Origin of the sequence: Moraxella canis (genome assembly GCF_002014965.1) — a bacterium.
In the GTDB taxonomy this organism is placed as follows: domain Bacteria; phylum Pseudomonadota; class Gammaproteobacteria; order Pseudomonadales; family Moraxellaceae; genus Moraxella; species Moraxella canis.
Genome location: NZ_MUXT01000008.1, coordinates 202361 through 317703, shown reverse-complemented (window position 1 = coordinate 317703; position 115343 = coordinate 202361). Strand labels below are relative to the sequence as shown.

The 115343-nt window shown below is 45.2% G+C and carries 101 protein-coding genes and 1 tRNA gene (2 of these 102 running past the window's edge); 68 read left to right on the top strand and 34 right to left on the bottom strand.

Annotated features, from left to right (window positions below):
- Together B0180_RS07560 and B0180_RS07555 are read left to right on the top strand one after the other, a co-directional pair.
- Positions 1-377: the 3' portion of an RluA family pseudouridine synthase gene (locus B0180_RS07560; RefSeq protein WP_078256373.1), read on the top strand. 688 nt of this gene lie to the left of the window's left edge; 377 of the gene's 1065 nt are visible here — the last part of the coding sequence; its start codon lies beyond the left edge, outside the window; its stop codon occupies positions 375-377.
- The gene (locus B0180_RS07555; protein ID WP_233424955.1) at positions 370-1203 is read left to right on the top strand and encodes a purine nucleoside phosphorylase YfiH/LACC1 family protein; all 834 of its coding nucleotides are present in this window, start codon (positions 370-372) and stop codon (positions 1201-1203) included. Before B0180_RS07560 ends, B0180_RS07555 begins: the two co-directional genes overlap by 8 nt.
- A gap of 66 nt (positions 1204-1269) precedes the next feature.
- Here the strand turns inward: B0180_RS07555 and B0180_RS07550 are convergent, their stop codons facing one another.
- The gene (locus B0180_RS07550; protein ID WP_078256372.1) at positions 1270-2037 is read right to left on the bottom strand and encodes a Nif3-like dinuclear metal center hexameric protein; all 768 of its coding nucleotides are present in this window, start codon (positions 2035-2037) and stop codon (positions 1270-1272) included.
- 158 nt (positions 2038-2195) lie between these two features.
- Between B0180_RS07550 and B0180_RS07545 the strand changes: the two genes are divergently transcribed.
- The 5 genes from B0180_RS07545 (at position 2196) to folD (ending at position 9077) form a co-directional block, all read left to right on the top strand.
- Positions 2196-4406, top strand: a complete 2211-nt coding sequence (locus tag B0180_RS07545; RefSeq protein WP_078256371.1) for a heavy metal translocating P-type ATPase — start codon at positions 2196-2198, stop codon at positions 4404-4406.
- A 123-nt stretch (positions 4407-4529) separates the two neighbouring features.
- Entirely contained in the window at positions 4530-5291 is a 762-nt protein-coding gene (locus B0180_RS07540; RefSeq protein WP_049237620.1) for a hypothetical protein, read from the top strand.
- A 116-nt stretch (positions 5292-5407) separates the two neighbouring features.
- A complete protein-coding gene (locus B0180_RS07535) occupies positions 5408-5770 on the top strand; it encodes an ATP-dependent Clp protease adaptor ClpS (RefSeq protein ID WP_233424954.1) in 363 nt (120 codons plus the stop codon).
- A gap of 27 nt (positions 5771-5797) precedes the next feature.
- Positions 5798-8101 carry an AAA family ATPase gene (locus B0180_RS07530; protein ID WP_078256369.1) on the top strand — a complete coding sequence of 768 codons (2304 nt, stop codon included), beginning with the start codon at positions 5798-5800 and terminating at the stop codon, positions 8099-8101.
- A 115-nt stretch (positions 8102-8216) separates the two neighbouring features.
- Positions 8217-9077, top strand: coding sequence for a bifunctional methylenetetrahydrofolate dehydrogenase/methenyltetrahydrofolate cyclohydrolase FolD (folD, locus tag B0180_RS07525; RefSeq protein WP_078256368.1), 861 nt, complete (start codon positions 8217-8219; stop codon positions 9075-9077).
- 96 nt (positions 9078-9173) lie between these two features.
- Here the strand turns inward: folD and B0180_RS07520 are convergent, their stop codons facing one another.
- From B0180_RS07520 to B0180_RS07505, 4 genes are all read right to left on the bottom strand, one after another.
- Positions 9174-9902 carry an amino acid ABC transporter ATP-binding protein gene (locus B0180_RS07520; RefSeq protein ID WP_049237663.1) on the bottom strand — a complete coding sequence of 243 codons (729 nt, stop codon included), beginning with the start codon at positions 9900-9902 and terminating at the stop codon, positions 9174-9176.
- A gap of 114 nt (positions 9903-10016) precedes the next feature.
- Positions 10017-10682 carry an ABC transporter permease subunit gene (locus B0180_RS07515; RefSeq protein ID WP_407666564.1) on the bottom strand — a complete coding sequence of 222 codons (666 nt, stop codon included), beginning with the start codon at positions 10680-10682 and terminating at the stop codon, positions 10017-10019.
- Positions 10675-11424 (bottom strand): amino acid ABC transporter permease, encoded by a 750-nt coding sequence (locus B0180_RS07510; protein WP_049237612.1) that lies wholly within the window; start codon positions 11422-11424, stop codon positions 10675-10677. The genes B0180_RS07515 and B0180_RS07510 overlap by 8 nt, the downstream gene beginning before the upstream one ends.
- An 81-nt stretch (positions 11425-11505) precedes the next feature.
- On the bottom strand, positions 11506-12465 hold the full coding sequence (locus tag B0180_RS07505) for a glutamate/aspartate ABC transporter substrate-binding protein (protein ID WP_049237611.1): 960 nt from the start codon (positions 12463-12465) through the stop codon (positions 11506-11508).
- 450 nt (positions 12466-12915) lie between these two features.
- Here B0180_RS07505 and B0180_RS07500 point away from each other — a divergent pair, with 450 nt between their 5' ends.
- Positions 12916-13320 (top strand): DUF4377 domain-containing protein, encoded by a 405-nt coding sequence (locus B0180_RS07500; RefSeq protein WP_078256367.1) that lies wholly within the window; start codon positions 12916-12918, stop codon positions 13318-13320.
- Between the two features lie 53 nt (positions 13321-13373).
- Here the strand turns inward: B0180_RS07500 and B0180_RS07495 are convergent, their stop codons facing one another.
- Together B0180_RS07495 and B0180_RS07490 are read right to left on the bottom strand one after the other, a co-directional pair.
- On the bottom strand, positions 13374-14792 hold the full coding sequence (locus B0180_RS07495; RefSeq protein ID WP_078256366.1) for an L-serine ammonia-lyase: 1419 nt from the start codon (positions 14790-14792) through the stop codon (positions 13374-13376).
- 38 nt (positions 14793-14830) lie between these two features.
- Entirely contained in the window at positions 14831-15865 is a 1035-nt protein-coding gene (locus B0180_RS07490; protein WP_078256365.1) for a WG repeat-containing protein, read from the bottom strand.
- Between the two features lie 321 nt (positions 15866-16186).
- Here B0180_RS07490 and B0180_RS07485 point away from each other — a divergent pair, with 321 nt between their 5' ends.
- The 3 genes from B0180_RS07485 to bfr (B0180_RS07475) all read left to right on the top strand — a co-directional run bounded on the left by B0180_RS07485 (position 16187) and on the right by bfr (B0180_RS07475) (position 17738).
- A complete protein-coding gene (locus B0180_RS07485; protein WP_049237604.1) occupies positions 16187-16381 on the top strand; it encodes a (2Fe-2S)-binding protein in 195 nt (64 codons plus the stop codon).
- Positions 16382-16754: 373 nt separating this feature from the next.
- The gene (gene bfr, locus B0180_RS07480) at positions 16755-17249 is read left to right on the top strand and encodes a bacterioferritin (protein ID WP_078256364.1); all 495 of its coding nucleotides are present in this window, start codon (positions 16755-16757) and stop codon (positions 17247-17249) included.
- A gap of 12 nt (positions 17250-17261) precedes the next feature.
- Positions 17262-17738 (top strand): bacterioferritin, encoded by a 477-nt coding sequence (gene bfr / locus B0180_RS07475; RefSeq protein WP_078256363.1) that lies wholly within the window; start codon positions 17262-17264, stop codon positions 17736-17738.
- A 93-nt stretch (positions 17739-17831) separates the two neighbouring features.
- Here bfr (B0180_RS07475) and B0180_RS07470 read toward each other — a convergent pair whose 3' ends face one another.
- From B0180_RS07470 to dnaB, 3 genes are read right to left on the bottom strand one after another with little or no spacing between them, the layout of a single operon-like run.
- Positions 17832-18590: a MipA/OmpV family protein gene (locus B0180_RS07470; RefSeq protein ID WP_078256362.1), complete on the bottom strand. Its 759-nt coding sequence runs from the start codon at positions 18588-18590 to the stop codon at positions 17832-17834.
- Positions 18590-19729 (bottom strand): alanine racemase, encoded by a 1140-nt coding sequence (gene alr / locus B0180_RS07465; protein ID WP_078256361.1) that lies wholly within the window; start codon positions 19727-19729, stop codon positions 18590-18592. The genes B0180_RS07470 and alr overlap by 1 nt, the downstream gene beginning before the upstream one ends.
- A gap of 20 nt (positions 19730-19749) precedes the next feature.
- Positions 19750-21087, bottom strand: a complete 1338-nt coding sequence (gene dnaB, locus B0180_RS07460; protein WP_338065589.1) for a replicative DNA helicase — start codon at positions 21085-21087, stop codon at positions 19750-19752.
- A 207-nt stretch (positions 21088-21294) separates the two neighbouring features.
- On the opposite strand from dnaB, the gene pdxA reads away from it, so the two are divergent.
- From pdxA to ruvA, 7 genes are all read left to right on the top strand, one after another.
- Positions 21295-22455, top strand: a complete 1161-nt coding sequence (gene pdxA, locus B0180_RS07455) for a 4-hydroxythreonine-4-phosphate dehydrogenase PdxA (RefSeq protein WP_078256359.1) — start codon at positions 21295-21297, stop codon at positions 22453-22455.
- 90 nt (positions 22456-22545) lie between these two features.
- Positions 22546-23400, top strand: a complete 855-nt coding sequence (gene rsmA / locus B0180_RS07450) for a 16S rRNA (adenine(1518)-N(6)/adenine(1519)-N(6))-dimethyltransferase RsmA (RefSeq protein WP_078256358.1) — start codon at positions 22546-22548, stop codon at positions 23398-23400.
- 18 nt (positions 23401-23418) lie between these two features.
- Entirely contained in the window at positions 23419-24264 is an 846-nt protein-coding gene (locus B0180_RS07445; RefSeq protein ID WP_078256357.1) for a symmetrical bis(5'-nucleosyl)-tetraphosphatase, read from the top strand.
- Positions 24265-24378: 114 nt separating this feature from the next.
- Positions 24379-25581, top strand: coding sequence for a phosphoglycerate kinase (locus tag B0180_RS07440; protein WP_078256356.1), 1203 nt, complete (start codon positions 24379-24381; stop codon positions 25579-25581).
- A gap of 158 nt (positions 25582-25739) precedes the next feature.
- Positions 25740-26030, top strand: coding sequence for an entericidin (locus tag B0180_RS07435; protein ID WP_078256355.1), 291 nt, complete (start codon positions 25740-25742; stop codon positions 26028-26030).
- Positions 26031-26153: 123 nt separating this feature from the next.
- Positions 26154-27191 carry a class II fructose-bisphosphate aldolase gene (gene fba, locus B0180_RS07430; RefSeq protein WP_078256354.1) on the top strand — a complete coding sequence of 346 codons (1038 nt, stop codon included), beginning with the start codon at positions 26154-26156 and terminating at the stop codon, positions 27189-27191.
- Entirely contained in the window at positions 27188-27802 is a 615-nt protein-coding gene (ruvA, locus tag B0180_RS07425) for a Holliday junction branch migration protein RuvA (protein WP_078256353.1), read from the top strand. The genes fba and ruvA overlap by 4 nt, the downstream gene beginning before the upstream one ends.
- Before the next feature lie 47 nt (positions 27803-27849).
- Here the strand turns inward: ruvA and B0180_RS07420 are convergent, their stop codons facing one another.
- Positions 27850-28722 (bottom strand): LysR family transcriptional regulator, encoded by an 873-nt coding sequence (locus B0180_RS07420; RefSeq protein ID WP_064611891.1) that lies wholly within the window; start codon positions 28720-28722, stop codon positions 27850-27852.
- A gap of 125 nt (positions 28723-28847) precedes the next feature.
- Positions 28848-29153, bottom strand: coding sequence for a hypothetical protein (locus B0180_RS07415; RefSeq protein WP_078256352.1), 306 nt, complete (start codon positions 29151-29153; stop codon positions 28848-28850).
- Between the two features lie 296 nt (positions 29154-29449).
- Between B0180_RS07415 and leuC the strand changes: the two genes are divergently transcribed.
- From leuC to B0180_RS07390, 5 genes are all read left to right on the top strand, one after another.
- A complete protein-coding gene (gene leuC / locus B0180_RS07410) occupies positions 29450-30868 on the top strand; it encodes a 3-isopropylmalate dehydratase large subunit (RefSeq protein WP_078256351.1) in 1419 nt (472 codons plus the stop codon).
- Between the two features lie 158 nt (positions 30869-31026).
- Positions 31027-31677 (top strand): 3-isopropylmalate dehydratase small subunit, encoded by a 651-nt coding sequence (leuD, locus tag B0180_RS07405; protein WP_078256350.1) that lies wholly within the window; start codon positions 31027-31029, stop codon positions 31675-31677.
- The gene (locus B0180_RS10085; protein WP_064622137.1) at positions 31677-32081 is read left to right on the top strand and encodes a hypothetical protein; all 405 of its coding nucleotides are present in this window, start codon (positions 31677-31679) and stop codon (positions 32079-32081) included. Before leuD ends, B0180_RS10085 begins: the two co-directional genes overlap by 1 nt.
- Positions 32078-33148: a 3-isopropylmalate dehydrogenase gene (gene leuB, locus B0180_RS07395; RefSeq protein ID WP_078256349.1), complete on the top strand. Its 1071-nt coding sequence runs from the start codon at positions 32078-32080 to the stop codon at positions 33146-33148. The genes B0180_RS10085 and leuB overlap by 4 nt, the downstream gene beginning before the upstream one ends.
- Before the next feature lie 14 nt (positions 33149-33162).
- Entirely contained in the window at positions 33163-33990 is an 828-nt protein-coding gene (locus B0180_RS07390; protein WP_167366934.1) for an RsiV family protein, read from the top strand.
- A 27-nt stretch (positions 33991-34017) separates the two neighbouring features.
- Here the strand turns inward: B0180_RS07390 and B0180_RS07385 are convergent, their stop codons facing one another.
- The 3 genes from B0180_RS07385 to B0180_RS07375 are packed head-to-tail and all read right to left on the bottom strand — an operon-like array spanning position 34018 to position 35922.
- Positions 34018-34788, bottom strand: a complete 771-nt coding sequence (locus tag B0180_RS07385) for an ABC transporter permease (protein WP_078256347.1) — start codon at positions 34786-34788, stop codon at positions 34018-34020.
- Positions 34785-35474 carry an ABC transporter ATP-binding protein gene (locus tag B0180_RS07380; RefSeq protein ID WP_078256346.1) on the bottom strand — a complete coding sequence of 230 codons (690 nt, stop codon included), beginning with the start codon at positions 35472-35474 and terminating at the stop codon, positions 34785-34787. The genes B0180_RS07385 and B0180_RS07380 overlap by 4 nt, the downstream gene beginning before the upstream one ends.
- A gap of 1 nt (position 35475) precedes the next feature.
- On the bottom strand, positions 35476-35922 hold the full coding sequence (locus tag B0180_RS07375) for a thioesterase family protein (protein WP_078256345.1): 447 nt from the start codon (positions 35920-35922) through the stop codon (positions 35476-35478).
- A gap of 199 nt (positions 35923-36121) precedes the next feature.
- Between B0180_RS07375 and xthA the strand changes: the two genes are divergently transcribed.
- Positions 36122-36937 (top strand): exodeoxyribonuclease III, encoded by an 816-nt coding sequence (xthA, locus tag B0180_RS07370; RefSeq protein WP_078256344.1) that lies wholly within the window; start codon positions 36122-36124, stop codon positions 36935-36937.
- Positions 36938-37011: 74 nt separating this feature from the next.
- On the top strand, positions 37012-38229 hold the full coding sequence (gene argJ, locus B0180_RS07365) for a bifunctional glutamate N-acetyltransferase/amino-acid acetyltransferase ArgJ (RefSeq protein WP_078256343.1): 1218 nt from the start codon (positions 37012-37014) through the stop codon (positions 38227-38229).
- A gap of 95 nt (positions 38230-38324) precedes the next feature.
- Here argJ and B0180_RS07360 read toward each other — a convergent pair whose 3' ends face one another.
- Positions 38325-38900: an isochorismatase family protein gene (locus B0180_RS07360; protein WP_078256342.1), complete on the bottom strand. Its 576-nt coding sequence runs from the start codon at positions 38898-38900 to the stop codon at positions 38325-38327.
- 238 nt (positions 38901-39138) lie between these two features.
- On the opposite strand from B0180_RS07360, the gene lysS reads away from it, so the two are divergent.
- The 5 genes from lysS (at position 39139) to B0180_RS07335 (ending at position 48637) form a co-directional block, all read left to right on the top strand.
- Positions 39139-40662 carry a lysine--tRNA ligase gene (lysS, locus tag B0180_RS07355; protein WP_078256341.1) on the top strand — a complete coding sequence of 508 codons (1524 nt, stop codon included), beginning with the start codon at positions 39139-39141 and terminating at the stop codon, positions 40660-40662.
- Between the two features lie 12 nt (positions 40663-40674).
- A complete protein-coding gene (gene dnaX, locus B0180_RS07350; RefSeq protein WP_078256340.1) occupies positions 40675-42933 on the top strand; it encodes a DNA polymerase III subunit gamma/tau in 2259 nt (752 codons plus the stop codon).
- A gap of 429 nt (positions 42934-43362) precedes the next feature.
- Positions 43363-44232, top strand: coding sequence for a LysR family transcriptional regulator (locus B0180_RS07345; RefSeq protein WP_078256339.1), 870 nt, complete (start codon positions 43363-43365; stop codon positions 44230-44232).
- A gap of 190 nt (positions 44233-44422) precedes the next feature.
- Positions 44423-46834 carry a hypothetical protein gene (locus B0180_RS07340; protein ID WP_078256338.1) on the top strand — a complete coding sequence of 804 codons (2412 nt, stop codon included), beginning with the start codon at positions 44423-44425 and terminating at the stop codon, positions 46832-46834.
- An 18-nt stretch (positions 46835-46852) separates the two neighbouring features.
- Positions 46853-48637, top strand: coding sequence for a hypothetical protein (locus tag B0180_RS07335; protein ID WP_078256337.1), 1785 nt, complete (start codon positions 46853-46855; stop codon positions 48635-48637).
- Positions 48638-48684: 47 nt separating this feature from the next.
- Here the strand turns inward: B0180_RS07335 and B0180_RS07330 are convergent, their stop codons facing one another.
- Positions 48685-49590 carry a LysR family transcriptional regulator gene (locus B0180_RS07330; RefSeq protein WP_065424901.1) on the bottom strand — a complete coding sequence of 302 codons (906 nt, stop codon included), beginning with the start codon at positions 49588-49590 and terminating at the stop codon, positions 48685-48687.
- A 110-nt stretch (positions 49591-49700) separates the two neighbouring features.
- Between B0180_RS07330 and hppD the strand changes: the two genes are divergently transcribed.
- Both hppD and B0180_RS07320 read left to right on the top strand, forming a co-directional pair.
- Positions 49701-50780: a 4-hydroxyphenylpyruvate dioxygenase gene (hppD, locus tag B0180_RS07325; protein WP_078256336.1), complete on the top strand. Its 1080-nt coding sequence runs from the start codon at positions 49701-49703 to the stop codon at positions 50778-50780.
- Between the two features lie 363 nt (positions 50781-51143).
- Positions 51144-52265, top strand: coding sequence for a D-alanyl-D-alanine carboxypeptidase family protein (locus B0180_RS07320; protein ID WP_078256335.1), 1122 nt, complete (start codon positions 51144-51146; stop codon positions 52263-52265).
- 169 nt (positions 52266-52434) lie between these two features.
- On the opposite strand, the gene secF is transcribed toward B0180_RS07320, so the two are convergent.
- The 3 genes from secF to yajC all read right to left on the bottom strand — a co-directional run bounded on the left by secF (position 52435) and on the right by yajC (position 55907).
- Entirely contained in the window at positions 52435-53571 is a 1137-nt protein-coding gene (secF, locus tag B0180_RS07315) for a protein translocase subunit SecF (protein ID WP_078256334.1), read from the bottom strand.
- Between the two features lie 9 nt (positions 53572-53580).
- The gene (gene secD / locus B0180_RS07310) at positions 53581-55458 is read right to left on the bottom strand and encodes a protein translocase subunit SecD (protein ID WP_078256333.1); all 1878 of its coding nucleotides are present in this window, start codon (positions 55456-55458) and stop codon (positions 53581-53583) included.
- A gap of 113 nt (positions 55459-55571) precedes the next feature.
- The gene (gene yajC / locus B0180_RS07305) at positions 55572-55907 is read right to left on the bottom strand and encodes a preprotein translocase subunit YajC (protein WP_049237569.1); all 336 of its coding nucleotides are present in this window, start codon (positions 55905-55907) and stop codon (positions 55572-55574) included.
- A 488-nt stretch (positions 55908-56395) separates the two neighbouring features.
- On the opposite strand from yajC, the gene B0180_RS07300 reads away from it, so the two are divergent.
- The 3 genes from B0180_RS07300 to B0180_RS07290 all read left to right on the top strand — a co-directional run bounded on the left by B0180_RS07300 (position 56396) and on the right by B0180_RS07290 (position 60682).
- Positions 56396-57388: a CNNM domain-containing protein gene (locus B0180_RS07300; RefSeq protein ID WP_327037567.1), complete on the top strand. Its 993-nt coding sequence runs from the start codon at positions 56396-56398 to the stop codon at positions 57386-57388.
- A gap of 151 nt (positions 57389-57539) precedes the next feature.
- Complete coding sequence (locus B0180_RS07295; RefSeq protein ID WP_078256331.1) at positions 57540-58097, top strand: DUF4440 domain-containing protein; 558 nt, start codon at positions 57540-57542, stop codon at positions 58095-58097.
- A gap of 197 nt (positions 58098-58294) precedes the next feature.
- Positions 58295-60682: a LysM peptidoglycan-binding domain-containing protein gene (locus B0180_RS07290; RefSeq protein ID WP_078256330.1), complete on the top strand. Its 2388-nt coding sequence runs from the start codon at positions 58295-58297 to the stop codon at positions 60680-60682.
- A gap of 153 nt (positions 60683-60835) precedes the next feature.
- On the opposite strand, the gene B0180_RS07285 is transcribed toward B0180_RS07290, so the two are convergent.
- Entirely contained in the window at positions 60836-62668 is a 1833-nt protein-coding gene (locus tag B0180_RS07285) for a phosphoenolpyruvate carboxykinase (GTP) (protein ID WP_078256329.1), read from the bottom strand.
- A 318-nt stretch (positions 62669-62986) separates the two neighbouring features.
- Between B0180_RS07285 and radA the strand changes: the two genes are divergently transcribed.
- Positions 62987-64408 (top strand): DNA repair protein RadA, encoded by a 1422-nt coding sequence (radA, locus tag B0180_RS07280; protein WP_078256328.1) that lies wholly within the window; start codon positions 62987-62989, stop codon positions 64406-64408.
- Positions 64409-64450: 42 nt separating this feature from the next.
- On the opposite strand, the gene B0180_RS07275 is transcribed toward radA, so the two are convergent.
- The 3 genes from B0180_RS07275 to cysT form a co-directional block, all read right to left on the bottom strand.
- Positions 64451-65170: a sulfate/molybdate ABC transporter ATP-binding protein gene (locus B0180_RS07275; RefSeq protein ID WP_053088771.1), complete on the bottom strand. Its 720-nt coding sequence runs from the start codon at positions 65168-65170 to the stop codon at positions 64451-64453.
- Positions 65171-65242: 72 nt separating this feature from the next.
- Positions 65243-66082, bottom strand: coding sequence for a sulfate ABC transporter permease subunit CysW (cysW, locus tag B0180_RS07270; protein WP_078256327.1), 840 nt, complete (start codon positions 66080-66082; stop codon positions 65243-65245).
- 49 nt (positions 66083-66131) lie between these two features.
- The gene (cysT, locus tag B0180_RS07265; protein ID WP_078256326.1) at positions 66132-67010 is read right to left on the bottom strand and encodes a sulfate ABC transporter permease subunit CysT; all 879 of its coding nucleotides are present in this window, start codon (positions 67008-67010) and stop codon (positions 66132-66134) included.
- Positions 67011-67280: 270 nt separating this feature from the next.
- Between cysT and B0180_RS07260 the strand changes: the two genes are divergently transcribed.
- The 3 genes from B0180_RS07260 to hemW are packed head-to-tail and all read left to right on the top strand — an operon-like array spanning position 67281 to position 70086.
- The gene (locus tag B0180_RS07260) at positions 67281-67691 is read left to right on the top strand and encodes a hypothetical protein (protein WP_233424952.1); all 411 of its coding nucleotides are present in this window, start codon (positions 67281-67283) and stop codon (positions 67689-67691) included.
- Positions 67692-67721: 30 nt separating this feature from the next.
- Positions 67722-68906 (top strand): DEAD/DEAH box helicase, encoded by a 1185-nt coding sequence (locus B0180_RS07255; protein ID WP_078256324.1) that lies wholly within the window; start codon positions 67722-67724, stop codon positions 68904-68906.
- Between the two features lie 4 nt (positions 68907-68910).
- On the top strand, positions 68911-70086 hold the full coding sequence (gene hemW / locus B0180_RS07250; RefSeq protein WP_078256469.1) for a radical SAM family heme chaperone HemW: 1176 nt from the start codon (positions 68911-68913) through the stop codon (positions 70084-70086).
- A gap of 59 nt (positions 70087-70145) precedes the next feature.
- Here hemW and B0180_RS07245 read toward each other — a convergent pair whose 3' ends face one another.
- Positions 70146-70286, bottom strand: a complete 141-nt coding sequence (locus tag B0180_RS07245; RefSeq protein WP_078256323.1) for an entericidin A/B family lipoprotein — start codon at positions 70284-70286, stop codon at positions 70146-70148.
- Positions 70287-70517: 231 nt separating this feature from the next.
- On the opposite strand from B0180_RS07245, the gene B0180_RS07240 reads away from it, so the two are divergent.
- The 3 genes from B0180_RS07240 to B0180_RS07230 all read left to right on the top strand — a co-directional run bounded on the left by B0180_RS07240 (position 70518) and on the right by B0180_RS07230 (position 72003).
- Entirely contained in the window at positions 70518-71063 is a 546-nt protein-coding gene (locus B0180_RS07240; protein ID WP_078256322.1) for a tRNA (cytidine(34)-2'-O)-methyltransferase, read from the top strand.
- Positions 71064-71108: 45 nt separating this feature from the next.
- Entirely contained in the window at positions 71109-71450 is a 342-nt protein-coding gene (locus B0180_RS07235) for a 5-carboxymethyl-2-hydroxymuconate Delta-isomerase (RefSeq protein ID WP_078256321.1), read from the top strand.
- Positions 71451-71565: 115 nt separating this feature from the next.
- Positions 71566-72003 (top strand): HIT domain-containing protein, encoded by a 438-nt coding sequence (locus B0180_RS07230; protein WP_078256320.1) that lies wholly within the window; start codon positions 71566-71568, stop codon positions 72001-72003.
- A 219-nt stretch (positions 72004-72222) separates the two neighbouring features.
- Here the strand turns inward: B0180_RS07230 and B0180_RS07225 are convergent, their stop codons facing one another.
- Both B0180_RS07225 and B0180_RS07220 read right to left on the bottom strand, forming a co-directional pair.
- Entirely contained in the window at positions 72223-73056 is an 834-nt protein-coding gene (locus B0180_RS07225) for a hypothetical protein (protein WP_078256319.1), read from the bottom strand.
- Between the two features lie 172 nt (positions 73057-73228).
- Positions 73229-73441 (bottom strand): DUF2905 domain-containing protein, encoded by a 213-nt coding sequence (locus B0180_RS07220; RefSeq protein WP_078256318.1) that lies wholly within the window; start codon positions 73439-73441, stop codon positions 73229-73231.
- 84 nt (positions 73442-73525) lie between these two features.
- Here B0180_RS07220 and B0180_RS07215 point away from each other — a divergent pair, with 84 nt between their 5' ends.
- From B0180_RS07215 to lptB, 11 genes are all read left to right on the top strand, one after another.
- On the top strand, positions 73526-74728 hold the full coding sequence (locus tag B0180_RS07215; protein ID WP_078256317.1) for a carboxynorspermidine decarboxylase: 1203 nt from the start codon (positions 73526-73528) through the stop codon (positions 74726-74728).
- 191 nt (positions 74729-74919) lie between these two features.
- Entirely contained in the window at positions 74920-76170 is a 1251-nt protein-coding gene (locus tag B0180_RS07210; RefSeq protein ID WP_078256316.1) for a saccharopine dehydrogenase family protein, read from the top strand.
- Between the two features lie 120 nt (positions 76171-76290).
- A complete protein-coding gene (locus tag B0180_RS07205) occupies positions 76291-76887 on the top strand; it encodes a 6-pyruvoyl trahydropterin synthase family protein (protein ID WP_078256315.1) in 597 nt (198 codons plus the stop codon).
- Positions 76884-77330, top strand: a complete 447-nt coding sequence (gene tsaE, locus B0180_RS07200; RefSeq protein ID WP_078256314.1) for a tRNA (adenosine(37)-N6)-threonylcarbamoyltransferase complex ATPase subunit type 1 TsaE — start codon at positions 76884-76886, stop codon at positions 77328-77330. The genes B0180_RS07205 and tsaE overlap by 4 nt, the downstream gene beginning before the upstream one ends.
- Complete coding sequence (gene miaA / locus B0180_RS07195; protein ID WP_078256313.1) at positions 77330-78439, top strand: tRNA (adenosine(37)-N6)-dimethylallyltransferase MiaA; 1110 nt, start codon at positions 77330-77332, stop codon at positions 78437-78439. The genes tsaE and miaA overlap by 1 nt, the downstream gene beginning before the upstream one ends.
- Positions 78440-78494: 55 nt before the next feature.
- A complete protein-coding gene (gene hfq, locus B0180_RS07190) occupies positions 78495-79136 on the top strand; it encodes an RNA chaperone Hfq (protein ID WP_078256312.1) in 642 nt (213 codons plus the stop codon).
- Between the two features lie 184 nt (positions 79137-79320).
- Positions 79321-80298: a KpsF/GutQ family sugar-phosphate isomerase gene (locus B0180_RS07185; protein ID WP_143821295.1), complete on the top strand. Its 978-nt coding sequence runs from the start codon at positions 79321-79323 to the stop codon at positions 80296-80298.
- 53 nt (positions 80299-80351) lie between these two features.
- On the top strand, positions 80352-80873 hold the full coding sequence (locus B0180_RS07180) for a KdsC family phosphatase (protein ID WP_078256311.1): 522 nt from the start codon (positions 80352-80354) through the stop codon (positions 80871-80873).
- Positions 80874-80882: 9 nt separating this feature from the next.
- Positions 80883-81458, top strand: coding sequence for an LPS export ABC transporter periplasmic protein LptC (lptC, locus tag B0180_RS07175; RefSeq protein ID WP_078256310.1), 576 nt, complete (start codon positions 80883-80885; stop codon positions 81456-81458).
- 31 nt (positions 81459-81489) lie between these two features.
- Complete coding sequence (lptA, locus tag B0180_RS07170) at positions 81490-82017, top strand: lipopolysaccharide transport periplasmic protein LptA (RefSeq protein ID WP_078256309.1); 528 nt, start codon at positions 81490-81492, stop codon at positions 82015-82017.
- 9 nt (positions 82018-82026) lie between these two features.
- Positions 82027-82752: an LPS export ABC transporter ATP-binding protein gene (lptB, locus tag B0180_RS07165; RefSeq protein ID WP_078256308.1), complete on the top strand. Its 726-nt coding sequence runs from the start codon at positions 82027-82029 to the stop codon at positions 82750-82752.
- A gap of 76 nt (positions 82753-82828) precedes the next feature.
- On the opposite strand, the gene putA is transcribed toward lptB, so the two are convergent.
- Entirely contained in the window at positions 82829-86413 is a 3585-nt protein-coding gene (gene putA, locus B0180_RS07160) for a bifunctional proline dehydrogenase/L-glutamate gamma-semialdehyde dehydrogenase PutA (RefSeq protein ID WP_078256307.1), read from the bottom strand.
- 342 nt (positions 86414-86755) lie between these two features.
- On the opposite strand from putA, the gene B0180_RS07155 reads away from it, so the two are divergent.
- Positions 86756-87514 (top strand): YoaK family protein, encoded by a 759-nt coding sequence (locus B0180_RS07155; RefSeq protein ID WP_078256306.1) that lies wholly within the window; start codon positions 86756-86758, stop codon positions 87512-87514.
- A gap of 38 nt (positions 87515-87552) precedes the next feature.
- Here B0180_RS07155 and B0180_RS07150 read toward each other — a convergent pair whose 3' ends face one another.
- Entirely contained in the window at positions 87553-88998 is a 1446-nt protein-coding gene (locus B0180_RS07150) for a M16 family metallopeptidase (protein WP_078256305.1), read from the bottom strand.
- A gap of 12 nt (positions 88999-89010) precedes the next feature.
- Positions 89011-90405: a M16 family metallopeptidase gene (locus B0180_RS07145; protein ID WP_078256304.1), complete on the bottom strand. Its 1395-nt coding sequence runs from the start codon at positions 90403-90405 to the stop codon at positions 89011-89013.
- Positions 90406-90798: 393 nt separating this feature from the next.
- On the opposite strand from B0180_RS07145, the gene B0180_RS07140 reads away from it, so the two are divergent.
- The 12 genes from B0180_RS07140 to dusB all read left to right on the top strand — a co-directional run bounded on the left by B0180_RS07140 (position 90799) and on the right by dusB (position 109533).
- Entirely contained in the window at positions 90799-92922 is a 2124-nt protein-coding gene (locus B0180_RS07140) for a PhoX family protein (RefSeq protein WP_078256303.1), read from the top strand.
- Positions 92923-93049: 127 nt separating this feature from the next.
- A complete protein-coding gene (gene ftsY / locus B0180_RS07135; RefSeq protein ID WP_078256302.1) occupies positions 93050-93991 on the top strand; it encodes a signal recognition particle-docking protein FtsY in 942 nt (313 codons plus the stop codon).
- Positions 93988-94539: a methylated-DNA--[protein]-cysteine S-methyltransferase gene (locus B0180_RS07130; protein WP_143821294.1), complete on the top strand. Its 552-nt coding sequence runs from the start codon at positions 93988-93990 to the stop codon at positions 94537-94539. Before ftsY ends, B0180_RS07130 begins: the two co-directional genes overlap by 4 nt.
- A gap of 109 nt (positions 94540-94648) precedes the next feature.
- A complete protein-coding gene (locus B0180_RS07125; protein WP_078256301.1) occupies positions 94649-95674 on the top strand; it encodes a quinone-dependent dihydroorotate dehydrogenase in 1026 nt (341 codons plus the stop codon).
- Between the two features lie 4 nt (positions 95675-95678).
- A complete protein-coding gene (locus B0180_RS07120) occupies positions 95679-96191 on the top strand; it encodes a CvpA family protein (RefSeq protein ID WP_078256300.1) in 513 nt (170 codons plus the stop codon).
- A 65-nt stretch (positions 96192-96256) separates the two neighbouring features.
- Entirely contained in the window at positions 96257-97786 is a 1530-nt protein-coding gene (gene purF / locus B0180_RS07115; RefSeq protein ID WP_078256299.1) for an amidophosphoribosyltransferase, read from the top strand.
- A 292-nt stretch (positions 97787-98078) separates the two neighbouring features.
- Positions 98079-99410 (top strand): lytic murein transglycosylase, encoded by a 1332-nt coding sequence (locus B0180_RS07110; RefSeq protein ID WP_078256298.1) that lies wholly within the window; start codon positions 98079-98081, stop codon positions 99408-99410.
- Between the two features lie 248 nt (positions 99411-99658).
- The gene (uvrB, locus tag B0180_RS07105) at positions 99659-101647 is read left to right on the top strand and encodes an excinuclease ABC subunit UvrB (RefSeq protein ID WP_208609396.1); all 1989 of its coding nucleotides are present in this window, start codon (positions 99659-99661) and stop codon (positions 101645-101647) included.
- A 51-nt stretch (positions 101648-101698) separates the two neighbouring features.
- Positions 101699-102304 carry a uracil-DNA glycosylase family protein gene (locus B0180_RS07100; protein ID WP_078256296.1) on the top strand — a complete coding sequence of 202 codons (606 nt, stop codon included), beginning with the start codon at positions 101699-101701 and terminating at the stop codon, positions 102302-102304.
- Between the two features lie 69 nt (positions 102305-102373).
- Entirely contained in the window at positions 102374-106321 is a 3948-nt protein-coding gene (locus B0180_RS07095; protein ID WP_078256295.1) for a UvrD-helicase domain-containing protein, read from the top strand.
- Between the two features lie 34 nt (positions 106322-106355).
- Positions 106356-108404: an exodeoxyribonuclease V subunit alpha gene (gene recD, locus B0180_RS07090; protein WP_078256294.1), complete on the top strand. Its 2049-nt coding sequence runs from the start codon at positions 106356-106358 to the stop codon at positions 108402-108404.
- A gap of 112 nt (positions 108405-108516) precedes the next feature.
- Positions 108517-109533 carry a tRNA dihydrouridine synthase DusB gene (gene dusB / locus B0180_RS07085; protein ID WP_078256293.1) on the top strand — a complete coding sequence of 339 codons (1017 nt, stop codon included), beginning with the start codon at positions 108517-108519 and terminating at the stop codon, positions 109531-109533.
- Between the two features lie 56 nt (positions 109534-109589).
- On the opposite strand, the gene nfsB is transcribed toward dusB, so the two are convergent.
- The 3 genes from nfsB to ppk2 all read right to left on the bottom strand — a co-directional run bounded on the left by nfsB (position 109590) and on the right by ppk2 (position 113186).
- Complete coding sequence (nfsB, locus tag B0180_RS07080; protein ID WP_078256292.1) at positions 109590-110246, bottom strand: oxygen-insensitive NAD(P)H nitroreductase; 657 nt, start codon at positions 110244-110246, stop codon at positions 109590-109592.
- A complete protein-coding gene (xseA, locus tag B0180_RS07075; RefSeq protein WP_078256467.1) occupies positions 110246-111895 on the bottom strand; it encodes an exodeoxyribonuclease VII large subunit in 1650 nt (549 codons plus the stop codon). Before xseA ends, nfsB begins: the two co-directional genes overlap by 1 nt.
- A 106-nt stretch (positions 111896-112001) precedes the next feature.
- Entirely contained in the window at positions 112002-113186 is a 1185-nt protein-coding gene (gene ppk2, locus B0180_RS07070) for a polyphosphate kinase 2 (RefSeq protein WP_078256291.1), read from the bottom strand.
- Between the two features lie 276 nt (positions 113187-113462).
- Between ppk2 and B0180_RS07065 the strand changes: the two genes are divergently transcribed.
- Together B0180_RS07065 and B0180_RS07060 are read left to right on the top strand one after the other, a co-directional pair.
- A tRNA-Leu gene (locus B0180_RS07065) sits at positions 113463-113549 on the top strand.
- A gap of 278 nt (positions 113550-113827) precedes the next feature.
- Complete coding sequence (locus tag B0180_RS07060; protein ID WP_078256290.1) at positions 113828-114193, top strand: hypothetical protein; 366 nt, start codon at positions 113828-113830, stop codon at positions 114191-114193.
- Positions 114194-114301: 108 nt separating this feature from the next.
- On the opposite strand, the gene B0180_RS07055 is transcribed toward B0180_RS07060, so the two are convergent.
- Positions 114302-115343, bottom strand: the 3' portion of a protein-coding gene (locus B0180_RS07055) for an ABC transporter permease (protein ID WP_078256289.1). Its footprint extends 68 nt past the window's final position; the window shows 1042 of its 1110 coding nt (coding positions 69-1110); its start codon lies beyond the right edge, outside the window — the gene reads right to left on this strand; it ends in the stop codon at positions 114302-114304.

Below are 115343 nucleotides of genomic sequence, written 5' to 3'. Positions count from 1 at the left end.
GGCATAGTACTCATCGCACCAAGATGGCGGTTAAGCAAACGGGCAAGTCTGCTTTAACGTACATTGTCAATGCTAAGTCTTTACATGAGCGTTACAGTCTTTTGGATGTTCACCTAAAAACAGGGCGAACGCATCAAATACGCGTGCATCTGTCTTATGTCGGTCATCCACTAGTGGGCGATCCTGTCTATGGTACATCGCCACGTGGAGGTTTGTCCGACAGGCAAAGACGCGCAATTTTAGATTTTGGTAGGCAGGCGCTTCATGCACACACGCTGGGCTTTATCCATCCTGTCACTGGTGAGTCGGTGAAATTTCATGCACCGCTGCCTGAGGATATGCAAAATCTGATAAAGGTCTTGAATGATGATGCTTAATGAAACTATGACGCCGCCTTTGGATATTCTTTATCAAAATGATGATGTGATGGTCATACAGACTCACGCTGGCGTGTCTGACAAAGCCGATCAGCTGACAGATTTTGGTAATCGATCGGCGCTTTATGGTGAATTTAATGTGGCGCTTCATGTCAATGATGAGCCATTTAAGGTGCTGCTTCGACGTGCAAATCTGCTGAATTGGCTGCATGAGCAGGCAGGTGCTGATCAAATTCATTGGTTAAATCAAGTTCATGGTAATGCAGTGCTTGACGTTGATAAGTATCGATCGCAGTCTTTAAGCTCAGCAGATGCCCTGATCACTGAGCGTCCTAAGACAGCACTGGCGATCATGACGGCGGACTGTGTGCCTGTGGCGCTATTTGACGAAAAGGGCGGGGCGGTAGCCTGCATTCATGCGGGATGGCAGGGGCTGGTGAATGGCGTGATCGCCAAAACGGCTGCTTTGATGCCAACTTCTGCCAAGCTATCTGCTGTGCTCGGTGCGTGCATCTCGCGACCATCGTATGAAGTGGATCAAAGTTTGGCTGAGCGCATCATGGATGAGGTAGTGACAAATAAACTTGTCTTGCTTGATAAGCAGGCGCTGTTTGATAAGCTGATCAACTCCTCTGATCACAGCGGTAAGGTATATATTGATATTGAAGGCTTAGCTCGGTTGCAGCTTGAAAAATTAGGCGTAACGGTGCTAAGTGATATAGTGCCATGTAGTTATCTGTCGCCTAAATATTATTCGTATCGCTTTCAGACTCATACCAAGCGATCTGCCACAGGCAGAATGGCAATGCTCATCGTCAAAAAATAGCAGCCAATCTGACGCTATTTATCAGACCTTAGGGTGATTAATGATTCATGGGCTGTAGAATTTCAATCACGCAGGATTATCAATATCAATAAATGTCACATCAATGCCTAGCTTTTGATTGATGACTTCACCGAGTCGAATCACGCCGCCGCGTTCTGTGGCATGATGCCCTGCGGCAAAATAATCCACACCAAGCTCACGCGCCATGTGCGTCGTGCGCTCAGAAATCTCACCCGAAATAAAGGCATCGCAGCCCATAGATGCCGCTTGGTCAATCATATCTTGCGCACCGCCTGTGCATAGGGCGATATTTTTTAGTAGGCGATCATCATCGCTAGCAAGGATGTGAAGCGGCGTGCGTCCCAAGACTTTGGCGATTTTGTCAGCAAATTCGCACGCCAAAATGGGGCTTGTGGTCGCCACATTGCCGATCGGGTGTTTTTGTTCAGGATACAGCGCGCCTGTGATAGTCAAATCAAGCAAATCAGCCAAGGCGCGATTATTGCCAATATCAGGATGTGCGTCAAGTGGTAGATGGTAAGCAATCAGTGAAATGCCATTTTGCATCAGTTTGCGCACGCGCGCGCCTTTCATACCCACCAAAGGCTGATCTTCACCTTTCCAAAAATATCCATGATGCACCAAGATCGCTTGTGCTTTGGCTTCGATCGCTTGATCGATCAAGGCTTGGCAAGCAGTTACACCAGTGATAATCCGTTCAATTGGTCTGCCTGCATCGACTTGCAAGCCGTTTGGGCAGTAGTCTTGGAACTCGTGAGCATTCAGATAATTGTCACAAAACTGAGCTAAGGCTTGGGCGCTGATGGTCGTCATACTTTTTCCTATGATGAGTTTTGGGTATTGTATTCGCTTTTGATAGATTGTGCAAATGTGCAGGCAATGCATGGTAGAGCGTAGAGCACTTTTGCTATTGTCTCAAGCGCAGTTTGACCTTATTATTAAGCTATCATCAGAGAAAAAGTGAGTGCCTTATGTCGAACAAATCACCAGCGTCTCATCGTGCCCCTGAGCAAGCGCACGAAGTCACAGAGCAATTTGCCATCAGTGGCATGACTTGCCAATCGTGCGCCACGCGTATCGAAAAAGTGCTCAATAAAAAGCCCGCCATCCATCAGGCGACGGTTAATTTTGCGACAGAAGCATTGCGTGTCAGTTATGATGCCAATAAGACTGATCGCGATGAAGTCATGACTTGGGTGGCAAAGGCGGGCTTTGAGGCTGTGCCGATGGCAGATCGCCAAGAGCAGCAACAGATGCCTTGGGATTTGATGATCCTTTGGGGATTGTCATTGCCGTTTTGGGTGGGTATGCTTGGTATGATGTTTGGATCGCATGCGCTTATGATGCCTGTATGGATTCAGTTTGTCTTGGCAAGCATTGTGCAAGTTGTATTCGGTGCGCGCTTTTATACAGGGGCATGGGCGAGCATTAGGGGCGGTCTTGCCAATATGGATGTCTTGGTGGCACTTGGCACAACGGCAATTTGGGCGTATTCAACCTATGTATGGCTTACCGATCCGCACGCCATGCATATGGTGTATTTTGAAGCATCGGTGATGGTGATTGCATTTGTCAGACTTGGAAAATATCTTGAGCACCGCACCAAAACACAAAGCCTAAACAGCTTAGGTCTTTTGACGCAGCTGATCCCCGCAGAAGTCAATCGCCGTATCGATGGTCAATGGGTCAAAACCAGTATTGACCATATTGAAGTTGGTGATGTGCTATTGTCGAATACGGGGGATAAGATCGCCGTAGATGGTGTGGTAAAAAGCGGCTTTGGTGTGTGTAATGAATCTCATCTGACGGGCGAAAGCTTACTCATTGATAAGCATATCGGCGATACGGTGTATGCAGGCAGTGTCTTATCTGACGGCTCAATAGAATATCAAGCCGCCGCAACAGGCGCAAAAACCCAGCTTGGCGATATGATGTCAGCACTCCAAGATGCCCAAGGCACTAAGGCGGATATCGCCAGATTTGCCGATAAAGTTGCGGCTGTCTTTGTGCCTGTGGTGGTGGCATTGGCGATGGTGAGTTTTATGGCGAATTATTTGCTTGGCGCGGATTTTGATACGGCATTGATGCGTGGTGTGGCTGTGCTTGTCATTGCTTGTCCTTGTGCGCTTGGGCTTGCTACGCCTGCTGCGATCATGGCAGGCATGGGCACTGCGGCGCGCCATGGTGTGTGGTTCAAAGATGCCGTCAGCCTTGAGTCTGCTGGCAGCATTGATACCATCATTTTTGATAAGACAGGTACACTGACTTTGGGTCGTCCAAGTGTCCAAAAAATCCAAAGCCTAAGCGATAAGATGAGTGAAGAGCAGGCGCTTGGTCTGACAGCCAGTTTGGAGCAGCACGCCAGTCACCCTTTGGCAAGTGCATTGGTGGAAGCTGCCAAAGCTAAAAACTTGCCTTTATATGAAGTGTCCGATGTCCAAAACACCACCGGTCAAGGGCTGATAGGATATATCGATGGCATCGGATGGCTAAAAGTCGGCACGCCCAAATTCATTGGCCTAGCATCATGGCAGGCAGAGGATCATTGGATGGATGCAAGCTTGGTTGGACTGGCTGTCGATGATGTGCCGGTGGCGATCTTTGGGCTCAGTGATACACTAAAAGCAGAAGCGCACAGCATCATCAGCCGCATTCATCATGATGGGATCGAGACTTATTTAATGAGCGGTGATCGCCAATCGGTGGTAGATGGCGTCGCAGCGCAGCTTGGCATCACTGCCGCCTTTGGGCAAATGTCGCCGCGAGATAAGCTGTCCGCCATTGAGACATTAAAAAGCCAAGGCAAAACAGTGGTGATGGTCGGTGATGGTGTCAATGATGCGCCAGCGATGGCAGCTGCACAAGCCAGTTTTGCGGTCGGCGGCGCGACTGATGTGGCTAAGCATACCGCATCGGCGCGCCTGTTGGGTGAGTCTTTGAGCCATGTTTTTTATGCGTATCGTATTGCGCGTATGACCTTAACCAACATCAAGCAAAATTTCTTTTTTGCACTGATTTATAACTGTATCGGTATTCCATTGGCTGCGATAGGGCTACTCAATCCCATGATGGCAGCCGCTGCGATGGCGCTAAGCTCAATCTCGGTACTTTTAAATGCCATGCGGCTAAAGCGTGTGCAGTTCATGCCCCGCGAAGCTCAGTCGGACAGATCCGTGAGCTAAATTCAGGTGTCTTTTTGGTGGTAGGTTAGAGTGTTATTGGCTTACAAAAAATAATTATTCTTATTTGTACAATGTTTGTTATAATAGCGATATTTTGATCGACCAATTAATGTCAGGTTTTCTATGCCGAATTCAACCCTTTCCACTCATTTTAAAAAGCAGCGCGGTTCGACCAATCAGATTTTGGCGCTGTTTTTGATTGCGCTTGCTTTTTCTGCATTGATTGTCGCTGTGATTGGCTATAAATTTGGCTATCGTCAAGGTGTGCATAGCGTTGAGCGCGCTGTTGCCACAAATAATGAAGCGGTGGCAAATGTCAGCGAGCTTACCGCTGAAAATATGCAGCTAAAGCAAGAGATGACGACCGCCATCCAAGAGCGCGACATCAGTCGATCGACATTGGACAATCTGCGTACCGATTATGAAAATCTAAAAACAACCAATTTGCAGCTTGAGCAAGTCAATGAGCTCTTAAAAAACTCGGTCGCCGAGCAAGGCGGCGTGGCGCTGTCCATCATGGCATCAGAGATCATCTCTTTACCTGAAAATACCTTTGAATATCGCTTTGATGTGTCCATGCTTGATATTTCAGGCAAAGCCGTTAAGATGATTCCCAAATTGACTTTGCTGAACGAAACCAGTATGGTTGAGATACCGCTTGAGCCATCGAGTTATGACATTCGCGGTGTGGCAAATATTCGTGGTCGATTCATTATGCCTGAAGGGTTTGAGCCTAAGCAAATGAAGCTTGAGCTAGCAGCAGGTGATCAAAAAGTTCAGCAGTTGTATAATTGGCAAATTGGCAAAATCGTCACCAATGCGCCACCTTCATTGGCGCAGATGTCAAATGCAAGCCATCGACCAATTGAAAAAAATACTCAATAATCTATGGGTAATTGTGACAAAAATACAGGCGAGGCGGTGGCTTTCGCCTGTTTTATATTGACCAAAACTCATCACACAGTGACTAACATTGAAATTTTTATCAGTAATACGATATTATGAAGCAGTGCGGCAGTGATTTTTTGATACAAGCGGTTCAAGACTTTGAATCATCTTCTGAGCATCAGTCAGAGACCGATGTCATCACCCAAACCAAAACCCAAGTCAAGCAGCCCAAGCTATACGCGGTGATCATGCACAATGATAATTATACGACCATGGATTTTGTGGTTTATGTGCTTGTTGAGATTTTTGAGCACAGTATTGAAAAGGCGTATCAGCTGATGATGCAGATTCATGAGTCAGGGCAAGCAGTGGTTGCCTTGTTGCCTTATGATCTGGCTGAGATGAAGGTGGATGAAGTGACAGCCTTGGCAGAACAAGCGTCCTATCCGTTACTCACCACGATTGAGCCTGCCTAATTTTTAGATTTTATTATAAGGATTATTATGCTAAGTCCTGAATTTTTAACGATTCAAGAGTTTATGCTTAAGTTTGCAAAGCAGCATTCGCATCAATTTATCAGTGTCGAGCATTTGTTGATGGGCTTGTTAAAAGATGCTTTTACTGTCAAAGTGCTGGAAGAATGCGGCGCTGATACCAAATTTATCTTATCAAGTATTAAGCAGTATCTTGAAGATTTCATTCCTAAGCGCGAAGGCGTCGATCCGATGCCAACCAAAAGCCTAAATCGTGTGATGCAGCGTGCGATTTGGCAAGTCCAAGCCAGTCAAACCGAACAGCTGGTCGAGCCCATTGATGCGCTTGTGGCGATTTTTAAAGAAGAGCGCAGTTATGCCAATGAGCTGATCCAGTCTTGTGGTGTGGATATTTTATCGGTGACGCGCGCAATTTCTGCTCATCAGCGCGCCGCGCATGAGGCACATGGCGATGTCGATGAGTCACCTTCCAATAAATCAATCAAGCTCAAACAAAATCCGCTGGATGCCTACACGCTAAATCTCAACGAGCAAGCCAAGCAAGGCAAAACCGATCCTTTGGTGGGGCGAGTAGATGAAATTGAGCGCACCGCCCAAATTCTTTGCCGCCGCCGCAAAAACAACCCGCTTTTGGTTGGTGATCCTGGCGTTGGTAAAACAGCCATTGCCGAGGGTTTGGCTTGGCTGATCGTAAATGGTAAGGCACCAAAACCGCTTGCCAATGCTAAGATTTATAGCCTAGATATGGGCGCACTGATCGCGGGCACCAAGTTTCGTGGCGAGTTCGAGGCACGCATGAAGGCTTTGATTGATGAGCTCAAAGACATGCCAGAGGCGATTTTATTTATTGATGAGATTCATATGATCATCGGGGCGGGTGCGTCCATGGATAGCAGTATGGATGTCTCAAATCTAATCAAGCCTGCGCTTGCCAAGGGGCATATTCGTACAATTGGTTCTACGACATTTGTTGAATATCGCCAAGTCTTTGAAAAAGATCATGCGCTGTCACGACGTTTTCAAAAAATAGACATCAAAGAGCCTTCGGTACCTGATGCAATCGCCATTTTACAAGGATTAAAAGGGTATTATGAAGATTTTCATGGCGTGACTTATACCGAGGATGCCATTGAGACGGCTGTTAAATTATCTGTCAAACACATTCATGAAAGATTTTTGCCTGATAAAGCCATTGATGTGATCGATGAGGCAGGGTCATTTGTCCGCTTGCATCATGATAAAGCTTGTCGTGATGATCAAGCAGACACCCAAAATAGCCCATCACCCATCCAGGTAGATGTCGATATCATAGAGCAAGTGGTCGCCAAAATCGCGCGCATTCCACCCAAGTCTGTCACCAGTGACGATAAAAATATTTTAAAAAATTTAAAAACCAGTCTAAAACAGGTGGTTTTTGGTCAAGACGAAGCGGTCGATGCGCTCGTGGATGCGATTTTGCTTGCGCGCTCAGGGTTGACCCATCCTGACAAGCCCATTGGCTCATTTTTGTTTTCAGGTCCTACTGGTGTCGGTAAGACAGAGATTAGCCGTCAGTTGGCTTATTTGCTTGGTGTGCCTTTGGTGCGCTTTGATATGAGCGAATATATGGAGGCACATACGGCATCACGGCTGATCGGTGCGCCGCCTGGATATGTGGGGTATGATCAAGGCGGTTTATTGACCGAAAAAATTCAGCAAAATCCGCACTGTGTGCTACTTTTGGATGAACTTGAAAAAGCCCACAGTGATGTCTTTAATTTACTGCTTCAAGTGATGGATCATGGCACATTGACAGATAATAATGGACGCTCGGTGTCATTTAAGCAGGTGATTTTGATTATGACAACCAATGTCGGGGCAGATAGCATCAGTCGCCGATCGATGGGATTTACAGAGCAAGATCATCATGGCGATAATCAAGACGCCATACAGCGTACATTTAGCCCTGAGTTTCGTAACCGCTTGGATGCCACAGTGAATTTTGCGCCGCTGCCGCCGGAGGTGATTGGCGATGTGGTTGATAAGTTTATCACCGAATTGCAAGGTCAGCTGCTTGACAAAAATATCGTCTTGTCTGTGGATGACGAGGTGCGCTTGCATTTGGCTGCCAAAGGTTATGATCGCCTGATGGGCGCAAGACCTATGGCAAGAATCGTTCAAGAGATGCTTAAAAAACCGCTGTCACAGCTGATCTTGTTTGGCGATCTAACGCAAGGCAAAGAAGGCGTGAAAGTGACTGCAACCATGAAAGACAGTGTGGTTGATTTTGAGATAATTGATGCCAAATTGACTGGTAAAATTAAGCCAAATTGACTATAATTTACCCTGATTTATTCACTTTAGCAAACAAATCACTTGGCGTGCTTATTGGTTGGTAGCGCACCATAAAGCACGTTAGCACTTGACGATCACTAAAAAAGGCAAGGTTATGGCAACTGTACTAGACGGCAAAGCATTGGCAAAAAGCATCGAAAGCGACCTGTCAGCGCGTGTTGAGACACTAAAACAAAAGACGGGGCGAACGCCGATTTTGGCGACGATTTTGGTGGGGGATGATCCAGCATCAGCGACCTATGTGCGCATGAAGGGTAATGCTTGCCAGCGCGTTGGGATGGATAGTATCCGTGTTGAGATGCCTGAAAGCACGACGACTGATGAGCTGCTTGCTAAGATTGATGAGCTTAATGCCAATCCAGATGTGCATGGCATTTTATTGCAGCATCCTGTGCCAGCCCAGATTGATGAACGCGCGTGTTTTGATCGCATCAGCTTGGATAAAGATGTCGATGGCGTAACTTGCTTAGGCTTTGGTCGTATGTCGATGGGTGAGCCTGCTTACGGTTCATGCACACCACAGGGCATCATGCACCTGCTGGCGCATTACGGAATCGAGCTTGAGGGCAAACACGCGGTTGTCGTTGGTCGCAGCGCCATCTTGGGTAAGCCGATGGCAATGATGCTATTAAATGCCAACTGTACTGTAACCATTTGTCATTCACGCACCAAAAACTTGGCTGAGCATGTGACTTCAGCTGATATCGTCGTGGGCGCTGTCGGTGTGCCTGAATTGATCAAAAAATCATGGATTAAGCAAGGTGCCGTTGTCGTGGATGCAGGGTTCCACCCAACTGATGATGGCGGCTGTGGGGATATTGAATTGGATGGTATCGAAGCCATCGCTTCTGCTTACACGCCAGTGCCAGGCGGCGTCGGTCCAATGACCATCAATACGCTCATCCGTCAAACTGTCGAAGCTGCCGAAAAAGAAGCAGACTTATCATCGAAATAGTTTTAGCACCGAACAAAACCCCGCTTGTAAAGTCATACAAGCGGGGTTTTATTGAACTTAAATGATTATTCGATCAATAACATGACCAACATCAAATCAATGATTTAAAATCTTACCCAAAAATGCTTGAGCTCGGTCTGATTTGGCATTTTGGAAGAATTCTTCTTTACTGCAGTTTTCTACAATGTGACCTTGATCCATAAAAATAATGCGGCTGGCTACTTGACGGGCAAAACCCATTTCATGAGTCACACACATCATGGTCATGCCTTCGTTAGCCAAGTCCACCATGACTTCCAGTACTTCTTGAATCATTTCAGGATCAAGCGCCGATGTCGGTTCGTCAAATAGCATGGCGATGGGATCCATAGACAGCGCCCGTGCAATCGCGACACGCTGCTGCTGACCGCCTGAAAGCTCTGCAGGAAATTTTTTGGCGTGCGCCGCCAGACCCACGCGATCAAGATAAGCCATGGCTTTTTTGGTGGATTCATCGGCTTTACGCCCCAGCACCTTTTGTTGGGCGATGGTCAAATTGTCAATGATTGACAAATGGGGGAATAGCTCAAAATGCTGAAATACCATACCGACTTGGCTGCGCAGTTTGGGTAAATTGGTATTTTTATCTCCAACACTGGTACCGTTGATTAAGATTTCCCCTTTTTGAAAAGGCTCAAGTCCATTCACGGTTTTGATGAGTGTGGATTTGCCAGATCCAGAAGGACCGCACACCACAGTAACGTCACCTTTGTGGACGTGAGCTCTGCAGTCGGTTAATACTTGAAAATCACCATACCATTTACTCACATCATGAATTTGAATCATGATTTCATCAGATTTATGACCGCTGTCAGTCACCAAGCCGCCAAATTCATTAATATAAGATTTTTCATCCAATTGGGTTATGATTGCCATCATTTGTCCTTATTGCCTTGCGCTTTATACGCGCAGATTTTTTTGAAGTCTTGCCACGCCTTTAGACGCAATCAAACTGATAATAAAATACACCGCACCTGCGCTTAAGATATAAAATTCAAGCAGCCCCATCAGCTCGCCGCGCACATAAGCGGCACGGAACAGATCAACCAAACCTACCGCAAATACCAATGTCGTATCTTGAAAAAGAATGATGGACTGCTGAAGTACAAGTGGCAGCATTTTACGAAACGCTTGAGGTAAAATGATCAAGCGCATGGTTTGAGAGTAAGTCATGCCCAAGGCTTTTGCAGCATTGATTTGACCTTTGCCGATGGATTGGATGCCGGCACGCACAATCTCAGCAAAATACGCTGCCTCAAACATGATGAAGGCAATTGTGCAGCTCATAAACTTAGCATCAACTGTCAAATAATTGCCTGTCGCCATCGTGTACATCATGGGCACTGCAAAGTAGAACCACAGCAGCACCAATAAGAGCGGCACTGAGCGAAAATAGTTGACATAAAGTCTGGCAGGAACCGCCAAGATCGCTTTACCAGATAAACGCATCAGGGCAAGCACAGTCCCTAATAAAAGACCACCAAGCACAGCAAAAAACAGCACCTTAAAGGTAATCGACAATCCAGATAAAAGAATAGGTGCAGCAGTTTGGATTTCATTAAGCATGCTGACCTCCATCAATTTGACCTTTAATACGCAGCTTTTTTTCAAGGATGGTCATGCCATAGATTAAAGTTAAATTAAACAATAAATAAATGATCGTAGCATAAGTATAAATCTCAAAGCTGTTTTGAGTGTATTCGCTGATGGTTTTGGTTTGGCTAATAAGCTCGGTCACACCCACCAAAGACGCAATGGAGGCGTTTTTAAAGCAGTTGGTCAGCTCGGAGCTCAGTGGCGGTAAAATGGTGCGAAAGGCTTGGGGCAAAATCACATAACGATAAGATTGAGCGGTGCTAAAACCTAAGGCCGCCGCTGCATTGGCTTGACCTTTTGGCAGTGACTCAATGCCTGTACGCACTTGTTCGATGATACGAGCAGCGGTAAACAGCCCAAGTCCAATCGCTGCTGAAATCGCTGCTGATGTATTAGGCTCAAGCGACTGATACCAAAATGTGCGAAACCCTTCGGTCAGCAGATTTGGCATGACATAAAACCAAAAAAATAGTTGAACTAGCAAAGGGACATTGCGAAAAAAATCCACATAAATCTTGGCCAGCATCTGCGCGCTTTTATTGGGTAGGGTGCGCATGATGCCAAGTACGGTTCCGATCACCATGGCAATTAACCACGCTGCACCACCGATCATCAGCAGCCATTTAAAGCCTGTGACCAGCCAGTGCCAATACAGCTCATTGCCAATCCCAGTGGATTGCCAAAGCACGCCCCAGTTCCATTGATAATTCACAATAAACCCCTTAATAAAACAGATTAAGCAAAGTCAGCATCATCACGATGCTGACCTTTTTTGGTAGGGCATGAAGCCAAATCATTGGGCTTGTGTTGGTTGATCAGTTGGGTTTGCCAAAAGATTTTTTAGGTTGTCAGACATTGTAAATTGCATGTTGACATTTTTTGGTGGAATAGGCTGCATGAACCATTTGTCATAGATGCTGTTAATTTCTCCAGAGGCGTAGACAGCTTTTAAGGCATCATCAACGACTGCTTTAAATTCGCTATCGCCTTTACGCACCATACAGCCATAGATCTCAAAAGATTGTGGCTCGCCCACGATTTGCCATTTGGCAGGATCTTTGGCTTTGGCTTTTTCGCCTGCAAGCAGGACATCATCCATCATAAAGGCTTGGGCGCGACCATTTTCAAGCATTAAGAATGATTCGCCATGATCTTTTGCTGAGATGATATTGATATTTAGCTGCTTTTCATCGTTGAATTGGCGAATATATCGCTCTGAGGTGGTGCCAGCGGTGGTGACCAAAGTTTTGCCAGCAAGGTCATCAAAGCCATTGATGCCTGAATCTGTGGCAGTCAAAAGACGAGTGCCAATTTCAAAGAAACCGACCGAAAAATCAACTTGCTGAGCGCGCTCTTCGTTATTAGTGGTTGAGCCGCATTCTAAATCGACTGTGCCATTTTGCACCAAAGGAATGCGTGTCTGCGAGGTGACTAGGTTATAGCGCACTTTTAGATCAGGCATTTGCAGCTTTTCTTTGACAGCTTCAACAACTTTTAGCTGAAGATCATGCGCATAGCCGACAGGCTGATTTGGATTGTCTGCGATATAAGAAAATGGAATGGATGAATCGCGATGCGCAAGAACAATCGTGCCTGATTGTTTGATTTTTTCTAAGGTGCCTTGAGTGCTGCTGCCTGTGGCAGGTGCAGCGGCAGGATCTGCAGCAGCTTGTTCAGCAGGCTTATTACAAGCGGTAAGACCAACAGCAGCGACCATCGCTAAACCAAAAGATAACGGTTTTAATTGAAACATGTGAATTCCTTTTTAACAAAAAACAACGAAAAGTGCCAGTATCTACCGACGATCCGCAGCAAACATGATCATAACCGTGCTGCATTATTACAATAGTGTAAAAACTGGTGAAATGCAAGCGTTTATTTTGTGATTTTATAGACAAATTATTTCATTACTTATCTCAAGGCATGGATCTGACGATTTTCACATACTCTGCCCATATTTTTACGCAAAGATCTGACAATTTGGCAGTATGAGATGATGGCGTGATAAATTTACAAAAGCTTTACAAATTGTGTCATGATCTTTACTTAAAAGTATCAAAAATTTGTGATAGCATTTGTGTTAGATGATCATAGATCGCATTCATTATTGGAATGATAGATCCGTCATCGGGGCGTGATTATAGTTTGATTATAACTTATAGTCTCCTCCATTTTTAGGTGATTAATTTAAAGGATAACTGATATGAAAAAATTATTTGCAGGCGTGGCTTTGGCTTCTTTAGCACTGGCAGGATGTGCATCAACTCAGCTTGATGATAAGCGCGTGATGATGGTTGAGGGCGAAGTTAAGCAAGTACAAGTTCAAGAGCTGCGTAGCTTCCAAGTAGAGATCGCACCTCGTAAAGCGGTTTGTGAGCTGACCAATAACCTAGGTCAAACAGTCCAAGCAGAATGCCTGCAATATCGTCGTACTTTTGATCGCAACTTTAATGTGTTAAGTGGTGACATCGAAGGCTTCCAATATGAGCCAGGTTTCCGCTATGTACTAGACCTAAAACAAGAGCGTTTGATGAATGAAGCGACTGGTCAAGTGGTTCCAAAATGGACTTTAAATAAGATCATTTCAAAAACACCTGAAATGCTATAATTGATCAGTTGTTTTAAAAAACCAAGCTTATTGCTTGGTTTTTTTTATTTAGACTAGCATTGACTGAATCCTGAGCCGATATTAATGGCATTGATTCGCTCTGCAGTCATCGCATTGGTAGCGTGGATGGCAAGACCGCCTTTGGCAGTTTCTTTGTATTTATCCATCATATCCATGCCAGTTTCTTTCATGGTGGCGATCGCTTTATCAAGTGACACATGATGACTGCCATCACCGCGTAGGGCGAGGCGTGCCGCATTGATGGCTTTGACTGATGCCATGGCATTTCGTTCGATACAAGGCACTTGTACTAGCCCTGCAATAGGATCGCAGGTCAGACCTAAATTATGCTCAAGTCCAATTTCTGCAGCATTCAGGCATTGGGCAACACTGCCGCCTAAGACATGAGCCAATCCTGCCGCTGCCATGGCACAAGCAGAGCCGACCTCGCCTTGGCAGCCAACTTCCGCCCCTGAGATTGAGGCGTTTTGTTTAATGAGTGCGCCGATCGCACCTGCAACTAACAAAAACTCACGCACCCCTTGATAGCTAAATGCTGGGATGAAGCCGCGATAATAATGCAGGACAGCAGGGATGATGCCTGCAGCGCCATTGGTGGGTGCAGTAACGACTTTTCCGCCAGCGGCATTTTCTTCATTGACTGCCAAGGCGTATAAATTTACCCAGTCCATGGCAAGCAAGCCTCCATTGCCTGAATACCCATATTCTTTGGATAATTGTTCATACAGGTCTTTGGCACGGCGTTTGACATTTAAGCCGCCAGGTAAAATCCCATCAATTTTACAGCCTTGAGTGACGCAGGCTTGCATGGTATCCCAGACATCGTTTAAATGGTCTTTAATCTCATCGACATTTCTTAGCGCAGCTTCATTGGCAAGCATCAAATCAGCGATGCTTACATCATGCGCTTGGCATAATGCTGCCAGTTCTTCTGCACTATTAAAATCATACGGGTAGGCTGATTGGGCGTCTTCAGATGGCGCTAAGCTGATTTGCTCCTCGTCTTTGATGAAGCCGCCACCCACAGAATAATAAGTCTGCGCCAAAGACTCACCGTCTTCAAATATGGCAATCAGTCTCATGCCATTAGGATGGGCGGGTAATGGTGTATCATCCCATAAAAGATCTTCATTAGCATCAAAGCTAATCTGATGCACGCCGCCTAGCATCAAGCGACCTTCTTGATAAATCGGTTTAAGATAGTCTTCGGTTTGAGTGGTGTCAATCGTCGGTGGCTCATGCCCTGATAAGCCAAGCAGCACAGCGGTGTCTGTGGCATGACCCTTGCCAGTAGAAGACAAAGAGCCATATAGCTCAATGGTAATTTGCCGAACGCTATCCAGGCGATCACCAAGCAATTCCAAAAAACGATTGGCAGCCACCATAGGACCCACCGTGTGCGAACTTGATGGTCCGATACCGATTTTAAACAATTCAAAAACGCTGATCATAAAGCATGATTCCAACTATAAATTATATATACAATTTATTATAATGGATTAAGCGCAGGTGAGCAATTGGTACTCATTCCTTTTTGATCAATACACATTTTGAACCCATTACCCAAATTGCCAATCCATGCCTTGCCATTTTTGAATTGCAGCGGCTGAGCGGGAAATGGCGGTACCTTGCTATCAGCATGGATGCCATCTTTATGAAATTGAAAGTTGATCACCAGATCCGCTTTTTCGTCGATAAATCCCCAATAATTACCTTGCCTAACTGCCGCCATACCTTCAGAGTAGTCTTTTACTTCATCAAATGCATATAAAATGCGTAAATTGCCGTGCTCATCCACAAATCCCCATTTGCCATTTTGCTCTTTTTTAATTAATGACATCGCTATTTTTGACCCTTGACTTGCATTGCTGGGGCTGATATGGGCTTGGATGGAGACGGAGCTCTCGGGTGGATGAGTGGGTGTATTCAGTGCATGGGCAGTTTGATTGGCTGATATGGCTGGATCTGACGGCGTCGATTCAGATAGGCGGTTGCCTTGTTTATCAATTTGGTAGCGCTGATTGTTTTGGGTGACAGTTGCCACCCCGTTGGCATAATCAGAAATATGACTGACGCTTCGGTCAAACGTGCGAATCAAGCGACCATTGCTGCCTAGAATGACATAGCGCCCATTCGCATAGGTGATTACTCGGTCATCACTAACGCCGCGCGCCCAAGATCCAGTTGGCATACGATCATATTGAAAATTGATCACCGTTTTGCCCTGCTGATTGATGTAGCCAACTTTACCGTTTTTGATCACAGGCAGTAGTCCTGATCTCAGCTGAGCGGGCAGGGCAGCTTGGTAGCCAAACAGCTCAAGCGTTTTTTGCCCACGACTATTAAGCAAAGCCACAGGGCTGCCATTGTCCTTGGTGGCAATAAAAATGCCCTGTTGAGCCGTGCAGCTGACATTTTTATAATCGCTTTTTGGTGGCGTGCAGGCATGGGCACTTTGGCTAGCGCCGATGATCAAAAGGGCGGTGAAGGCACTGATCGTTTTTACAGGTGAGATTTTTATCATAATCTTATATGGTGAATTGATAAGTTAATTTAAATACAATCTATTAATTTAGCACTATTAATAAGGAGTTTTTTCAAAAAGTCAAGATTATTTTAATGGATTAAAGAGTAAATGTGACATAAAATACTTAACTAATAATAAAAAAGTCGTCATCAAAATCTTGGATAAATTTTTCAAATGACCGATTTTGAAAAAATTAATAAAATGAATTGCAAATGGGAACAATTATTGTTATTATAAGCACATAAAAGAGAATCAATCGCTTTTGATAATTAAAATCTCTAAAGTTTATCGCTATCAAAAGCCAAAAGGAGTCATCTGATGTATGTATGTATTTGTCATGATGTAAAAGACACACAGATCAAGACTGCGTTATCGGCAGGGGTATCAGGTATGGAAGGTCTTCAAGAGTCTTTATCTGTCGGTACTTGTTGCGGGTGCTGCGTACCGATGGTTCAGGACTTGATTGATGAGCATGAAGCCAGTGCGATCGCCATTGATGTGATGGCAGGTTAAGCAGTGCGGAATTATGTTTCTGAATTGTTTCTAATTTTTATTCAAATTTGACTAGGATTTATTCATCAACCAAAATCATCAAAAAAAATGAGTTGATTGATAGCTAGTCATTCATATTAATTCTCATTATAAATTGTATTTTTTATTTAAAATCATAGACTTATCATCATATTTCATAATCATCTGTGCCTGTTTGTGCGGATGATTTTTTATTTTATTTGCAAATTCTTATCAGACTGTAAAGCGTTCGCAGTTCAATAGCTCTACAAAGTCAAGATGGACGATTCAAAATTTTATGATAAGATAATTGGCAACTGTTAATTTATTTTTGAGCCGATTTATGAATCTGGCGCATTATATAAGGAGCTTTATCATGAGATCATCTCAAAAAGTCATTGATTATTTAAATTTTTTGTTGGGCGGTGAGCTAGGCGCGCGCGATCAGTATTTTATTCATTCTCAAATGTATGCGGAATGGAATTTTGGCAAATTATATGACCGCATTCATCATGAAATGGAAGATGAAACGGTGCATGCACAATTATTAATTCAGCGTATCTTGATGTTGGGCGGCAAGCCAAATATGCAAGTGAGCGAAATCAATATCGGCTCTGATGTGCCAAGCATGCTAAGAAGCGACCTTGAGTTAGAATACAGTGTTCAAGAGCACCTAAAAGAAGGTATCGCACTGTGTGAGGCAGAGCGCGATTATGTCACGCGTGATATTTTGGTGCGTCAGCTTGAAGACACCGAACAAGATCATGCCCACTGGCTTGAAAAACAGCTGCGTTTGATTGACTTGATGGGTTTACAAAACTACCTGCAAAGCATGACTGAGGACTCAGATCAGCAGGGCAGCACACACTGATAGGGGGTGGTTATGAAAGGTAATAAAGAAGTTATCCGTGCTCTAAATTCGGTCTTGGGTCAGTCGCTCATAGCCATTAACCAGTATTTTTTACATGCGCGCATCACCAAAAATTGGGGCGTCTATGGGCTTAATGAAGTGTTTTATAAGCAGTCGATCCAAGAGATGAAATGGTCTGATGAGCTGATTGAGCGAATTTTGCTTTTGGAAGGTTTGCCAAACCTACAAGAGCTTGGCAAACTGCTGATTGGTGAAGATGTTGCTGAGATTTTGGCGTGTGATCTAAAACTTGAAAAGCGTAAGCATGATGTGCTGGTCGAGGCGATTGGCATTTGCGAAAGTCATCGTGACTATGTATCGCGCGAGATTTTAGTGAAGCTTAAAGACGAAAATGAAGAGTATGAAGATTGGCTCACCACACAGCAAGAGCTGATCGAAGATATGGGCATCCAAAACTATATCCAATTAAAAGCTCAAAATGATGACTAATTCATTTTGATTAATTTAATCATTTTAGTATTAAAAAACCGCCTAAATCAAATTGGGCGGTTTTTTGTCGGCTTTGTATCATTAAAAATAGACTTAAAAATGATAATTCAGACCTAAGCGAGTTTTACTGTCAATTTTATCATCAGCCATTGGGCTATTTTTTTGGGTGCTAGATAGCCATTCGATGCGCTGATTAAAAAATGCGCTGACTTTTGGCGTGACTTGATAATTGACTGTCGCTGTGACAAAGGGCGACCAACCAGAGTCGGCTTGATAGGCGCTGCTGTTTGTTCTTAAGGCTTCGGCATCTGAGATGCCATAATAATATTGGTTGTAGTCTTTACTGTGCCAAGTTGCGCCAAACTCTGGATACACTGTCCAAGCGTCTTTATTAAAGCGGCTTAAGTGTGATAAAGTAACGGTCTGACCATCATGCCGATCAAGCACATCGGTGGTGGCTTTTGCTTTTAGTCCGCCATAGGGTGTGATGTACATATAGCTTGCATGGGCGAGCGCTGACCATTTACGCTTATCAAGCTTGCTAAGCTCTGGGGTATCGGCATCACTGGGGTCAAAGTTTTGACCATCATAAGTTAATCCCACACGCACATGATGCTTGTTATCTTTATGAGGGTAAAAACCAGCTTCGGCGCCTTCGATGTACCAGCGATGATTATCATAAAAAGCTTGTGGCATTACAGATACAGGGTCTTTGGCATGATACGCAGTGGCATTATAAGTGGCATTCACACCAATTCTTAGGCTGGCATCGGGATCAATCGGCAGGCTTTGGGCGTGCGCGACGGCTGTCAGCCCGCAGAGTGCAGCCAAGCTGAAAGTTTGGATTTTCATTAAGACTCCTTATTGGGTGAGTATGCATCCATAATACATCGCTTTGGGCGCGTGGTCAAACGGCACATCAGCTCATAGCCAATCGTCCCTGCGCACAGCGCCACTTCATCGATCGTCGGCGAATCGCCCCATAGCACCACAGGCGCGTCTATGGCAATATCAAGCCCATCAATATCAATCATAAACATATCCATGGCAACCCTGCCAATAATATTGCATAAGTGCCAATTACCTAAAGTGTCGGTCACGCTGACTTTAGCCCCCATCACCACCCTAGGATAGCCATCACCATAGCCAATGCTGACAACTGCGATCTTGTGGGGTTTTTGTGCCGCCCACAGTGCGCTATAACCGATACTATCGCCAGCTGCCAAGGTGTGGATAGCCATCACTTGTGCCGAAAGCGTCATGGCGGGCATCAGATTGAGTGCTTTGGCTGACTGATCGGCGACAGGCTTAGAGCCGTACAGAGCGATGCCAGCGCGTACCCAATCATGGTGATGATCCTTAAAATTAAAAATCCCTGCTGAGTTGCACAGACTGCCAAGGGTATCGGGCGCAAATGCCTGAATGCGTGCCAAGGCTTGATCAAATTTGCTGATTTGTAGGGCATTTAGCGGGTGTGATTTGTCATCTGCACAAGCAAAATGACTCGTCAAAATCAGCCGATAGCCTGCGTCGGTCAGCGATTTGGCAGCTAAGATAATTTGATCATCATTAAATCCCAAACGGCTCATGCCCGTATTGTATTTTAGCCAAATGGTATGACAACATTGATCTTGCTTAGGCTGGTGAGCCAATGCCCATGCCAGCTGATTTTGATGATGAATCAAGCAGCTAAAATCATGCTCAACTGCCACTTTCCATTCATCCAAGCTAAATGCACCTTCAATCAGTACGATGGGCTTTTTAACATTCATACCATCAAGTGCTTTCTTGACAGCCATGGCTTCTGATAAACACGCCACGCCAAAGCCATCAGCATGGATCAAAGCAGGGACGGTTGCCTCTATGCCATGACCGTATGCGTCGGCTTTGACCATGGCGAGTATTTTGGTGTTTGGGCTGAGCTGTTTTTTGATGACTTTCAGATTGTGCATCAAAGCATCAGGATGGATGGTGATAGAAGTGGTGCGCATAGTATTAATTATTCTTAAAATTATTCATCAATATCATAATCTTCAGGCATATCACCTGGAATCAAATCTTCAAATCTGACATATTCGCCAATGAATTTGAGCGGAACTTTACCGCGTTCACCTTGACGGTTCTTGCCGATGATGACTTCTGCCAAATGCTTGATATCGTCTTTATCTTGATGATAATAATGATGACGATATACAAATAAAATCAAGTCGGCATCTTGCTCAATTTGTCCTGACTCACGAATATCTGAAATCAAAGGTCGCTTGTTTGGGCGATCTTCAACCTTACGGTTAAGCTGAGATAGGGCGATTACAGGGCAATTAAGCTCACGCGCCAAAGCCTTTAAGCTTCGAGAGATCTCACCCATCTCATTGACTTTGTTATCGCCCATGCCAGGCACGCGCATCAGCTGCATATAGTCAATCAAAACAAAGCCCAAACCGTCAGGATGGTTTTTGGCAATCCTACGGCAAGTGGCTCTGACTTCAGAGGGGCTAAGATCTGAGCGATCATCGATATACAGATGCTTGTCTTGAAGTAGCGTGACGCCATTCATAAAACGCGCCCATTCATCTTCGCTCATGTTCGCTGACATCAAGCGCTTCATATCAATACTGCCCCACGCTGCCAGCATACGCATGGCAATCGATTCAGCAGGCATCTCCATCGAAAAAATGGCAACCGCTTTATTGGACATCAGTGCCGATTGTGCAAAATTAAGCGCCAAAGCCGTCTTGCCCATCGCTGGGCGCGCCGCCAAAATGATCAAGTTGCCATTTTGAAAGCCAAGTGTCTTATTATTAAGCTCAATAAAGCCTGTATCAAGACCGATCAAGCCATTAGGGCGTAAGCGAATGTCGTTAAGCTGCGTGACCACATTCGCCATCACATCATCAATGCGCTGTGGACCTGTTTTACTGCTGCCTTTGGCAAAGCTCTCACCGATTCGAAAAATATCCGACTCAATCGTATCCAAAATCTCTGTTACGGTCTGCTTTTTTGGATGATATGCCAAATTCAGCATGTGATTGGCGGATGAAATCAGCTGACGATACACCGACATTTCGCGGACTTTTTCGGCATAATTGATAAGATTAAAATAATTTGCTGTGCTTTGATTAATGGTAATCAAATACTCTTCGCCGCCTGCTGATGTCAGCTGCCCAATGCGGCTTAAATAATCATGCACCATGATGCTGTCATAAGGCTCATTGACGCGCGCCAAATGACTGATGGCATCAAAGATTTTCTTGTGCCTTTCACCATAAAAATCATCGGCACTGATGATATTTTCAATGTCCTCAAATGAGTCATTAATACTCATCAAGCTTGCCAAAAGTGAACGCTCCATCTCAATACTATGAGGCGGCTGAAGCGTCAGTAGGCTGTCTTTTTTATCGTTTGCGCTGGTCATGTCAGTGGTTGGCTTATGCAAAAGGTCGCACAAATACGGTGCTTATGTTTGGTAATCGATGTAAATAATGATAAAATCCGACTAGGAATATGCCATGAAAAACATTCAAATTGTACCATAAAAGCCCAGTGAGAATCTTCAAAAATGCCCAACGCCGCCAAAAATATCATAAATAAATCGCTTGACAACTTTGCTTGCCAACCGCTTAATCATGCGCCTGCCAAGCCAATGCTCATCACCACAGGCGAGCCTGCAGGCATTGGTATGGATATTGTGCTAGATGTGATCGATGGTGGCGATTTATCAGCAGGGATTTGGCTGATCACCGCTGATAAGGCGGCATTCATTGCGCGAGCCAAAGCGCTTATCCAGGTAGGCAAGCTGGTTAAAATACCTGAGTTTTGTGTGATTGATGTGCCTGATAAGATAAGTGATATAGCAGAAGACTGGCTTGCAAGTCAGATAAATTCTACACTCAAAGATCAATCCAATATCAATCACTCAGTGATTATTTTAAATATACCTTGTCATGATGAAGTCATCGCAGGTCAGTTAAATGCTGCCAACGCCGCCATGGTGGAGCGGCAGCTGTATTTGGCGCATCTCTTGGCAAAAACGCATCAGATCGGCGCCATCATCACCGCCCCATTACAAAAATCTGTGATGATTCAAGCAGGGATTCGTCTTGATAATGGGGAGATGTTTAGCGGTCATACCGAATATTTTATGCACAAATCAAGCTGTCACAAAGTTGTGATGATGCTCGCCAATCGCATGATGAAAGTAGCACTGGTGACGACACACTTGCCGCTCAAAGCTGTGCCTGATGCCATCACCGCTGATGAAATTAAGGCGACGGTAAGAATTACCCATCAAGGATTGGTTGAACAATTTGGCATCTCATCACCCAAAATCTTAGTATGCGGTCTCAATCCCCATGCTGGCGAAGAAGGGCATTTGGGCGATGAAGAAATTCGTATCATTAATCCTGCTTTAGAAGATCTGATGACCCAAGGGATGAATATTTCTTATGCCATGCCTGCTGACACGCTATTTACGCCGCAGCACTTGGCGGACTGTGATGCTGTGATTGCTATGTATCACGACCAAGGTCTTGCGCCGCTTAAGTCGCACGGGTTTGGGGATACGGTGAATATCACCTTAGGCTTGCCTTATGTGCGCACATCGGTTGATCATGGGACTGCGCTGGATTTGGCAGGCACAGGCAAAGCATCTAGCAGCAGCCTAAAGCAAGCGATTTTTTATGCTTATAAAATGTCAATGTCTGACTTTGATTCAGCCTAAACTCACAAAATTCATCACGAAAATTTTCACAATCACTATCGAAACATGATATGATTGTCACAATTTTAATTCAGCTTCAAATCACTGATTATGCATATCATCCCAAAGTCTCCACAGCAAGCCAAGCACGCACCGCGTAAGCGTTTTGGTCAAAATTTTTTACACGATACCAACGTCATCGCTCAGATTGTGACTGCCATTCGGTTGGATAGACAGGATAATTTATTGGAGATCGGACCGGGTTTGGGCGCACTGACTGAGCCTTTGCTTGCGGAAGTTGATGGCATGACGGTGATTGAACTTGACCGAGATTTGGCATCACAGCTAAAGATAAATATTGGTGCCAATAGCCATCCTGATTTTACGATCATCAATGACAATGCCATGCATGTCGATTATCGTGCATTAGCGGAGCGCATTGGTAAAGGGGCTTTTCGTGTTGTTGGGAATTTGCCTTATAATATTTCTACACCGATCTTGTTTCGCTTGCTTGAATTTAGTGATGTGATCCAAGATATGCACTTTATGCTCCAAAAAGAAGTGGTAGATCGCATCACTGCCGAGCCTAATTCAAAAGAATACGGCAGGTTGTCAGTCATCATGCAGTACTATTGCCAGTCGGACTATCTGCTCACCGTCCCAAAAGGGGCGTTCAATCCGCCACCAAAAGTCACCAGTGCGGTTTTTCGCCTAACGCCTTATAAAACCAAGCCTATCGCCGCGATGGATGAGTCGGTATTTGCTTTGGTGGTGCGTGAAAACTTTAATCATCGGCGTAAGACTTTGAGAGCGATTTTTAAGTCCAATGGTCTTTTGCCGACTTTGGATGAAGCAGAGTTTGAGAAAATTGGTATCAGCTCAAGCGCACGCCCTGAGACGCTGAGCGTGCGTGAGTTTGCTTTACTGTCTGACTTAGTCGTCAAAACCCGTCAGTCATCGTCATAAATCACATCATTGCTGAGTATGAATACAGAACGAAAACACTACCGCCATCAATATGTCATCGGTGACTTACAAGGCTGCTTTGGCGCGTTTAATGAATTACTAAGCGCTTTGAATTTTGATGAAACTCAAGACAAGCTTTGGCTTGCAGGCGACATTGTGGCACGCGGCGAAGATTCACTTGCCACTCTTAGGGAAGTAAAACGCCTATCAGACATTGGTGCACTGACCACCGTGCTTGGCAATCATGACATTACCCTGATCGCCACTTGGCGCGGTGTCTTAGCTCCCAAGCCAAAAGACAAGACGCTGCCGATCTTTGAGGCGCCTGACTGCGATGAGCTGCTCAACTGGCTTCGGCAGCAGCCGCTTTTGGTGTTCCCAGATCATAAGACCGTATTAACCCATGCAGGTATTCCACCAAATTGGTCTATCACTGAGGCGGCAGGCTACGCCAAAGAGCTTGAAAAGCAGCTGTCAGGTAGCCTAAGACAGCTAGATCGATTATTGCCAAATCTTTATAGCAAAAAAAGCGAAGAATGGTCGGATGACTTAAATGGCTACCAAAGAATGCGCGCCATAGCCAACTATTTTACCCGCATGCGCCTTTGCACCAAATCAGGACTCTTAGAGTTTTCTTTCAAAGAATCGCTTGAAGATGACATGCCGATGGATTTTCGCCCTTGGTTTTTGTGGTTTGCGGTGCGCGAAAGACGCATTTTATTTGGGCATTGGGCGGCTTTAAAAGCCGAGGTAGATACCAAATTCGTGCGCGCGCTTGATGGTGGCTGTGTCTGGGGCGGCAAGCTTGTGGCTTATCGGCTCAGTGATGGTGCGGTGATCTCCGTGGGTGCTCACTGTTCGTGATCGTGTGAGATGACAGGGTTGCCAATCACCCGAAATTTCATTTATAATTTAGTGTTGGTTTTAGATTTTATATCTAAATTTTTTAATTTTTTTTAAGTTATGCAGAGGGTATTTATGGCAATCTTAACCATGAAAGAGTTGGATTTGGCAGGCAAGCGCGTGTTAATTCGTGAGGATTTAAATGTCCCTATCAAAGATGGCGTCATCACCAGCGATGTGCGACTGCAAGCTGCTTTACCAACCCTAAAGGATGCCTTAGCAAAAGGCGCTGCGGTGTTGGTGGCGTCACATTTGGGTCGCCCAACTGAAGGCGAATCTGACCAAAAATACTCACTGTCGCCTGTTGCTGAATATTTATCAAAGCATTTGGATGCGCCAGTGCGCTTTGAGGCTGAGTATTTGGATGGCGTAGAAGTGGCAGCAGGAGAATTGGTCTTGCTTGAAAATGTACGCTTTAATGTCGGCGAGAAGAAAAATTCTGATGAATTGTCAAAAGCTTACGCCAATCTTTGTGATGTTTTTGTGATGGATGCTTTTGGCACCGCGCACCGCGCTCAGGCATCAACCGAGGGCGTGATTCGTGCCGCCATTGAGCAAGGCAAGCAAGTTTGCTCGGGCAATTTATTAACTGAAGAATTAAATGCCCTGTCAAGAGCCCTTGACAATCCTGCCGCGCCAGTGCTTGCGATTGTTGGCGGCTCCAAAGTCTCAACCAAGCTTGATGTGCTGACAAGCCTTGCCCAAAAATGTGATAGTATCGTCGTTGGCGGTGGTATCGCCAATACCTTTTTGGCAGCGACAGGCGTAAATGTGGGTGCTTCTTTGTATGAGCCGGATTTGATTGACACCGCCAAAGAAATCATGAAAAAAACCAATATTTTGTTGCCCTCTGAAGTGGTGGTGGCTGACAAAAACGAGATCGATTTTGGTGACTTTTTAGATTCGCTTGAAAAGGCGAAGGCAACTGTCAAGCCTGTTAATGAACTTGGCGATACGGACATGATTTTGGATATCTCAAAAGCAAGCGCTGACGAGATCGCCAAGCACATTCATGAGGCTGCGACCATTTTATGGAATGGACCTGTGGGCGTTTTTGAAGTGGATAAATTTGGCACAGGGACACAGGTGCTATCTATGGCAGTCAAAGATTCATCAGGCTTTAGCATCGCAGGCGGCGGTGATACATTGGCAGCGATTGATAAATATCAAGTGGCGGATGAGGTCAGTTATCTATCTACAGGCGGCGGTGCTTTTTTAGAGTTTGTGGAGGGTAAAACCCTACCTGCGATTGCGGCGCTTGATTTAGCATCTGCTTAAATGTTCATTTATTATATGTAAACTTAAGGCATTGTTACAAGCTCTGTTATTTTTTGTTGCATTATTAAATTCAGGGCTTGTCAAATGGCGGTCAGCTGACTAAACTAGTGATATTTGGATACTTTAATAACTTCAAAACGCACAAGAGAGAATAACACATGAAAAAAATCTTACCTGCCGCCGCTTTCGCTGTTTTGTTGGCTGCTTGTAGCCAACAAACCCAAGATTCAGCCAGTCAAGCTGCATCATCAGCCGCTGAGGACACCAAAGCAAATACCGCCGTTGTCGCCCAAGAAGCAGAAGCGGCGGCACAGGCGACAGGTAGTGCGGTTGAAAATGCTGCAGAGACGGCATCTAATGCCGCTAAAAACCTTGGTGCAGCTGTTACTGAAGCGACTACTAATGATCAATCTGCCGAAGCCAGAGCACCTGAAGATCAGCAGTATTAATTTGTCCTAATTTTACTGAAAGTCGACCTTTGAGGTCGGCTTTTTTATTGCAATTAACTTGGTGCAAAATCTTAGCTTATGGTATAATCCACCTATATTTTTTATTATTTTTAGGAGACTATTATGGCATTGGTTTCTCTACGCCAATTATTAGATCACGCAGGCGAGCATAGTTATGGTTTGCCCGCGTTTAATGTCAATAACCTAGAGCAAATGCGCGCCATCATGATGGCCGCCGATAAAACCGATTCTCCCGTGATCGTACAAGCTTCTGCAGGTGCGCGCAAATACGCTGGTGCACCATTTTTGCGCCATTTGATTTTATCGGCGATTGAAGAGTGGCCTCATATTCCTGTGGTCATGCATCAGGATCATGGCACCAGTCCTGCGGTTTGTCAGCGCTCCATTCAGTTGGGATTTAGCTCAGTGATGATGGATGGATCATTACGAGAAGACGGTAAGACACCAGCTGATTATGACTACAATGTCGCAGTAACACGAGAAGTTGTTAAGATGGCACATGCTTGTGGTGTGTCTGTCGAAGGTGAGATCGGTGTGCTTGGTAGTCTTGAGACTGGCATGGCAGGCGAGGAAGATGGTGTGGGCGCCGAAGGTGTCTTGGATCACAGTCAGCTACTTACTTCTGTAGAAGAAGCGCGCCGATTTGTCGCTGATACGAATGTGGATGCGCTTGCCATCGCGGTTGGTACTTCTCATGGTGCTTACAAATTCACTCGCCCACCAACAGGTGATATTTTGGCGATTGATCGTATTAAAGAAATTCACGAAGCTCTGCCAAATACTCATATTGTCATGCATGGCTCAAGCTCAGTCCCTCAAGAATGGCTAAAAATTATCAACGAAAACGGTGGTAATATTGGTGAAACTTATGGCGTTCCTGTTGAGCAGCTGGTTGAGGCGATCAAGCATGGCGTGCGTAAAATCAATATCGATACCGACTTACGCTTGGCAAGCACAGGCGCAATCCGCAAGTTTTTGAATGATCATCCAGCGGAGTTTGATCCGCGTAAATATCTGGCAGCGTCAATGAAGGCGATGGAAGAGATTTGTGTTGCTCGCTACGAAGCTTTCGGTGCTGCAGGTAACGCAAGCAAGATTCGCCCAATCAGCTTAGAAAAAATGGTTGATTATTATCAATGATCAGTATGATCTCAGGTCAGGTGCAGTACCTTAATGCACCTGTGGCTTGTATTATGACGTCAAGTGGTGTGGGTTACGAGATCGAGTTTCCCATACCTAGCTTTTGTCAGCTGACCATTGGTGTGCAGACTGCTATCTATGTACATCACCATGTCCGCGAAGATGCCATGAGCTTGTTTGGCTTTGTGGATCGTCATGACCGTGATATTTTTAGAAAACTTATCAAAATCAATGGCGTAGGCGCTAAAATGGCGTTGGCAATGTTGTCAACCCTGAGCGCTGCCGAGATCAAACATGCCGTTGAAACAGATTATGATTCAGCTTTGGTGCGTGTGCCCGGTATCGGCAAAAAAACCGCTCAGCGTATTTTGCTTGATTTGAAAGGTAGGCTCAATGAGTTTGGGGAAATGCAGCCAATGACAGCAGAAGGCTTATTTGACAAGTCCGCCGATAACTCCATGCTGATCATCGCTGAAGTTGAAAGTGCTTTGATGAATTTGGGTTATAAAGAAAAGGAAGCGCAAGCAGCCATCAAAAATGCTCAATCCGATGAGATCAACAATACTTCTGATCTACTAAAAGCAGCACTGCGTCAGCTTTCGGGATTTTAAAGATATTAAGCATAAAAAACCAGCCGTCTCATTTGGCTGGTTTTTTATTAGTCATCGATAGATAGCATGGATAATAAAGCTTGCATGCTGGCGGATCGAGTCAAATTGGGATTGGTAACCAAACCTAAATGCCTTTGAAGCTCGATATTTTCTGCCATATCAATTTTGATCAAGTCCTGGTTAATCAGCGTTTCGGGTAATACTGACCAGCCCAAGCCGACCGAGACGAGCATACGAATGGACTCCAGAGGATTGGTGCTCATGGTCGCATATGGGCGTAAATTATGCTTGGCAAATTCAGCCAAAGTGATCTGACTGGTGAAGGTATTGGCAGCTGGCAAAATCGCTGGATAATGCGCCAACTGAAGTAAACTGACCTTGGATTTTTGAGCCAAAGGGCTAAGCGTGCCTGTCACAAAATATAAAGGATCGCTCCATAGGGTATGATAATTTAGGCGTCGATCATAGGTCGGCGGCAGTGTCAAGAAAGCCAAAGAAATTTCACCTTCAAGCACTGCCTTATGAGCTTCTTCAGAATCAACAAACCGAACTTCAAGCTGAACCGCCGGATAGGTCTGAATAAATCTTTTAAGCACCGGCGCAAGGTGGTGAAGTCCAATATGATGACTGGTACCAATCACCAATCGACCAGAAGCGACTTCTTTGGCGTGTTGCAAGCTTGCCTTACAGGCTTCGTAATCGTCAAGCCATCGCCGTACAAAAGGAAGTAAATCATGTGCAGCAGCCGTTGGGATAATGCTGCGACCAACCGTATCAAACAACACCGTCCCAAATTCATCTTCCAGATTTTTAATGCGCTTACTCACGGCAGGCTGCGTGATATAAAGCTTTTCGGCAGCACCAGAGATGCTACCTGTCTGCATGACTGCTACAAAAGTAGCAAGATTTGTGGTATTCATCGCTTAACCCAACATATCAATAAATGTCAGCATATTGCTGTGTTAATATTAGCTTAATATATTCCAAAAAGTTTTGCAATAAAAATTTTAAGGAATGATTATTGTCAAGCTTCAGCGATCAAGGATTATTCATTATAAAAATCATTGGCTTTATATAAAAGCATCAATAAAGAAGCGTAGCAAAAAATGCTGATCAAACATAACACCAAAAATGCCAAGCCAGTTCTATCGACTGAGCCTGTGGCGCTAAATGGATTGTAAATCACGCCGTCGCCCCAAAACAGCCAATTAATTAAAATTTGGCATAAAAAACCAATCAAGCAGAGTCTTACGATGACTTTTTGTGAACGCACGCCATGACGACGAGTGATATATAATCCGACCGATAAAATAAAGAAAAATATCACTGCCGAAACAAAGTAGATGAGCACAGTTTGACTCCTAATAAAGCACACAAGGCTAAGAAAATACCGATCAATCGTTATTACCTAAATTAACAAAAATTTACCAAATGTACAATAACTAAGTGATGAATATTCTTAGACGGTCAAATTAACCATTCTAAAAAGTTTTTAAATTTATAAAAAATATAAATTATTATTATTAATTATCTTTTGCTATAATTCTGATTATCAATTAAACTGAGTGGCATTGGCAGCTACATAGCCACCGCATCACTTAGGTGTATTAACAAAGGCTTTTAGCCAGTGGATTTGGAGAATAAACTATGGCAGGCAAAACCCTATACGACAAGCTTTGGGATGATCACTTGGTCAAGCAGCGTGATGACGGCTCATCACTGATTTATATTGACCGTCAGCTTTTGCATGAAGTGACATCACCACAGGCTTTTGAAGGTTTACAGTTGGCAAATCGTACGCCGTGGCGTCTGTCGGCGAACATCGCTACTCCTGACCATAATGTGCCCACTTCCAAAAAAGAGCGTGAGCAAGGCATTGACGGCATCAAAGATGAAACTTCACGCATTCAGGTGCAAACGCTTGATGACAATTGCAACACCTTTAATATCGTAGAGTTTGGCATCAATGACATTCGTCAAGGCATCGTGCACGTTGTAGGACCAGAGCAGGGCTTGACCTTACCAGGCATGACCGTGGTCTGCGGCGATAGCCATACTGCCACGCATGGGGCGTTGGGCTGCTTGGCTCATGGCATTGGCACATCAGAAGTAGAGCATGTGCTTGCCACACAGTGCTTGGTCGCCAAAAAAATGAAAAACATGCTTGTGCGTGTGGACGGCAAATTGGGCAAGGGCGTAACGCCAAAAGATGTGGTGCTTGCCATTATCGGTAAAATCGGCACAGCAGGTGGTACAGGCTATGCCATAGAATTTGGCGGTCAGGTGTTTCGCGACATGTCCATAGAAGGGCGGATGACCGTGTGTAATATGGCAATCGAAGGCGGTGCGCGTGTCGGCTTGGTGGCGGTGGATGATAAGACCATTGAGTATGTCAAAGACCGACCTTATGCCCCCACAGGCGACAACTGGGAAAAGGCGGTCAGCTACTGGAATACTTTGCATTCTGATGAAGATGCTTATTTTGATACCGTCATTGTGATGAATGGCGAAGACATTGAGCCGCAAGTCTCTTGGGGTACATCGCCTGAAATGGTCATTGCCGTTACCCAAAATGTGCCAACCCTTGAACAAGCAAAAGACGATGTACAGCGTAACGACTGGACACGAGCCTATGAGTATATGGGTCTGACGGCAGGACAGGCATTGGCGGATATCAAGCTTGACCGTGTGTTCATCGGCTCATGCACCAACTCACGCATCGAAGACATCCGAGCTGCTGCTGATGTGGTCAAAGGTCGCAAGGTAGCAAGCAGTGTCAAGCAAGCGATGATTGTGCCAGGTTCAGGACTGGTCAAGCAGCAAGCCGAAAGCGAAGGTTTGGATAAAATCTTCCTTGATGCAGGGTTTGAATGGCGAGAGCCAGGCTGCTCAATGTGTCTTGCCATGAATGCCGATAAACTTGAACCCCAAGAGCACTGTGCCAGCACATCTAACCGCAATTTTGAAGGTCGCCAAGGTAATGGCGGACGCACGCACTTGGTGTCGCCTGCCATGGCAGCGGCAGCAGCGATTGCAGGGCATTTTGTGGATGTGCGGTCGTTTTAGTGTCTAAATAAGTTTAGGATACTTAATCACGGGTTAAAAATTGGTCATTTGGCATGAAATGAGCTTAAGTAAGCCAATATTATGATGATTCATAAGCACATCAGTGCATCCATACCGCTGATTAATGTATCAATATAACCGTCTTTTGGAGAAAAATAATGAAACAATACACCACCGAAATTGGCATTGTTGCCCCACTTGACCGTGCCAATGTCGACACCGATTTGATTATCCCTAAGCAGTTTTTAAAGTCTATCAAACGCACAGGCTTTGGCGATAATTTGTTTGATGAATTGCGTTATCTTGATGAAGGCTGTTTGGGTCAAGACATCTCAAAACGCCCAAAAAATCCCGACTTTGTCCTAAACCAAGAACGCTATCAGGGAGCAACCATTTTACTGGCTCGCAGTAATTTTGGCTGTGGGTCTAGCCGTGAGCATGCCCCTTGGGCATTAAATGAATTTGGATTTCGCACGGTGATTGCCCCAAGTTTTGCCGATATTTTTTATAATAATAGCTTTAAAAATGGCATGCTCCCTGTGATACTCACCGAGAGCGAAGTGGATGAGATTTTCAATGAATGCTTTGAGACTGTCGGCTATGAGCTTACGGTGGATTTACAAAACCAAAAAGTAATGACTCCAAGCGGTAAAGCGTATCATTTTGAAGTGGATGCGTTCCGTAAGCACTGTTTATTAAATGGGCTTGATGATATCGGTTTGACCTTACAAGACAGTGATGATATCAAAGCCTTTGAAGAGAAGGCAAAGAAAGAAAGACCGTGGGTGTTTAGAGAATTACAAAACTGATGAATGAAAGTATTATAAATGGCATTGTATGGTTTGTTGTATTTATGTGCTTTATCATGCCATTTATATGTTGTTTTATTCGTTATATATTTGTGCCAAAAACATCACTTTGGTTAGTAATGTTTATATCCATAATCATATGTTGGTTGCTTGTTCAATTTAATGTATTTATCGTTTCATGGCACCTTGATTATCAATTAAGTCAATTTGATTTAGATGGCAATGACTTTTTTACGCCCGATGAAATGACAGCAGAAGTTGAAGAGCTTTTATTGAGAAAGTCAAATGATACAGGCAGAGCATTAGCCCCAATCACTGGCATGGTGGTTAGTATCATTTATAATGCATTTTTGTTTTTTATCTTCGCTCTTTTTCAACCTTTACAAAAGGAAAATACCATATGACCAAAAAAATCGCAATCCTAAACGGCGACGGTATCGGACCTGAGATTGTCGCCCAAGCCGTCAAAGTGCTAGACAAGCTCATCGAGCAAGGGCTTGATGTGTCTTACGAGTACGGCAAATTGGGCGGTGAAGCCTATGATGCTTATGGTTCGCCATATCCAAGCCAAACCCAAGAGCTGTGTCAAAAGGCGGATGCAGTGCTTTTGGGGGCAGTGGGCAGCCCACAATATGACAACTTGGAGCGAAGCGTGCGTCCTGAGCGTGGCTTACTTGCGATTCGTAAGGATTTGAATTTATTTGCCAATTTGCGTCCTGCCATTTTGTACAAAGAGCTGGCGGGTGCTTCTACCTTAAAGCCTGAAATTGTCGCAGGTTTGGATATTTTAATTGTGCGTGAGCTGACGGGTGATATTTATTTTGGTGAGCCTAGGGGCATTCGCACGCTTGACAGTGGAGAGCGTGAAGGCTTTAACACCATGAAATACAGCGAGAGTGAGATTCGCCGCATCGCCAAAGTGTCGTTTGAAGCGGCTCAAAAGCGTAATAAAAAACTGTGCAGCGTGGATAAAGCCAATGTACTAGAAACTACCGAGCTTTGGAAAGAGATTTTTACAGAAGTGGGCAAAGAGTATCCTGATGTTGAGCTTAGCCACATGTATGTGGATAATGCCGCCATGCAACTGGTCAAAAATCCCAAGCAGTTTGATGTGATTGCCACAGGCAATATCTTTGGCGATATTTTATCCGACCAAGCGTCTATGCTGACAGGCTCTATCGGCATGCTACCGTCAGCAAGTCTCAACGAAACTGGCAAGGGTTTATATGAGCCTAGCCACGGTTCAGCCCCTGATATCGCAGGGCAGGACAAAGCCAATCCACTGGCGACCATTTTATCGCTTGCCATGCTCGTCAGATACAGCCTAAATGATGAACAGCGTGCAGGGCAGATAGAGCAGGCGGTGCAAAAAGTGCTAGAAAAAGGCTATCGCACAGGGGATATTTATGAAGACGGCACGACACTCGTGTCTTGTTCACAGATGGGTGATGAGGTGGTGGCTGCGCTGTGATTATGGATAAGCAAATGGATCATTGGATAAAAATCATACCTGCTTGTCTCATACTGGCAGCTTGTTCTAAGCTGCCAGTCGCAGCCGCGGATCCAGAAGCTAAGAGCATTAAAGACTTTCAAGCGGTAGAGCTAGACTATACTCTGCCTGATGATGTCGCGTCCGTCTGTCAGCCACAAACCAAGACTCAGCCGTCTGATCTGACATCAGAGCACGAATCGGTGATCGGCTGCCCATCGATTGATATTCAATTGGTATCACTAGAGCCCAAATGGGTTCAAGATTCGCTTAATTTTTATATTACTCAAGATCATAATCCTGAACGCATCAAATTTCGACGCCATTTGGATACTTTTGCCCGTCAATCTATGTATGACAACGGTGTTATGCCGTATTATCAGAGTGTAGAACCGCAATTTGTTGGCATGCATGGCACCCTGGCTCAGTTTGCCGTCTTGGATGATATGTATTTGGGCGGTGCACATGGCATGCAGACGACCACTTATTATATCTATGACTTGGCGCTTGGCACTCAGATAAGCCTTTATGATCTTGAGATTCAATCTTATGATAAAGAGGCGGGTCGGCTGTATGAGCTGACTCAAGCGGCGTATGATCGGTATTTGTACGCCCACCGAGCTGACATTGGCGATCCTGAGGAGTATAAAGAAACTTATCCATTAGAGTATACGGATAATTTTTATTTCAACGATCAAGGTTTGGTGCTGTATTACAATCCTTATGTATTAAGCCCGTATGCGATGGGACCTGTTGAGCTAATCATTCCTTTTGTTGATCTTGAGGGTGTGCTAAGAGCAGAATATTTACCACCATTTGATTAATCAATAAAGACCTGTATTAACAGGTCTTTATTTGGGTAAAATCAATCGAAGCTCACGATCAAAAAATCGCCGAATCACAAATACTGCCGATAAAGTACACGATATGGCGCTGCTTGCACATATCAAAAACATCGTCACAATCTGATATCGCACCGCTTGGGTAGGATCGGCGCCTGCCAAGATTTGTCCTGTCATCATGCCAGGTAAGCTCACCAATCCCACAACCATCATCGAATTAATCGTAGGCATCATACCACCGCTGACTGCAGAGATGATGGCATGGTGGCAGGCTTCATAAGGCGTCGCACTGAGCGCTAATAGCGTGCGAATTTGATCCTGATGATCATGCAGATGATCGATCAGCCGTCCCGTGGTCAAAGAAATGGCAGTCAAAGAATTTCCCAAAATCAGCCCCAAGATCGGAATGATGTACTGCGGTGAGTACCAAGGCGTCACTTGTAAAATGATCAGCATGGCGATCAGCGTCACCCCAAATGCCGCCACCCCAAGCGATAATAAAGTATCAATCAGCAAGCCTGGATAGGGTCTTTTGATGCGGTTTTTGGCGGAGATGGCGGCAATCAGCGTCATGATTGATAAGATACCAAGCACCTCATACCAACTTTCTTTGGCGAATATCCATGCCAAGATCAGCCCAATCAAGCTAAGCTGCACCACTGTACGCACCGCTGCAATCGTCAGGGTCTTGGCAAGCCCAAGCTTCAGCCAAAGCGATATGCCAATGGCTATCAACACAAGTAATGCCGAGATACCAACATTTGTTAGGCTGAGTATCACAGTTTCGACCCTTCAGTGATCAGCATACCGTCTTTTATCCACCAACTGATAGCAGACAGCGCTATGGCTTGATGCGGCTGATGACTCACCCAAATAACCGCGCGATCGGGCTGATCAGATACCCAGTCATTGACGCAGTCTATGAGCTTGGCAGCGGTATTTTCGTCAAGAGCGGCGGTCGGCTCATCTAATAGTAAAAGTGCAGGACTAAGCTGCAAAGTACGCAAAAAATGTACAATTTGGCGCTCACCGCCTGACAGCGTATGGATATTTTGATTTAAAAACTCTGCCGTCTTGCCAAATCTGCCGAGCTGAGAGATGTGCCAGTTTTGATCAAACACTTTATCCTGATGCTGCTTGAAAGTCAAAGGCAGCTTCAAATTATCCATCACCGTCTCAGCGATCATGACAGGCGTTTGGGTGATCAGCGCCACTTTTTCACGCCACAACAGCGGATCGCTTGAGCAAGACAGGGTTTGATTGGGTAAATACAGCACAGCATCCCCATCATGTGGCAGCTGACCTGCCAAAGCCGATAAAAATAACGACTTGCCAGACCCTGAAGCGCCCATTAGGATAATTTTTTGTCCAGCGTTGATACTGCCTTTGGCTTGATGAAGTAGGGTGCGAGTCTGATCTGGTGTGCTGATATGGATATTTAGGCGATCAAAAATAAATAAAGCCATATTAAGCGCTCTTGGCCGCGCTCATCAGCGTATGAATAAAATTTTCTGGCAGGCGCTGAGGGCGGATTGTTTTTCTGTCATTGATGACGCAAGCCAAAGTAATCGTCGCCGTGGTGGCAGGCTTGTCTTGATTGGGGCGATAAATGCTTTGGCGCACAACTAAGCTGGCTGGTCTGATGCGCACTTCATCCACCGTTACCGTCAGCTCATCATCAACCAGTAAAGGCGTGTGATACGCCAAATCCGCTTGACTCACCACAAAATGCACAGCTTGTTTTGATCCTGACTTGGCATCATCTAGGCTTAAAAAATAGCCATCATAACCTAGCGTCGTCAGCCAGTCGCGTCGGCAATTTTCAAAAAACACCAAATGATTGGCGTGATAGACGATACCGCCAGCGTCAGTGTGATTGATATACACTTTATAAGTTTTTTGAAAATTTACCATAACTCCGCCAAAATTATCCAAACCACGAGCTCAATAAAGCGTTCATTCTGCCAATCATTGTACACCGTTTGATGAGCGCTTGCCAACATTGGACTTGGGATTTAATAGTGTAAGGATGGATAAAGTTCACAAAATCTCATCAAAAATTGTTACAATACCAAATCATCAAAATGATTTAAAAATTTAAAAAGAGTGAGTGATGACGACATTTGTCAGTTTTAATATTAATGGGCTTCGCGCAAGACCACATCAGCTTGAGGCGGTCAGAGACATTTTGGGTGCTGATATTATTGGCCTGCAAGAAACCAAAGTGCATGATGCGCTTTTTCCAGCGAAAATGGTGCAGGATTTGGGCTATCATGTAGAGTTTTTTGGTCAAAAAGCGCATTATGGCGTGGCATTGGCGTCCAAGATTGCCCCGGTATTTGTCCAAAAAGGCTTTCCTTTTGGGGATGATGACGCGCAGCGCCGATTGATCCACGCGCGCTATGATTTTGATGGGCGAAGTATTGATGTGCTAAACGGATATTTCCCCCAAGGTGAAAATCGTAGCCATGAGATCAAATTTCCCATGAAACGGGAATTTTATGCCGATCTTAATCGCTACATTGATGAGCTCAAGGCTGATGGTCGTGAGCTGATCATCATGGGAGATATGAATATCTCGCCAGAGGACATTGATGTGGGGATCGGTGAAGCCAATGCCAAGCGCTGGCTTGCCAGAGGGGCTTGTTCATTTTTGCCCGAAGAGCGTGTGTGGTATCAGACGCTCATGTCCACAGGCTTGACGGATACTTATCGCTTATTTCGTCCAGAGGCTCATGATGAGTTTAGTTGGTTTGATTATCGCTCGCGCGGATTTGAGGATACGCCTAAGCGCGGGCTGCGCATTGACCATATTTTATGTACAGATGCCCTAAAAAATGACTGCGTGGCAGCAGGTATCAGCTACGATATCCGAGCGATGGATAAGCCATCAGATCATGCACCCATTTGGGCGAAATTTAATCTATAACACACCCATAAATCACAAACATCAAGCTAAGCTCGATTGGCTTGATAAAACTGATCAACTTAAGGAGAAAGATCGTGGCAGTCGGTGATATCAGTATTCCAACACAGATTTTTAATATTGACGGCGTCAAAATAGGTACAGCAAAGGCGCATGTGCGCTATGCTGATCGCCGTGATGTGACGGTCTTTGAGATCGCCAAAGGTGCTTGCGTGTCGGTGGTAACTACCCAAAATCAGTTTTGTGCCGCGCCTGTGCAGGTGCTTCGTCAGCATTTTGAGCAGACTGTGCCTGAGTATCTTTTGATTAATACAGGTAATGCCAATGCTGCTACAGGCGAAGATGGGTATCAGCGCGCGCTATCGACTTGCCAAGCACTTGCCCAAAAAACAGGCGTATCAGCTGAATCGGTTTTACCGTTTTCAACGGGTGTGATTGGTGAGACGCTGCCGAGTGATCGGATTATCGCAGGGCTTGATACTGCTTTGGCGGATTTGGCGCCAGATCACTGGCTGGATGCTGCGCACGCCATCTGTACAACAGACACCATTCCAAAACTGGCAAGCACTTCGATCAGTATTGATGACGTGACTTATCACTTTACAGGCATCTCAAAAGGTGCAGGCATGATTCGCCCAAATATGGCAACCATGCTGGCTTTTGTGGCAACTGATGCTGCCATTGATCAAAAGCTATTGGATGATATGCTGATTAAAATTACCAATGCTTCGTTTAATCGCATCACCATTGATGGCGACACATCGACCAATGACTGCTGCACACTGATCGCCACAGGCAAAGCGGGCGCACTCATTGACACCACCGACCATCCGCACTATCAAGCCATTTTTGAAGCTTTGCAGGCGGTATTCATCCGATTGGCGACTTTGATTGTTCGGGATGGTGAGGGAGCTACCAAGTTTATCACGGTTAAGGTCACTGGCGGCGCCAATACTCAAGAATGTGCTGATGTCGCTTATTCGGTGGCGCATTCGCCGCTGGTGAAGACGGCGTTTTTTGCTTCTGATCCAAACTGGGGGCGTATTTTGGCAGCTGTTGGCAAAGCAGGCTTTGAATTTGATCAAAGCCAAGTCAATGTATCGCTGGATGAAGTGAATATCTGCCAGCGTGGCGGATTGGCACCTGAGTATACCGAAGCAGCTGGTCAGGCGGTGATGCAGCGCCCTGAGATCACCATTCACATTGAACTTGGGCGCGGCGAGGCGAGCGACACAGTTTATACCTGTGATTTGTCGCATGAATATGTCACAATCAATGCCGATTACCGCTCTTAAGGTCGGTACAGGCTGATTTGATTGACTTATAATAAAAATGGCTTATCAGTTAATAAAAATGGCTTATCAGTGTGATAAGCCATTTTTTTGATGAGTTATTTTACCAAGCCCGAAATGGTCTTAAAGGCAGGGTCTTCAGAGGATCTTAATAATTCAAATAAAATCGCCTCAGTGGTCGTCACTGCAGCACCAGCACGGCGCATACGGCGGATGGCTTGTTTTTTATCATAAGGATTTCGGCTGCCTACAGCGTCAGCGACAATGACAGGCTGCATGCCATTGTCCAATAAATCCAGCGCTGTTTGAAGTACGCACACATGTGCCTCAATACCAAACAAAAGCACAATGCGACGGTTTTGCTGCAAAATATGCGCCCAAGACGGTGGATTGTCACATACGCTGAAGCTTTTTTTCTCAAAGCTTTTACGATTAGTGTCATTTAATAAGCCATAAAGCTTGTCAATGGTCTCACCCAATCCATTTTTGTACTGCTCGTTAAGCATGACAGGCACGCCCAAAGCTTGAAATCCTTGAATGAGCACTGCCATTTTCTGAGTGATTGCCTCATGCTCAAAGATGTGCGGTGTCAGTTTTTCTTGCACATCAATCATCAAGGCTTGTACATCATCACGTAGAATACGATACGGTACCGAAAATGTCCTAGTCGCCATCACAAACTCCTTTTTTTTATCTGCGCTAATGAACTTAGCTACGCTTAAGGTTTTGAAGAATTTTAAGTCATCATAACAGGTTTTTTGACGCTTGCCAAATGTTTATCCTTGCGAAGCGGCGCCAAAAATTTGGCAAAATCTTAATGATTGATTTTGAATAATCTGTTACAATACTCGGCATATTTTTATTCAATTTTTTATCAAATTGACACGCCAAAAATTACATATTAGGTATATTATGAGTTCGCAAAATCAACCACAACATAACGAAACTGCCATTTCAGAAAATGATCTAATCGCTCAGCGCCGCGCAAAACTCGACGCCTTACAACAAAAAGCCAAGCAAGCCGGCAAAAGTGCTTATCCGAACACCTTTAAGCCTGAGAACTATTGCGGCGATTTGCAGGCGCAGTTTGATGGTGTGGATAAAGCCACCATTGAAAGTGGTGAAAAGGTGTATGCCAAGGTCGCAGGTCGTGTCATGCTCAATCGTGGCTCGTTCATCGTGATCCAAGACATGACCGATCGCATTCAGCTGTATGTGGATCGCAAAGGCTTGCCAAGTGAGACGCTTGAGCTTATCAAGTCACTGGACTTGGGCGATATCGTGGCGGCAAGCGGCTATATTGGGCGCTCAGGCAAGGGGGATTTGTATGTGCATCTTGAAGCATTTGAGCTATTGACCAAATCGTTACGCCCACTGCCTGATAAATTTCATGGCTTGACTGATACAGAAGTCAAATACCGCAAGCGTTATTTGGATTTGATGGTGAATGAAGAGACGCGAAACACTTTTGCTATCCGCGCCAAAGTGGTGGCAGGCATCCGCGCATTTTTGACCCAAGAGCGTTTTATGGAAGTAGAAACGCCGATGATGCATGTGATTCCTGGCGGTGCGTCTGCGCGTCCTTTTGTGACGCATCATAATGCACTGGATATGCAGCTGTATTTGAGGATTGCGCCTGAATTGTATCTCAAGCGACTGGTGGTTGGTGGCTTTGATCGCGTATTTGAAATTAACCGTAACTTCCGTAATGAAGGGGTTTCGACGCGCCATAATCCTGAATTTACGATGATTGAGTTTTATCAAGCTTATGCCGATTATAAGGATTTGATGGCGCTGACCGAGCGTATGCTTGAGACATTGGCGGTGGATATTTTGGGAACGACTGATGTGCCTTATCAAGGTGAAGTGTTCAGCTTTAAAGGTCCTTTTAAGAAAATCACGATGCTTGATGCCATTTTAGAGCACAATCCTGATTTTAGCGGTGATGATATGAATGACCGTGAATTTTTGGCAAAATTTGTCAAAGATGAATTAAAACAAGAAGTGAAACCAAGTTTTGGCTTGGGTAAATTACAAACAATCGTTTTTGAAGAAACAGTTGAAACCAAGCTGCGTCAGCCGACATTTATCACTGAATATCCTGCCGAAACGTCTCCGCTGGCGCGCCGAAATGACACCAATCCACATGTGACGGATCGCTTTGAGATGTTTATTGGCGGTCGCGAGCTTGCCAATGGCTTTAGTGAGCTTAATGATCCGATTGATCAAGCCGAGCGTTTTCGTGCCCAAGTCGCTGAAAAAGACGCTGGCGATGATGAAGCCATGCATTATGATGCTGATTTTATTGAAGCGCTTGAATATGGCTTACCGCCAACGGCAGGCGAGGGCATTGGTATTGACCGCCTTGTGATGCTATTTGCTGATGCTGCCAGTATTCGTGATGTGATTTTATTTCCACACATGCGCCACAAATAAGCCCTTTGTCCTATGGATAAACAATATCAGGTCTTAGCCCGAAAATATCGACCCAAAAACTTTTCCGAGCTTTTGGGTCAATCACATGTCGCCCAAGCGCTGTCCAATGCCATTGATACAGGTAGGCTGCATCATGCGTATTTATTTACTGGAACTCGCGGCGTCGGCAAGACGACCATCGCGCGTATTCTTGCCAAGTGTTTAAACTGCGAAACAGGCATGACAAGTCAGCCTTGCGGCGTCTGTGATACATGTATTAGCATTGATCAAGGGCGATTTTTGGATCTGATCGAGATTGACGCTGCTTCTCGTACCAAAGTTGAAGATACCAGAGAGCTGCTTGAAAATGTGCCTTATGCGCCTGTGCAAGGTCGTTATAAAGTCTACTTGATTGACGAAGTGCACATGCTGTCTACGCATTCTTTCAATGCGCTGCTTAAGACTTTGGAAGAGCCGCCAGACTATGTGAAATTTGTCTTTGCGACTACCGATCCCCAAAAACTGCCCATTACGATCATCTCGCGCTGTCTGCAATTTGTTTTGCGTCCACTGCCGCAAGCGCTTTTGTCTGAGCACTTAGTCAAAGTATTAAATGCAGAAGAGATCCCTTTTACACAAGATGCCTTATGGCAGCTGGCAAGCGCTGCAAAAGGATCGGTGCGTGACGCGCTATCGCTGACCGACCAAGCGATTGCCTTTGGTGGCGGTCAAATCCAAGCTGATACGGTTTTGTCGATGCTCGGATTGGTGAATAGCACCAATGTTCTTGAGATCATCGAGGCGATCTATCATGATGATCGCATGGCAGTTGGTCGATTTATCACTGCCATGCGTGATAAAATGGTCGATGCTGCTGCCATCTTTGATGAGCTGATTGACAGTATTCATCACATGGCTCTCGTACAGGTATTGCCTGATTCTCCTTTGGACATGAATATTGAACAAGCACATCAAATGAGGCGCTTAGCATCCTTGATCAGTCCAGATGTTCTGCAGCTGTATTACGAAATTTTAATCAAAAGTCGTGATGGTATTCGCTTGGCAAGCACGCCGATGCAGGCTTTGGAGATGGGTATCTTAAGGCTGTTGGCATTTCGACCGCTGACAGAAGGGCAGATGGCTGTTTCAAAGGATGCGCAAACAAGCCAAACGAATGACACCAGCAACCAACATAACACAGCTGATGCTATCGTCGAGAACCTCAAAGATCAAGCGAACGCTAACAGCGAAACTCAGGCGCTATCTACCGATATTCATTCTAACAACGATCGGCAGGCTGCCTTAGCAGACTTACCGTCGCAGGCAGACGCTGAGCCGATAGATCCGTTATATAATGACGATGTAACTACAAAAAGTAGTCAAAGCACAGATGACCTTACCAAGATCAATCAAGTGCAATCTGTCAATACAGATACCAATTTGGAGCTATCTTCGGAGGATTTTCAGTCAAAAAAGCCTTTAAAGGCTCTTGAGTCTGATTCTTCTGAAAATCCAACAGCTGAGGAAGATACGCCGAGCGATCATGACACACTGACCCAAATGGCAGCCGAGCCATCTTTTGCAGTCATGTCAGATGCCAGTGATGCCGATGAGCAGCTTTTGGCAGATTTTACTGAAGATATACAAGCCTTGCCAACAGTTACAGCCGCGAATCTGGCTAAGACAGATACTGATGTAAAAGCTACCTACAAAGAAGATCTGATGGCTGATCAGTCATCTTCCCAAGATATCAATCCACAGCCTATCAGCCAGTTTGATAATACCGATTCGCTTAAGTCTTTGGCACATCCGCCTAGCCAACCGATGACCAAAGCCCAAATGCTGGAGCAGCTAAAGCCTACGCCAGTCGAGCTTGATGGGCGCTGGACAAGTGAAAAATGGGATTATTGGGTGCATTTGGCGCGAGAAGCAGAGCATTTTGCACCTGATGAGCTTGCCTTGATGAGCACGAGCGTAATGACAGGTGATATTGCTGGTGATAGCTGTTTGGTGGTCTGCGAACTCAACTCGCAAGTTCAGTCAAGTTTTGAGAGCTTGCGCGCCAAATTTTTAGCGCATTATCCACAAATTAAACTACTTGCTGACCCTGTGCTGGCTGATCAGGCTATAGAAGCGCCAAAATCGCGCTTATCTCAGCGGCACATCCAAGTGCAGGCACAGGCTCAAAATCAACTGGTAGATAGCCCAGTTTTTCAAACGCTTTGGCAGGACGGCTTTGTGGTGGATGATGGGACTTCGGTGCTAAGTCAATCAAAGCTGCTCATTGACTAAAAATTTGTCTAATCAAGCAGATATGGACATGTATCATCATACAACATGCCCCAAAAACTTAAAAATATTAAGCAAATATTGCCTAAAGATTTTGCAGTTAAAGTCATGCAAAAAACATTACAATGTGATACATTTTTTCTGAACAATCTCTTGCCAATAGATTAAAATTCCTTTATAGTTAGTAACCATAATTTTTGATAGTCTTGTAAAATTATCTTTAATTTAAAGGGTTCGGCATTATGTGTCCAATCCCATACAAATCATAACTTAACAATGACTTTTGATCATAAAATTATACATAAAATGACTGATCAGTCATCATTTTTTATAACATAACATTAGAATTTTATTATAATGATTTGCTTTTTCTTAAAATGCAGATTATATAAATTAATTAATTAAATTAAACTAAATAATTTGAGGTAAAATATGTTAGATAATTTACGAGGTATGGCGGTCTTCGCGAGCGTAGTTCGCCACGGTTCATTTAGTGGCGCAGCCAAAGAACTTGGCATTACAACCAGTGCTGTCAGTCAGCAAATTCGCTCTTTGGAAACTGATTTGGGTGTTTCTTTACTACATCGCTCGACACGTAAGCTCAGTCTAACCGAAGCTGGCGAAAGCTTATATTCATCAGCCACCCAAATGGTGAAAGCAGCCGAACAAGGGCGTGACAGTGTGATTCAGCTTAAAGATGAGCTCTCAGGCAGTCTGCGTATTGCGACCACCCCAGAGCTTGCTAAGGCTTATCTACTGCCTGCCTTATCTGATTGGTTGGTTGAGCATGATAACTTGTCATTGAATATCATCTCGCGCGACAATCTGGATATGATTGAAGATCGCGTTGATGTGGCTTTGTTGTTGAGCGAACAGGCTCAAGGCATCGCACTTAAGACAGTAGAGCAGCTGTTGGTTGCTTCACCAGAATATATCAAAAATCATGGTGATGTAGAAAATGTTAAGGCATTGGCAGCGCACACAATGATTATCTGCGGCGAAAAACCAACCGAAAGCGTCGAGTTTAAAGATGCAAATGGTAAGCAGTCTGTGCGTGTCAGCTCAAGACTGATCACCAATAATCATGCCATCGCTCTAAACTTGGCTGCTGAAGGCTATGGCATTACTAAGACCAATGCCGTCGATGCCAAAGCGCTGCTTGAGTCAGGTAAAGTTGTTAAAATCCTACCAAACCACAGTTTGCCGACACTGACTTTGAGCGCTGTCACCATCTCGAAAGAACAAACAACCGTCAAGGCGCAAAAATGTATTGAAGTACTTGAAGCGCACTTTAAGAATTAATTCAATTAAGTTTTTTAAACCCTGCATGATGCAGGGTTTTTTGTGCTTAAAATACGATAAAAAAGGTCGAGACAAAAATAATACTCACACCATTCATGAATATCTTTGCAAGTGAGTGAATTTGTGTTACCTTATAATCCATTTTTAATCAAAAATTCACATTACTTACTTTTACTCATGGCACATTAGTATGAAAAAACAGCTCTCAAACATTCGTTTGTCCAAGCCCAAGAACCGATCGCTCAAATTTGGTTACCTGGCGGTGGCGGCACTGATGTTACAAGCCTGTCAGGGTGTGGGCATGCAGACAGACAGCCTGCGGGGGCAGTCTTTGCAGACGCTACCTTTTGCGGATAATCTGTCCACGCCATCCGCTCAAGCTAAGCAAAGCCTAATCAAAGCAATGAATCAGCATCTGCTCAGTGAGCGCTATTCGCTATCGACCTATCGATATCGAGTCGTGCCTCACCTAGCCAAGGATAGCATTGACGCTGGTAGCGATAGCCTGTGGATGACAGCACTCAAGACGTATGAATATAAAACCACTGCCGATAGCGCCAGCTACCAAAGCGATGCTTACCGTACGACTGAAGATTATCTAAACGAAGAGGGGTCTTTGCCTTATTTGCGCTACGATGACGAAAAAAAGGGCGCCATACTTGATCACGCCATCACCCGAGAGACAGCAATGGATGCGCAGTATTTGACGGCTGGCTCAGACATCATGGCTGCTTATATGGATCAATATCGCTGCTTAAGCGATGCAGCCGAGACTCTCGATCAAATCGTCTTAACCAATCCCACACTCACTGTCAAAGATCGACAAATTAAAGATCAGCTTAAAGTCATCGATGGCTGTATCACTCAAGCAAATCAAGATTTTGATGCTCAAAAATCCAACGCACAGGGATATCAAATCGATGACATCGCCAATATCCGTCAATGCGCTACCAGTTATCAACGAGATTTAAACCAAGTGCTGTCTGCCAGTCGCAAGCATCCTTCCTTGACGGGCGAGGCTTATGATGGCTATCTGATGGCATATAATCAGTTTTTGGTCTGTGATCAAGATGTGTGGTACGGAATGATTTATATGGATCCGCTAGGTTATATAGATCGAGGTCTGACCGCCAAACAGCTGGATGTTAGGTCGCTCATTCGTGAATGTTCACAGACTCAGCTGACAGCCAATAAAAATCTACGCCGCCAAGGTAAGACACTGGCAAATAGCCCAGAGAGTTTTTTACAGACACATTTTGATGGCTCATATTGCATTGCCATGAGCTTAGATGAACCTATTGATGATGTTCAAAGACCGACCAGTTTGGAAGAAGCTGACGAACTGGATACCCAGGTGTTTTTTAAGCTACTTATGGGTGAGGCGGATTCAGATGAGCCAAAGCCGGTGTTACGACAGTGGTTTGAGGCTTATAAGTCCATGAAGCTGTCAGAACAAACCAAACCAACCAACACCGGCGCAGACAGTGACGCGATGGAGTCGCTGCCTTTACCATTACCCGAAGATATGGGCGGCATATATACCAACATGATGTCATCCATGCTGGATTATATGAAAAAAACGCCAGAGCAGCTTGACGCTAAGAATTTTTATCAGTATGAAAATACCGCCTTTACAATTCTTAGCCACTACGCGCCTGCTCAGCGTAAGATTAATTCGGTGATGGCTTTGGATTATGAATCACCAACTGCCAAGCAATCCATCCAAGCGCCGATATTGATTGACTTTGACCAAGGATCGATAACGGTTGATGCATCAGCTGCACTGCCTGTCAGCGCGCTTGCTTTGCCAAAGTATGCGCCGCTGCCCAAAGACTCCAAAGATGGCATGGTGACATTTTATTTACCCAAACCGCTTGAGGGCGTCATTCCCACAGATGTTATTTATGAAGCGATGGTTAATGGCTATTTGGCAGGATTTGGTGAATTGGATGTCGAACGATTTACGCCAGTGGTGATGACGAGCGATCCTTATGCGCGTAAACTTGGAGCAACCCAAGCAATTAAATTAAGCCTATCTAAACAAGAAGTCGGCAAATATATCGGTGTTATCTTAAAATACATCGCCAAAGATCTAAAAGCTTATGTTGATGCCCATCCTGAGCGTTACCCTGAAGATTCAGATGATCCGATCAATGCCGCCAAAATTAAGCAAATCATTGATGATTGGGCGCTGATTAATCAAGGTCATCACACAGATGATATTGGCAGTGCGTTGGCGCTACTTGAGTCGATCATGCCGATGAGCTCATCGGATCATATATATTATTATTTAAACAGTCGCGGTCAGCTCATTGGTTTACAATACATCCAAAGCATCAATCAGCACATGCAAAACACACGAACGCAGACCATTGCCCAAACACGCTTTAGCAGTCAGCCGATCGCTCATCCTTATGCCTCAAAGCTCATTGATGGCACCAAAGATAGCTCAGATGGGAATGCTTGGGTTCATACCATTCGCCAAGATATCAAATTGGGTGAATTGGCAAGACAAGCTCGCGATGATTACGACACCGTCATTGATGACACTGACGCCGCCTTAATCCTTGATGACAGTGATGCTGCCTTAACAGATAAATAATAAGACTGAGAGTGATTTATGCAAACTAAATTAAACCCAATTGCGGCGCTGGTATGTTTGGCGGCTTTGACAGGGTGCGCAAGTACCGCTGATATCGCACCCAAAGCTGTCAGCTCAGCCACAGCCAAACAAGATTTATCAGAAGCCATCACAGCACAAATGCGCAGCTCTTTTGGCTATGAAACAGATATTTTTGTTTCTAACGCAATTCGCGAGCAGGCATTGGCAGCTCATGCCGATCACAGCGATCAAAATCAAGCTCAGCACTGTGAGACTCAGCATGACACAGCCTATATTTCTTTGACTAAGGCGTTGATGGCTGAGCAAAAGGTCGCGATGGAAGATATCGAAAAAACCCAAGCGTTTGATCAAATTCGCAAGACATATTTAGCGTGCGTCAATGAGCGGTACGAATTACAAGAAGCTGGCATTGAAAGCTTTGATATTGAAGCTTTTTTGAGCAGTACCAAAAATATGACCCCTTCTGAGCAGTTTGATTTATTGTACGATGAGCTGCAGGAAAAGGAGCTGAGCGACAGCGCCACCCGTGCTGCCAATGAAGCTGTTTATAATGCCGAGCGCAATCAAGAAGATACCGCGCTTGAACAAAAAAAAGCCAAATTACTCAATGCTAATTTGATTGAGCCAAGCGCCTTGAGTGTCAAGGGTAATTATCAGCCACTGCTTGGAAAATTTACCGCGCTGCCTGCCATCAGTTATGATGCCAAAAATATCGCGCTGCATCTGAATCAGCCGCTTTATATTGACCTAAAGCAAGGTATTGTTTATCTGTGGGCGGATAATTTTGCCATGCTCAATAGCGAAACCCTTGATAAACAGCTTGGCACCAAGTGGCGTGATAAGTGGCTAGCCATTCGCCTTAATGACGGCAGCCTGCCACCTAATTTTGCCAAAGATCTGATTGGGTATGTGTGGCATGCCAAAAAACAAAGCTTTGATAGCTTGGATGTGAGTGCGTTTGAGATGGTCAATGATGACACTGTTCTTATGATGCCCAATCTGTTGGATAATTTATCATCCAAAGCCGTCGATACCATCAAAGGCACAGGGCGAATCATCCGCCTAAATCCCAATGCCCAAGACCAAGCTTATGCTCGATATTTATTTGCCGATACTTTATATCGTAGCATCGTGGATAATTATAGCGAATTTGCCGAGCCAAGCTTTGGGAATGTGGAGCGCACGATTGAAGATGGGCAAAGTGTCATCGAAGTTGTCAATGTTAATCATGCTCAAGATCACGAAGAGTTGCCCACCGAAGTCAAAATTGACAGTCGATTATTTGTCAGAATGTTATTAAACGCCTTGGCAAAAATTAGCTATGGCTATCAATCCGACGCTCAGTATCGAGATCAAATGACGGAAATTGAACCTTCGCCTTATCAGCCGCTGTCACATTATGGCTTGACAGGCAATAAAATTGGCTGGATCCATCAGCGCCAATACCTGCCCAATCCCTTTGTAAATAAAGAAAATTCAAGCTTGCGCCTAGAGCAGCCTATGCTGATTGATGTGTTTACAACCATCACGCCAGTTCAAAAAGATGAATTTGCGCGTCTGCCTGCCCATCTGCGTACACCAAATGCCCAAAACTCGGTGAATGTGATGGATTATAGCCGCGAGCTTGTGGAGCGCATCAAGTCAGGTGACGATAAATACAGCCAAATGCTCATCGCGCTACTGACGGGTGAGGGTGCGGTAGGTGAGGGCATTTATGATGAGCCACCATCGATCGATGATGACATCAGCCCATCTCAAGAAGGTGACACATCATTTGAGTGAGCATAACGCTTTGGCATACTAGACCTCTTATAAACCTAAGGAGGTCTTTAAATATGCAGCAGCCAGTCTTTGGAGGCTTTGAGCAGAAAATTTTCAAAGCTTTTCATGGCGGGCGTTTGGCTGCGTTGGCGGTGTTTATATAGCATAAATTCATAGCCAATCTGCGGCTCATGAATCGGAATCATGACCAAGCCTTGTTCATCCACCCAAGATTTGGCATAGCCAAGCGCCATGGTGATCCCAAGTCCTTCTTTGACCATACCCAAAGCCGTTGATAAAAAATTGACTTGATAATCGCTGCGAAACAGACGCGTGCGAATATCCAAAGGTAGCTTTTCATTGATATGGTCGGCAAAAGGCGCTTGCACTGTAATCAAATCACCTTCATTAAGATCCTGCCATGTCAGCGCCTTTGAGTCTGCTAGGGGGTGATCTGCACGCACCACCAGTCCAAAGGATGACCGAAACAGTCTGGTCTGCATCAGCTCATTGCTATGCAAAAGATCAGGTCCTAGCCCAATGTCCGCCTCCAGCATCTGCACATGATCCACCACCTCTTCAATTGAGCAGTCAATCAAAGTCACTTGAATATCAGGATACGCCTCTTTGAATAAGCGGATCAGTTTGGGTATCGAAGCGGCGGCTAGCTGCTGCGGCGCTGCGATACGCACTTTACCTTGGTGATAGTCCTGTAAATCATGGACTTCATGACTCATCAGCTGCATATCATTGAGCACTTTATTGGCATGCGGTAGCAGCCGCTCACCGGCTTCTGTCAAGTGGATTTGGCGCGTGGTTCGGTCAAATAGGCGCATATCCAGCTGCTTTTCCATCTCTTTGATCAGCCCGCTTAGGGATGACTGAGTCAAGTGCAGCTCAGCGGCTGCCTTACTAAAGCTGTGATGGCGCGCGATGCTGGCAAAAGCTTTGAGCTGACGAAAAGTGATATTCATAGGATTATCCAATAATTATGATAAAAATTCCATTTGTGCGCAATTTTCGCTTATTTTATGATAAGTCATCACTGAAAGACAAGTAGCATCACCCACAAAAGGAGTATTTTATGGCAGATTTATTTGAAAACCCAATGGGACTGTGTGGTTTTGAATTTGTAGAGTTTGCAAGCCCAACGCCAAATGTGCTTGAGCCATTATTCGAAAAAATGGGATTTAGTTTGGTTGCCAAGCATCGCTCAAAGGATGTGCTGTTGTACCGTCAGGGCGGTATTAATTTTATTGTCAATCGCGAGCCCAATTCTGAGGCGATGTATTTTGCCAATGAGCATGGTCCATCAGCTTGTGGCATGGCATTTCGTGTCCGTAATGCACAGTTTGCGTACCGTCGGGCGATTGAATTGGGCGCAAAGCCCATTGAGATACCGACATCGGTCATGGAGCTTCGTCTGCCTGCCATTCGAGGTATTGGCGGCGCGCCGCTGTATTTGATTGATCGATTTGAGGCAGGTAAATCCATTTATGATATTGATTTTGAATTTCTTGAAGGTGTCAATCCCAATCCTGTTGGTTATGGTTTTGAGGTCATTGACCATTTGACGCACAATGTTTATCGTGGTCGGATGGATTATTGGGCGAAATTTTATGAAAAGCTATTTAATTTTCAAGAAATACGCTATTTTGACATCAAGGGTGAATACACAGGCTTGACCAGTCGCGCGATGACGGCGCCTGATGGCTTAATCCGAATCCCGCTCAATGAAGAAGCCAAACAAGGCGGCGGTCAGATCGAGGAATATCTCATGGCGTTTGGAGGCGAAGGCATACAGCATATCGCGCTTTTGACAGACGATTTGACCAATGCCATCGATCAGCTAAAAGCAGCTGGCATACCATTGATGACTGCGCCTAACGATGCCTATTATGAGATGCTTGATGAGCGACTGCCGGGTCATGGCGAGGATGTGTCCGCACTCCAAAGTCGTGGCATCTTGCTAGATGGGACCACCGAAGGCGGTCATCCCCGATTGTTATTGCAAATTTTTTCAGAAACCGCGTTAGGTCCAGTGTTTTTTGAATTCATTCAGCGTAAAGGCGATTACCGAGAAGGGTTTGGCGAGGGGAATTTTAAGGCGCTGTTTGAGTCGCTTGAGCGCGATCAGATCCGCCGCGGTGCCTTGCAGGTCTAAAATGAGTTTGAGGTGGTATTTGCGGTCTGATCACCTGCTTGTAAGTTTGGGTAGGCTATATCAGATGGCAAATATCCGCTTGGTTGAATTTCACTATTGAGGGCATGTGTTTTAAGGGTTAGGCTGATTGATTGGACGCTTTTTGAGATGGAGTTTGGTCGGGTGAAATTTATCACAGTCTATACTTTGCCACATTAAATTTGGTTAAATTGCGAGCTTGATACCTTACAGATAGCTATATTATTTAACGGTACTGCAAAAATTTCATTATAAATTTGTAACAATTAATGAAAATTATTGCTGTAAGTAAAATCCCACAATTTTTGTGGTAAAATAGAATATATCCGAAAAAGGGGACAGTCCATGAAATCCATCAAGCGAAACAGCCAAAATTTGGCAATTTTACTTGCGATGACTGCTGGGGCGCACAGCGCACACGCATTCTCAATCGATCAAAGCCAGCAGCGTGTGACCGTGCAGCCTGCTCAGATGACCACATCTCAGTCCGTTTATATTGAGCCTGCCGCTCAAGTAAGCACAAGAACACAAGTCAGCGTACAACCTGCGACACAAGCCTATACCGCTACCAGAGTTGATATTCAGCCGCAGCTTGCCGCCACAACCCAAACTCATACCACCACTTATGCAACGACCAGTGCGCCTAGCGCTCAGCCCACCAATTATAGCAGCCAAACCAGCTATGCTGGCAGTTTTTATGATCTGCCTGTCAGCACACGTTCGGCGGCGGTCTTGGTGTATGATTTGCAGGATGGTAAGCCAATCTATGGTAAGAATGCGGATGTTCAGCGCTCGATCGCATCTATCAGTAAAGTAATGACGGCGATGGTTATCTTGGATGCTGAGCTTGATATGCGTGAAGAGATTACTTTGATTGCTTCGGATTTGGTGGGTGCTAAACAAGCAAGTACACGCCTAAAAGCTGGCGACCGCATGACACGCTCTGAATTTACGCTGATGACGCTCATGCGTTCTGAAAATCCAGCCGCTAAGGCATTGGCGCGTACTTATCCAGGCGGTTATGATGCCTTTATCGCTGCCATGAACCAAAAAGCGCGCGATCTAGGCATGTATCAGACAAAATTTAGTGATTCATCTGGCTTAGATCCGCGCAATATGTCATCTGCTAATGATCTATTGATCATGATGAAAGCAGTCAATAGCGACCCTCGATATCACAGTATCCGCAACTTCTCCACAGCGCCGACCTATGATTTTTATATCACAAATTATAACAGCGGTAATCGCACCTACAAAGGCAACAATACCAACCGTCTAGTGAGAGAAGGTGCTTATCCGATCGGTGTTCAAAAAACTGGCTATATCCGCGAAGCTGGTTATAGCGTCGTCATGGAAACCAATGTCAATAATCGCCCTGCAATCGTCGTATTATTAGGCGCATCAAACAGCGCAAACCGCTGGAGTGACGCTGAGACAATCTTAACCGAGCTTGCTTATCGCCGTTAAGCAGTTTGACAGGATATCAAATCGCCCAAGCATGACTTAGGGCGATTTTTATTTAAAGCACTTTTTATTTAAAGCACTGAGTCAATGATAGGGTAAGTTTTCAATTATTAAAAATATCCATAAAAAACCACGCCCAAATTAGAGCGTGGTTATGTGAGCCGTAAGCGGCTTAATCTTTGGTATTTTGAAGTTCAGGATCGGCAAATACCACCACTTCTTCTTCAAACTCAGGTTTGATTTTGACGACAAAATCTTCTCTAGACAAGCCCATCATGAGCGGAATCGAGCTTGCAATATAGACCGATGAATAAGTACCAGCGATCAAACCGATAAATAATGCCACAGAGAACCAGTACAGACCATCACCGCCCAAAAATAGCATCGCGACAACCACGACAAATACTGTACCCACAGTCATGACGGTGCGTCTTAGGGTTTCGGTCAATGATAAGTCAAGCACTTGACGAGGTGTCAGACCGCGCACTCGGCGAAAATTCTCACGAATACGGTCATAGACGACGATGGTATCGTTCACCGAATAACCAATCAATGCCAAAACAGCTGCTAAAACCGTCAGATCAAATGGCCAGCCCATGATGGCAAACACACCAACGACGATGATCACATCATGAAACAAAGCCAGCACAGCACCCAAGGCGAGCTTGAACTGAAAGCGCGTCGCAACATAAAGCAGCATCATTCCCAGTGCCACCGACATGGCGAGCAAGGAGTTTAGGTAAATTTCATTACCCAGCTGGCTCCCGATGATGCTGATGCTATCGATGGTTGATGGGTTATTTGGAAAATTGAGAATCTGATCCAAAGCAGCGCTTAGGTTTTCGGCTGAGCCATCTTGGGGTGGTAAGCGCACCAAAAGCTCTTGGCGCGTTCCTAAGTATTGGACAACTGCATCATTGAAGCCATTATCTGCCAATGCCTGAACGACCTGTGCTTGTTCGACGGGCTGCTCGTATGCGACATTGGCAGACACACCGCCTGTAAAGTCCAGCCCAAAGTTTAAACCCTTAACTATAAGCGCTATCAGTCCTGCAAGTATAAAAAGCACCGAAAATGCCATCATGGGCTTCTCGAGCTTCATAAAAGGAATGATGCGCTGATTGGCGATGAGCTTGACGCCGCCGGCTTTTTCGGCAGCTTCATCGCCTGCTTCGGCAATCAGTGATTGATCGGCTAGGGCATTTTGATTGGTGGCGGCATTGGCGCCTTTTCCGTCACGACGCGGCGCACGACGACGGCGCGGTGGCTGTGCTGCGTTTGGGTCGATAGGGTTATTTTCGTTATTCATTTTTAACTCCTAACCGATGCTAAGTTTGGTTAAGTTTTTGCGATGACCATACCAAATCTGAATCATGGCACGAGTTACTAAAATCGCAGTAAACAAAGAGCTGATAATACCAATCGCAAGCGTAATTGCAAACCCTTTGATCGGTCCGGTACCAATGGCAAATAAGATAAATGCAATCAATAGCGTGGTGATGTTAGCATCAAAAATTGAGCTAAACGCACGATCAAAACCTGCCACGATGGCGGATTTTGCACGAGCCCCATTAGCAAGCTCTTCGCGAATACGCTCAAAGATTAAGACGTTGGCATCAACCGCCATACCGATGGTTAATACAATCCCGGCGATACCAGGCAAGGTCAATGATGAGCCTAATATGGACATGATGGCAACCATCATAATGACGTTAAAGGCTAGGGCGATATTAGCAATCACGCCAAACGCACGATAAAACACAATCATCCATAAGAACACCAAAAGATAGCCGACCTGTGTAGAGAACAAACCTTTGTCGATATTATCTTGACCCAAAGAAGGACCGATGGTTCGCTCTTCGACAAAGTACATCGGTGCAGCCAAGGCGCCTGAGCGCAATAGGAGTGCAAGCTCGCCTGCTTCTGCATCTGAATCCAAACCTGTGATCACAAATGAAGAACCTAAAACTGCCCGAATGGTCGCGCGGTTAATGATGCGTGACTCGGTATAAGGCGTGCGCACCTCGACAAGCTCGCCAGTTGCAGAATCTTCTTCAAAGCTGACCCGTTGTTTATTTTCAATAAATAGCACTGCCATCTGTTTGTCCACAGCGGTGCGAGTGGCGTTTTGCATGAGTCTGCCGCCTGCTTTATCCAGGGTGATATTCACCTGTGGGCGTCCATTCTCATCCAGTCCTGACTGCGCCCCTTGAACCCGCTCACCTGTGATGATGGACTGACGCTCAAGCAGCATAGGCTGACCATCCAAAGAACCAAATGGAAAGGCTTCGGTGCCTGCCGGTGGGATGCCGCCTGCATAATTCATGTCCTGTTCGCTCACCATGCGAAACTCAAGATTGGCAGTACGACCCAAAACACGCTTGGCTTCTGCGGTGTCTTGCACGCCAGGCAGCTCAACGACGATGCGGTTAGCGCCTTGAGATTGTACCAATGCTTCAGCCACGCCAAGCTCATTGATACGATTTCTAAGCGTGGTTAAGTTTTGACCGACAGCATAGTCATTAATTTCTTGAATTTTAGCATCAGTATAAGTCAGCTCAAGCGCCGCCCCTTCAGTATCAGCAAAGGGACGCAGTGCAAAGTCTGCACCAACTTGATTTTGTAGGACAGACTGAGCGCGCCCACGATCGTCTGTATTGATGAAAGTCAGCACCATGCCATTATCGGTCATGCGCAGACTTTGAACTGGGATTTGCTCGCCACGCAGTGTACGGCGTACGTCTTGGCTGGCAGTGGTGAGACGCTGTTCGAGTGCTTTTGCCATATCAACTTCTAACACAAATCTCACGCCGCCGCGCAAGTCCAGACCAAGCTTCATGGGAGCAGCGCCCAAATTGCGCAGCCATTCAGGCGTGGTTTGTGCCAAATTAAGTGCGACCACATACTGTTCGCCTAAGTCTCGGCGCAGCACTTCTTGTGCCTTAAGCTGATCTTCAGCATTTGATAAGCGAAGCAGTGCACTGTTATTTTCAAAGCTGCCATTATGGTGACTTAGTCCTGCTTGTGTCAGCAGACCTTCAGCTTGTGTCAGCACATCTTGAGTTAATTGTGTACCTGCGCTCGCGCCTGTAATTTGCACAGCAGGCTCATCAGGATATAGGTTGGGTAATGCGTAGATGCCAGAGATAAAGAGCACCACAGCAATTAATATATATTTCCAAGCAGGGTAGTGCATAGGGTATTCTTATTAGATAGAGCAAGATGATGAATTCATCTCATCAATTTGCAAAAAAACTGACCCAAGCAATTAATTAATTTATCTAAGTCAATGCTTGGGCTTAGGATGGGTTAGATGTTGTCAATGGTACCGGCAGGTAGCACCATCAGGACGCTTGCACGCTGAATTTTAACATCAGTTGAGTTATTCAGTGTGATTACTGCATAATCGCCTTCAACTTTCTTAACGCGACCGATCAGACCACCAGCGAACACAACTTCATTACCTGCAGCTAGGCTATCCACCATGGCTTTGTGCTGCTTGTTGCGCTTTGATTGTGGGCGAATGATCAAAAAATAGAAAATTGCAAAAAACGCTACAGGAATCAGCAAGTTCATAAATAATGACTGCTGACCTGCAGGTGCGCCTGCGGTTGCGTGCGCGGCAGTGATAAATAAATCTAACATCAAAAACTCCTAAATCTTAAAAGACGGTGGACTATTTCAATCATGATCCACAATCACCGCCCATTTCCAAAATATAAACCTTACTTAAGGAATATATCTATCTAAATCACTCAAGTAAAAGTCAAAATAACGCATATCATAGCATATTTTTGGGGGTCTGACATGGATTTTTGGTGTTGTTACTGATGTGCGATAAAATGCACTAAAAACAATACTTGCACATCGCTTAATTTTCACTTAATATGAGTGCTAATTTTTGCAATTTTACATCGTATATGTCCCGACCGCGACCCCGAAATTTGGCAAATGGATCTGTTTCACGCCTGATTTTTGCTGCATTATTGGCGGCTATTTTTATCCCCTTGACCGCACACGCTGCTTTTGAGCTCGGCGGCACACCTACCAACCTTGCCTTACTGATTTTCTTCATCTCCTTATCGCTGATTGTATCCTTTTTATGTTCAATCTCTGAGGCGGCGCTTTTGACGATGACGCCTTCATATATTGACACCCTGGCGGAGGACGATCCTAAGGGCGCAGCACTGCTTAAAAGTGTCAAAGTTGATAATATTGAAAAGTCAATTTCGGCAATCTTGACGCTAAATACCGTTGCGCATACACTGGGCTCACTTGGGGCAGGCGCTCAAGCGGTGATTGTATTTGGCAATGCTTGGTTTGGGGTGTTTAGCGGCGTGATGACGCTGATTATCTTAATTGGCACAGAAATTATCCCAAAAACGATTGGTACGGCATATTGGCGACGCTTTGCGATGCCTGTGGCGTATTATGTGCGTGCAATTAATGTGGCGTTATTACCGATCATTTGGGTGACAGAAAAGATTTCACGAATGCTGACGCGCGGTAATCAAGAAAGCAGCTTCAATCGTCATGAGTTTTTGGCGCTTGCCAATCAAGGTGAAAGCTCAGGTCAGATGAGCGAGATGGAAACGCGAATTATCAAAAACTCTCTGGCGCTCAGTGTGATCAATGTCGAAGATATCGTCACGCCGCGCTCGGTCGTCAGTGCATTTGATGAAAATATGACTGTCGGCGATGTGTTTGCTCAATATCCTAAGCTACCATTTTCACGCTTTCCGATTTTTGATGAAGATTTAGATAATGCAACAGGGTTTGTCCTAAAGTCTGATTTATTAATCGCCAAGGCAAACCAAGAGATTCATACGCCCATCAAGCAGTTTCGGCGCGATATTAACTTTGTGTTTGCCAAGATGAAATTGTTTGATTTGCTTGATTTGATGCTCAAAGAGCGCGTTCACATTGCTTTGGCAGTGGGGGAGTTTGGTGAAGTCAAGGGCTTAGTGAGCTTGGAAGATGTGCTTGAGACTTTACTTGGGCTTGAGATTGTCGATGAGTTTGATCGTGTCGATGATATGCAAACCCTTGCTCGTCAGCTGATGGACAGACGCATGGCACGACTAGGTGCAAAACTTGAAGAAGATGCGCCTTTTGATGAAAAATAGTCTGTCTCTGCCAAATCACTTCTAAATGAAACAAAATGTAACAATTTGCCATCATGCTTTAAGCTTACTATGCTATTTTAGCTTAAGAGCACTCCGTCATGAGTACGGGGAAGTCATTCATTTATAAGTATATTAATATAAGGGTTGGTTTATGAAACACAGCACCCGTTCTATTTTAAAAAAAGCCGCTGCTGCAAGTATGCTGACAGCTGCGATTCGATCGGTAAGTAAATTTAAAGGCAAATCATTTGGCAAAGGTGCCAGCATTGGCTTATTCATTGGCGCACTTGGTGTTCAAAGCTTGATCACCACCAATGCTTATGCGATCAGTGAGCAAGATGTCAGCCGATATGCATCAAGCATGAGCAGCGCCGCTAACGCCCAAAATATTGCTCAAATTTCAAGATTAATCGCTGATGATGCCATCATTTCGCTATCTCGCGGTGGCAAAACGACCAGTTTAAATAAAGAAGGCTACCTACAGCTTCTTCAAAAAAGCTGGGCTAAATCCAGTGGCTATCGCTATCGCATTGATGTGACAGATGTGGTTGCTACCGGCAATCAAGCTAGGGCGCAGATTGTGACCACCGAGACTTGGACCCAAGACGGCAAACCTGTGACCATTAAGACCGCTTCGCGCGCCACTTTTTCTCAGGTGGGCAATCATGCTGTATTATTAAGATCGGTGTCACAAGTCACGGTTGAATGAGTTAAGATTCTAAACTGATTTGATCGAGCCACCGTTTTGTAAGTCAATTCGGTGGTTTTTATTACCCATTTGCTGTCCAAAAGGTTGCCAAATTTGCCAAAATAAGGCATTATTATCGCTTGAAATAGCTGGTTGGCTTGATTTTGCCAATTTGGCTTTATAGCAATCACTGAGTTAGGTGACCAAAGGACATGAAAATGACAAAACACTCCAAATCCCCCATTTCTAAACAGATCTTAAAGCCGCTCAGTCTTGCCATTTCATCTTGTATTTTGGTTGCTTGTAGTAGCACAAGTACACCCTCTAAGCCGATCAGCCAGACCCCAAAACCAATCCCTCAAGCTAAGCCTAATCAGCAGATTCACATATCATCGGGTAATACTGGCACAGGTGTTTTGGATCTTGAGATGCTTGATGCCTTAGAAGCGCTACTTCAAGCGACCGACATGAGCATGGTGGAGGGCGATGAGCTGGCGATTCAGCGCTACGGTAACTTATGGGATCGAATTCGCCGCGGCTATCGCATGAATGAAGTTACCAATGCAAGAATTGAAGCTCAAAAATCATGGTTTTATACGCGTCAAACTTATTTGGACCGCCTGACCGCGCGTGCTTCGCGCTATCTGCATCATACTGTCGCTGAAGCCGAAAGACGCGGTATTCCCTCTGAATTAGCGCTTTTACCCATCATTGAAAGCTCCTATGACCCAACGGCGACCAGCAATGCTGCCGCTGCTGGTCTTTGGCAGTTTATTCCTAGCACAGGTCGCATCTATGGCTTGAACCAAAGCGCAACCTATGATGGTCGCCGTGATGTGATTGAATCAACGCGCGCCGCTTATGACTTTTTAACAAGTTTGTATAACCAGTTTGGTTCTTGGGAGTTGGCATTAGCCGCTTATAATGCAGGGCCTGGACGAGTTTCGCGCGCCATCAAAGCTAACCAAGATCAAGGGCTACCAACGGATTATTGGTCGCTTAAGCTGCCAACTGAAACAATGAACTATGTGCCAAGATTCTTAGCAGTCGCTCAAATTGTCAAGTCCCCAAATACTTATGGTGTTAATTTACCCGCCATTGCCAATCACAGCCATTTTAGAACGGTGCCAGTTAATTATGGTGTGAGTTTATCGGAAGTTGCCACAGTGACAGGCTTGCCAGTCAGCGAGCTTCGTTTACTAAACCCTGCGCTTTTAAACCTTACCGTTGATGAGATCGGTCCTAATCGTATCGTTATTCCTGACAGTTTGCCGAACCAAATTGATAATCAGCTGGCCTCTTTAAAAGGCTATGGGTTTGGTGGTGATTATATCGCAACAGCACCTGCTCAAAGCATCACCTATGTGGTACCTAAGTCCGGCGCTTCGGCAAACACAAGCTCTCAGCAAGAATTGATCGCATCTAATACGCTGCCAACCACCATTGCACAAGTCACACCAAATAATACCATCGTCCAAGAGCCGGCTTTATCAAAATCTGAAATAGATCTGATCGCGGCAGAAATTCAAAAAACCAGTCCTGAAGTCCCTGCGATCAGTCCCCAAGATGGAAACATCCAGCTAAATGCAGTACAAACCAGCCAGTCGGTTTTGGACGCTCGTGGTGAAACTAAGATGTTGAGTTTTTCGGATAAGCCAAAAACTCAAGCTGTATCGCCGCCTTTACAGCCTGTACAAACAGTAGCGCCTAGCCCTGCGCCTGAACCAGCTCCTCAACCACAGCTTCCGCCTGTGACAGCTTCGGTACCAGTAGCACCACCTCCACCGCCGCCTGTCTCGGTAGCTCCACCGCCAAGTCAGCCGCGTCCTGAGCCTGCACCAAAACCCAAGCCAAAACCCGAAAGCTACACCGTGCGTGCCGGCGATAGTCTCACATCTGTGGCTGCTGCCCATGGCTTAACTGTCGGTCAGCTTGCCAGTTATAATAATTTGGCAAATGATGCACATATCCTGATCGGTCAAAGATTGTGGCTTGTCTCTGGTAAAGTAAAATCTCAGCCAGTATCAGCCCAGCAAACGCCATCTCGCCAAAGCACACCAGCAGCTAATACCAATCCAGCAACCCACAAAGTATCTGCTGGAGAAAGTCTGACCGCCATCGCTCGCAGATATAACATCAGCTTACATGCTCTGGCAAATGAAAATGGCTTGAGCGTGACAGATGGCGTCTTAATTGGTCAAACACTCAAATTGCCTAGCGACGCTCAGTTGGAAAACAGTGCGACATCTCGCTCAGAAAGCACGCGAACCAGCTCTACGCGCGCATCTACCAATACAAACATTGGGGCAACTGAAAACTATACCGTCAAAGCTGGTGAGAGCCTAACCCTATTATCAAATCGTTTTGGTGTACCAATCAGTGACTTGGCAGCGGCGAATGGCTTGGCTTCCAATGCCAATCTGCGCATCGGACAAACGTTAAAAGTACCTAAGCTTACCACGACATATACCGTCAAAGCGGGTGATGGGCTGATAGCTTTGGCGCGGCGCTATGGGATTAGCACCCAAGAGCTTGCGAAGATGAATAATTTGGAGCCGACTGCTGATTTGCGCATCGGGCAAGTTTTGACCGTTCCAAATAAATAATTTGTGATATGCTTTAAACGATTTAACAAAAAAACCAGCTTTATGAAAAAGCTGGTTTTTTTGTTGTGCACCGGTCAACCAATTACTTTTATTAATGAGTTATTAAACAAAAGCGGAAAACATATTTTCCGCTTTTTGTTTGACGACGATCGCTTATGCTTGCTCAATGTCAGCTTTTAGTTTGGCGTTATGCGCTTTGAGTGCTTCTGGCATACGCTCACCCAGCTTATCAAACAACTCAGCATGGCTTTCAAGCTCTTTGATCCAAGCATCTTTGTCTTGACTGGTCACAAGCTCAAATTGTGCCTTGGTAAAATCAGACTGATCCCAATTGATGTCATCATAAGTTGGCACCAAGCCAATTGGAGTGTGCACAGCATTCGCAGTACCTTCACAGCGCTCGATGATCCACTGTAGAACACGCATGTTCTGACCAAAGCCAGGCCATACAAAGTCGCCATTTTCGTCACGGCGGAACCAGTTGACTTTGAACATTTTTGGCAGCTGATTGCCTGCCGCTTCAGCTGTTTTACCGACATTTTCGCCCATTTGTAACCAATGGTTGAAGTAGTCAGCCATGTTATAGCCAGCAAATGGTAACATCGCAAATGGATCGCGGCGCACTACACCTTGCTGACCAGTTGCAGCAGCCGTGGTTTCAGAACCCATGGTTGCCGCTTTATAAACCCCATCTACCCAATCAAATGCTTCTGATACCAAAGGTACAGTATCTGCACGGCGACCACCGAAGATGAAGGCAGAAATTGGCACGCCTTCAGGATTCTCCCACTGTGGATCGATGGATGGGCATTGTTTGGCAGAGACGGTAAATCGTGCATTGGCATGTGCCGCACGCTCTTCACCTGTGTGTGGCTCGCGCTTCCAGTTCGTTAAGTTTTCTGGAGTTTCTTTAGTTTTACCTTCCCACCAAGCTTCACCATCATCGGTAACAGCGACGTTGGTGTAGATGACATCAGACACCAAAGTGCTCATGCAGTTTGAGTTGGTTTTGGTGTTGGTGCCTGGCGCAACACCAAAGAAGCCTGCTTCAGGGTTGATGGCATAAAGCTTACCATCTGCAGAAGGCTTAATCCATGCGATATCATCACCGACGGTTTCGACTTTCCAGCCTTCATAGCCTGCTGGTGGAATGAGCATGGCAAAGTTTGTTTTACCGCACGCTGATGGGAATGCTGCAGCGATGTAGTGCTTTTTGCCTTGTGGGTTGGTGACACCCAAGATCAGCATATGTTCAGCCAACCAACCTTGCTCACGACCCATGGCAGAAGCGATGCGTAGCGCTAGGCATTTTTTGCCAAGCAAAGCATTGCCGCCATAGCCTGATCCATATGACCAGATTTCACGAGTCTCAGGGAAATGCACGATGTATTTGTCATCGTTGCATGGCCATGCCACGTCTTTTTGCCCTTCGGTCAATGGTGCGCCCACAGTGTGGACGCATGGCACATACTCGCCATCGGTACCAAGCACATCATAAACTTCTTTGCCCATACGCGCCATTTTGCGCATGCTGACAACGACATAAGGGCTATCTGTGATTTCGATGCCGATATGGGCAATGTGGCTGCCCAAAGGACCCATGCTAAAAGGTACCACATACATGGTGCGACCTGCCATGCAGCCGTCGAACAACTCGTTTAATTTGGCGCGCATTTGACCTGGCTCGATCCAGTTATTGGTCGCGCCTGCGTCGATTTCTTCTTTTGAGCAGATATAAGTACGATCTTCGACACGCGCAACATCTGTCGGATCTGAGAACGCCAGATATGAATTTGGATGCTTGTCTTCATTTAATTTGATCATGGTGCCGTTTTCGATCATTAGATCGATCAGGCGCTGGTTTTCTTCTTCAGAGCCGTCGCACCATTCGATGGCAGCAGGTTTGGTCAGAGCAGCAATTTCAGCCACCCAATTAATCAAGGCTTGGTGACGAACAAAATCTGGAGCAGTTATCTTTGCAGTCATGTTTGGATCTCATTTAATGAAAATTGGCGATCCACTGTTATTTGTACGGACAGAGCTATAAAGCCTTTAAATTGTAACAAGATAATACAGTGGCGCTGTGAAAAGCAGTATTAAACCACAAAACATGCAGAAAGATAAGTACTATAATTAAATTAAATGTATGTATTTTTAAAAGTTATACTTAAAAACGGGTCAAAGTGGCGTTTTGCAGGTAGGATTGATAGGGTGTTTGGGCTGCGTGAGATGTTAATTAGCAAGCATACTAAAAAAATGCTACAATTTGATTAATCAATTATGATCAACCGACTAGGATAATCTATGGCTAAAGCTAAATCAAGCTATATTTGCCAAAATTGCGGGGCAATTTATGGAAAATGGGCAGGGCAGTGTACGGATTGCGGTGAGTGGAATACGCTCGTTGAGGCGCCCAACACCAGTTTACCGCACCATAATAAGTCAAAAACCAGCACCGCTGCGCCTAGAAAAACTGCCAACTACGCTGGAGCGGTGAGCGGTGTGATGACTTTAGACCATGTTGGCGTTACGCTTGAGACGCGTATGCCAACTGGGATTGGTGAATTTGATCGCGTTCTTGGTGGTGGATTGGTGGCAGGGTCGGTGGTGCTCATTGGCGGCGATCCTGGCATTGGTAAATCGACAATTTTATTACAAACTGCCATTAATATGGCAGCAGGTGATTCACTGTCGGGCTCTGCTTTGTATATCACTGGCGAAGAAAGCCTATCTCAGGTGGCAATGCGCGCCAAAAGGCTTGGTCTGCCAACCGATCGCCTGCGCGTCTTAGCTGAAACCAATGTCGATACCATTTGTGCAGCATTGACTGCAGAGCAGCCAGCCATTGCGGTGATTGATTCGATTCAGACATTATTTACAGAGATGATTCAGTCTGCCCCTGGTGGTGTCGCTCAAATCCGTGAATCAGCAGCCATCTTGACTCGCTATGCCAAGCAAACAGGCACTGCGCTATTTTTGGTGGGGCATGTCACCAAGGAAGGCGCCTTAGCAGGACCTAGGGTACTTGAGCATATGGTCGATACGGTGTTGTATTTTGAAGGTGAATCAGATAGCCGCTTTCGTATGATACGCGCCGTCAAGAACCGTTTTGGTGCGGTGAACGAGCTGGGTATTTTTGGGATGACGGATACAGGCTTAAAAGAAGTCGCCAATCCATCGGCAATTTTTCTGAGTCGCTATGATAAGCCCATTGCAGGGTCGGTCGTCATGGTTAGCCGTGAAGGTACGCGTCCTTTGTTGGTTGAGGTCCAGGCGCTTGTGGATAGCGCTCAAGCTCAGCCGCGCCGCATGGCATTGGGGCTTGATTATCAAAGACTGTCGATGCTTTTGGCGGTAATGCATCGGCATGGCGGCATTCATACCAGTGGTATGGATGTGTATGTCAACGTCGTTGGCGGCGTTAAGGTCATGGAGACTGGATCAGACCTTGCAGTGCTGCTTGCCTGCGCCTCTAGTATTCGTGAAAAAGCGCTTCCCAATCGACTTTGTGTGTTCGGTGAAGTGGGGCTATCTGGGGAGATTCGTCCTGTACCCAATGGTCAAGAGCGTCTCAAAGAGGCGATGAAGCATGGATTTACCCATGCCATCGTACCCAGAGCCAATGCGCCTGCCGCTAATAACTCACAATTTAACCGTATTCATATCATCGCTGTTGATAGACTTGATGAAGCGATTTATCAAGCTTTTGAAATTACCGTTGGCTAAGGCGCTTTTTATCAGTTGGATTTTGGGCTAGCCTCTTAAATGTTATAAGCCCAAAAAATCCACCACAAAGTCACTGCTTGGCTTAGCAAACAGCTCGCTTGGCGTGCCAATTTGCTCTATTTGCCCATGATTCATAATGACAATCTTATCAGATATGGCTTGGGCTTCTTCTTGGTCATGCGTGACCATGATGCTCGTTATGCCAATTTCGCGCTGGATGTCCTTGAGAGAAGCGCGCAGCTCTTTACGCACTTTGGCATCAAGCGCGCCAAAAGGCTCATCAAGCAGCAGCAGCTTAGGATTGGTCGCCAATGCACGCGCCAAAGCAATGCGCTGACGCTGTCCGCCTGACAGTTCATGCGGGTAGCGGGTTTTGGTGTGTGAAAGCTGCACCAAGTCAAGCAGCTCATCGACACGCCGATCAATTTCATCTACCGAAGGGCGCGTATGACGTGGTAGAAGTGTCAAGCCAAACCCAATGTTTTGGGCAACCGTTTGATGTCGAAATAACGCATATTGCTGAAATACAAACCCGATACCGCGATGCTGTACTGGGATGTCGGTCACATCGACACCATCAAAATATATCCGCCCGCTGTCTGCATTTTCAAGGCCTGCGATGATGCGCAGTAAGGTTGTTTTACCGCAGCCCGATGGACCCAATAAAGTGGTTAGCTCACCTGTTGGAATATCGATGCTGATATCGCCCAAGGCAACAAAATCACCGAAAGCTTTATGAATGTTTTGGATTTCAATACTCATGGAAGATACCTTTTTAGCTATATTAATAAATATTTATATGTAAATGCTTGTTTGATAAAACCTGTATGACTGCTATTTTTTACGACTCATAAAGCCTTGAACTGCCAAAGTGACCAAAGCAAGTAGCGCAAGCAAGCTTGACAGCGCAAATGCCAAGGTAAACGCATATTCATTGTACGCAATTTCAATCATCAAAGGCATGGTGTTCGTCTCGCCTCGGATATGTCCAGATACCACCGATACCGCCCCAAATTCACCCATCGCGCGTGCATTGGTTAGGATGATGCCATAAAGTAGCGCCCATTTGATATTTGGCAGAGTCACTTTCCAAAACATCTGCCAGCCATTGGCGCCAAGCGTCAAAGCAGCTTCTTCTTCACTGTCGCCTTGTGCCTGCATGAGTGGAATGAGCTCTCGTGCGATGAATGGAAAGGTGACAAACAAAGTCGCAAGCACAATCCCTGTCGTCGCAAAGATCACCTGAATCCCCATGCTCTCAAGCCAGCCCCCAAGCAGCGTATTAGCGCCAAAGACCAGCACAAACATCAAACCTGCCACCACAGGCGACACCGCAAAGGGCAGATCAAGCAGTGTGGTGATCACAAATTTGCCGCGAAATTTATGGCGTGTGATCAAATACGCCAGCGCCACCCCAATGATTGTATTGATGGGTAAAACGATCGCTGCTGTTATTAAGGTAAGCTTAATGGATGACAGCGCATCAGGTTCAAGTAGTGCAGCTTGATATGCCTGCCATCCTTCTTTAAGCGCTTCATAAAAAACAGACAATAGTGGCACAACCAGCATGACGCCCATAAATACAGCCGCCACACCAATCAAACTGTATTTGACCCAAGGTTTATCACGCGTGGCAGGATTTTTTTGGTATGCATAAGAACTTATATTTGCCATAGTCTTGCCTTAGATTTTTATATGACTCAATAATTTTTATTGTGATAAATCAGTTGGTTTTTGCACCAAGTCTTGCAGACAGTTTCCATTGAGCAAAATTAATGGCAAACAAAACCACCAATGAGATCAAAAGCATAAATAACGCGACGCAAGCTGCGCCTGCTACATCAAACTGCTCAAGTTTTGAGACAATGATTAAGGGTAAAATCTCCGATTGCATGGGGATATTACCAGCAATAAAAATCACCGACCCATACTCGCCAGTAGCACGCGCAAACATCATGCCAGCGCCGATCAGCATCGCTGGGGCGATCTCAGGCAAAATGACGCGGCGAAATGTCGTCAGGCGGCTGGCACCCATCACCGCTGCCGCTTCTTCAAACTCTACCGAAAGCTCAGCAAGCACTGGCTGCACCGCGCGCACAATAAAAGGAAAACTGACCACCACCAAAGCAAGCCAAATGCCAATCGGCGTAAAAGCAATTTTTATTGGCTCATTAAATAGCAGCAGCCCAAGGCGTGTAAACCATTGACCAAACAAGCCATTGGGCGCATAAAGCGTGGCAAGGGCGATGCCGGTCACCGCCGTTGGCAGGGCAAATGGCAGATCAACCAATGCATTTAAAAAGGATTTCCCCCAAAACTCATAACGCACCAATACCCAAGCCACCAGCGTCCCAAAAATCAAATTGGTAATGGTGGCAAGCATCGCCATGGACAAGGACAGCTTAATCGCTGCAAACACTTGCGGCTCGCGAATCGTGCGCATGATGTCGCCAAAATCCATTTGCAATGTCGTCAAAACCATCATCAAAAAGGGTAAAATCACCAACAAACTGAGTGCAAATATGCTGACGCCCATACTTAGCCCAAAAAAAGGCATCACTCGGCGCGCGCGATTTTTTGGGGGTATTGGCTGATTTGGCATGATAACAATCCTAATGGTACAATGGGTAACTGATGATAAACTCAAAAGATGGCTGTACTTTACGGCATTGGTATATAAACTTTAAGCGCAAAAATTGACTTTTTATTTTCCTTTATGGAATTTAGACCGATTGAACCTACGATGTGATGATTTTGCGTCTTTTGAAGGATGATAATATGCCTTTTCAAACTTTGCTAAACATGCGATAATGCCAAGGTTTAGCACGATCAGTTGATCATAAAATACACCAAAACACACCGGAATATGATGATGAAAAATAAGTTGATGCGTAGTTTGGCTATTTTGGCATTGGGCTTACCGGCGGTGGCTTATGCAAATACTGCCGCGCCTGAAGCGTCTTTGACCCAACAAGAGCAAATGGCGGCGGATTTTTGCGATTTTGCAACTTATGGGGTGATGCGTATCGCTGGCGCTCGTCAAGGCGGCGCAACCAAATCTGAGGTGCTCACTAGCCATGGTGAGAGCATGACTGAGCTAAAAAAACTCATCGATCCGCAAACTGCTGCGACACTTGACAAGTATTGGAAAGATGCCATTGATAGAATGTTTCAAGAATCGGTTCTAAAAACCGACGCCGAAAAACAAGCGTTCGTAATGAGTGTGGGCGAGTCATCTTTTTATTCTTGTCTTGAGCAAATCCTTGAAGCCCCCAAAAATTAATCGCAACACCGCAAGCCTGATGGTATTCTTATGACCGAAACGACTTTTAAAAATTTTGATGACTTGCCATTGTCTGAGGCGACTTTAAAGGCGGTGCAAGCACTAAAATTTGATCAATTAACTCCCATTCAAGCACAGATTTTGCCGCACACCTTGGCAAACCAAGATGCCATTGGGCAGGCGCAAACTGGCACAGGCAAGACGGCGACATTTTTGATTACCATCATTGAGTCACTATTAAAGCGTCCATTTGCTGATGATGAAGTCCGCTATCTTGGCGAACCCAGAGCGCTGGTTTTGGCGCCTACCCGAGAGCTTGCGCAGCAGATTTTGGCGGACTGTCGCGAGCTGACTCGATTTAGTCAGCTTTATAATTTGTGCATTACAGGCGGCGCCGATTTTGATAAGCAGCTTGAGCAGCTACACAAAAGACCGCTGGATATTTTGATTGGTACGCCAGGGCGCATCATCGACTGGGTTAATAAAGGCGAGCTTTTTTTGGATCGTGTCGAGGTATTTGTGCTTGATGAAGCTGATCGCATGCTGGATATGGGCTTCATCCCTGATATCAAGCGCATCGTCCGGCACATGCCAAGCAACACCGAGCGCCAAAGCCTTTTGTTTTCGGCAACTTTCAATCAGGATGTGATGAATTTGGCTTATCGCTGGCTGCATCAGCCAGCATTTGTTGAGATCGCACCTGAAAGCAAAACCAATCAGTCGATTGATCAGCAATTTTACTTGGTCACTGAGCGTGAAAAAATGAGCGCGCTTAAGCAGATTTTGGCGGATGATTTGGTGAAAAAAACGATCGTTTTTGCCAATCGTAAAGATCAGGTCAAGCGCCTGTATGATCATCTGCGCCGCCATCACGAGGTGACGATGCTGTCTGGAGATGTGGCTCAGCAAAAACGAGAGCGCTACCTTCAGCGTTTCAAAGACGGTGAGGTCAATGTACTGGTAGCAACGGATGTGGCAGGTCGCGGCATTCATGTGGATGATGTGACACATGTGATTAACTATACTTTGCCTGAGATGCCTGATGATTATGTGCATCGTATAGGTCGTACAGGGCGAGCTGGTTTGAGTGGTGTATCCATCAGTTTTGTGAGTGAAAATGACGCTTTTAACTTGCCTGCGCTTGAGTCGCATGTCGATCAAAAATTCAAGCTCAGCCAATTTGAGTTTTTGGATGAGCAAGAACAAGGATCATGAGCGCATGCATCCTGATTTATTAGATCCTGCTCATATTCCACTGTCGCTATATATTCACATTCCTTGGTGTGTCAAAAAATGCCCTTATTGCGATTTTAACTCGCATGCCTTGCCAAACCAAGCACCATTTGACAGCTATGTCGAAGCGCTGCTCAGCGATGCTTTGTCTCAACAAAGCTTGGTATCAAATCGTCAGATTGATACGGTATTTATCGGTGGAGGCACGCCGTCTTTATTGCCCATCGAATCATTCGCGCGGCTGTTTGATGGACTGCGGCTGATTTATCATTTTTCGCCTGACTGTGAGGTGACACTTGAGGCAAATCCTGGTGCGCTTGAGCATTCGCCTTTTGATGAGTATCTCAAGATCGGCATTAATCGCTTGTCCATTGGCGTTCAAAGCTTTGATCACAGCGCCCTAAAAGTATTGGGACGTATTCACAATCCCGATCAAGCATCAAACGCCATTCGTGCCGCACGCGCAGCTGGGTTTGATCGTGTCAATGCCGATTTGATGTATGGTCTGCCCAATCAAGACCCTTTAAAAGCGGTCAATGATATTCAAGCTGCCATTGATGCCGGCGCAACCCACTTATCTTGGTATCAGCTGACGATAGAGCCAAATACCGCCTTTTATCGTACTCCGCCGCATTTGCCAGACGAAGAAGTGATGGCGCAAATTGAAACTTTAGGGCGTGATGTACTGACGAAGCATGGATTTTCTAATTATGAAGTCAGTGCTTGGTGCGGTCCAAATGATGCCCCTTGTCGGCATAATCTCAACTATTGGCAGTTTGGCGACTATTTGGCGATCGGCGCTGGGGCGCATGGTAAGCTAACTTTCAAAAACCATCCAAATCACCAAGATGGTATTTATCGTTATCAAAAATCGCGCCTGCCCAAAGACTATCTTTCATTTGAAGATGCGCCTAAAATGATTAACTTTGAGCGCATTGCTGATGAAAACTTGCCGTTTGAATTTATGATGAATGCGCTTCGTCTAAAAGATGGGGTGGGTGCTGATTTATTTGAGACGCGCACGGGGCTTTTGATCAGTACGATTGATAACGAACTGCTGCCTTTACAGCATCAGGGGCTGATGGTCTCAGATCCTTTACGCATAGCACCGACGCGTCTTGGGTTTCGATATGTCAATCATTTGGTCAGTCAATTTATCTGATGCATACATAAAAAGATCCACTCAGATGAGCGGATCTTTTTTAAGCTTAATGAGCCAAATTAGATTTGGTTTTCAACTTTTTGTGCGGTGTTTGATACAGCGTCACCAGTTTTTGAGACATCTTTACCAAATCCTTTGACAGTGTTGCAACCAGTCAAAACAACAACGGCAGCGATAGATGCGATCAATACTTTTTTCATGAGACATTCCTTAGTGATTTAATAAATTCATGTGAATTGTGAACTCACAACGCTATATTAGCGAAGTTTTTGATTAATTTCTAGCGATAGATGCGATTTGATAATACTTTTTACATTTTGTAAACTTTTGGCAAGATTTATAAATTTTACCTTTGAATTTCACCAAAATCTGGCGCAATGAGCCGTTTCGGAGTACAATAGGCGGCATCGTCACAGTTGTAAGTAAATTTCATGTCAAAATCTTCAGATGCGCTCATTCATATCGTGCTATACTCCCCAAAAATTCCTAATAATACTGGCAGTATCATCCGTTTATGCGCTAACACTGGCGCTCAGCTGCACTTGGTCAAGCCGCTAGGATTTGAGCTCGATGACACTCGCCTAAAGCGGGCAGGGCTTGATTATCATGAATACGCAACCCTAAGAGTTCATGATCACTGGCAGGATGCCAGATCGGCGCTCGAATCGGTGGGTGTGACGCGTATTGTTGCGATGACGACTAAGTTTAGCCGCCCGTTTTATGAATATCGCTTTGGGCTGGATAATCACCGTCATAAAGTCGCCTTGGTGTTTGGTTCAGAGACTGATGGGCTGCCTGAAGATGTGCGTGCTGACATTGGTGCTGATCATTGGCTGCGACTGCCGATGTTGCCGGATTCGCGCAGTTTGAACTTAGCCAATAGCGTAGGTATTTGCCTATATGAAGTGTGGCGTCAGCTTGGATTTGTGGGCGATGTTGGGCAGAGTGTGGGCTACCACAAACCAACATCAAGATAATTTAAGTGGTTGATTTGGATAAATTTTGGATAAAAAGGGATAGTTATGCCACAAGTAATCATTGAGATATCACCAAACGTAGCTGCTGATGATATGATCATTCTTAGAACGATTAATCGGGCGCTGGATAACAGCGGAGTGTTTCGTCTGCAGGACATTAAAACTCGGCTCTATCGCCCAAAGGCATTTTTGATTGGAGATGGTCGTGATGATGCCGCCTTTATTTATGTCAAAGTAGCGATAATGAAAGGTCGGAGCGATACCATTAAAGAGCAGCTTGCCAAATCCGTATTAAGTGAGCTTAAAAATGTGTTTGGGGCAGATTATCCGACCCTGAGTTATGGTGTGGAAGTGGTAGATTTGGCAGACAATTATCAAAAAGCTTGATGCGATTTAAGCCTTGGCGACTGGCAAACTTTGATCAGTGTAGGATTGCAAATCTTTTTTGCCATCCAAATTTATGCTACAATATCGCTATTTATAACAACAATATGAGCGAGCTATGTTTCAATTACATCCGACACTTGCCAAAGATACCTTTTTGGTCGGTGACTTTCCTTTATCGACTGTGCGTCTGATGAATGATTGCCAATTTCCTTGGCTAATCTTGGTGCCGCGCGTTTCTGGCATCAAAGAAATCTATGAGTTATCAGCAGCTGACCAAGTGCAATTTTTGCGTGAGTCAAGCTGGGTATCTAGCCAAATGGCAAAAATTTTTGGTGCAGATAAAATGAATGTTGCTGCTTTGGGTAATCAAGTACCGCAGCTGCATTTTCATCACATTGTACGTTATCAAAATGATGCCGCGTGGCCAAATCCAGTTTGGGGTCGTCCAGTGATGCCTTACACCCAAGAGGTGCTCAGCCACATGCAGCAAACGCTCATGATGGCATTACGCGGTCATCATCAAATGCCATTTGACTGGAAGATGGATGTTTAGGATTTAAGTCTTTGATTTATATAATTATTTATTTTGCTTAGTGTATCATATACCACTTAAAATACGCCAATAATTATAATAAACGCCATCTGAATTCAACTACGCCCCAAAGGTTATCCAACTTTTGGGGCGTAGCTTATAGTAACTAAGGTTTTATGGACATATCCGTGCAGATAATTTAACTTTAATTTTTAGAATTAAAAATATCTAAATCAAAACTCATGATTTATCAGGATTGTCTTTTTCGGTGATGATATCAGCATCTGGATCACCGAAGCTTAAGATATCACCAAAGTTTGGCTGAACTTTTAACAAAAGCTGTTGGGCTTTTAGATGACCATCATTCACTTGTGCTTTTTTGAGATTTTTCATGATCATATCGCTGTTTTTTAGCCAGCGACCAATTTCAAGATAAATAACATTACCTTTATGTTCGGTAAACGGGATGCCTTTGATCTTAATTTTATTCAAAATAAACGGCAACGGATCTTTACGCAGTAGCGCACGATATAGACCCACGCCAAGTCGTGCAGCTGGGGCTTTGTACCATTGTTTGCTGTGTAGCTCGATCACTTCTGTGTCACTGATTTGCTTAAGCACTATCCGCTGGGCGTGGCGATCCAACTGAAGATGAACCAGCTCAAAGTTACTTGCAACTGTCGTATATAGCCCCATGATATCCACTGTGCAGGTTAGCCTAAGCCAGCCATCATGAATATCCAATTTTAAATTATGCAAAAGCTTAACATTTTTTGTAACAAACTTATATAAAGCATCATTGACTTGCTTTTGAGTCAGTGTTACCAAAAGTTCATCCACCAAATTATCTGCTGCTTTGACATAGCCGTGCTTAATATTGCCAAAAGTCTGCTGCCAGCTTAGCAGTAGGCTTTCATTGAATAAACTGCTTTGTTTGGTATTAAATTGATTGTCAAAAACCACATTATCTGTTTGATCTTGATCAACATGATAAAAGGTATTGCCGTCGCCATTTTTGGCGATGTGGGCAGCAGGTGTCTGAGAATAAGGGTGATTTATTTGAGTATTATCCATATGATTTGATCTTAAAATTGATTATCCTAAAGCAGCCTTAGCTTGGCAAGCAAAGCCCGATAAATATAAATTGATGATTATTTTAGCAAATTTTTGGTGGGATAAGATGGGTGAATCAGTAACTTTTTGTAGCTTTAAAAAGTATGTGATCTCGTCAACGCCGATCGATCATCTAACGCCGAAAAATATGTAAAACAATGCTCAACACCACGCTAATAATGATCATGGTAACAATCGGAAAATAAACGCGCGTCTGCCCACTTGGAGAATGATAGCTGATATCGCCAGGCAATTTACCAAACCATGAAAGTGCGTTTGGGAAAATGTTCAAAATAATACCAAGAAAAACAAAAACGATGCCAATTAAAAGAAATATTTTTGCCATAAAGATCTGAATGCCTGCCTTTTAAAACAAATCTACCAAAAATTTTGTTAAAATATAGCATAAATTTTATCAAGGAAATTCACCATGAGTCAATTTTTTGCTCGATTAACGCCTGAACAAAAAGAGCTTTTGGCAACCATTCAAACGCCATATTATTTGCTTGATGAGCGTGCCATCATTGACAATCTCACCATCAGCCAAAAGGTCTGTGATGAATCAGGCGCCAAAGCCTTGCTTGCGCTCAAATGCTTTGCTACTTGGGGGGTTTTTGAATCGATGCAGCCTTATCTTCACGGTACAACTTCTTCGTCATTGAAGGAAGTGCGTCTGGGCAAAGAGTGTTTTGGCGGCGAAACACACGCTTATAGCGTGGCTTATGCCGATCACGAAATCGAAGAAGTGCTGAGTTATTGCGATAAAATTATTTTTAATTCTTTTAATCAATTAAATAGATTTGGACAACTGGCTCGCGATAAAAATATCCCTGTTGGACTTCGTCTAAACCCCCAAACCAGCAACTCATCATTCATCATCGCGGATCCTGCCAGACCATTTAGTCGCTTAGGTGAACATGATGTTGAAGCCATTGTGGCGGTAGCCGATCAGATCACTGGCGTGATGATCCATAATAATTGTGAAAATAATGATTTTGAGGCATTTAGCCAAAGCTTGGCAGATATAGAAAAGCGCTTTGGTGAATTATTTCATCGCTTAGAATGGATTAGCTTTGGTGGCGGTATTCACTATATTGATCCAAACTATCCTTTAGATAAATTTATCAGTCGTCTAAAATCTTTTAGCGAAACCTACGGCGTGCAAATTTACCTTGAGCCTGGAGAAGCGTCGGTACATCAAGGTGCTGTGCTGGTAACCAGTGTGCTTGATACGCTGCATAATGGTAAGCCTCTGGCGGTAGTTGATGCATCCATTGAGGCGCATATGTTAGATTTGCTGATTTATCGCCAATCTTCGCCGCTGGCTTATGTCAATGACACAGCTTATGATATTGCAGGCACAGATTTTGATGGCACATCGGCAGATGAGACCTCGATACGAATCTATGGCAAATCTTGCTTGGCGGGCGATATTTTTGGTGATTACGCACTGAGCGAGCCTCTAAAAATCGGCGATAAAGTCGCTTTTGGAAATGCTGCTGCCTATACGATGGTTAAGAAAAATTGGTTTAATGGCGTTGATATGCCATCGATCGTGATCATTCGCCAAGATGGTGACATCGTCGTTCAGCGCCAATTTGATTATGAAGATTATAAAGCCAGTCTGTCCTAAGCCAAAGATAGATTTTGAGCATAAATGATTGCCTAGGTGCTTGAAAATAAGGCAAAAAATCGCTATCATTAAAGGCTTTGTCGTCAATGGCAAATGATTCGGGTGTATGAATTTTCCTTGAAGTCTTCCTTTTTAATTCATGCACAAATATTGATAAGCCCATTTCAATCATTGGGCACTAAGGAGGATTTATGTCTCAGGCAAAAAACGTACTCATCATTGGCGCAGGTGGTGTGGCTCAGGTTGTTGCGCACAAATGCGCAATGGCAAATGATATTTTTGGGGAAATTCACATCGCATCGCGCACGATTGATAAATGTCAAGCGATTGCCCAAGATGTCGCCCAAAAGGGCAGTTTCAAGCGCGATGCAATTTTGCATACGCATGCTGTGGATGCGATGGACAGTCAAGCTGTGGCCGAACTGATCCGTCAGACAGATACAGACATCGTAATCAATGTTGGTTCACCGTTTGTTAATATGAGCGTAATGGACGCGTGTATCGAAACTGGTACGCATTATCTAGATACTGCCATTTATGAAGATCCGCGTAAGATTTGTGAAACCCCACCTTGGTATGAAAACTATGAGTGGAAAAAACGCGAAGCCTTCAAAAAAGCCGGCGCAACTGCCATCTTAGGCGTGGGCTTTGATCCTGGTGTTGTCAATGCATACGCACGGTTGGGCGTTGAATATTTTGACAAAGATAGCGTGACTGATATTGATATCATTGATATTAATGCCGGCAGCCATGGCAAATATTTTGCGACCAATTTTGACCCTGAGATTAATTTTCGTGAATTCACTGGCGTGGTGTATTCTTGGCAAAATAGCCAATGGCAGACCAACCAAATGTTTGAAGTCAAGCGCACGGATGATTTACCGGTCGTGGGTGTCCAAAACAGCTATCTGAGTGGGCACGATGAACTTCACTCATTGCACAAAAACTTAAATGTGCCAAATATCCGTTTTTGGATGGGATTTGGCGATCATTACATCAATGTGTTTGGCGTGCTAAAAAATCTTGGACTACTATCAGAGCAGCCTGTTACCACCGCTGAAGGTCTAGAAGTCATACCGCTAAAAGTAGTCAAGGCGGTTTTGCCTGATCCTGCTAGCCTTGCTGAGAACTATACAGGCAAAACTTGCATCGGCAATAAAGTAAAGGGTCAAAAAAGCGGCGAGACCCAAGAGATATTCATTTATAATATCGTCGATCATGAAGAAGCTTATGCCGAAGTTGGCAGTCAAGGCATCTCTTATACCGCAGGTGTGCCCCCTGTCGCGGCGGCGCTTTTGATCGCCAGTGGTGAGTGGGACGCAGGTACTATGGTCAATGTCGAAGAGCTTGACGCCAGGCCATTTATCAATCTGCTTAATACCATGGGTTTGACAACGCGCATTGCCGATAAAGATGGCGATCGCTTGCTAGAATTTAACTAATCTATATTTTAGGCACACAGCGCAGCAACGCAAATGCTTTGCTGCGTTTTTGCTTTTTGTCAAAAATCACCTGTGATATAATCATTCTAAACGAGCAAAATAGTACAATAAAGGCTTATCATGCGAATTCGCAAACTGTTTAAATTTGAAAATGCACACATCGTGCGCAACTGCTCATCTGATCGCTGCAAACGATCCATACATGGTCACAGCTATGAAGTTGAGCTGATTTTGGAGGCGCATCGCCTTGATCATGGTCAAATGGTTTATGATTTTGGACTGTTGAAGCATAATATCAAAGATATCATAGATAGTTTTGATCACGCCATCACTTTTTGGGATAAAGACGATCCAGGCTATATCCAAGCCTGCAAGGACTTCAGCGCACGATGGGTGAGTTTGCCTGTGTCGCCTTCAGCCGAGCAGTTTAGCCGAGTGATTTTCTTTTGGGCAGATGCCATCTTAAGCCAAACCATCATGCAAAACGGTGAGCAAGATATCAGCGTTTATTCTGTGATCGTCCATGAGACAGCCACAGGCTATGCTCAGTGTTTTCGACAAGATGTTTTAAATGAACAGATGGGTAAGCTTAGCTTAGCTGATTTTGAATTCAGTGAGCAAGTCAAATCAGAATGGGGCGACCCTCAGATGTATGATAAGCTGCTAAAAGGTGAATCTTTTGTCAATCCCAAGGTGGATTTGCAGGTTCAAGTATGAACAGCCAAACTTTATCACTACACACTGAAGCAGACACTAAGGTACTTGCCGAAAAATTGGCTCAGATGAACTTGTCGGGCAGTGTGTGGTTATCAGGTGATTTGGGGGCAGGTAAAACCACTTTTGTACGCTATTGGCTACAAGCCATGGGTCACAAAGGCGCTGTCAAAAGCCCCACTTATACACTGGTAGAGCCTTATCAAATCAATATACAAGGGGGGCTAAAGCCTGTTTATCACGCTGATTTATATCGCTTGAATGATCCTGAAGAGCTTGATTTTATTGGTTTTTATGAATATCTTGATGAGCCAAATAGCCTTGTTATCATTGAGTGGGCAAGCCAAGCCAGTCAAGTCCTGCCTAAGCCTGATTATCGCATTGATATCATCCGCCATCTTGATGACACAAGGGTCGTGACCTTGACAGGCTTTGAGGAAGCGTGATGGATCTGCCGCATTATACTGATTTGCCGGATAACAGTGTTGTTTGCCTGATGTCTCCGACCGCCAGTGGCAAGACAGATTTGGCGTTCAAGCTGTACGATACGGGCAGATTTGAGCTGATCTCTGTGGACAGTGCGCTGATTTATCAAGGTATGGATATTGGTACTGCCAAACCAACCAAAGATGAGCTTAGAGCTTATCCGCATCATTTGGTGGATATTTTGACGCCCACTCAGAGCTACAGCGTGGCAAATTTTGTCCAAGATGTGGAGCGCTTGATTGGCGAGATTCATGCGCGCAATAAAATCCCTGTTTTGGTCGGCGGAACGATGATGTATTATATGGCGCTGCTTGATGGGATATCCACAGTACCACAAACCAAGCCAATCATCCGCAATCAAGTCAAAGCTTGGCATGATGAAAAAGGCAATGAAGCTTTGTATGAATACCTAAAGCAGCATGACCCTGTGATTTGCCAAAAGCTCAAAGTTACAGACACACAGCGCATCACCCGTGCGGTTGAGGTGCACATGCAAACCGGTAAGCCCTTAAGTGAATGGCAATCGACGCCCAAAGTAGCGATCAGCGATCACCCAAAATGGCATTGGTATGCTATCATCGTCACGCCAGACAGAGCTTGGCTGCATGAGCGGATCGAACAAAGGCTTGAAAAAATGTGGGCGGATGGATTTTTGCAAGAAGTGATCGGACTCATTGAGCATCATTCAGATCTGACAGCTGACATGCCGGCGCTGCGTGCCGTCGGATATCGCCAAGCGCTTGATTATTTGATCGCAATTGACCATCCCTGCATTACCTCTCATCCCGGGCTTAAGACATATTATGATGCTCAAACATCTAACAAAAACCAAGAAATTGGCTCAATTCATCAAGATTTTAACAAAAAATTTAAAAAAACCATGACAAATGCAGGGGATTTGGCTTGTCAAGATATGAAAAATAAGGCATTATATGCTACAAGACAGTTGGCAAAACGCCAATATACTTGGCTGAAGCAATTGGCACAGACAGATAACCCAACCAAAAATAATTTAACAATAGTATCATTTAATAGCATAAAACAAGTAGAACAGCAATTGTTGCAATAACTTATGAGGAATTTCCCCGTTTGCATTGCTTTAGCTATTTAGATTGGAGAAACTTATGTCAAAAGGACAAACTTTACAAGACCCATTTTTGAATGCTTTGCGTAAAGATCGTATTCCAGTATCAATTTTTTTGGTTAATGGCATAAAGCTACAAGGACAGATCGAATCTTTTGATCAATATGTTGTCTTATTAAAGAATACAGTCAGCCAAATGGTGTATAAGCACGCCATTTCAACGGTTGTACCCACCAGAAACCCCCGCACAGAAGGTGGCTCTACACCAGCTCAATCCACAGGTGGATACCAAGGCGCTAATTTGGGCGTCATGACCAGTGGTACTTATCAAGGCAGTGGCTTTGAGCGCCAAAATCAAGGCGGATTTGACCGCGGTGGTATGGGCTACCAAGGCAGCTCTCGTCCACAGGGCGGCTTTACTCGCACGCCCCAGAGCGGCTTTGAGCGCCAAAATCAAGGCGGATTTGACCGCGGTGGTATGGGCTATCAAGGTGGCGGCATGGGTGGCATCAATCACACAGGATTTGATCGTCAAAGCTTTGATCGTTCAGGCTTTGAAGAGCGTGGATTTGATGGTAAAGCTTTTGAAAGCAGTGATACCAGAAATTTTAACCGCTCAGGCTTTGATGCTAAGCCAGACCCAAAATTTAATCATGACGATGATTTTGAGAATCAGTCCTAATCCAGTTATAACCTGACTTATTCAGTTTAAAATGCAATATTTTGTAATCAAACTTGTATGCGAGCTTATCGTGTACAAGTTTTTTCTTGGGGATGTTTTATAGGTCATAAACTGCAAAATACCAGTCAATAGACAGATAAAATGTGCTATTATTATGATCCAAGTTTTTGATGAATTAATGATAATGAGACAAAATAACCTTGCGCCCAGCGATTACATTCAAGATGCTATTGACGCGATCCGTACCGAACAGCGTGCTTTAGACCTGTTGATTGATGAGCTTGATGAGCGTTTTGTCAATGCGTGTCAGGCGATTTTGAATTGTTCTGGACGCGTGGTAGTAACAGGCATGGGCAAGTCTGGACATATCGGTCGTAAGATTGCTGCTACTTTTGCATCGACGGGCACGCCAGCCTTTTTTATGCATCCTGGGGAAGCGGGGCATGGTGATCTGGGGATGCTGGTAAAAGGAGATGTGCTCATTGCCATCTCAAATTCGGGTGAGTCAGATGAGATACGCATGCTGCTGCCTGTCGTCAAGCAGTTAAAAATCCCGCTCATTAGCATCAGTCGCGATAAGCGCGGAGTTTTGCCAAGATCGGCGGACATTGCATTGACTTTAGGTCTGTCCGAAGAAGCGTGCCCTCTTGGGCTTGCACCAACTTCAAGTACCACAGCGACACTGGCTTTGGGCGATGCGTTGGCGGTGGCGCTATTGCACGCACGTGGATTTACCAGTCATGATTTTGCGCTTTCTCATCCTGCGGGCGCACTTGGGCGTAAGCTTTTGACGCGTGTTTCTGACATCATGCATACCGACAATTTGCCCGTTGTGCATCATAAATCAAGCTTGAATGAAACTTTATTGGCTATGACCAGTGGGCGCCTAGGTCTTGCTGTAATTGTCGATGATGAAGATAACGTGGTCGGTATTTTTACCGATGGGGATTTGCGCCGTAAATTGGCGGAGCAGACTAAGCTGACCGTTGAAATTCAGACACTGATGACCAAGACGCCAAAATCTGCTGATGAGCAGATGCGCGCATCTGATGCACTTACTTTGATGAACGAAAATGCAATCAGTCAGTTATTGGTACTAAAAGACCATCAATTAATCGGCGTAATTAGTATTCATGATATACTAAAAGCTGGCGTCAGCTAACTTGAGTATAGCTAAACTCAAATTCCGTTGATCAAAATTAAAAAGATAAAGCCATGAATGAAATTCACCAAAAAGCCAAAAATGTCAAACTCTTTGCCATGGATGTCGACGGCATTTTATCGGATGGGCAAATCATTTATAATTCTGAAGGTGTCGAAACCAAAGCATTTTATGTGCAAGATGGTTTGGGCTTGCAAGCGCTAAGACAGTCAGGTGTGACTTTAGCCATCATCACAGGTCGAAGCTCTGCCATGGTAGATCGACGCGCCAAAGAGCTTGGCATTGCACACATCATCCAGGGTCGAGACGATAAATTTACTGCTTTGGCAGGGCTTGCCAAGGCGCTTGGATTTGAGCTGTCGCAGTGTGCTTATATGGGCGATGATCTGCCTGATCTAAAAGCCGTGCGTGAGGCAGGCTTTGGGATCAGTGTGCCTAATGGGTGTGAGCAGATTAAGGCGGTTTCAGATTATATCACTACCAAAACTGGAGGTCATGGCGCGGTCAGGGAGGTTTGTGAGCTGATTTTAAAGGCGCAAAATAACTTTGATGCATTCATTGCAAAATTTGAATAGGCAGCCCAAATGAACTTTCGTATTTTAAGTGTGTTGGGTGTGATGGCGTTGGCGGTTGCGGCGTGGTTTTTTTATCAAGAAGATGTCGAGGTCAAGCCTGCTTTGCCTGAAGCGCCGACTGTAGACTCTGAAGTCACCCAAATCAAAGCCATCCAATCCGATCCTGAAACTGGCGAAACAGAATATACACTGACCGCCGATTCATTGGTTCAAAATGCCAATGGTCAAGATGAAATGCTCGGCGCGACCATTCATTGGCAGCCCCCACAGGGTGAAACCTACACGCTGATCGCTGACCGTGCGACGCTTGATCAAGGCAGTGGTGAGTTACGATTATCCCAAGGGTTTCGGTTGGTGCGTGCAGCGACTGCTGATAAGCCTGAAATGATCATTGAGGGCTTGAGCATTATTGGCAATACCAAAGATCGCACTGTATCAAGCCAAGAGGCTCTGACTGTGCAGCAGGGCATGGATAGCTTTAAAGCGCAGGGTTTTCGAGCGAATCTACAAACTGGCGAGTATGAGTTTGATCGCATCGAAGTGCTTTTTGATGCGCCTAAGCGTCAGAATAAGGCGTTATTTTAATTAAATTTTCTTAAGTTTTTCAAGGTTTTATATGAAAACTGGTTCTGTAATTACAAAATACTTATTTTTAGCGTGCATAGTCAGTGCACCGATGATTGCTTCAGCATTACCTTCTGATGCCAATCAGCCGATTCGCTTATTGGCTGATCGAGCTACTTATAGTGAGCGTACAGGCGTAACCACCTATTCAGGAAAAGTGACGATTGAGCAGGGCACCTTAAAGATCGCCGCCGATAATTTGACAGTGAATCTTGATACCAATAATCGCAGCATCAAGTCAGCGGTTGCGACAGGGCGACCTGCCACCATGCAGCAGGTGGTGACCCAAGAAAAAGGCTTGGCAAAAGGGCAGGCAAATCGCATTGATTATAACGCCGTGAGTGGGATTGTGACGCTCACAGGTAATGCCAAACTGACTCAGGCTGGATCGAGTTTTTCAGGCAATACGATTCGCTATAGTCTATCTGCCGGCGATGTCGAAGCCAATGCTGGCGGCGGTCAGCGTGTAGAGCTGGTCTTTCCGCCAAGTGATTCAAATTCTCGAAGTGGTTTGCGCTAAGGTCTGAAGATGACAGTATTATCGATGCGCCACTTGGGCAAGCGTTATGGTCAAAGATGGGTGGTCAAAGATGTCTCTTTTGAGATTGAGCAAGGTCAAGTGGTAGGAATTTTGGGTCCTAATGGCGCAGGTAAAACCACAAGTTTTTATATGGTGATCGGGCTTGTGCCTATGGATAAAGGTCGCGTGATCTTGGGTGATCAAGACATCTCAAAAAATGCAATGCATGAGCGCGCCGCCAAAGGCATTGGCTATCTACCCCAGGAGGCTTCGATTTTTCGTAAGCTGACTGTCGAACAAAACATCATGGCAATCTTGCAGACGCGCAAGGACTTAACTCAATCACAGCAGCATCAGCAGCTTGAAAAGCTGATGGCTGATTTTCATCTGGAACATGTCCGCCATTCGTTGGGTATGAGCGTATCAGGGGGCGAGCGTAGAAGGTGTGAGATTGCCCGCTGCTTGGCATCAGACCCCAAATTTATCCTGTTGGATGAGCCATTTGCCGGCGTCGATCCCATTTCAGTAGGCGATATCATGCAGGTCATCGAAACATTGCGCGAGCGTGGTATTGGCGTCTTGATTACCGATCATAATGTTCGCGAAACGCTTTCAATTTGCCAAAAAGCTTATATTGTTTCTGAAGGGGCAATCATCGCCGAAGGAAATAAAGATGAAATTTTATCCAATGAGCTGGTTCGTAAGGTTTATTTGGGTAAAGATTTCGTTGCTTAAGTATTTATATAATTATTATATTTTATTATGATAAAACCGCTCCAAGATAGAGCGGTTTTATTTTGATCACGAAGGACTACGCTGAAGCCATGAGACTGGCATTGCCCCCAGCGGCGGTCGTATTATAACTTTGGCTGATTTCATGATACAGCCTTGTCATATCAAGCCCTGAAGTGGCGTCAATGATACGGCGAATCGAGCCATCCAAATCGGCAAAGCGAAGTCGCTCATCTGACGGCATGTCTGATAGCGCCACAATAACATCATTCATATCAGCCGCTGGCTGCTCAACCACTTGTAGAACACCCTCAAGGTCAGCAGCATAATCTGCCAATGCGTGAGAAGGACAGACTTGGGCGATGACGCCATTTAGCGCCAATACTGCCAAAGCGACCAAGCTGTCAGCTAAGTTGCCGCCATAAATGGCAACCGATTGCGGCGCGCGCCAGCTTAGGGTATTGGCTTCGCCGGTCGGTCCTGGCAAGACAGCCACAGCTTCATTCAAAGATGAATTGATGGCTTGTTGTACAATGGCATTAAACCTCGCCTGTTCAGCATCTGACACTAAGAGCTTGCGCGCCAGATGCTGCACTTTACCCAGTCCTGCATGATCAATGATCGCTGGCGTGTCAATAACGGGTTTTTGCCAGTTTGTCAGCTTGCTTAGACGCTGAAGATAAAACGGACCACCTGCCTTAGGACCTGTTCCACTCATGGCATGACCCCCAAAGGGCTGTACACCTACTACAGCACCAACGATATTTCGGTTGATATACACATTACCTGCTTCTATACGATCGGTAATTTGTTCAATCGTGGCATCAATGCGGCTATGAATCCCATGCGTTAGTGCATAGCCTTTTTTATTGATACTATCAATCAAATCATTGAGCTCATGCGCGCCAAAGCGCACGACGTGTAAAACAGGACCGAAAACCTCTTTTTTGAGCTGCGACAAGTCATTCAGCTCAAACAAAATCGGTGCAACAAAGGTCGATGGTGCCTGCGATCGGATGGCAACTTCATGATAAGGCGCGATTTGTTTGAGTGTGTTAATATGTTCAAGCAAGTTCTTTTGGGCTTCTTCATCAATCACAGGACCAACATCGGTCGCCAGCGAAGCAGGGTCATTGACGATTAATTCATCCATTGCGCCTTTGATCATCCCAATCACATGATCGGCGATATCTTCTTGGATACATAAAATTCTCAGTGCAGAGCAGCGCTGACCTGCCGAATCAAACGCTGAAGCCAACACATCGGCACAGACTTGCTCGGGTAGGGCGGTGCTATCGACAATCATGGCATTCATGCCACCCGTTTCAGCGATGAGCACAGGTTTGTCATCACGTGCCGCCAAATGCTTATTGATACGCTTTGCCACATCGGTTGAGCCAGTGAAAATCACCCCATTGATTCGCTCATCTGCTGTCAAAGCTGCGCCCACATCACCTGCGCCCAAGACAAGCTGCAATACTTCTTTGGGAGCGCCTGCCTCGTGGAGCCAAGATACCGCCAAATGCGCGATTAAACTGGTTTGTTCGGCAGGTTTAGCCACGACAGTGTTACCCGTCACCAAAGCAGAGACGACCTCGCCAACGAAAATCGCCAAAGGAAAATTCCATGGGCTGATCGCAGCCACTGTGCCAATGGGACTTGTCAGATTCAGGGCTTCGGCTTCATCGGCATAATAGCGACAAAAATCAGCAGCTTCGCGCACTTCGGCGATGGCATTTAATAAAGTCTTGCCCGCTTCACGGACAGCCACCATCATCAAAAGCGCCATGCGCGCAGGCTCTTCCATCAAATCGGCAAATCGCCGCAGTATCGCCGCTCGCTCAGCTGCACTCACTGCTTGCCATCCTGATTGCGCGCGCACTGCCACATCGATCACATTGGGGATGCTCTCTGGATCGATAAAAGAGACTTGACCGACCACATCACGATGATCGCTTGGATTTAGGACTTGGTGGGGCGGCTTGTGACTGACTGTGGTTGCCGTTATTGAGTGAATATCAAATGCAATGGCAGTCGCCGACTGCATCGCATCTTGGAGTCTGGCAAGTACATGTTCATTGGTCAAATCCAGACCAAGGGAGTTTTGGCGCTCGCCATAAATATGTCTTGGTAGCGGCGTCAGTGGATTTTGGGAGATGCCATTGGCTTTTACAATATCAATGGGAGATTCGATCAGTTCATCAATACTGACATTTTCATCGACAATGCGATTGACAAATGACGAGTTGGCACCATTTTCTAGCAAGCGGCGCACCAAATACGCCAACAAAGTCTTATGCGTGCCGACAGGCGCATAAATACGCACTCGCCGACCTAAGTTCTTTTCGCCAACAACTTGATCATACAGCGTCTCGCCCATGCCGTGTAAGCACTGAAATTCGTACTCTTTGTCTTTACCCATCTCATAGATAGTAGCAAGACTTTGGGCGTTATGTGTAGCAAATTGTGGGTAAATCACATCTTGGGCTGCCAGTAGTTTTTGCGCACACGCCAGATAAGACACATCAGTGTGCACTTTACGCGTGTAGACAGGGTAGCCGCTCAAGCCATCGACTTGCGCCCACTTGATCTCGCTGTCCCAATAAGCGCCTTTGACCAAACGAATCATCAGTTTTTGGTTGTGGCGCCGCGCCAAATCAACCAAATAGTCGATCACATAGGGGCATCGTTTTTGGTAAGCTTGCACCACAAAGCCGATGCCATGAAAGCCTGCCAAATCAGGATCGCTGACCAGTTTTTCCATCAAATCCAGCGACAGCTCAAGGCGGTTGGCTTCCTCGGCATCAATATTTAGACCGATATTATACTGTTTGGCAAGCACAAAAAGTGCTTTTAGGCGTGGTAGAAGTTCATTCATCACGCGTTCATGCTGAGCACGAAAATAACGCGGATGAATGGCGGACAACTTAACAGAGATACCATTGCCTTCATAGACGCCGCATCCAGCGGCATCTTTACCGATCGCATGAATGGCGGTGACATAATCTTGATAGTAGCGGTCAGCATCTTCGGTGGTCATCGCCGCTTCACCCAGCATATCAAAGCTGAAGCGATAGCCCATTTTTTCGCGCTCTTTGCCATTGGCGAGTGCTTCATCAATGGTCTGTCCAGTGACAAATTGTTTGCCCAAGATTTTCATGGCATGATTGACACCAGTACGAATGAATGGCGCACCGCCTTTTTGGAGTACTCGTGTCAATGCTGAACTTAAGCCTTTTTCGTTGGTTGGCTGAGTCAGCTTGCCTGTCAAGACCAAGCCCCACGCCGCCGCATTGACAAACATGGAGGGGCTGTGACCGACATGGCTTTTCCAGTCACCATCAGCCAACTTATCTTGGATCAGTCGATCGCGCGTGGCGGTATCAGGAATGCGCAGTAGCGCCTCAGCCAAGCACATCAATGCCACACCTTCTTCACTGGATAGCGAAAACTCGTGCATAAGTGCATCCACGCCAGATGACTTGCTGCGATCGGCGCGAACTTGGGTAATCAGACGGTGAGCAAGGGTGCTGATTCTTGCTTTTTCTTCGTCATTGAAATTTAGAGTTTCTAATAAATTTGTTACGGCAGTGACTTCATCCAGTCGGTAGGCACTGGTGATGGCGTCGCGTAATTGGGATTGTGGCTGAGTAAAATTAAACATAGAACAACTCGTCAGGAAAGTAGCACAAATAAAACTTAAATCCAATATACAAATGTTAATTATATATCACAAAAATGTATAAACCAAGTTTATTTTAAAGTGTTTTAAGGGCAATTTATGAAATTTTATGATAATAAAATAACGCTCATTTCTGAATGACCATCAATCAATCCCTTTAATGAATGTATCTCAATAAATTCATATGAATTTGCAATATAATGCCTATGTTCCAAGTTTAGACACTCTGATGATGAATGAGCGTTTGGTTCATGCTATTTTGTTGCTGATATGTAATCTTGTGCTATATAATGGCTGCCTAATGGACGATGGGGGCAAAAATTCATGAAAATCATGGGGGAGGTTATCCCAACTTGGGTGCTCATAGGTGCTGTGGTTTTGGCATTTTGTGCAGGTATTTTAAATACCACTGCCTTAATGGGCATCACTCATATCTCAGCATCGCATGTGACAGGCAATGTCAGCTTATTTGTGGTTTCGATGCTTGCAGGCGATTGGTCAAATTTTAAGTTATTGTTAATATCCATCGCGTCATTTTGGCTAGGATCGGTATTAAGTGGCGCCATCATCGGCTCAAGCGAACTGAACATCCGCCGAAATTATGGCTATGCCATGCTCTTAGAAGTGCTGATGCTGTGCTTGAGTCTGTGGATGTATTTGTCAGAGCATCATTTTTTTGGGCAAATGCTCATCGCCATGGCGTGCGGACTTCAAAATTCAATGGTCGCCACTTACCATGGTACAGTCATTCGTACGACTCATTTGACCGGCATTACTTCAGATTTGGGTTCGGCGGTAGGGAATTGGCTGATTGGTCGGCGTGTGAGCCTGCGCAAAATCATTTTGCACAGCTCGCTATGGTGGGCGTTTTTTATCGGCAGTGCTGTGGCGGTAATTTTATATATGCACATCGGGTACTTATCGATGATTTTGCCAATTATCATCATTTTAATCGCTGCATTATTTTATAATCAAATGGGCAGGCTCTATACCCAAATGTCGCGGCTCACGCGCCTAAAACTGATCCAAAATCAGCGAAGAAAACGCCGCCCAAGGTCTCATCGCTCCAACATATCCACCTAAAACATGCCAAAACGCTTGGCATGTTTTATGGGTTTGGGTTATTTATCCAAATTTGGTTTGGTTTTACCGACGGTGATGATGATAAATTCATCAGGCTTGATGCGCTGTCTTAAGGCAGCATTGACGCTATCAATGGTGGCGTTATCAAGCCGCTCTAAGCGAGTGTGGATATGGTCTTTTGGATATTCTGAGACGACCAAAGAGCTGACTGTGCTATGGATACTGGCGTTACTTGAAAAAAGATTGGCAAAGCCATTTTTATTGCCTAAGCGCACCAATTCAAGCTCTTCATGAGTGACACCATCTGCCAAAGATTGGGTGATGATCTGTAGCGTATCTTTGATCGCGTCGGCAGCTTTATCGCCATCCGTTGAAAATTTAACCATATAACTGCCGCCTGCTTTTAGCCGCTCCATGCTGCCATAAATGCCATAGGTGTAGCCTTTTTGTTCGCGGATGGTTTTCATCAATCGGGCATTAAAATCACCACCTGCCAAAATTTCATTACCCAATGCAAAATCGCTGAATGCTTGACGGCTTGACGCATCATTTTGCTCTTTATCGGCGATGTGTCCGATGATGATTTGGGTTTGGCTGCTGTCATGCGGAATATGGATGTGCTTGGCTTGAGCTGGCTTGACGACAGCCAAGGCATCTTTATAAGACTTGCCCGCTGGCAGCTGACTGGTCAAGCGATTAGCAAATGTCTTGGCAGATTCAATATCCATATCCCCAGTGATGATCACGGTTGCATTATTAGCGTTAATAAAAGTGCGCCAAAAACTGATCAGATCGTTACGCGACATCGCATCTAAAGTTTTTTCATCACCTGTCACAGCGTGGGCATAAGGATGATCACCATAGACGGCTTGATGATAAGCCAAACCAGCGACATAAGCAGGGTTTTGTTTTTGCTGCTTTAGGCTGACCATCAGACGCTGTTTGTTACGCTCCAAAACTTTATCATCAAAGTCAGGATTTGCCAGCGCATCTACCATCAAATCTGCTGCTTTCGTTATGATTGAGGGATCGGACAAACTTCTGAGCGATAAAGACAAGCCATCTTTACTGGCATTGCTCGAAAGATTCACGCCAAGCTGCTCTTTGGCGGCTATAAATTCATCTTCAGGCAGTGTTTGGGTGCCTTGGGTAAGCATGGTTGCCACCATATTGGCGGTGCCTGCAGTGTCATCATAAGCTGACCCAGCAAAAAAATGCAAATCCACATCCACAATCGGCAGCTCATGCAGCGGCGTAAAAGCCACTGTCACGCCGTTGTCTGTTTGGAAATAGTGAGTTTTTGGGATATGGACACTTAAGTCGCCCAGCTGATTGATACTATCAATGATACTATCATCAGCAAGCCTAAGCTCGCTGCTGGTGGGTGTGTGATCATGCGCCATATTCGCCTGAACGCTGGGGCTGAAAATAAATAAAGTACTGCTGATGGCTGCTGCCAAGCTATGTTTTATAAGTGCTTTCATGATTTCACCGCTTTATTGTTGAGTGTGATTGGGTAAAACATACACTGTGGTTAAATTATCCTTTGTGATATATTTTTTGCCGACAGCTTGAATGTCTGATTTACTAATTTTATCAAGTGCTTGCGGCAGGGTGTTTAGCGTCTCTAGCGGCAATCCAAGCGTAGATAATAATCCCAAGCTGATGGCTTGATTGGCGATACTGTCATTGGTAAAGACCAAGGACGACAACAAGCCTGCACGGCTGCGAGACAGCTCATCATCAGTGATTTGACCTTCGGTGATGGCGTTTAGCTCTGCCAAAATGGCGGCTTCCGCATCTTGCAGACTCACCCCATCACGCGGCGTTGCGATGATGGTAAACAATCCATCGCCTTTTGAGAGCATGTCATAATGGATGGAGACGCTGCTGAGCACTTGCAGGTTGCGAATCAGTTGGCGCTCAAACCGTGCCGATAAGCCGCCATCAGCAAGATCGCTTAATAATGATAGCGCATGGGCTTCACTGGTGGATTGGCTGTTTTGGCTGCCAAGCGTTGGCACATTAAAGCCCATGATCAGGCTTGGGACTTGCACATTTTGATGGCTTTGAGCTTGGGTGTAGCCTCGGTGGCTAGGCTGATTTAAATTGGCTCGCTTGGGCAATGAAGATGGCGTAAGATCCTTAAAATATTTTTCGATCCAAGGCATGGTAACATCAGGGGTGATGTCTCCGACAAGTACAAGCGTGGCATTATTTGGGCGATACCATTTACCATACCAGTTTTGTAAATCTTGCAAATCAATCCCTTCAATATCTGCCATACTGCCAATGACTGGACGACCCATTGGCGACTGAGGCATGGCGATCGCCAAAAATTCTTCATAGGCTTTGGCGATTGGGTTATCATCAGTGCGCAGACGGCGCTCTTCTTTGATGACTTGTTTTTCGGTGGCGACTTCATCGGCGGTCAAGATCAGATGATTCATACGATTGGCTTCAATCTGCAGTGCCAGTGGAAATTGATTGGCAGGCAAACTTTCATAATACACGGTGAACTCATCATTGGTGAATGCGTTGGTCTGACCACCAAAATGACTGATCAGCCTTTGATAATCATCATGGCTAATCCCTTTGGCATCTTTAAACATCATATGCTCAAGAAAATGCGAAATGCCGCCTTTGCCCACAGGCTCATCACTTGAACCCACATCATACCAAATCTGCGTCATCACGATCGGCGCGCGGCTGTCTTGCTTGATGATGACTTTAAGCCCATTATCTAAGGTGTGGGTATAAATATCGTGTTGTTTTGCTTGGGTGCTTGTGGGTTTTGTGGTTGAGGCAGCGTCTTGGGTGGGGGTAAGACTTTGACAGGCAGATAAGCCGACTGCCGCACTGATCGCAAAAGCCAATGGAATAAGTTTCATGGGTTGTCCTTACTGTGTTTTATAATGTGGTTGTACCGCCAATCATGACTGATGCCGTCGGCGAAACACTGGCGCAGCCGACGACTACCAAGGCAAATATCATAAGTAAGCTGCTTTTTAATATATTCATAAACTACTCCAGCCAAAATAATTAGTAAAATAATCTGACCATTATAATGATAATCATCATCAAAAACACATCTTCCAAGCCAAATGTCGCAGATTAGATACATTGAGTAATAAATGCTTATCAAATGAAAATTTTGCCAAACAAAATCTGCTCAATCTCTGTCATGAATCTGTCATGTACCAGTCACTGATCTGTCATGCTTGCTTGCTAAGATATCGGCATTCACCAAGCCCGCTTACTATGGCAAGCCTAAGGAAATACAGATGAATAACCCACACGATTTTATCGAAGACTCAAACCCAACCAGCAACCCAAACTTTGCTGATATCCTAAATCAAACCGTGTCACGTCGCACCATTTTAAAAGGTGGCGCAGGCTTGACGGCTGCTGCCATGTTTGGCTCATTGCCTTTGATGGCGAGCGCAAATTCCACCACCGCACCAACCAAAACAAATTTGGCACGCCCAACAAAACTTCAATTCAAAGCCGTACCACATTATACAGGCAATGATATGAAAGTTGCCGAAGGCTACACGGCGCGTGCATTTTTGCATTTGGGTGAGCCGCTGATCGATGGCATCGAAGCGTTCCGTGACAACCGCGAACATTCGGGCGAATCATTTTTGTATCGCATGGGCGATAACCACGACGGTATGCATTTTTATGGCATGACCAACGGCAAATTTGATCCTAATCAATCAAATCGTGCTTTGTTGGCAATCAACCATGAATATACCAACGAAAATCTACACCCAATGGGTTTTTTGACACAGGAAGACAACAATGCCGCGCCGATTTATCGAAAAAAACGCCTTGCTATGGATGTGCGTCGCGATGCTAACGCTCATGGCGTGGCTGTGGTTGAGCTAAGAAAGACAGGCGATCGCTATGAAATGGTCAAAAACTCACCATTTAATAAGCGTTTTTCAAGTGCAACGATGGTAGATTTTGCAGGTGCAGCAGCAGGCAGTAAAATGCTTGTCACCAAATTTGACAAATCAGGCAAAAGCACTTGGGGCATCAATAACCAATGTGGTTCAGGCATGTCACCATGGGGCACTTATCTAACCACCGAAGAAAATTTTTTAAATGTCTTTGCACGCGGTGAAGACAAAGCCAAAATCGGCACCCAAGCAGATATCGCATTGGCTCGCTATGGCTTAAAAGAAAACAGCACAGGCGGCGGCTATCTATGGCACACCGCTGACGATAAAGAAGGCATTGTGACTGATGAATTCAGCCGCTGGGAAGCCACTGCCAAAGCCAATGACGCAAGCGCTGATTATCGTCATGGGTTTAATGGCTTTGGATACATCGTAGAAATTGATCCATTTGATCCAAAAGCTCGCGCAGTAAAGCGCACAAGCTTGGGGCGCTTTGCTCATGAAAACTGTGCCTTTGTACCGCCTGTCGCTGGCAAGCCTGTGGTCTTTTATATGGGTGATGACGCGCGCGGTGAGTACATTTATAAATTTGTCTCTAAAGCCAAATGGTCACCAAGCGATGTGGGCAAAGGCTTAAAAGCAGGCGATAAATACATGAACGATGGCACGCTGTATGTTGCTGTGTTTAATGCAGATGGTACAGGCGAATGGCGTGAGCTGTCTTATGGTAAAGTCAATCATAAAGATTATCAGTTCAAAGACCAAGCCGATGTCGTCATCAATGCTCGCTTGGCAGCCGACAGCGTAGGCGCAACCAAGATGGACCGTCCTGAGTGGATCTCGGTCAGTCCGATCACAGGCGAAGTTTATGTGACTTTGACCAACAACTCAAAGCGTACAGTTGAAGCTACCGATGCCGCCAACCCAAGAAGCTATAACAACAAAGGCAACCAACATGGTCATATCGTTCGCTGGCGTGAGCGTGGTGAGCATACCGCAACAGCGTTTGATTGGGATGTATATTTGTTTGCTGCACCAAATGATTTGACTGAGCAAAACTTATCCAACCTATCTGCTGAAAATGACTTATCTTCTCCAGATGGCTTGTACTTTGATCCGCGTGGTGTCTTGTGGATTCAAACGGATGACAGCGCTTATACCAAGACCACTAACTGTATGTTACTTGCAGCGCTGCCTAGCCATGTGGGTGATGGTAAAATCATGACCACAACCACAGGACGCAATACGCCCGTGGGTGCGATGGCGACTAATGATACCCTAAAAAGATTCTTTGTGGGTCCAAAAGGCTGTGAGGTCACAGGCATCACCATGACACCTGACTTTAAAACCTTATTCATCAATATCCAGCATCCTGGCGAAGACAGCCCTGATGTGACTTGGGGTGCGGTTCCAGGCGGACGCGTACCACGCTCAGCGACAGTCATGATTACCAAAAATGATGGCGGCGTGATCTTAGGCGAATCATTACAAAACATGGCTTAATATCAGCTAATACCACCGATCCCCAAGCATGTTATGACAGGCTTGGGGATTTTTGTGTAATGAATTTTGGGTAAATTTGTGTTACAATCACAATCAATGACAAAATCATAAAATCGTAAGGCAGGATATGAGCGAAAACGAAAAAGGCGGCTGGTTTTCCCGCATGAAGGCTGGGCTATCAAAGTCAAGCAAAAACTTATCAGAAGGACTGGTTAATGTCTTGGTCGGCGGCAAAGAGATTGATGATGAGCTGCTTGAAGAAGTTGAAGATCAGCTACTGGTTGCTGATATCGGTGTCAATGCCACCAACCGCATTATCAAAAATCTGACCGAGCAGACCGCGCGCGGCGATTTGATTTATTCGCATTCTTTGTATAAGGCGCTCAAAACTGAGCTGACCGATATTTTGACGCCCAAAGTTGAGTCTTTGGTCATTGACACCACCAAAAAACCCTTCGTCATCTTGATGGTGGGTGTCAATGGCGTTGGTAAGACTACCACGATCGGCAAGCTTGCCAAGCGCCTACAAGCCGAAGGTAAATCAGTGATGCTTGCTGCTGGCGATACCTTTCGGGCAGCGGCAACCGAGCAGCTACAAATCTGGGGCGAGCGAAACGGCATCCCTGTCGTCGCTCAAGGACATGGGTCAGATAGTGCTTCGGTGATTTTTGATGCCATGCAGTCTGCTAAGGCAAAGGGCATTGATGTGCTCATCGCTGATACAGCAGGGCGCCTACAAAATAAAACCTATCTCATGAATGAGCTTGAAAAAGTCGTCCGCGTGATGAAAAAGGGCGACGAGACAGCCCCGCACGAGACAATGATCGTGCTGGATGCAGGCACAGGTCAAAACGCCATTAATCAAGTGCAGGTATTTTCAGAAGCGGTGAATTTGACAGGTATCAGTGTCACCAAGCTTGATGGCACAGCCAAAGGCGGCGTGGTATTTAATATTGCCCAAAACACCGACATTCCCATTCGTTTTATCGGTGTTGGGGAAGGTATTGATGATCTACAGCCCTTTAAGCCAAAAGATTTTGTCGATGCGCTTTTGGAAAAAGAGGAATGACGAGCGAGGCGGTCAGCACCGAGTATCATCCGCCAAGTTTTTTGGCCAAGCTGCCGACCATGCGCTTAACTGCCAGTAACGGCAAGCTTGTTTTGCTTGACTGGCAAGAGATCAAAACCCAAAAGCTGCTGACCAAAGCCAATCAGTGCGCGGTGTTGATCAACTCATCTAAATTGGACCGTAGTCAGCCCAATCAGGCAATTCTTTTACAGACGATTCGTCAGCTTAGTGAATACTTTGATGGCACGCGCAAGGACTTTAGCATACCGCTTGATATTTCTCATGGTACTCAGTTTCAGCAGCAGGTTTGGGCAGCGCTTTTGACCATTGATTATGGTCAAACCATCAGCTATGCCGAGCTTGCCGCACGCATTGGCAAGCCCAAAGCCTATCGTGCCTGCGCCAACGCCAATGGCAAAAATCCCTTGAGTTTAATCATTCCATGCCATCGAGTGGTTGCCTCTGATGGCAGTTTGGGCGGCTATACTGGCGGCATCGCCATTAAAAAATCACTGTTGGATCTTGAAAGGGCGCATCGCTTGCGCTAACTTGGTTGCATTTGTGTATTAAGCCAAAATAAAAACGCCCACTGATTTTGATTATTTATGCTATAATTGGATGATTTCATTTCACATTTGATGGTTGAAGGGGGTGTTTATGCCTTATGCGCTGCTGCGTCCGTTATTATTTAGTATGGATCCTGAGCAAGCACACGAAAAGACGCTTGAGATGCTTGAATCCGCCAATACAGCGCATCTTTTGGGTTTTGTGTATGCCAAGCAGGCGCTGCCTACCGAGTGCATGGGCATCTCTTTATTAAATCCTGTGGGTCTGGCGGCAGGTTTGGATAAAAATGGCGAATACATCGATGCCTTAAGCGAGCTGGGATTTGGGTTTATAGAAATTGGCACCGTTACCCCAAGACCTCAATCAGGCAACGACAAACCTCGTCTATTTCGCATCAAAGAAGCGCACGGCATCATCAATCGAATGGGATTTAACAATCATGGCGTAGACGCGATGATTGATAATATTGAACGGGCAAAGTATCAAGGCGTGCTTGGAATTAATATCGGCAAAAATGCCACCACCCCTGTTGAAAATGCGCTTGACGATTATATCTATTGTCTTGAGCGTGTGTATCCATACGCCAGTTATATCACCATTAATATCTCAAGCCCGAATACCAAAAATTTGCGAGACTTACAAAGCGGTGATGCGCTATCACAGCTGCTTGATGGCATCAAAAACTGCCAAATGCGCTTAGCTAACGACTATGGATTTTATGTGCCATTGGCATTGAAGATTGCGCCTGATTTGGATTTAAGCCAAATTGATGAAATCTCTTGTACTGTGCTTGATTTTGAGATCGACGGTTTGATTGCAACAAATACTACCTTATCACGCACAGGCGTTGAGGGCTTTCGTCATGGAGAAGAAGCAGGTGGATTATCTGGTCGTCCTGTAAACCATCAAAGTACACTAATTTTGTCTCAATTTGCAGATCGTATCGCTGATAAAGTGGATTTGATTGGCGTGGGTGGTATCGAGACAGGCGAGCTTGCTGTCAAAAAAATTCACGCAGGTGCCAAAGCGGTTCAGTTATATTCTGGGCTTATTTATAAAGGTCCTGGACTGGTGACAGACTGTGTGCAGGCGCTCTCAGGCGATCGCTACGGATAAGCCTATGAATTGGATTGATATCATTATCAGCATTGTTGTCCTTTTGGGTATTTGGCGTGGTTTTACTGCTGGTATTATAAAAAGTATGGCAATGCTTTTGTCGTGGCTCATCGCCTTGATTGTCGCATCAAAGACGGCGAACAGCTTTTCTCATATTTTTGCCCCATTTGTCGATAATTCGGTTCTGCAAGTTGCCATGGCTTTTGTTGCCATTATGCTGATCACTGTTTTGCTTGTCGGCACAGCTGCCAACATATTGGCGCGCTCATTTAAGGCGCTAAAGCTGGGATTTTTGGATCGTATTGGTGGGGGTGTGTTTGGTGCTGCTACTGGCGTTTTGAAGGTTTTGGTTGTGCTAAGTATCATCTCTCCTGCATTGGCGCTAATGCCTGTGGCTCAGTCGTCTGTGCTTGTTCCAAGCTTATTACCGTATGCACCAGTGGCAAAAAATTTATTACATAAGGCATTTGACAGCACTTGGAATCAGCTGGAAAATCCCTATAAAGACCAACAATGATGATATAACTTAACATCAGCTTTCGATAATTATTAACTTATTGTTATCAATAATTTGGAGTAAATATGTGTGGTGTAATCGGCGTCATGGCGCATGAACCCGTCAATCAAATGTTGTATGATGGCTTAACCATGCTACAGCACCGCGGTCAAGACGCAGCAGGCATTGTCACCCTAAAAGACAATCGCTTCTATCTGCGTAAAGATAATGGCATGGTGCGCGATGTATTCTTGAATCAGCATATGGTGCGCTTGGTGGGTAACTGCGGCATCGGTCATGTGCGCTATCCGACAGCTGGCACTTCTAGCACCGCAGAAGCTCAGCCTTTATATGTCAACTCGCCTTATGGCATTACTTTGGCACATAATGGCAACTTGACCAATGCTGAAAAATTGGCTCGTGAGCTGTACGAAGAAGATCGCCGTCATCTAAATACTCAGTCGGATTCTGAAGTATTGCTAAATATTTTTGCGCATGAGCTCCAAAAATTCACCAAGCCCGCTTTGGCGTCTGGCGACATCTTTGAGGCGCTGACCAAGCTGTATAAACGCTGTGAAGGTGCCTTTGGTGTGGTGGCTTTGATTACGGGTCATGGATTGGTGGCATTTCGCGATCCTAACGGCATTCGCCCATTGATTTATGGACGCCGATTGACCGAAAAAGGCATAGAGTATATGGTGGCATCAGAGTCAGTGGCTTTGCAGGCATTGGGCTTTGAGGTAGTCAGAGACATTGCACCTGGTGAAGCGATTTTTATTGATCTAAATCACAGCCTCCATACACATCAGTGCGTGCCAGTCGAAGAAGGGCAATATACGCCTTGTATCTTTGAATATGTGTATTTTGCGCGTCCTGATTCGATCATTGATAACATTTCCGTTCATAAAGCGCGGATGCGTATGGGTGAAAAATTGGCAGATCAAATTTTGCGCGAGTGGGGTGAAGATCATGGTATTGATGTGGTGATTCCAATTCCAGATACATCAAGAAACTCAGCGCTTGAATTGGCGGTGCGTTTGAATGTCAAGTATCGTGAAGGTTTTAATAAAAATCGCTATATCGGTCGCACTTTTATCATGCCAGGTCAGCAGCAGCGCAAAAAAAGCGTACGCCAAAAACTAAACGCCGTACCACTAGAATTTAAAAACAAAAACGTGCTTTTGGTCGATGACTCAATCGTGCGCGGCACCACGTGCTATGAGATCATTCAGATGGCGCGCGATGCGGGCGCCAAAAATGTCTTTTTTGCGTCAGCAGCGCCGCCGGTGATGTATCCGAATGTCTATGGTATTGATATGCCTGTGCGTAGTGAGCTGATCTCATCGGGTCGCAGTGTTGAGGAAGTGCGCGAGATTATCGGTGCGGATCGTTTAATTTTCCAAGACTTAGACGATTTGATTGAAGCGGTCAGCGACACCAAGCACAGCCGAGTGGATGGTTTCGATTGTTCGGTTTTTGATGGCAAATATATCGCAGGTAATATCGATGAAGCCTATTTAACCGATCTTCAAAATAAACGAAATGATGCCGTCAAAGACAAAGGCGTGACCTTAGTTGATACGCCTGTTGATATGACAGGTGTCTCTGCAGTGTAGAGATTATAAAGATTAAAAAAGAGTAAAACAGTAACGACATGTCAATAGATAATAGTTCTTCTAAGTGTAGAGATTATAAAGATTAAAAAAGAGTAAAACAGCGTCAAAATTGATTTGGCGCTGTTTTTTATTTGACAGATGTCATTAAGCAGTTAAACTTATCCGTTATCATTTTATGATTAGCCACAAGCTGTAAAAATTTTGCTCATTTTATGTGATAATGATCGACTTTTTGCCTGATTCTTGCTAAAGTGATTTGGCATATGATTCATAGACATTGTTGGAAATACTTATGACAAAAAAATCCTTTCCTTGGTCAGCCCTACCTTTGACGATTTCGGCGCTGCTTTTGGCATCTTGTGCATCACAGCCCATCCCTGATCGTGCGCCAATCAAAGTGGTGCAAGCCACGCCTCAGCCGACAACCAAGCCGCCTGTTGTCGTCCAAAAAGCGCCACCTGTTGTGGTTCAAACGCCTACAGTGACTAAACCAAGTGCCGGCATTGAGTTTCAATATGGCAGCTTTGGTGAGTGGAAAAGTGACTTTATGCATCGCGCGGTATCTCAAGGTGTCAATCCCAATCTTTTAAATTCATTGATGGCGGGCGCAATGCTAAGTCAGCGCGTGATTGATTTGGATCGTAGCCAAGCTGAATTTACCAAAATGCCTTGGGAGTATGTCGAGTCAGCCGCCTCTTCAAATCGCATCCGTCAAGGTAAATCTAAATTAAATGAAAATCTCAGCATCTTGACCTCAGCTGAATCCATCTATGGTATACCAAAAGAGATCACCACTGCCATTTGGGGTATGGAGTCATCATACGGTGCCGGCATGGGCAGTATGGATTTGGTGAATGCGTTATCAAGCCTGGCTTATGATGGTCGCCGCCGTGAATTTGCTGAAAGTCAGCTGATTTCTATGGTTCGAATGATTGAGCGTGGTGATGTGACAGCATCTCAGCTGCAGGGCTCATGGGCAGGTGGTATGGGACATACTCAGTTCATCCCGACCACATGGATGCAAGAGGGCGTCGATGGTAATGGTGATGGACGTAAAGACCCTTGGAGCCGCCAAGATGCTTTAACGTCCACTGCAAGTTATCTGGCAAATGCTGGATGGGTGCGCGGCTTGCAGCCTTTTTATGAGGTACGGTTGCCTGCTGGGTTTGACTTCTCGCAGCTAAATACCAAGCGCAGTCTTGATGCTTGGAAGGCATCTGGATTGGTCAGTACAAGTGGCGAATATTTTGGCGGCGCACATGAAGCTGAGCTGTGGCTGCCTGCAGGTCAATACGGACCAGCTTTATTGCTCACCAAAAATTTTGATGTCATTCGAGTGTATAATAACTCATCAAGCTATGCCTTGGGTGTGTCATTATTAGCCAAGCAAATCGCAGGCGGTTCTGGGTTAATTCAATCTTGGCCACGTCATGAGCAGCCATTGTCAAGAAGCCAAATTTTGACCCTTCAGCGTAACTTAACCACACAAGGCTTTGATACTCAAGGTATTGATGGTGTGGCGGGCAGTAATACGCGCCGTGCCTTTGCACGCTGGCAAGCTGCCAATGGTCAAGTGCCAGACGGCTTTATCAGTCAGCGCACCGCAGGTAATTTGATTTGGTAAGCTTATTTGTATCATTAGCCATTTTTGACTGAGGATAATTGCCCTTGCAAAACCCCATTATCACCCCCATGATAATGGGGTTTTTGTTGATTTAACTGTTTAAAGAAGAAAAAGAATCCATTATGCGACTGCCCGAAACTTCCAGAGCCGAACGTCAAACCAATCAGCTGGCTCGCGAGCTCCAAGAAAAAGCTCAGCTTACTGGCGTGAATGTGTCAGGAACTCAAATCTCAAGCCAAGCCTTTGACATGGTGACCGACTTTGAGCCATCAGGGGATCAGCCTGCGGCGATCTCCAAACTCGTCAAAGGGATTGAATCGGGTATGCGTGGGCAGCTTTTGTTAGGCGTCACAGGATCAGGTAAAACCTATACCATGGCAAAGGTGATCGCCGAGAGCGGGCGTCCTGCCATTATTATGGCGCATAATAAGACTTTGGCAGCTCAGCTGTATGGCGAATTTAAGGCATTTTTTCCACATAATGCGGTCGAATATTTTGTCAGTTATTATGATTATTATCAGCCCGAAGCCTATGTGCCTGCCAGCGATACTTTTATCGAAAAAGACAGCGCCATCAATGATCATATTGATCAGATGCGCTTATCGGCGACGCGTGCTTTGCTAGAGCGGCGTGATGCCATCATTGTGGCGTCTGTGTCAGCCATTTATGGTCTGGGCGATCCTGAAAGCTATCTAAAAATGCTACTTCATATCGTCGTCGGCGATCGGGTACATCGAGATGCGATGATAAAAAGGCTTGTTGAGCTGCAATATGAGCGCAATGAGCTGGACTTTGGGCGCGGTACTTATCGCTTGCGTGGGGAGACTTTGGATGTATATCCTGCCGAAAGTGAAAGCTTGGCGGTGCGCATTTCTATGTTTGATGATGAAGTGGAAAAAATCACTTGGTTTGATCCACTGACTGGTAAAAATATCAAATCCGTGCCACGCATCACCATTTATCCCAAATCACACTATGTCACCCCAAAAGAAAAGCTAGAAGCTGCCAGCGCCACGATCAAAGAAGAGCTTGCCCAAAGGCTAGAATATTTTCGTGCTAATGATAAACTTATCGAAGCGCAGCGCATCAAAGAGCGCACTCAATACGATCTTGAGATGATTCAGCAGCTCGGCTATTGTAACGGTATTGAAAACTATTCTCGCCATCTGTCTGGCAGACCTGCAGGCGAAGCACCGCCGACATTGTTTGACTATATTCCATCGGATGCACTGCTGTTCATTGATGAAAGTCACGTCACTGTGCCACAAATCGGTGCGATGTATAAAGGTGATAAAAGCCGCAAAGAGACGCTGGTACAATATGGTTTTCGTCTGCCAAGCGCCATGGATAACAGACCCATGAAGTTTGAGGAATGGGAGCGTATCTCGCCTGCCACCATCTATGTGTCTGCCACGCCAGCCAATTATGAACTTGAAAAATCCGAGCAAGTCGTCGAGCAGGTGGTGCGCCCAACGGGCTTGGTCGATCCTGTGCTTGAGATTCGCCCTGTGCTTACTCAGGTGGATGATGTGCTGGGTGAGATTAACTTAAGAAAGCCTTTGGATGAGCGCGTACTGATCACAACGCTAACCAAGCGTATGGCAGAAGATTTGACCAGTTATCTCAAGGAATACGGCATCAAGGTGGCATATTTGCACTCAGACATCGATACCGTTGAGCGCATGAAAATCATTCATGAGCTGCGCACAGGCATTTATGATGTGCTGGTGGGGATCAACTTACTTCGTGAAGGTCTTGATATGCCTGAAGTGAGCCTTGTGGCGATTTTTGATGCCGACAAAGAAGGGTTTTTGCGTTCGGAGCGTTCACTGATACAGACCATCGGTAGGGCAGCTCGGCATGTGAATGGTAAAGCCATCTTATATGCCGATACCATCACGCCAAGTATGCAAAAAGCCATCGATGAGACCGAGCGACGACGCGCCAAGCAAATCGCCTTCAACGAAGCGCATGGCATCACGCCCAAGTCAGCGAGCCGCGCCATCACTGATAAAATTGATACAGGTGATGATGAAAATACCGAAGTGGTGCAGATTATTTTATCTGAAGCGCTGGCAGGCGTGGATGAAAATATCCTACATTCGCCAAAGCTGCTCGCCAAAGAAATCGCTCGCTTAGAAAAACAAATGCAGGCATTATCACGCGAGCTAAAATTTGAAGAAGCTGCAAAAGTGCGTGATACAGTCATTGCACTCAAAGAACTTTTGGTCAAATAAACTTATAATCACGATGTCTTTACTTTTTAAGTATAAAGTAAAGACAAATCCATGTTTAATGAGCCTATGACGACAAAAACGATCCATACACACCCTTTACCGCCTTTCATACCGCCCAATGCGCGCGTGATGATGCTTGGCAGCTTTCCGCCGCCGCCTGAGCGCTGGAAAATGCCATTTTATTATCCAAATTATAATAATGATATGTGGCGCATTTTGGGCTTGGTGTTTTTTGGTGATGCTGAGCGATTTATTGATAAAGCCAACAAAACCTTTTATCAAGATGAGATTGAAAAATTTTTGGTGAGTGCAGGCATCGCCATCGGTGATACGGCTTATCAGGTGATCCGCCAAAAAGACAATGCTTCTGATCAGTTTTTACAGATCATAACGCCCATGGATATCGAAAGCATACTTAGGCAGCTGCCGCAGTGCCACGCTGTGATCACCACTGGTGAAAAAGCCACCGAAGTTTTATGTCAGCAATTCACCAGCCAAAAAACGCCCAAAATCGGTGAGCAGGTGCAGCTGTTGATCGCCAATCGGTGCATTGATTTATACCGCTTGCCGTCATCATCACGGGCGTATCCTTTGGCGATCGATAAAAAAGCCGATGTTTATCGACAGGTTTTTGATGCGCTTGGTCTGCTTACTTAATATAAAGTCGGACTGGATTTTGGGCGCATATTTGCTAAAATACTAAAACCGACGCAACCAGATACAGCAATGACCGATATTATCTTGCCTACGCTGCCGACAGCACCCAAACATTCTGAACAAACTGAGCAAATCGCCGCCTTGCAATGCACGCTTGAGCAAGCGTATTTGATCGAAGCTTCGGCAGGTACTGGCAAGACTTGGACGCTGACGGGGATTATTTTACGGCTATTAATTGAAAAAAAATATCCACCTGAGCGCATCATCGCTACGACATTCACTCGGGCAGCTGCCGCCGAGATGCAAGAGCGCATCAGTGAGCGGCTGCACAGCTTTTATGGGTTGGTGCGCTGGCTGCAGGGTATGGCGAGCACACAGCCTGAGTGGTTTGACGGGGCGGCGCCCATGGATCAGATCATCACGCGCGCCACTGAAGCTGGGCATGACGCCGCCGATCCCATCAATGAGCGTTTACTTGAATTTATCCTATCTCAGCCAGCGACGTTCTTAAATGAAGTGATTTATCGTACAGGGCTTTTACTGACTTCTTTGGATAAGCTGTTTGTTGGCACGCTAGATAGCCTTGCCCAAAAATGGCTTAATGAATTTGCCGCCCAAATCGGTCATCAGTCTGGCATGGAGATTTTGAATCATGCTGAACAAAAAGTCGCCGCCATCGTCCATGATGAGCTACGCGCCGAAGAAGTCAGGCTAAAGCACGCCCATCCTGAATTTTATCAAATCTTCAAAGCGTTTTATCCGAATTTTTTTAGTCAAGTGGCTGCGGTCGCAAGTATCGTCAATAAAGCCATCGACTTTTATTCTGCGCCCATTGATGAGCTGAATATGCCTGCAGATGCAGATATTAGCTCAGCCCAAACAGTGATTGACCAAATTTTAAACACTGATTTTACAGGATTTACGCCATATTTTGATGCTGATTTTCGTAAAAGCGTGTCCATGAACCAAAGTCTAGGCTTTGGCAAACAGATTCATCATCTGCCACATGTGTTGTCTTTGATCCAAAAACATGGGGCGCTGTTTGTTAATTTTGTGGATGATGACGCGCTTAAGCTGATTGATAGCATCACTAAAGCGGCTGAAAAAGAGTGGCAAATTTTTAATAAAAGCGCAAATCCAAGCGATATGCATCAATTTATGGCGCTGCCACTTCAAGCGCTCAGTGATATTGCTAATCTTTATACCGCTCTTGGTGAGCAAGCCAAGCTGTATCATGAGCACATCTGCCGACACATCATTGTAAGTGCAAAAAATCAGATCGCCCAACGGCTTGAAACACAGAATCAGACCACATTTACCTTGCAAATGGTGAGATTGAATGAAGCGCTTGGCAATAGCCCTGCACTTGCGCGGCACATTCGCCATCATTATCCTGTGGCTTTGATTGATGAGTCTCAAGATGTCAATGGGCTACAAGTTGAGCTCATTGAGCGGGTCTATCTCACTGAGATCGCCCATTATCACAAAAGTCTTATCCGCTATGAGCAAATCGGCGGCGATAAACCGAAACTGCCCCGAGGGTTTTTGCTATTGGTTGGAGATCCTAAGCAGGCAATTTATCGCTTTCGGGGCGGTGATGTTGCCAATTATAATTTGATCAAGCACTATGGCAACCAAGATGCGCTCATCAAAGCGCCGCTGATCGATCAGTCGCTGTCTTTGACGGTGAATCGCCGCTCAAGCAAGGCACTGATTGAGGCGCTCAATGCATGGTTTGAAAATAACGGTCAAGAGGGCATCGCCAATCATGCAAATTTGGGTCAAGGGATTTTTTATCAGCAGATCCAAGCGCACAAAGACAGCGGTGGTATCCAGTGGCAAGCTGATGCCTATGCTGATTATTATGGCAATCATCCCGTGGCGGTGCTGCATTTTGATCATATCGAAGGTAATCAAAAAGCCGACAAAAGAGCTGAAAAAATTGCTCAGCACATCAACACCATTTTACAAGGTGATCATACGCTGCATGGTCAAAAGATCCTGCCAAAGCACATCGCGGTACTTGGGCGTACATCCGATGCGCTAGATAAGATAAAAAGCAAGCTTGACCATCTGAAGATTCCAGCGGTCATCCCCAAAGAAATTAATGTCTTTATGACTCAAGCGGCGGACGATCTTTTGGCGCTCATTATCGCGATGGTACAGCCAAACCATAGCGAAAACTTGGGCAAATTTTTGGTCTCACGTTTGGTGGGCATGACGCTCAAGCAAGCGATGGCTATCATCGAGCCAAATGAGCAGGATTTGAGTGATGCGCCGTCAGATGCCCAAAACCTAAAAACTTATATTTTAACTTATCTAAAAAAATCATACGAAAGATGGCAAAGATATGGGGTGTCATCAGCACTTGCCTATGCGTTTTATCATTCGCCCATCGATAGCGATCACGACAAATCGCCTTGGCTTAAGGCAGCCACTCAAGGAGAGCGTTATTTGGCGGATCTTGAGCGATTGGTGGCATTGGTCAGTGAACAATCGCAGCTGCATGAGATGCGCTTAATTGCTTGGTATCATAAACAGATGAGCGCTGATGTTGATGGCTATAATAAGCGTCCTATCCTACCTAGCGAAAGCGGCGTGAATTTGATGACCATTCATAAATCAAAAGGACTTGAATTTCCTATCGTGTATGTGATAGGGGTGGATGAAAAGCCAAGAAATGACAATGGCTTGACGATCTATCCTTATAGTGATCATAATTTTCAGCGTCGCTTAAGTATAAGTCAAGGTAATCTCATTGATGAAAGTTATTATCACGATATCAATCGTCAAGAATTGATTGATGAACTCAGACGCTTGGGCTATGTGGCATTGACGCGTGCTTCTGAACAGCTATATATCGTGGGTGGTGATTTATCTAAAAAAGATTCTAAAGAAATGCCTTTGTATCAATGGCTTGACTGTGCAGGCGAAAAATCATTGAGCTTACCAGAAAGGCTAAAAGACTGCGTGGGCTGGATCGCCATGACTGAAGCAGATTTATTAAGTCAGCCTTATCAAAACCAGCTGTCTAACCCTATCGCCAAAAATTATGCGCCATGGGATGCGGTGATGACCAAGACACAGTTTTTTGGAGAGCATAAGACCAGCTTTAGCGCACTGATCACTCGCTTGGATAAGTCTGTCATCCCCCCTGATGAAGCTGATATCGATCAGCTGTCTGTGATTACCGATACGGCTGCACCTGATCAGCTTGATGACATTCGTGCAAGTTTTTTTAAGGGCAGCGTGGCAGGTGATTTTTTGCATAAAGTCATGCAATTTTTGCCAACAGATCGTCTAAAATCAGCATCACCACAGGCTGCCCATGACATCATCAGTGGGGTGATCAATGAACAAGGGCGAAAACTTGGCATTGCCGAGCGCTATTTACCCACTTGGCAGGCGGGCGCTCGCATCCATGCTTCTGGCGATCAAACCAATGATCATGATAAATTGGTCGCTTGGATTGATCGGCTTGCCTATGCGCCTTTTAGGGCGTCTCGTCGTTCGCTGATGTCTCTGCCGATGACTGCTCAGCTGCGTGAGCTTAGCTTTACTTTGGGTCTTGGAGACAGCTTTAGCATCGCCCGACTCAATGAGGTATTCAAAGCGCACAGCGATAAAGACCTGATCTTGCTTGAAGATGACTATCGTACCATCTGTTATCGTTATTTACGCGGTGAGATTGATTTGGTTTATGAGTCTGATGGGCGATTTTTTATTGTGGATTATAAATCAAATTACTTGGGTGGTACGCCTGATGAATATCATGATCACGCCATGAGTGCCGCGATGGATAAGGTTGGCTATTGGCTACAAGCTGCGATTTATCAAGTGGCACTGCATCGACTTTTAAAGATTCGCTTAAAAGGCTATGTGGGTAATGAGGCACATTATCTGGGCGGCGTTGAATATGTCTTTTTACGCGGTGTTCAAGATGATGACGAAAATACAGGGCGTTTATTTTGGCAGCCGCCGCTGTCTTTGATTTTGGCGCTTGACGATATTTTATAAGTTAAAATTCACTATTAATGGCAGAGATAATAAGATGGCAGGGGATATCATTAGCCGATATGTGACCGATCGCATACAAGACAATCACCACTGGTATGCCAAAAAGCAGGTTTTAGCCGCTGAGTGCGTGCTTGGCCTGCCTGACTTTGAGCTATATCATATCATGCAGGATGCTTTGTTATTTCAGCTCAATCAAGGACATACGATACTGCGCATCAATGATCATGACGACTTGAACAATCGTCATCACTTGAATGGCGTGATACCCATTTGGCAACAAAAAATCATGGATTCATGCCTGACCGTGATAGCTCAGGCATTGACAGATGAGGGCATGGACTGGGCTGCGTTTTTTGATAATTATCATCATTATGCAGAAGATCCTGCTAAGATCAAAGAATTCGTTGAGCACACCTTAAATAATTTTCGTTGGCAATTATCCTTACTTGATCATACAGTCATAGAAAATGAGCGGCTGACTGCGCTGTTTTTGTCGATGCTGCGTATTTACTATGTTTTATATAAAAAAGCCAATTCTTTGAGCCAATTTGTGAGTATTTTGGATAAGAATACTTTTTTTGGCGATATTTTGGCACCTATACCTCAACGCATGCTCACTCATGAGCCGCCGATTTATTTTAGCCATCAAGCGGATGGTCTGTGTTTATGGACTCATCGCGCCTACCTGGCTGAATCACATCTGATGGCGCATATCTTACGCATCAGTGAGGCCAAGGTGCCTGTATTTACTCTGGATCAGTTATCAAATAGCCTAAATGCTGAGCAGCGTGAAGCCATCAAGCTGGTCTCAAAGCAGGCATTTTGCTTAATCACTGGTGGTCCTGGAACGGGTAAGACCTTTACAGTTGCCCAGATTGTGATCGCGCTCAATCAGCTGCCTGAGCCTAAACTGATGCGCTTGGGGCTTGCCGCGCCTACAGGTAAGGCGGCTCAGCGCATGAGCGAATCTTTGCTCAAATCCTTGGGTGAGAATAGCGATGTACAGCTACCCGAACCTAAGACCATTCACCGCTTGCTTGGTATTGGGGCGGATGGCAGTCCGCGCTATCATGCCAACAATCAGCTGCCGCTTGATATTTTGATTGTCGATGAGGCTTCCATGCTTGGCACAGAGCTGGCAAGTCAGCTGTTCGCCGCCATCGCCACTGGCTGCCGTGTGATTTTGCTTGGTGATGCGCATCAGCTGGCTGCGGTGGATGCCGGCGCGGTGCTGGCTGATTTATGCCGAATTGATCGCCTAAAGCATTTGCGTGTCAATTTAACAGTCTCAAAACGCTTCACAGACACATCAGGGGTTGGTCAATTAGCAAGGCTAATTAATGATCATCGTCAAAACATACTCTTTGAGGAGGTGGAGCAGCTGATCGATCGTGATGCAGAGATTGATTTTGAGCCCATCACCCACGCTAAAAGGGGTCATGACATATACCAAAAACTTAGCCAAGGCTATCAGGATTATTTTTTGGCAAGTAAACAGCTTCGTTTTGGTTTTGCAAAATTATCTGCTCAAGAGTCCATTGATAGCGTCAAAAAATTATTTGAAATATTGGACGCTTACCGCATTCTTTGTGCTTCACATCATGGCACATTTGGCGATGATCAGATCAATGATTACTTAAGCTCATCTCATCGAGCGTTTCAGAAAATACCGCCATCAGCTTCGCCTTGGTTTCATGGGCGTGTGGTGATGATCACCAAAAATTTATATGATTTGGGTTTATTTAATGGGGATATCGGTATTTGTTTGTGGGGATCGTCTGGTCTTAGCGTCTACTTTGAAGGTGAAAGTTTGCGCATGGTGGCGGTTGATATGTTAAGCGAGGCCGTCGTAAGCACTGCCTATGCCATCACAGTGCATAAGTCCCAAGGGTCTGAGTGGCAAAAAGTCGCCATTGTCTTTGACGAAAATAGCGAGCGGCTACTATCAAAGGAGCTGATTTATACTGCTGTCACGCGAGCAAAATCTGCGGTGCACATCTACAGTACGCGCGGTGCGCTGATGAATGCCATCAATACGCCTACGGTTCGCCAAACTGGGCTTGATAAAGTGAGCAGTATATGATGTGGCAGTCTCAACCAAACCTTGGCAAACCCAAAATATAAATTTTATCCTGCTTATGCATCAATGGCAAAATTGTGTCATAATATGCGATCCTAAAAAAAGATATCTTAAAATGCAAGCATGCTCAAAACCCCTTGAAAATCAACACATTTTACTACAGCCCTTATGCATTGGGGGCTTGCAGATTCAAAATAGATTATTCGTGGCGCCGATGGCAGGGGTGACGGACAACCCTTTTCGTAGGCTTTGTAAGTCATTTGGCGCAGGTCATGCGGTCAGCGAGATGATCATTGCAGATACGGCGCTGTATGCACGTAAAAAATCCCTTTATCGCGCGAATTTTGATGGCGAAATTGCGCCCATCAGCGCACAGATTGCAGGGGCAGAGCCTGATAAACTGGCGCAAGCTGCCCAGTTTCAAGTCGACAATGGCGCTCAGATTGTTGATATTAATATGGGCTGTCCTGCCAAAAAAGTCTGCCGTAAGCTCGCAGGCTCGGCGCTACTTCAGGACGAAGATTTGGTTAAGCGACTGCTTGATAGTGCCGTCTCAGCAGTTGATGTGCCTGTGACCTTAAAAACTCGTTTGGGATTTGCCAATGGGCAAGAAAATATTCTTAACATCGCACAAATCGCTGAACAGTCAGGCGTGGCCGCCATCGCCATTCATGGGCGCACACGAGAGGATTTTTATACTGGTCAGGCGCGGTATGAGATGATTCGGCAGGTTAAGCAATCAGTCAAAATACCCGTCATTGTCAATGGCGACATTGACAGCCCCCAAAAAGCCTTAGATGTTCAAGCTCAAACAGGGGCAGATGCCGTAATGATTGGGCGGGCAGCTCAAGGCAAGCCCTGGCTATTTCAGCAAATTACCCATTTTGCCAAGACTGGCGAGCTTTTGGCGCCGCCTACGGTTGGTGAGATCCACGAAGTGGTCTTAAGACATTTAGATGAGTTATATCGCTTTTATGGGGAATATTCAGGATGCCGTATTGCCCGTAAGCACATCGCATGGTACACAGGCGGTCTGCCCAATTCTAACGCATTTCGTGATGCCATGTATGCGTGTGAGACCACCAAAGAGCAATTTACCGTGGTGGATGAATTTTTTAGGACAATTTCTTGAGTATTTTAACCAATAAAAAATGGATTGAGTGTGTATTCAATCCATTTTTTTATAATTTAAATAAACTTAATCACTTCTTCGGCATTCAGGCGTGCCTTAGGTAGATTTTTATTGCCATCATTTTGTGAGGCGTATCCAAGCGCAACCAGCACAGAGCTTTTTAATCCTTGATCAGCAAGACCAAGCGCTTCATCTAGCACTGCCTGATCATAGCCACCAATCGGCGTGGCATCAATCCCCATCAGTGATACCGCAAATAGCAGGTGCCCAAGCGCGATAAAGGTTTGATTTTCAGACCATTGGAATAATTTTGTTTGATCGTCTGCCAGTTGAGAAATATAATGATTGCAAAGTTCAAATCGCGCCTGCATGACCTCATCGCTAGCAAAACGTCCGCCATCTTTTTCAGCTTGTAGCACCTTTTGTAAGTGAGCATCGTCCAAATCAGTGCGTGTGCACATGATGATGACATGCGATGCATTGTTAATTTTAGCGGCATTATGCGCATCACCGCCCACCATGGATTGGGTTATTTTGGCTTTGGTATCGGCGTTGTCCGTCACCAAAAATTGCCATGGCTGACTGTTGATAGATGAAGGCGCCAAACGAAGGGTTTCAAGTAGTTCATTAAGATCCGATTCGCTGATTTTTTGGTTAGCATCGTAGGCTTTACAAGTATAACGGCTTTGGGCATGGTGCCTTGCAGTTGACATTATGACTCCTTATAAGAATTAATAGGTGTGATTAAGTGATCAGAACTTGGGTGCATACTGACATCTTCGATGATGGCATTGGCTGACCCATCTTTAAAAGTTATCTTAACTGACTGATTTTTTTGTAGGGTTTTGGCGCTTTGAATGATTTTATGGCTATGAGTGCTATTAACGACTGCATAGCCTTTTTGGAGCATTCGGCTTGGATGCTGAATCAAGATCAAGCTTTGTAAATGCTGACAGTCTTGTTTGGCTTTTTGCAAATGTTCAAACACGATTTTATGCTGATTAAGATAAGTTTTTGTCGCATGTTTGACTTGTAATGTGATCGCTAAGCTTGATTTTTGGGTCTGAGCCAGTAGGGCGCTTAGTGCTAATTTTTCTTGATGATAGCGAAACTTGGCAGTGCTTTTGATATGGCTAAGCTGATATATATTGTCTTTTTTTGCCATACTGATGGCATGTAAACTACTTCTTTTTATTCGCTCAATTTGCCGTTGGCTGTTTGACTGCGCTGTCGCCAGACGCGTGTTGGCAAGTTTGCTCAAATGCTCCATCGTAGCCACCGCCTGACGCGTCATCTTGACCAGATGCGCCTCGATACCAAGGACAACTTTTGATGGCGTATCAAAACTGGTATGCGCCACTTCATCAAGAATCACCGAGTCGCGCTCATGCCCAACGCCGACCCAAACAGGGATCGGGCATTCCGCCACCAAAGCCGCCAATTCAAAATTATTCAGATACGCCAAATCACCAACCGCACCGCCGCCACGAATGATGACTAACAGATCCGGCAAACTATCATACGCATTTTTAAAATTGCTTAAACTCTCAGAGATCGCAAGGCGTATCTCATCAGGGGCATGATTGCCTTGAAAAGTGGCATGATGATAGTGAAATTGGCAAGCGCCCGCCAAAGCGAGCCGATCGGCTTCAGCGCGAAAGTCACCCAAGCCTGCTGCTTTTTCAGGGGCGATCACGATGACATGACGAATATCAAACGGCATCGGATGCTGTTTGTTTAAATGAATCAGCCCTTCTTCAGCCAGTCGTTTTTTCATCTGCGCATACGCAGCGGCGATCTCGCCTAAGGTATAATTTGGATCAATATCGCTGATGTTTAGGCTAAAACCGTAATTGGTATGAAAACTGGCTGAGCACTTGACCAAGACTGAGACACCTGCTTGCAGGGTTTGACCAGTGATTTTGGCAAATTTGCCCATCACTGTCTTGGCACGAAATCGCCATAAAGTCGCGCGGCAGCTTGCGGTGATCTGATCGGCATCATCGGTCTCAGCCAACTCAAAGTAATAATGGCCGCCCTTGGTATTCATGGCGCGGATCTCGGCGCGCACCCAAACTTCATGGTCAAAACTATCATCAATCACCATTTTGACCGCTGTCAAATAATCCGATAAAGACAGGTGAGCGCCCGCCAAATTACTGTTATTTTCATCTGAAAGCTCTGCTTTGGCAAGCTGAGCTTCAAAACTTTCAGCAATTTGACGATGTTTATTTAATAGCGTTTCGGGGTCGGGCGGGGCGGCGCCCAATGCTTCGGCGCGCTCTATGATGGAGTCTTTTGGCATAATTTTGGCGTGATTTAAGTGAGATAATATTGTAGCAAAGCCAAACCAAATTGGCAATTTTAAGCTTTTAGGCGTTTGTAAATGGTTTTGTTTAAATAAAGGCATAAAAAATCGCCCAAACGAATTTGAGCGATTTTAAAGCCAAAGAGCTTATTTTAAAGACTTATTCAGCTGCAGAAGTTTTGTTGGCGGGCTTGCTGGCAGGTTTAGTCGTTAAATTTACCGCTGTTCTGATGGGCAATTGGGCACCGACAGTCAAATCTGTGCGCTCATCCATCTCATACAGCGCGCCTGCACGACCAACGATCAAAGGATCAATATTGCCAATTTGAGAAGTGTCTTTATTTTCGTAGGTCAATTTGTTAAGCACATAACGCATGGCGTTTAAGCGTGCACGTTTTTTACAGTCAGACTTGATCACAATCCAAGGCGCTTCTGCTGTATCGGTGTTAAAGAACATGGCTTCTTTGGCAAGTGTATAATCATCCCATTTATTGAGCGATGCTTTGTCCACTGGTGAGAGTTTCCACTGTTTTAACGGATCGTTTTCGCGGCTGGCAAAACGCGCGCGCTGCTCTTCACGGCTAACCGAAAACCAAAATTTCACCAAATGAATGCCAGATTCTACCAAATGCTTCTCAAATTCAGGCACTTGATGCATAAAAATGCGATATTCTTCATCAGTACAAAAGCCCATGACGCGTTCTACAACAGCTCGGTTATACCAAGAGCGGTCAAACAAGACGATTTCACCAGCGGTGGGCAGATGCTGTACATAGCGCTGAAAATACCATTGACCGCGTTCTTGTTCGGTTGGCTTTTCTAAAGCGACCACGCGCGCGCCACGCGGATTTAGATGCTCCATAAAGCGCTTGATGGTGCCGCCTTTACCTGCAGCGTCACGACCTTCAAAGATGATGACAAGTTTTTGACCAGTAGTTTTGATGTGGTGTTGGAGTTTTAAAAGTTCAATTTGTAGCTTGTATTTTTGGGCTTCGTAATTTTTGCGACTTAGGCGATATTTGTAGGGATAGCCGCCTTCGCGCCAGTTGTCTGACAGCTGAGTGTCGCGCGATTTATCGGTACGAACTTGGCTGATGATTTGAGCGGCAGGCAGATATTCTTTGAGCGCTTCACCAAATTCTGTTAACTCCTCAGGGGTGGCATGTTCAAGCAGCTCTTCTAATTGACCCACAGTTTGAGCCATGATCACTTCGGCTTTTGACGGCTTTGGCTTAGCTTCTGTCGTAGTCGATGCTTTGGCGCGAGTCGATGTTGTTTTTTTGGGGGCAGTTGCGTCAGTCGTTGAGCTTGTCGCAGCTGTCTTAGGCTTTGGGGTAGTTGTCATGAAAACTCCTTAAGTGAACAAATGAAAAACAACAAAAAACCTTGCTATTAGTATGTTATCATGTTAATACAATGTTATCAACTGTTAAGCTATTTGTCATATTGACTGACCATTTCACTATAACTGATCACAAGGTATGGACAAGCTTATTTTTGGCTTACTATGAGCTTAAGCGGTTTAGATGACAATTTAAAGAAAAAAATTTATAAAAGTTGTTGACAGTGGTAAAAATATCGGTATAATACGCACTCATAGCCAAACAGGCTAACCATACATGCCAGTGTGGTGAAATTGGTAGACACGACGGATTCAAAATCCGTTGCCCTTAAAAGCGTGTCGGTTCGAGTCCGACCACTGGTACCAATAAAATCAAAGACTTACAGCGAAAGTTGTAGGTCTTTTATTTTGTCTTTTGATAATCAAAAAATAATGATAACCACATAATAACCAACGTTAAAACTTTATGTAGGTAAAAAACACCTCGTATGGGATACATGCGGGGATAGCTAATTCAGCAATCTGCGCCTGTGTATCGCCTGTCATTTGTCTTTTAGCAGCCATTACTTTCCAACCGCTCGGCTGAGTTATTTATCGGCTCTTATCATCTTAAGTCTTCGGTAAGATGAAACATGGAGGATTTTATGAAATTTGCAATCGCATTATTCTTATGCATCGGGGGTGTATCACTGTTATCACATGCACACCCCAATCCCGATCAGATTGGCGTTTGTTATTTATTTCAAGGCGATAGCTTGAAGAAAAAAGATGTATGTGTGATTTCTAGTGGTAGCGGTGCAGGTGGGTACTACATCAATTTATATTTGAATGGTAAACCATACTTGTTTGAGTTTAGTCATGATGATATGGACTCAAGTAAAGTTAGCTACTCAAGAGGCCCTTATTTTTATCAAAAATTAAGGGATGAAACGCAAGATTATGTAGATTCCGAAGAGTCAATCTACTGTTTTAAGCATAAGCCTTACGATATTTGTTATAAAATGCTGTAATTAATACTCATCATTTAGTCAAGGTAACGAATAGCTTCAAATAAGGTCTATTTAAATGGCATGTATGTGGTGCAATGCCATTTTTTACTAATTGACACTTAAAAAAACTTAACCCACTTTGGTGCTCTTAGTTTTGAGTCGCAGCCGCCAAAACGCTATGCTCAAACAAACCGCCGCCACGCTCGCCAAATACACCATCTTTTGCCACACATCTTGTGTGGGTACGCCCATTTGATTAAGCTGCACAAACATTTGTACGCCTTGCGTGGTAGGCAGGGCATGGGCGATGGCTTGTACAAATTTTGGCATCGCGATCAAAGGATAAGCAAGTCCTGTCAGCATAAATAATGGCACAGAAGTAAAAATCAGCAGCACGCCCACTTTTTCGCTACCATTGACCCACGATGCGATCAATAAAGCCACGCCGATTGCACAGCTGACAAAGATGGGTACACCAAGCATCATCCCCCAAAAGTTGCCGCCCCTGGGATAATCGTGCCACCAAAAAGCAAAACCAAATAAATAAAAACACGACAAACAGCCGATGGTCAGCGCCACAGCATAAATCGCTAAAAAATCAGAAGCGGTTGCACGCCATCGTCGCTGGCGATAGCCCGCCACCAGCATGGCAAGCCCAAGCACGACTGTCTGATGTACAATCAGCGGCGCCACCGCAGGAAAAATATAGCTGCCATAGCCGGATAAAGGATTAAATAATGCGCTGGTATGAATAATCTGCGGTATGGGCTTATGCCTGGTTTGGGTGACTTGTCCTAGCTCATCAATGATGGTCGCCTGTAGTGATGACACCAAGCCTGCACCGATATTTTGGATACGCAAAAAGTACGCCGAACTAAGATAAAGCCCAACGCCGCCTGTTTCGCCATGGTGAATGCTTTGGCTAAGATTATAAGGCAGCAATAAAATGCCATCTGCTTGCCCAGATTGCACCATGTTTTGAGCGTCATTAAAGCTGTCAGTGATCGCCAAAACGTGTATATTTGGCGTATGGCTCGCGGTATGGATGATGGCTTGGGTCAGCGGACTTCGCTCTTCGTCGACGATGATGATGGGTAGATCGGCAGGGCGTTCAGCCTGATAAGCAAAAGGATAAAAAAAGCTGTAAAACACCACCGACAACACCATGGTC

Coding starts and splice junctions, on each gene's coding strand:
- B0180_RS07240 (WP_078256322.1), top strand. CDS start 70,518: ATGTCAAAATCTTCAGATGCGCTCATTCATATCGTGCTATACTCCCCA.
- B0180_RS07540 (WP_049237620.1), top strand. CDS start 4,530: ATGCCGAATTCAACCCTTTCCACTCATTTTAAAAAGCAGCGCGGTTCG.
- B0180_RS07215 (WP_078256317.1), top strand. CDS start 73,526: ATGAGTCAATTTTTTGCTCGATTAACGCCTGAACAAAAAGAGCTTTTG.
- B0180_RS10085 (WP_064622137.1), top strand. CDS start 31,677: ATGAATGAAAGTATTATAAATGGCATTGTATGGTTTGTTGTATTTATG.
- B0180_RS07375 (WP_078256345.1), bottom strand. CDS start 35,922: ATGGTAAATTTTCAAAAAACTTATAAAGTGTATATCAATCACACTGAC.
- lptB (WP_078256308.1), top strand. CDS start 82,027: ATGACAGTATTATCGATGCGCCACTTGGGCAAGCGTTATGGTCAAAGA.
- lptA (WP_078256309.1), top strand. CDS start 81,490: ATGAAAACTGGTTCTGTAATTACAAAATACTTATTTTTAGCGTGCATA.
- B0180_RS07530 (WP_078256369.1), top strand. CDS start 5,798: ATGCTAAGTCCTGAATTTTTAACGATTCAAGAGTTTATGCTTAAGTTT.
- lysS (WP_078256341.1), top strand. CDS start 39,139: ATGAGTTCGCAAAATCAACCACAACATAACGAAACTGCCATTTCAGAA.
- B0180_RS07235 (WP_078256321.1), top strand. CDS start 71,109: ATGCCACAAGTAATCATTGAGATATCACCAAACGTAGCTGCTGATGAT.
- B0180_RS07420 (WP_064611891.1), bottom strand. CDS start 28,722: ATGAATACCACAAATCTTGCTACTTTTGTAGCAGTCATGCAGACAGGT.
- B0180_RS07260 (WP_233424952.1), top strand. CDS start 67,281: ATGAAAAATAAGTTGATGCGTAGTTTGGCTATTTTGGCATTGGGCTTA.
- pdxA (WP_078256359.1), top strand. CDS start 21,295: ATGCCCAACGCCGCCAAAAATATCATAAATAAATCGCTTGACAACTTT.
- B0180_RS07125 (WP_078256301.1), top strand. CDS start 94,649: ATGCCTTATGCGCTGCTGCGTCCGTTATTATTTAGTATGGATCCTGAG.
- B0180_RS07300 (WP_327037567.1), top strand. CDS start 56,396: ATGACGCCTTCATATATTGACACCCTGGCGGAGGACGATCCTAAGGGC.
- B0180_RS07445 (WP_078256357.1), top strand. CDS start 23,419: ATGAATACAGAACGAAAACACTACCGCCATCAATATGTCATCGGTGAC.
- B0180_RS07110 (WP_078256298.1), top strand. CDS start 98,079: ATGACAAAAAAATCCTTTCCTTGGTCAGCCCTACCTTTGACGATTTCG.
- B0180_RS07220 (WP_078256318.1), bottom strand. CDS start 73,441: ATGGCAAAAATATTTCTTTTAATTGGCATCGTTTTTGTTTTTCTTGGT.
- bfr (WP_078256363.1), top strand. CDS start 17,262: ATGAAAGGTAATAAAGAAGTTATCCGTGCTCTAAATTCGGTCTTGGGT.
- B0180_RS07440 (WP_078256356.1), top strand. CDS start 24,379: ATGGCAATCTTAACCATGAAAGAGTTGGATTTGGCAGGCAAGCGCGTG.
- dnaX (WP_078256340.1), top strand. CDS start 40,675: ATGGATAAACAATATCAGGTCTTAGCCCGAAAATATCGACCCAAAAAC.
- B0180_RS07505 (WP_049237611.1), bottom strand. CDS start 12,465: ATGTTTCAATTAAAACCGTTATCTTTTGGTTTAGCGATGGTCGCTGCT.
- dusB (WP_078256293.1), top strand. CDS start 108,517: ATGCAAGCATGCTCAAAACCCCTTGAAAATCAACACATTTTACTACAG.
- secD (WP_078256333.1), bottom strand. CDS start 55,458: ATGCACTACCCTGCTTGGAAATATATATTAATTGCTGTGGTGCTCTTT.
- B0180_RS07490 (WP_078256365.1), bottom strand. CDS start 15,865: ATGATAAAAATCTCACCTGTAAAAACGATCAGTGCCTTCACCGCCCTT.
- B0180_RS07495 (WP_078256366.1), bottom strand. CDS start 14,792: ATGATCAGCGTTTTTGAATTGTTTAAAATCGGTATCGGACCATCAAGT.
- xthA (WP_078256344.1), top strand. CDS start 36,122: ATGACGACATTTGTCAGTTTTAATATTAATGGGCTTCGCGCAAGACCA.
- B0180_RS07145 (WP_078256304.1), bottom strand. CDS start 90,405: ATGAAACTTATTCCATTGGCTTTTGCGATCAGTGCGGCAGTCGGCTTA.
- B0180_RS07435 (WP_078256355.1), top strand. CDS start 25,740: ATGAAAAAAATCTTACCTGCCGCCGCTTTCGCTGTTTTGTTGGCTGCT.
- purF (WP_078256299.1), top strand. CDS start 96,257: ATGTGTGGTGTAATCGGCGTCATGGCGCATGAACCCGTCAATCAAATG.
- B0180_RS07555 (WP_233424955.1), top strand. CDS start 370: ATGCTTAATGAAACTATGACGCCGCCTTTGGATATTCTTTATCAAAAT.
- cysW (WP_078256327.1), bottom strand. CDS start 66,082: ATGGCAAATATAAGTTCTTATGCATACCAAAAAAATCCTGCCACGCGT.
- B0180_RS07545 (WP_078256371.1), top strand. CDS start 2,196: ATGTCGAACAAATCACCAGCGTCTCATCGTGCCCCTGAGCAAGCGCAC.
- hfq (WP_078256312.1), top strand. CDS start 78,495: ATGTCAAAAGGACAAACTTTACAAGACCCATTTTTGAATGCTTTGCGT.
- B0180_RS07550 (WP_078256372.1), bottom strand. CDS start 2,037: ATGACGACCATCAGCGCCCAAGCCTTAGCTCAGTTTTGTGACAATTAT.
- B0180_RS07515 (WP_407666564.1), bottom strand. CDS start 10,682: ATGCTTAATGAAATCCAAACTGCTGCACCTATTCTTTTATCTGGATTG.
- B0180_RS07290 (WP_078256330.1), top strand. CDS start 58,295: ATGACAAAACACTCCAAATCCCCCATTTCTAAACAGATCTTAAAGCCG.
- B0180_RS07285 (WP_078256329.1), bottom strand. CDS start 62,668: ATGACTGCAAAGATAACTGCTCCAGATTTTGTTCGTCACCAAGCCTTG.
- dnaB (WP_338065589.1), bottom strand. CDS start 21,087: ATGGAGCGTTCACTTTTGGCAAGCTTGATGAGTATTAATGACTCATTT.
- hppD (WP_078256336.1), top strand. CDS start 49,701: ATGGCAGATTTATTTGAAAACCCAATGGGACTGTGTGGTTTTGAATTT.
- hemW (WP_078256469.1), top strand. CDS start 68,911: ATGCATCCTGATTTATTAGATCCTGCTCATATTCCACTGTCGCTATAT.
- B0180_RS07470 (WP_078256362.1), bottom strand. CDS start 18,590: ATGAAAATCCAAACTTTCAGCTTGGCTGCACTCTGCGGGCTGACAGCC.
- cysT (WP_078256326.1), bottom strand. CDS start 67,010: ATGCCAAATCAGCCAATACCCCCAAAAAATCGCGCGCGCCGAGTGATG.
- B0180_RS07210 (WP_078256316.1), top strand. CDS start 74,920: ATGTCTCAGGCAAAAAACGTACTCATCATTGGCGCAGGTGGTGTGGCT.
- uvrB (WP_208609396.1), top strand. CDS start 99,659: ATGGTGACCGACTTTGAGCCATCAGGGGATCAGCCTGCGGCGATCTCC.
- alr (WP_078256361.1), bottom strand. CDS start 19,729: ATGCGCACCACTTCTATCACCATCCATCCTGATGCTTTGATGCACAAT.
- B0180_RS07060 (WP_078256290.1), top strand. CDS start 113,828: ATGAAATTTGCAATCGCATTATTCTTATGCATCGGGGGTGTATCACTG.
- B0180_RS07230 (WP_078256320.1), top strand. CDS start 71,566: ATGTTTCAATTACATCCGACACTTGCCAAAGATACCTTTTTGGTCGGT.
- B0180_RS07345 (WP_078256339.1), top strand. CDS start 43,363: ATGTTAGATAATTTACGAGGTATGGCGGTCTTCGCGAGCGTAGTTCGC.
- B0180_RS07255 (WP_078256324.1), top strand. CDS start 67,722: ATGACCGAAACGACTTTTAAAAATTTTGATGACTTGCCATTGTCTGAG.
- B0180_RS07380 (WP_078256346.1), bottom strand. CDS start 35,474: ATGGCTTTATTTATTTTTGATCGCCTAAATATCCATATCAGCACACCA.
- B0180_RS07320 (WP_078256335.1), top strand. CDS start 51,144: ATGAAATCCATCAAGCGAAACAGCCAAAATTTGGCAATTTTACTTGCG.
- B0180_RS07130 (WP_143821294.1), top strand. CDS start 93,988: ATGACGAGCGAGGCGGTCAGCACCGAGTATCATCCGCCAAGTTTTTTG.
- B0180_RS07485 (WP_049237604.1), top strand. CDS start 16,187: ATGTATGTATGTATTTGTCATGATGTAAAAGACACACAGATCAAGACT.
- lptC (WP_078256310.1), top strand. CDS start 80,883: ATGAACTTTCGTATTTTAAGTGTGTTGGGTGTGATGGCGTTGGCGGTT.
- B0180_RS07275 (WP_053088771.1), bottom strand. CDS start 65,170: ATGAGTATTGAAATCCAAAACATTCATAAAGCTTTCGGTGATTTTGTT.
- B0180_RS07520 (WP_049237663.1), bottom strand. CDS start 9,902: ATGATTCAAATTCATGATGTGAGTAAATGGTATGGTGATTTTCAAGTA.
- B0180_RS07225 (WP_078256319.1), bottom strand. CDS start 73,056: ATGGATAATACTCAAATAAATCACCCTTATTCTCAGACACCTGCTGCC.
- leuD (WP_078256350.1), top strand. CDS start 31,027: ATGAAACAATACACCACCGAAATTGGCATTGTTGCCCCACTTGACCGT.
- B0180_RS07330 (WP_065424901.1), bottom strand. CDS start 49,590: ATGAATATCACTTTTCGTCAGCTCAAAGCTTTTGCCAGCATCGCGCGC.
- secF (WP_078256334.1), bottom strand. CDS start 53,571: ATGAATAACGAAAATAACCCTATCGACCCAAACGCAGCACAGCCACCG.
- ftsY (WP_078256302.1), top strand. CDS start 93,050: ATGAGCGAAAACGAAAAAGGCGGCTGGTTTTCCCGCATGAAGGCTGGG.
- B0180_RS07095 (WP_078256295.1), top strand. CDS start 102,374: ATGACCGATATTATCTTGCCTACGCTGCCGACAGCACCCAAACATTCT.
- B0180_RS07335 (WP_078256337.1), top strand. CDS start 46,853: ATGCAAACTAAATTAAACCCAATTGCGGCGCTGGTATGTTTGGCGGCT.
- leuB (WP_078256349.1), top strand. CDS start 32,078: ATGACCAAAAAAATCGCAATCCTAAACGGCGACGGTATCGGACCTGAG.
- B0180_RS07340 (WP_078256338.1), top strand. CDS start 44,423: ATGAAAAAACAGCTCTCAAACATTCGTTTGTCCAAGCCCAAGAACCGA.
- miaA (WP_078256313.1), top strand. CDS start 77,330: ATGGATCTGCCGCATTATACTGATTTGCCGGATAACAGTGTTGTTTGC.
- fba (WP_078256354.1), top strand. CDS start 26,154: ATGGCATTGGTTTCTCTACGCCAATTATTAGATCACGCAGGCGAGCAT.
- radA (WP_078256328.1), top strand. CDS start 62,987: ATGGCTAAAGCTAAATCAAGCTATATTTGCCAAAATTGCGGGGCAATT.
- B0180_RS07535 (WP_233424954.1), top strand. CDS start 5,408: ATGAAGCAGTGCGGCAGTGATTTTTTGATACAAGCGGTTCAAGACTTT.
- B0180_RS07295 (WP_078256331.1), top strand. CDS start 57,540: ATGAAACACAGCACCCGTTCTATTTTAAAAAAAGCCGCTGCTGCAAGT.
- B0180_RS07155 (WP_078256306.1), top strand. CDS start 86,756: ATGAAAATCATGGGGGAGGTTATCCCAACTTGGGTGCTCATAGGTGCT.
- nfsB (WP_078256292.1), bottom strand. CDS start 110,246: ATGTCAACTGCAAGGCACCATGCCCAAAGCCGTTATACTTGTAAAGCC.
- B0180_RS07360 (WP_078256342.1), bottom strand. CDS start 38,900: ATGGCGACTAGGACATTTTCGGTACCGTATCGTATTCTACGTGATGAT.
- B0180_RS07390 (WP_167366934.1), top strand. CDS start 33,163: ATGGATCATTGGATAAAAATCATACCTGCTTGTCTCATACTGGCAGCT.
- B0180_RS07120 (WP_078256300.1), top strand. CDS start 95,679: ATGAATTGGATTGATATCATTATCAGCATTGTTGTCCTTTTGGGTATT.
- B0180_RS07205 (WP_078256315.1), top strand. CDS start 76,291: ATGCGAATTCGCAAACTGTTTAAATTTGAAAATGCACACATCGTGCGC.
- B0180_RS07180 (WP_078256311.1), top strand. CDS start 80,352: ATGAATGAAATTCACCAAAAAGCCAAAAATGTCAAACTCTTTGCCATG.
- yajC (WP_049237569.1), bottom strand. CDS start 55,907: ATGTTAGATTTATTTATCACTGCCGCGCACGCAACCGCAGGCGCACCT.
- ppk2 (WP_078256291.1), bottom strand. CDS start 113,186: ATGACAACTACCCCAAAGCCTAAGACAGCTGCGACAAGCTCAACGACT.
- bfr (WP_078256364.1), top strand. CDS start 16,755: ATGAGATCATCTCAAAAAGTCATTGATTATTTAAATTTTTTGTTGGGC.
- B0180_RS07245 (WP_078256323.1), bottom strand. CDS start 70,286: ATGAAAAAAGTATTGATCGCATCTATCGCTGCCGTTGTTGTTTTGACT.
- B0180_RS07150 (WP_078256305.1), bottom strand. CDS start 88,998: ATGAAAGCACTTATAAAACATAGCTTGGCAGCAGCCATCAGCAGTACT.
- B0180_RS07185 (WP_143821295.1), top strand. CDS start 79,321: ATGAGACAAAATAACCTTGCGCCCAGCGATTACATTCAAGATGCTATT.
- rsmA (WP_078256358.1), top strand. CDS start 22,546: ATGCATATCATCCCAAAGTCTCCACAGCAAGCCAAGCACGCACCGCGT.
- putA (WP_078256307.1), bottom strand. CDS start 86,413: ATGTTTAATTTTACTCAGCCACAATCCCAATTACGCGACGCCATCACC.
- tsaE (WP_078256314.1), top strand. CDS start 76,884: ATGAACAGCCAAACTTTATCACTACACACTGAAGCAGACACTAAGGTA.
- ruvA (WP_078256353.1), top strand. CDS start 27,188: ATGATCAGTATGATCTCAGGTCAGGTGCAGTACCTTAATGCACCTGTG.
- leuC (WP_078256351.1), top strand. CDS start 29,450: ATGGCAGGCAAAACCCTATACGACAAGCTTTGGGATGATCACTTGGTC.
- B0180_RS07100 (WP_078256296.1), top strand. CDS start 101,699: ATGTTTAATGAGCCTATGACGACAAAAACGATCCATACACACCCTTTA.
- B0180_RS07140 (WP_078256303.1), top strand. CDS start 90,799: ATGAATAACCCACACGATTTTATCGAAGACTCAAACCCAACCAGCAAC.
- recD (WP_078256294.1), top strand. CDS start 106,356: ATGGCAGGGGATATCATTAGCCGATATGTGACCGATCGCATACAAGAC.
- folD (WP_078256368.1), top strand. CDS start 8,217: ATGGCAACTGTACTAGACGGCAAAGCATTGGCAAAAAGCATCGAAAGC.
- B0180_RS07500 (WP_078256367.1), top strand. CDS start 12,916: ATGAAAAAATTATTTGCAGGCGTGGCTTTGGCTTCTTTAGCACTGGCA.